Source organism: Ruegeria sp. B1 (assembly GCF_056535885.1).
Window position 1 is genome coordinate 3,768,261 of sequence record NZ_JBQFJA010000001.1, and the last position, 115,343, is coordinate 3,883,603.

At 58.2% G+C, this 115,343-nt stretch carries 95 protein-coding genes, 5 pseudogenes and 1 riboswitch (2 of these 101 cut by a window edge); of the genes and pseudogenes, 48 read left to right on the top strand and 52 right to left on the bottom strand.

The genetic code is table 11. From position 1 onward, the window contains the following. On the bottom strand, window positions 1–1,283 hold the 5' portion of the coding sequence (locus ACR3ES_RS18675) for an oligosaccharide flippase family protein (RefSeq protein ID WP_170434651.1). Its footprint begins 22 nt before the window's first position; the window shows 1,283 of its 1,305 coding nt (coding positions 1–1,283); it begins with the start codon at window positions 1,281–1,283; the stop codon falls past the left edge of the window. Window positions 1,284–1,786: 503 nt separating this feature from the next. On the opposite strand from ACR3ES_RS18675, the gene ACR3ES_RS18680 reads away from it, so the two are divergent. After that, window positions 1,787–2,578, top strand: coding sequence for a sulfotransferase (locus tag ACR3ES_RS18680; protein ID WP_480634739.1), 792 nt, complete (start codon window positions 1,787–1,789; stop codon window positions 2,576–2,578). A 251-nt stretch (window positions 2,579–2,829) separates the two neighbouring features. Here ACR3ES_RS18680 and ACR3ES_RS18685 read toward each other — a convergent pair whose 3' ends face one another. From ACR3ES_RS18685 to ACR3ES_RS18760, 16 genes are all read right to left on the bottom strand, one after another. Further along, window positions 2,830–4,041, bottom strand: a complete 1,212-nt coding sequence (locus tag ACR3ES_RS18685) for a glycosyltransferase family 4 protein (RefSeq protein ID WP_480426392.1) — start codon at window positions 4,039–4,041, stop codon at window positions 2,830–2,832. 110 nt (window positions 4,042–4,151) lie between these two features. After that, the gene (locus ACR3ES_RS18690) at window positions 4,152–5,357 is read right to left on the bottom strand and encodes an O-antigen ligase family protein (RefSeq protein WP_480493574.1); all 1,206 of its coding nucleotides are present in this window, start codon (window positions 5,355–5,357) and stop codon (window positions 4,152–4,154) included. A gap of 82 nt (window positions 5,358–5,439) precedes the next feature. Beyond that, entirely contained in the window at window positions 5,440–7,260 is a 1,821-nt protein-coding gene (locus ACR3ES_RS18695; RefSeq protein WP_170434645.1) for a hypothetical protein, read from the bottom strand. Between the two features lie 50 nt (window positions 7,261–7,310). Further along, on the bottom strand, window positions 7,311–8,369 hold the full coding sequence (locus ACR3ES_RS18700; protein WP_170434643.1) for a glycosyltransferase family 4 protein: 1,059 nt from the start codon (window positions 8,367–8,369) through the stop codon (window positions 7,311–7,313). Window positions 8,370–8,375: 6 nt separating this feature from the next. After that, complete coding sequence (locus ACR3ES_RS18705) at window positions 8,376–9,377, bottom strand: glycosyltransferase family 2 protein (RefSeq protein ID WP_170434640.1); 1,002 nt, start codon at window positions 9,375–9,377, stop codon at window positions 8,376–8,378. After that, the gene (locus ACR3ES_RS18710) at window positions 9,374–10,333 is read right to left on the bottom strand and encodes an NAD-dependent epimerase/dehydratase family protein (protein WP_170434638.1); all 960 of its coding nucleotides are present in this window, start codon (window positions 10,331–10,333) and stop codon (window positions 9,374–9,376) included. The genes ACR3ES_RS18705 and ACR3ES_RS18710 overlap by 4 nt, the downstream gene beginning before the upstream one ends. Before the next feature lie 116 nt (window positions 10,334–10,449). After that, the gene (locus ACR3ES_RS18715; protein WP_170434636.1) at window positions 10,450–11,346 is read right to left on the bottom strand and encodes a class I SAM-dependent methyltransferase; all 897 of its coding nucleotides are present in this window, start codon (window positions 11,344–11,346) and stop codon (window positions 10,450–10,452) included. Continuing rightward, window positions 11,346–12,560 carry a DegT/DnrJ/EryC1/StrS family aminotransferase gene (locus ACR3ES_RS18720; RefSeq protein ID WP_170434634.1) on the bottom strand — a complete coding sequence of 405 codons (1,215 nt, stop codon included), beginning with the start codon at window positions 12,558–12,560 and terminating at the stop codon, window positions 11,346–11,348. The genes ACR3ES_RS18715 and ACR3ES_RS18720 overlap by 1 nt, the downstream gene beginning before the upstream one ends. A 25-nt stretch (window positions 12,561–12,585) precedes the next feature. Continuing rightward, a complete protein-coding gene (rfbG, locus tag ACR3ES_RS18725) occupies window positions 12,586–13,713 on the bottom strand; it encodes a CDP-glucose 4,6-dehydratase (protein WP_170434633.1) in 1,128 nt (375 codons plus the stop codon). 7 nt (window positions 13,714–13,720) lie between these two features. After that, window positions 13,721–14,527, bottom strand: a complete 807-nt coding sequence (rfbF, locus tag ACR3ES_RS18730) for a glucose-1-phosphate cytidylyltransferase (RefSeq protein WP_170434630.1) — start codon at window positions 14,525–14,527, stop codon at window positions 13,721–13,723. Window positions 14,528–14,632: 105 nt separating this feature from the next. Beyond that, entirely contained in the window at window positions 14,633–16,258 is a 1,626-nt protein-coding gene (locus ACR3ES_RS18735; RefSeq protein WP_480424172.1) for a hypothetical protein, read from the bottom strand. Next, entirely contained in the window at window positions 16,255–16,677 is a 423-nt protein-coding gene (locus ACR3ES_RS18740) for a GtrA family protein (protein WP_170434626.1), read from the bottom strand. The genes ACR3ES_RS18735 and ACR3ES_RS18740 overlap by 4 nt, the downstream gene beginning before the upstream one ends. Before the next feature lie 91 nt (window positions 16,678–16,768). Next, window positions 16,769–18,883: a nucleoside-diphosphate sugar epimerase/dehydratase gene (locus ACR3ES_RS18745; RefSeq protein WP_170434624.1), complete on the bottom strand. Its 2,115-nt coding sequence runs from the start codon at window positions 18,881–18,883 to the stop codon at window positions 16,769–16,771. A 454-nt stretch (window positions 18,884–19,337) separates the two neighbouring features. Continuing rightward, window positions 19,338–20,222 carry a sulfotransferase family protein gene (locus ACR3ES_RS18750; RefSeq protein ID WP_170434623.1) on the bottom strand — a complete coding sequence of 295 codons (885 nt, stop codon included), beginning with the start codon at window positions 20,220–20,222 and terminating at the stop codon, window positions 19,338–19,340. Window positions 20,223–20,276: 54 nt separating this feature from the next. Further along, on the bottom strand, window positions 20,277–21,455 hold the full coding sequence (locus tag ACR3ES_RS18755; RefSeq protein ID WP_170434621.1) for a polysaccharide biosynthesis/export family protein: 1,179 nt from the start codon (window positions 21,453–21,455) through the stop codon (window positions 20,277–20,279). 205 nt (window positions 21,456–21,660) lie between these two features. Then, window positions 21,661–23,526, bottom strand: coding sequence for a nucleotide-binding protein (locus ACR3ES_RS18760; RefSeq protein WP_170434618.1), 1,866 nt, complete (start codon window positions 23,524–23,526; stop codon window positions 21,661–21,663). A gap of 534 nt (window positions 23,527–24,060) precedes the next feature. On the opposite strand from ACR3ES_RS18760, the gene ACR3ES_RS18765 reads away from it, so the two are divergent. From ACR3ES_RS18765 to asnB, 6 genes are read left to right on the top strand one after another with little or no spacing between them, the layout of a single operon-like run. Next, window positions 24,061–24,687, top strand: coding sequence for a sugar transferase (locus tag ACR3ES_RS18765; RefSeq protein ID WP_480424175.1), 627 nt, complete (start codon window positions 24,061–24,063; stop codon window positions 24,685–24,687). After that, window positions 24,684–25,595, top strand: coding sequence for a formyltransferase family protein (locus ACR3ES_RS18770; RefSeq protein WP_170434616.1), 912 nt, complete (start codon window positions 24,684–24,686; stop codon window positions 25,593–25,595). The genes ACR3ES_RS18765 and ACR3ES_RS18770 overlap by 4 nt, the downstream gene beginning before the upstream one ends. Continuing rightward, on the top strand, window positions 25,595–26,290 hold the full coding sequence (locus tag ACR3ES_RS18775; protein WP_170434614.1) for a PIG-L deacetylase family protein: 696 nt from the start codon (window positions 25,595–25,597) through the stop codon (window positions 26,288–26,290). The genes ACR3ES_RS18770 and ACR3ES_RS18775 overlap by 1 nt, the downstream gene beginning before the upstream one ends. 13 nt (window positions 26,291–26,303) lie before the next feature. Next, the gene (locus ACR3ES_RS18780; RefSeq protein ID WP_170434612.1) at window positions 26,304–27,482 is read left to right on the top strand and encodes a DegT/DnrJ/EryC1/StrS family aminotransferase; all 1,179 of its coding nucleotides are present in this window, start codon (window positions 26,304–26,306) and stop codon (window positions 27,480–27,482) included. Further along, window positions 27,483–28,604 carry a glycosyltransferase gene (locus ACR3ES_RS18785; protein WP_170434610.1) on the top strand — a complete coding sequence of 374 codons (1,122 nt, stop codon included), beginning with the start codon at window positions 27,483–27,485 and terminating at the stop codon, window positions 28,602–28,604. 12 nt (window positions 28,605–28,616) lie between these two features. After that, window positions 28,617–30,551 carry an asparagine synthase (glutamine-hydrolyzing) gene (gene asnB, locus ACR3ES_RS18790; RefSeq protein ID WP_170434608.1) on the top strand — a complete coding sequence of 645 codons (1,935 nt, stop codon included), beginning with the start codon at window positions 28,617–28,619 and terminating at the stop codon, window positions 30,549–30,551. 14 nt (window positions 30,552–30,565) lie between these two features. Here asnB and ACR3ES_RS18795 read toward each other — a convergent pair whose 3' ends face one another. Next, complete coding sequence (locus ACR3ES_RS18795) at window positions 30,566–31,993, bottom strand: polysaccharide lyase domain-containing protein (RefSeq protein ID WP_170434606.1); 1,428 nt, start codon at window positions 31,991–31,993, stop codon at window positions 30,566–30,568. Window positions 31,994–32,310: 317 nt separating this feature from the next. Between ACR3ES_RS18795 and ACR3ES_RS18800 the strand changes: the two genes are divergently transcribed. Continuing rightward, entirely contained in the window at window positions 32,311–32,703 is a 393-nt protein-coding gene (locus tag ACR3ES_RS18800; protein WP_170434605.1) for a GtrA family protein, read from the top strand. A gap of 168 nt (window positions 32,704–32,871) precedes the next feature. After that, window positions 32,872–33,969: a hypothetical protein gene (locus ACR3ES_RS18805; RefSeq protein WP_480634740.1), complete on the top strand. Its 1,098-nt coding sequence runs from the start codon at window positions 32,872–32,874 to the stop codon at window positions 33,967–33,969. A gap of 8 nt (window positions 33,970–33,977) precedes the next feature. Here ACR3ES_RS18805 and ACR3ES_RS18810 read toward each other — a convergent pair whose 3' ends face one another. From ACR3ES_RS18810 to ACR3ES_RS18825, 4 genes are all read right to left on the bottom strand, one after another. After that, window positions 33,978–34,706: a formyltransferase family protein gene (locus ACR3ES_RS18810; protein ID WP_170434600.1), complete on the bottom strand. Its 729-nt coding sequence runs from the start codon at window positions 34,704–34,706 to the stop codon at window positions 33,978–33,980. 142 nt (window positions 34,707–34,848) lie between these two features. Continuing rightward, entirely contained in the window at window positions 34,849–37,062 is a 2,214-nt protein-coding gene (locus tag ACR3ES_RS18815; protein WP_170434598.1) for an NADP-dependent isocitrate dehydrogenase, read from the bottom strand. Window positions 37,063–37,326: 264 nt separating this feature from the next. Then, the gene (locus tag ACR3ES_RS18820) at window positions 37,327–38,385 is read right to left on the bottom strand and encodes an ABC transporter ATP-binding protein (protein WP_480424178.1); all 1,059 of its coding nucleotides are present in this window, start codon (window positions 38,383–38,385) and stop codon (window positions 37,327–37,329) included. After that, window positions 38,382–39,188, bottom strand: a complete 807-nt coding sequence (locus ACR3ES_RS18825; protein ID WP_170434594.1) for an IclR family transcriptional regulator — start codon at window positions 39,186–39,188, stop codon at window positions 38,382–38,384. Before ACR3ES_RS18825 ends, ACR3ES_RS18820 begins: the two co-directional genes overlap by 4 nt. Before the next feature lie 141 nt (window positions 39,189–39,329). Between ACR3ES_RS18825 and ACR3ES_RS18830 the strand changes: the two genes are divergently transcribed. The 10 genes from ACR3ES_RS18830 (at window position 39,330) to ACR3ES_RS18875 (ending at window position 50,630) form a co-directional block, all read left to right on the top strand. Continuing rightward, a complete protein-coding gene (locus tag ACR3ES_RS18830; protein WP_170434592.1) occupies window positions 39,330–40,589 on the top strand; it encodes an ABC transporter substrate-binding protein in 1,260 nt (419 codons plus the stop codon). 97 nt (window positions 40,590–40,686) lie between these two features. Then, on the top strand, window positions 40,687–41,613 hold the full coding sequence (locus ACR3ES_RS18835; RefSeq protein ID WP_480424180.1) for a carbohydrate ABC transporter permease: 927 nt from the start codon (window positions 40,687–40,689) through the stop codon (window positions 41,611–41,613). 1 nt (window position 41,614) lies between these two features. After that, on the top strand, window positions 41,615–42,463 hold the full coding sequence (locus ACR3ES_RS18840) for a carbohydrate ABC transporter permease (protein WP_480424182.1): 849 nt from the start codon (window positions 41,615–41,617) through the stop codon (window positions 42,461–42,463). 21 nt (window positions 42,464–42,484) lie between these two features. Further along, window positions 42,485–43,825 (top strand): alpha-glucosidase/alpha-galactosidase, encoded by a 1,341-nt coding sequence (melA, locus tag ACR3ES_RS18845; protein ID WP_170434587.1) that lies wholly within the window; start codon window positions 42,485–42,487, stop codon window positions 43,823–43,825. 58 nt (window positions 43,826–43,883) lie between these two features. Beyond that, on the top strand, window positions 43,884–45,590 hold the full coding sequence (locus ACR3ES_RS18850) for an IlvD/Edd family dehydratase (RefSeq protein ID WP_480424184.1): 1,707 nt from the start codon (window positions 43,884–43,886) through the stop codon (window positions 45,588–45,590). After that, entirely contained in the window at window positions 45,590–46,357 is a 768-nt protein-coding gene (locus ACR3ES_RS18855) for an SDR family oxidoreductase (RefSeq protein ID WP_170434584.1), read from the top strand. The genes ACR3ES_RS18850 and ACR3ES_RS18855 overlap by 1 nt, the downstream gene beginning before the upstream one ends. Before the next feature lie 4 nt (window positions 46,358–46,361). Next, window positions 46,362–47,255: a 2-dehydro-3-deoxygalactonokinase gene (locus ACR3ES_RS18860; RefSeq protein ID WP_170434581.1), complete on the top strand. Its 894-nt coding sequence runs from the start codon at window positions 46,362–46,364 to the stop codon at window positions 47,253–47,255. After that, window positions 47,252–47,857: a 2-dehydro-3-deoxy-6-phosphogalactonate aldolase gene (locus tag ACR3ES_RS18865; RefSeq protein ID WP_480424186.1), complete on the top strand. Its 606-nt coding sequence runs from the start codon at window positions 47,252–47,254 to the stop codon at window positions 47,855–47,857. Before ACR3ES_RS18860 ends, ACR3ES_RS18865 begins: the two co-directional genes overlap by 4 nt. Continuing rightward, window positions 47,854–48,714 (top strand): SMP-30/gluconolactonase/LRE family protein, encoded by an 861-nt coding sequence (locus ACR3ES_RS18870; RefSeq protein WP_170434579.1) that lies wholly within the window; start codon window positions 47,854–47,856, stop codon window positions 48,712–48,714. Before ACR3ES_RS18865 ends, ACR3ES_RS18870 begins: the two co-directional genes overlap by 4 nt. Continuing rightward, entirely contained in the window at window positions 48,711–50,630 is a 1,920-nt protein-coding gene (locus ACR3ES_RS18875) for a beta-galactosidase (protein WP_170434577.1), read from the top strand. Before ACR3ES_RS18870 ends, ACR3ES_RS18875 begins: the two co-directional genes overlap by 4 nt. Before the next feature lie 39 nt (window positions 50,631–50,669). Here ACR3ES_RS18875 and ACR3ES_RS18880 read toward each other — a convergent pair whose 3' ends face one another. From ACR3ES_RS18880 to ACR3ES_RS18920, 9 genes and pseudogenes are all read right to left on the bottom strand, one after another. Further along, on the bottom strand, window positions 50,670–51,932 hold the full coding sequence (locus ACR3ES_RS18880) for an ABC transporter permease (RefSeq protein ID WP_170434575.1): 1,263 nt from the start codon (window positions 51,930–51,932) through the stop codon (window positions 50,670–50,672). After that, a complete protein-coding gene (locus ACR3ES_RS18885) occupies window positions 51,929–52,849 on the bottom strand; it encodes an ABC transporter permease (RefSeq protein WP_170434573.1) in 921 nt (306 codons plus the stop codon). The genes ACR3ES_RS18880 and ACR3ES_RS18885 overlap by 4 nt, the downstream gene beginning before the upstream one ends. Window positions 52,850–52,861: 12 nt before the next feature. Further along, window positions 52,862–53,974, bottom strand: a complete 1,113-nt coding sequence (locus ACR3ES_RS18890) for an ABC transporter ATP-binding protein (RefSeq protein ID WP_170434571.1) — start codon at window positions 53,972–53,974, stop codon at window positions 52,862–52,864. 116 nt (window positions 53,975–54,090) lie between these two features. After that, window positions 54,091–55,214: pseudogene (locus ACR3ES_RS18895) on the bottom strand (extracellular solute-binding protein). A gap of 624 nt (window positions 55,215–55,838) precedes the next feature. Beyond that, entirely contained in the window at window positions 55,839–56,921 is a 1,083-nt protein-coding gene (locus ACR3ES_RS18900) for a sn-glycerol-3-phosphate ABC transporter ATP-binding protein UgpC (protein WP_170434567.1), read from the bottom strand. Window positions 56,922–56,924: 3 nt separating this feature from the next. Next, a complete protein-coding gene (locus tag ACR3ES_RS18905; RefSeq protein ID WP_480424191.1) occupies window positions 56,925–58,580 on the bottom strand; it encodes an alpha-glucosidase in 1,656 nt (551 codons plus the stop codon). A gap of 9 nt (window positions 58,581–58,589) precedes the next feature. Next, window positions 58,590–59,738, bottom strand: coding sequence for a carbohydrate ABC transporter permease (locus ACR3ES_RS18910; protein ID WP_170434562.1), 1,149 nt, complete (start codon window positions 59,736–59,738; stop codon window positions 58,590–58,592). Window positions 59,739–59,750: 12 nt separating this feature from the next. Then, window positions 59,751–60,758 (bottom strand): carbohydrate ABC transporter permease, encoded by a 1,008-nt coding sequence (locus ACR3ES_RS18915; RefSeq protein ID WP_170434560.1) that lies wholly within the window; start codon window positions 60,756–60,758, stop codon window positions 59,751–59,753. A 66-nt stretch (window positions 60,759–60,824) separates the two neighbouring features. Next, entirely contained in the window at window positions 60,825–62,093 is a 1,269-nt protein-coding gene (locus ACR3ES_RS18920) for an ABC transporter substrate-binding protein (protein WP_170434558.1), read from the bottom strand. Between the two features lie 217 nt (window positions 62,094–62,310). Here ACR3ES_RS18920 and ACR3ES_RS18925 point away from each other — a divergent pair. From ACR3ES_RS18925 to ACR3ES_RS18975, 11 genes and pseudogenes are all read left to right on the top strand, one after another. Next, window positions 62,311–63,341: pseudogene (locus tag ACR3ES_RS18925) on the top strand (LacI family DNA-binding transcriptional regulator). 2 nt (window positions 63,342–63,343) lie between these two features. Further along, window positions 63,344–64,645 (top strand): annotated as a pseudogene (locus tag ACR3ES_RS18930) (GH1 family beta-glucosidase); the annotation flags it as partial. Window positions 64,646–64,711: 66 nt separating this feature from the next. Then, window positions 64,712–65,671, top strand: a complete 960-nt coding sequence (locus ACR3ES_RS18935) for a glucokinase (protein WP_480425514.1) — start codon at window positions 64,712–64,714, stop codon at window positions 65,669–65,671. A gap of 40 nt (window positions 65,672–65,711) precedes the next feature. Then, window positions 65,712–66,638 carry a carbohydrate kinase family protein gene (locus tag ACR3ES_RS18940; protein ID WP_170434553.1) on the top strand — a complete coding sequence of 309 codons (927 nt, stop codon included), beginning with the start codon at window positions 65,712–65,714 and terminating at the stop codon, window positions 66,636–66,638. A 20-nt stretch (window positions 66,639–66,658) separates the two neighbouring features. After that, entirely contained in the window at window positions 66,659–67,324 is a 666-nt protein-coding gene (locus tag ACR3ES_RS18945; RefSeq protein WP_170434550.1) for a D-lyxose/D-mannose family sugar isomerase, read from the top strand. Between the two features lie 143 nt (window positions 67,325–67,467). After that, the gene (locus ACR3ES_RS18950; RefSeq protein ID WP_170434548.1) at window positions 67,468–67,689 is read left to right on the top strand and encodes a hypothetical protein; all 222 of its coding nucleotides are present in this window, start codon (window positions 67,468–67,470) and stop codon (window positions 67,687–67,689) included. Further along, entirely contained in the window at window positions 67,686–68,177 is a 492-nt protein-coding gene (locus tag ACR3ES_RS18955) for a hypothetical protein (protein ID WP_480424192.1), read from the top strand. The genes ACR3ES_RS18950 and ACR3ES_RS18955 overlap by 4 nt, the downstream gene beginning before the upstream one ends. A gap of 36 nt (window positions 68,178–68,213) precedes the next feature. Then, window positions 68,214–68,421, top strand: a riboswitch (cobalamin riboswitch). Between the two features lie 99 nt (window positions 68,422–68,520). After that, window positions 68,521–68,877, top strand: coding sequence for a DUF1636 family protein (locus ACR3ES_RS18960; protein WP_170434546.1), 357 nt, complete (start codon window positions 68,521–68,523; stop codon window positions 68,875–68,877). After that, the gene (locus ACR3ES_RS18965) at window positions 68,874–69,650 is read left to right on the top strand and encodes an ABC transporter ATP-binding protein (protein WP_170434545.1); all 777 of its coding nucleotides are present in this window, start codon (window positions 68,874–68,876) and stop codon (window positions 69,648–69,650) included. Before ACR3ES_RS18960 ends, ACR3ES_RS18965 begins: the two co-directional genes overlap by 4 nt. 12 nt (window positions 69,651–69,662) lie before the next feature. Beyond that, window positions 69,663–70,613, top strand: coding sequence for an ABC transporter substrate-binding protein (locus ACR3ES_RS18970; RefSeq protein WP_480424194.1), 951 nt, complete (start codon window positions 69,663–69,665; stop codon window positions 70,611–70,613). After that, a complete protein-coding gene (locus ACR3ES_RS18975; protein ID WP_170434543.1) occupies window positions 70,614–71,624 on the top strand; it encodes an iron ABC transporter permease in 1,011 nt (336 codons plus the stop codon). Window positions 71,625–71,665: 41 nt separating this feature from the next. Here the strand turns inward: ACR3ES_RS18975 and ACR3ES_RS18980 are convergent, their stop codons facing one another. Then, on the bottom strand, window positions 71,666–72,559 hold the full coding sequence (locus ACR3ES_RS18980) for a LysR family transcriptional regulator (RefSeq protein ID WP_170434541.1): 894 nt from the start codon (window positions 72,557–72,559) through the stop codon (window positions 71,666–71,668). 114 nt (window positions 72,560–72,673) lie between these two features. Here ACR3ES_RS18980 and ACR3ES_RS18985 point away from each other — a divergent pair, with 114 nt between their 5' ends. Further along, the gene (locus ACR3ES_RS18985; RefSeq protein WP_170434539.1) at window positions 72,674–74,224 is read left to right on the top strand and encodes a proton-conducting transporter transmembrane domain-containing protein; all 1,551 of its coding nucleotides are present in this window, start codon (window positions 72,674–72,676) and stop codon (window positions 74,222–74,224) included. 13 nt (window positions 74,225–74,237) lie between these two features. Next, window positions 74,238–76,649 carry a DUF2309 domain-containing protein gene (locus ACR3ES_RS18990; protein ID WP_170434537.1) on the top strand — a complete coding sequence of 804 codons (2,412 nt, stop codon included), beginning with the start codon at window positions 74,238–74,240 and terminating at the stop codon, window positions 76,647–76,649. Window positions 76,650–76,698: 49 nt separating this feature from the next. Here ACR3ES_RS18990 and ACR3ES_RS18995 read toward each other — a convergent pair whose 3' ends face one another. The 4 genes from ACR3ES_RS18995 to ACR3ES_RS19010 form a co-directional block, all read right to left on the bottom strand. Next, a complete protein-coding gene (locus tag ACR3ES_RS18995; protein ID WP_170434535.1) occupies window positions 76,699–77,844 on the bottom strand; it encodes an iron-containing alcohol dehydrogenase in 1,146 nt (381 codons plus the stop codon). After that, window positions 77,841–79,223 carry an aldehyde dehydrogenase family protein gene (locus tag ACR3ES_RS19000; protein ID WP_170434533.1) on the bottom strand — a complete coding sequence of 461 codons (1,383 nt, stop codon included), beginning with the start codon at window positions 79,221–79,223 and terminating at the stop codon, window positions 77,841–77,843. Before ACR3ES_RS19000 ends, ACR3ES_RS18995 begins: the two co-directional genes overlap by 4 nt. Before the next feature lie 94 nt (window positions 79,224–79,317). Then, window positions 79,318–80,604, bottom strand: a complete 1,287-nt coding sequence (locus ACR3ES_RS19005) for a glutamine synthetase family protein (protein ID WP_480425515.1) — start codon at window positions 80,602–80,604, stop codon at window positions 79,318–79,320. Between the two features lie 151 nt (window positions 80,605–80,755). Further along, the gene (locus tag ACR3ES_RS19010; RefSeq protein WP_170434529.1) at window positions 80,756–80,962 is read right to left on the bottom strand and encodes an N-formylglutamate amidohydrolase; all 207 of its coding nucleotides are present in this window, start codon (window positions 80,960–80,962) and stop codon (window positions 80,756–80,758) included. A gap of 181 nt (window positions 80,963–81,143) precedes the next feature. Between ACR3ES_RS19010 and ACR3ES_RS19015 the strand changes: the two genes are divergently transcribed. The 4 genes from ACR3ES_RS19015 (at window position 81,144) to glnT (ending at window position 85,482) form a co-directional block, all read left to right on the top strand. Then, window positions 81,144–82,037: a class II glutamine amidotransferase gene (locus tag ACR3ES_RS19015; RefSeq protein ID WP_170434527.1), complete on the top strand. Its 894-nt coding sequence runs from the start codon at window positions 81,144–81,146 to the stop codon at window positions 82,035–82,037. A gap of 1 nt (window position 82,038) precedes the next feature. Further along, window positions 82,039–82,722 carry a protein GlxC gene (locus ACR3ES_RS19020; protein WP_170434525.1) on the top strand — a complete coding sequence of 228 codons (684 nt, stop codon included), beginning with the start codon at window positions 82,039–82,041 and terminating at the stop codon, window positions 82,720–82,722. A 19-nt stretch (window positions 82,723–82,741) separates the two neighbouring features. Next, entirely contained in the window at window positions 82,742–84,070 is a 1,329-nt protein-coding gene (locus ACR3ES_RS19025; RefSeq protein WP_170434523.1) for an FMN-binding glutamate synthase family protein, read from the top strand. 83 nt (window positions 84,071–84,153) lie between these two features. After that, window positions 84,154–85,482: a type III glutamate--ammonia ligase gene (gene glnT, locus ACR3ES_RS19030; RefSeq protein WP_170434520.1), complete on the top strand. Its 1,329-nt coding sequence runs from the start codon at window positions 84,154–84,156 to the stop codon at window positions 85,480–85,482. Between the two features lie 279 nt (window positions 85,483–85,761). Here the strand turns inward: glnT and ACR3ES_RS19035 are convergent, their stop codons facing one another. Next, window positions 85,762–86,385, bottom strand: a complete 624-nt coding sequence (locus ACR3ES_RS19035; protein WP_170434518.1) for an XRE family transcriptional regulator — start codon at window positions 86,383–86,385, stop codon at window positions 85,762–85,764. Window positions 86,386–86,556: 171 nt separating this feature from the next. Here ACR3ES_RS19035 and ACR3ES_RS19040 point away from each other — a divergent pair, with 171 nt between their 5' ends. Further along, window positions 86,557–87,516 (top strand): GlxA family transcriptional regulator, encoded by a 960-nt coding sequence (locus ACR3ES_RS19040; RefSeq protein WP_480424196.1) that lies wholly within the window; start codon window positions 86,557–86,559, stop codon window positions 87,514–87,516. 63 nt (window positions 87,517–87,579) lie between these two features. On the opposite strand, the gene ACR3ES_RS19045 is transcribed toward ACR3ES_RS19040, so the two are convergent. Further along, window positions 87,580–88,608, bottom strand: coding sequence for a LacI family DNA-binding transcriptional regulator (locus tag ACR3ES_RS19045; RefSeq protein ID WP_170434514.1), 1,029 nt, complete (start codon window positions 88,606–88,608; stop codon window positions 87,580–87,582). A gap of 185 nt (window positions 88,609–88,793) precedes the next feature. On the opposite strand from ACR3ES_RS19045, the gene ACR3ES_RS19050 reads away from it, so the two are divergent. Beyond that, the gene (locus ACR3ES_RS19050) at window positions 88,794–89,435 is read left to right on the top strand and encodes a corrinoid protein (RefSeq protein ID WP_170434512.1); all 642 of its coding nucleotides are present in this window, start codon (window positions 88,794–88,796) and stop codon (window positions 89,433–89,435) included. Between the two features lie 20 nt (window positions 89,436–89,455). Next, complete coding sequence (locus ACR3ES_RS19055; protein ID WP_170434510.1) at window positions 89,456–90,112, top strand: hypothetical protein; 657 nt, start codon at window positions 89,456–89,458, stop codon at window positions 90,110–90,112. Window positions 90,113–90,121: 9 nt separating this feature from the next. Here ACR3ES_RS19055 and ACR3ES_RS19060 read toward each other — a convergent pair whose 3' ends face one another. The 5 genes from ACR3ES_RS19060 to ACR3ES_RS19080 are packed head-to-tail and all read right to left on the bottom strand — an operon-like array spanning window position 90,122 to window position 95,168. Continuing rightward, window positions 90,122–90,856: a cytochrome b561 domain-containing protein gene (locus tag ACR3ES_RS19060; RefSeq protein WP_170434508.1), complete on the bottom strand. Its 735-nt coding sequence runs from the start codon at window positions 90,854–90,856 to the stop codon at window positions 90,122–90,124. Then, window positions 90,846–91,832: a hydroxyacid dehydrogenase gene (locus tag ACR3ES_RS19065; RefSeq protein WP_170434506.1), complete on the bottom strand. Its 987-nt coding sequence runs from the start codon at window positions 91,830–91,832 to the stop codon at window positions 90,846–90,848. Before ACR3ES_RS19065 ends, ACR3ES_RS19060 begins: the two co-directional genes overlap by 11 nt. After that, the gene (locus ACR3ES_RS19070; RefSeq protein ID WP_170434504.1) at window positions 91,832–93,088 is read right to left on the bottom strand and encodes an LVIVD repeat-containing protein; all 1,257 of its coding nucleotides are present in this window, start codon (window positions 93,086–93,088) and stop codon (window positions 91,832–91,834) included. The genes ACR3ES_RS19065 and ACR3ES_RS19070 overlap by 1 nt, the downstream gene beginning before the upstream one ends. A gap of 11 nt (window positions 93,089–93,099) precedes the next feature. Next, entirely contained in the window at window positions 93,100–93,876 is a 777-nt protein-coding gene (locus ACR3ES_RS19075) for an HpcH/HpaI aldolase family protein (RefSeq protein WP_480424198.1), read from the bottom strand. Next, the gene (locus ACR3ES_RS19080; RefSeq protein ID WP_480493571.1) at window positions 93,873–95,168 is read right to left on the bottom strand and encodes a uroporphyrinogen decarboxylase family protein; all 1,296 of its coding nucleotides are present in this window, start codon (window positions 95,166–95,168) and stop codon (window positions 93,873–93,875) included. The genes ACR3ES_RS19075 and ACR3ES_RS19080 overlap by 4 nt, the downstream gene beginning before the upstream one ends. 159 nt (window positions 95,169–95,327) lie before the next feature. On the opposite strand from ACR3ES_RS19080, the pseudogene ACR3ES_RS19085 reads away from it, so the two are divergent. Together ACR3ES_RS19085 and ACR3ES_RS19090 are read left to right on the top strand one after the other, a co-directional pair. After that, window positions 95,328–96,253: pseudogene (locus tag ACR3ES_RS19085) on the top strand (methylenetetrahydrofolate reductase). Window positions 96,254–96,262: 9 nt separating this feature from the next. Then, window positions 96,263–97,311: pseudogene (locus ACR3ES_RS19090) on the top strand (methyltetrahydrofolate cobalamin methyltransferase). Between the two features lie 117 nt (window positions 97,312–97,428). Here the strand turns inward: ACR3ES_RS19090 and nadC are convergent. From nadC to hutI, 7 genes are all read right to left on the bottom strand, one after another. After that, on the bottom strand, window positions 97,429–98,277 hold the full coding sequence (gene nadC, locus ACR3ES_RS19095; RefSeq protein WP_170435443.1) for a carboxylating nicotinate-nucleotide diphosphorylase: 849 nt from the start codon (window positions 98,275–98,277) through the stop codon (window positions 97,429–97,431). Next, window positions 98,274–99,839 (bottom strand): L-aspartate oxidase, encoded by a 1,566-nt coding sequence (locus ACR3ES_RS19100; RefSeq protein ID WP_170435441.1) that lies wholly within the window; start codon window positions 99,837–99,839, stop codon window positions 98,274–98,276. The genes nadC and ACR3ES_RS19100 overlap by 4 nt, the downstream gene beginning before the upstream one ends. A gap of 6 nt (window positions 99,840–99,845) precedes the next feature. Beyond that, window positions 99,846–100,883 (bottom strand): quinolinate synthase NadA, encoded by a 1,038-nt coding sequence (gene nadA / locus ACR3ES_RS19105; protein ID WP_480425517.1) that lies wholly within the window; start codon window positions 100,881–100,883, stop codon window positions 99,846–99,848. Window positions 100,884–101,070: 187 nt separating this feature from the next. Next, the gene (hutU, locus tag ACR3ES_RS19110) at window positions 101,071–102,753 is read right to left on the bottom strand and encodes a urocanate hydratase (RefSeq protein WP_170435437.1); all 1,683 of its coding nucleotides are present in this window, start codon (window positions 102,751–102,753) and stop codon (window positions 101,071–101,073) included. Continuing rightward, window positions 102,750–103,544 (bottom strand): N-formylglutamate deformylase, encoded by a 795-nt coding sequence (hutG, locus tag ACR3ES_RS19115; RefSeq protein WP_170435435.1) that lies wholly within the window; start codon window positions 103,542–103,544, stop codon window positions 102,750–102,752. Before hutG ends, hutU begins: the two co-directional genes overlap by 4 nt. Then, window positions 103,541–105,079, bottom strand: coding sequence for a histidine ammonia-lyase (gene hutH / locus ACR3ES_RS19120; RefSeq protein WP_480424201.1), 1,539 nt, complete (start codon window positions 105,077–105,079; stop codon window positions 103,541–103,543). The genes hutG and hutH overlap by 4 nt, the downstream gene beginning before the upstream one ends. Then, on the bottom strand, window positions 105,076–106,287 hold the full coding sequence (gene hutI, locus ACR3ES_RS19125; protein ID WP_170435433.1) for an imidazolonepropionase: 1,212 nt from the start codon (window positions 106,285–106,287) through the stop codon (window positions 105,076–105,078). The genes hutH and hutI overlap by 4 nt, the downstream gene beginning before the upstream one ends. Window positions 106,288–106,371: 84 nt before the next feature. Here hutI and ACR3ES_RS19130 point away from each other — a divergent pair, with 84 nt between their 5' ends. Together ACR3ES_RS19130 and ACR3ES_RS19135 are read left to right on the top strand one after the other, a co-directional pair. Beyond that, window positions 106,372–107,733 (top strand): formimidoylglutamate deiminase, encoded by a 1,362-nt coding sequence (locus ACR3ES_RS19130; RefSeq protein WP_170435431.1) that lies wholly within the window; start codon window positions 106,372–106,374, stop codon window positions 107,731–107,733. Window positions 107,734–107,812: 79 nt separating this feature from the next. Further along, on the top strand, window positions 107,813–108,514 hold the full coding sequence (locus ACR3ES_RS19135; protein WP_170435429.1) for a GntR family transcriptional regulator: 702 nt from the start codon (window positions 107,813–107,815) through the stop codon (window positions 108,512–108,514). Window positions 108,515–108,602: 88 nt separating this feature from the next. On the opposite strand, the gene ACR3ES_RS19140 is transcribed toward ACR3ES_RS19135, so the two are convergent. Together ACR3ES_RS19140 and ACR3ES_RS19145 are read right to left on the bottom strand one after the other, a co-directional pair. After that, window positions 108,603–109,634 (bottom strand): GlxA family transcriptional regulator, encoded by a 1,032-nt coding sequence (locus ACR3ES_RS19140; protein ID WP_170435427.1) that lies wholly within the window; start codon window positions 109,632–109,634, stop codon window positions 108,603–108,605. 104 nt (window positions 109,635–109,738) lie between these two features. Next, complete coding sequence (locus ACR3ES_RS19145) at window positions 109,739–110,356, bottom strand: TetR/AcrR family transcriptional regulator (protein ID WP_170435425.1); 618 nt, start codon at window positions 110,354–110,356, stop codon at window positions 109,739–109,741. A gap of 203 nt (window positions 110,357–110,559) precedes the next feature. On the opposite strand from ACR3ES_RS19145, the gene ACR3ES_RS19150 reads away from it, so the two are divergent. From ACR3ES_RS19150 to mtnA, 5 genes are all read left to right on the top strand, one after another. Beyond that, window positions 110,560–111,489, top strand: a complete 930-nt coding sequence (locus ACR3ES_RS19150; protein WP_170435422.1) for an AEC family transporter — start codon at window positions 110,560–110,562, stop codon at window positions 111,487–111,489. Window positions 111,490–111,591: 102 nt separating this feature from the next. Further along, complete coding sequence (fghA, locus tag ACR3ES_RS19155) at window positions 111,592–112,425, top strand: S-formylglutathione hydrolase (RefSeq protein ID WP_170435420.1); 834 nt, start codon at window positions 111,592–111,594, stop codon at window positions 112,423–112,425. Between the two features lie 3 nt (window positions 112,426–112,428). Then, window positions 112,429–113,889, top strand: a complete 1,461-nt coding sequence (gene sthA, locus ACR3ES_RS19160; protein ID WP_170435418.1) for a Si-specific NAD(P)(+) transhydrogenase — start codon at window positions 112,429–112,431, stop codon at window positions 113,887–113,889. Next, window positions 113,886–114,341, top strand: a complete 456-nt coding sequence (locus ACR3ES_RS19165) for a YaiI/YqxD family protein (RefSeq protein ID WP_480424205.1) — start codon at window positions 113,886–113,888, stop codon at window positions 114,339–114,341. The genes sthA and ACR3ES_RS19165 overlap by 4 nt, the downstream gene beginning before the upstream one ends. Before the next feature lie 129 nt (window positions 114,342–114,470). Beyond that, window positions 114,471–115,343, top strand: the 5' portion of a protein-coding gene (mtnA, locus tag ACR3ES_RS19170) for an S-methyl-5-thioribose-1-phosphate isomerase (RefSeq protein WP_170435414.1). It continues 222 nt past the right edge of the window; 873 of the gene's 1,095 nt are visible here — the first part of the coding sequence; it begins with the start codon at window positions 114,471–114,473; its stop codon lies beyond the right edge, outside the window.

A 115,343-nucleotide genomic window follows, 5' to 3' on the forward strand; every position in this document is an offset into this window, starting at 1 on the left:
ATCGCCAGGATGCAGCCGGTCGTCCAGACTATGTTGAATACCACATGGGATAAGGCAACGCCTTCGATCCCCAAAACCCACAAAAGCGGAATGAAGGAGAGCGCGAAAACTCCAGTAGCAACCATCGTCGTGCGCACCAGTGCCCTGTCCAGCCCCATACTCAAAAGCGTTGGATTCAGAGCCAGGCCACCCAAGTAGATGACCGCCGCAAACATCAGGATCGTCATCACCGGTGCCGCACCAGCAAATTCAGGGCCAAACAACAGCACAGCCAGATCCGTCATCTTCCAGGCCAGCGGAACCGCGATGGCCAGAGAGAGCCCCAACATCGCGAAGGACACATAGCGCACCAGTTTCCAGAACCGTCCATGTTCTTCGGCTGACCAGAGGCGGGTCATTTCGGGATAGAGAACCTGACGGATCGGCCCCCCGACGCGCACGATATTGGTCATGATCCGTTTGCCGACCTGATAGAACCCGACCGAAGTCACATCCAGCAAAGCCCCAACAACCAGTACATCCAACCGCTGGGTCGACTGTCGCAGGACGACGTTGAAATTCGAGTTCCACAGGAACCTGAGAAAGCCAGGGTTCTGCCGCAGCGCTGTGCGCAGTTTCAGGGACATGAAGGATTGCAGGTTGCGCCGCCGCAACTCTCTCAGCGCGATGAAAAAGGCAACCAGCCCGGTCAGGACCTGATGCATGAGCATCAGCGCAAGAAATGCCCATAGGTCCATATCCAACAGAAAAACAATTATTGTCCCGACCAGACGCAGCCCTGCCACCACCATGTCCGAAATCGCCAGCAGGTCGAACCGGTCATGGATACGCAGAACGGCAATGCCGGTGGGTCGCAAGGACAGGAACAAACCCAGCGCGACAAGGACAATGTAAGAGGACCCGCCATCCTCTGGCAGGCCAATCAAAGGGGCAAGCGTGGGCGCCAGCAGGATCGCCACCGTTCCCGCCAAGAGACCACCTATGATATCAATAACCACAGACAGTTTTATCAGGTGGCCAAATCGATGCGTGTCGTCTTCGGTCAAGGCGTCACTGCCGTATTTGATAACCGCTTGCCAGGGTTCCAGGCGGCATAGCCGATCCAGAACCTGAACATAGGCATCCACCAGCGCCAGGATACCGACTGCGGCGGGTCCCACGGCACGTGCGGTAATGATCAATGTTGCAAGTCCGAAAACGGCCATAAGAATTTGAGACAAGAACAGCCATGACATGTTCTTGGCAAGCCGCCCAATCAAAGACCTGGCATCAAACCCGATCATCGCGTCACTTGGCGGTTGGTCCGGGTGCAATCCCGGGCACCCCTAAAAGCATGGTGCAAAAAACCCTCGGTACTCGTCGCAGGTCAAATACCTTTCATCACTCGTCAAACCATTAAATTGGCGATTCTGGTCGCCACTACTTCTATCATTTTGTTTTTTACGCTTGTATCGTTTTACGAAAGCGCAGTTTGATGGGGAAATCCAGTCCTGTTTTGGGGAACCGGTTTTGAACATACAAACATTGGTTTGGAACCCGCCGGAATCGGGGTGGAATGGTACGGTTACTTGCCTTGTCCAAGGTGAGATTTTTGGGTGGTCGATCGACTTTGGGTATTGATTAACGTTTTATGGAACAAGCAAAAGTTCTCATTCACATAGGGTATCACAAGACGGCAACTTCGTCGTTGCAGAAACAGCTTTTTGCGGCGTCAGATGGCCCTTTTGTCAGTCCTCCTGATGAGCGGAAGTACGTCCTTTCGAATAGATTCGTATTGCCGCAACCAATGACCTTTGACGCGTCCGCCGTTCGTGGACAATACGCGGGTTTTCTTGAAACCGCACACGATTCAGGGAAAGTGGCCGTTTTTTCACACGAACGATTTTCCGGCTATCCGGCGTCAGGAGGCTTCGACAGCCCCTTAATCGCGCAGCGTCTGAGGGAAACGTTCCCCGAGGCCCATATTCTGATTGTGTTCCGCGAGCAGTTGTCCAGCATCTTGTCGATGTACAGTCAGTACATCACCGATGGCGGCCACAAGTCGTTCAAAGGGTATCTGGCGCAAACGGAACCGATGATGCGCCGGGTTCCGATGTTCAGCCCAGACTTTTACCGGTATGACCGGCTGTTCAAGTATTATCAGACACTGTTTGGTCCCGAACGCGTGCACGGTCTGACATACGAGCAGTTTGTACAGGACTCGGACACATTTGTTTCGCACCTCTGCGGGTCGTTGGGTGTTGAGACACCAAAACGCGAGTTTCTGAAGACCAACAAGAAACGGTCACAGAGCTTTCAGGTATTGCAGAGGGCGGTAAACCGTATTTTCAGCGACAATCAACTTAGCACTGGGGCGATCATCCCGTTTCCCTATGCAACCCGTCGATTTGGCAAACTGAGCGGACCCCTGAGCAGGATCTTCCCCCGCGCGTTGGACCGCATGCTGGAAGACCGCATGGCCAAGCGCGCTGCGATGCAATTCGAAGGGGCCTTTGCCGACTCGAACGCGATCCTGAAGGAGCTGACAGGTTTGGAGTTGGAAAAGTATGGCTATCAGTTGCCACCCGAAGCCCGCTGACCCCGGACATCCTGCGAAACCGTGACCCCAAAAACAAATGACCAGCACCCCAAATGCTGGTCATTTTCGCCGAGTGAGTGATAGAGCCGTTAGGCCTCACCGGTATTACCTCTATGTTGGGTACAACCTAACAAAGGAGGATCTCGGCAGAAATTAGGGGAATCCCGTAGGTTCAACAGTTTTTGAGCAAGCTACTGGTTATAATTACTTTTTGGGGACGCTGAGCCGTTGTTTCACGACCTGCCAATCTATTAGAAGTCGCCCGGAGTTTCGACGGGCACTAGGTGTTCGGTCGGCGCCAAAAGCCCCATTTTCCTCAACAGGATCGTATTGACCCGCCGCACGTCAAAAACGGACTCCGCCCGGCTGCGAGCGGCCGACCCCATATCCAGGATCAGATCGGGGTTTTCCAGAAATCGCGCCATGGCTTGGCTGAGCGCCTGTGGGTTCCGCATCGGGACAACAAAGCCCGTTTCACCCTGCAGAACGGGATCGGCGCAACCGGGTGCGTCAGATGTGACTACTGCGCGACCGGACGACATCGCCTCTAGGATCGTGCGCGGAATGCCCTCGCGATAGGCGGACGGCAGCACAAACACCGAGCAGTCGGCGAGGTACGGGCGGACATCGGTGGTCTCGCCCAAATACTCAACGACCCCTTCACGGGTCCAGGCATCGATCTCCTTTTGCCCCACGGAATCGGGGTTGGCATCCATCGGGCCAAGAATCTGAAACCGTGCCGCCGGATGATCCCGTTTGAGAATGCGGGCTGCTTCGACAAAATCAAAAACCCCCTTCTCGCGCAAAAGTCTGGAAATCATCAGAAAGACGGGCGGTCCGTCAGGCGGGCTGGACCGGGCATATTTGGTCAGGTTCACGCCTGAGCCTGGCACGATGCTCAACCGGGTCCCGTTGCCAACCATCCGACGGGCCCGAAACTCTTCTTCGTCTGCCTGATTATACACCAGAAGTTCGTCAACACCGCTCAGCGACACCCGGTACAGGTTGGCAGAAATAGCGCGGACCAATCTGCGTTTGAGACTGGTGTTCTCGGCATTGAACACATAGCCCAGCCCGGTACACATCGCGTATCTGTGCGGAACACCTGCCATGCGTGCCGCAAGGCAGCCGTAGATGATCGGTTTCATCGTATAGGCAAACACGGTGTCCGGCTGAAACTCATTGAATATCCGCTTAAGGGCCCGGAGCGTTCCGAAATCCTCCATGGGGTTCATCCCGGTCCGCGACATTGGAAAGGGCACAAATTTGACGCCGATCTCGCGCAAAGCGGCCTCGCTGGCCTCGTGGCGTTCCGGACCACAGGCGATCACCTCGGCCCTCTGAGCCATTTCGCGCAACAGATCAAAGCGAAAGTTCACCAAAGAAGACGTCAGATTCGCAACCACCGCGATTTTTCGGTCCTGCTGTTCTTGTCCGGTTTGAAGGGGTTCCAGTGTTTGCAACACAACGCACTCCAGTCACTTGTCATTCAAACCGCTGCGATGCGGAACAATCAACGTTTTAAACCAATCCGGGCCGAAACTGTGCTGACGCTGTAGGGCATGTCAACAAATCAATAAGCCCGTTGTGCGGGTTTCACTTGGTTGGTCAACGCGGATGGGGCCATGGCAGGTCGTGCCGTGAGACAGACGGAAAGACCCAGCATCCAGGGCGCCAGCCAGAACCGGCCATAGAAATGCGGTGCGGTGTTTAGAACCATCACCAGCATGATCAATATGGTGACCGCCAACGCCGTATCCTTGGCCCCGCCATGAATCATGTTGTAGCGCCAAATCACGTAAATCCCGGACGCGAACAGGCCGGCCAAACCAATTAGAGAGACCGCTCCGCCCTCGGTCAGCGTCAAAAGGTAGGCATTGTGGACCGGGGCGCCAATGGCGCTTTTTTCTTCGTACTGGTCGATCCCAAACCCCAGCCATGTTGTGTTTTCACCAAACCGCATGGCTTCGAGGATCAAAAACAGCCGATCATCGATCGTTCCGGATTCGCTGATATCTGCATTGCGCAGGGCGGAAAATACGCGCTCTTGAAAGACTTCGGGCAGGAAAAGCTCTCCAAACAGAGCGGCGGCGATAAAGAACAAGACAACGCCAACTGTAAGAGCGGCGGTGGCCTTTACAGACCCTGTTAACACCACAAAGAGTGTAATGCCGAGGATCGAAAGGTAGAACGCTGTGTTCGAGCCTGTCAGCAGCAAGCCGTAAACCACTGGGACAAACAAAAGGATAGCACCTACGGTTGTTACTCGACGAACCGAGCGCAACCAGATCAGAAACACCAGTGCGAAGGCGGCCAAAATACCGGACTCGTTCTCGCGTTCGAACAACCCGCTCAGCCGTCCGCTGCCACTGACAAAGTCGTTCCGCCCGGGCACAAAATTCACATAGTAAGCCCCGTGAAGCATTGCCAGTGCGATCGACAATACAAACAGGAAGATCAGAGTTTGGGTTTCCTTCCGGGACCGGCGCAGGATGATCCATGGCAGCAGGACGAAGGAAAAGCAGTACTGTAGTAGCCCAAGTGCCCCGTCCATCGCGTTGCCGTTGATAATCGATGCGGCGGCGAAACCGGCCAGAAATGCCAGCACCGACGCAAACCACAAGGCCGAAGCCGCTCCCATGGGACGCAGAGGAAGCCGTCCGCTAAGTAACACAACCAAAAAGGCCAGGAACGTGAAGAAATCCCCGAGTGTGAAATACACAAAACTCGGACGGAAATAGTTCAGAGGAGAGAGAAATACGGCAGTGGCAACCAGCAAGAATTCCAGTCGGGATTCCGGTTTTGTCGCGAGTCCAATCGTCAATTGATTATGAGAGCCCAGCATAGATTGAAACCCCGCCCTACCCGAAATTCACCAGCTTGATCGGGTTCAGGTTCAACTGGTGCAGTTTTTCCAAAGAGCGGACAATTTCTTCAACATCTGATGACTGATCACGCACGACAAACACCACATTGTCTGTAAACGGCAGCAGTCTGCCTAAAACAGCGTTCTCGGTAACCGGGGGAACGTGGATGACAATCTTATCATATAGATCAGCAAGAGCTGCAGACCCGGACCACATGTTATGTGAATCAAACAGATCAACCGGGATGTGGGCGTCCGTCGACGGCCTTACGTACTTGACCTTGTCGGTGATCTCTTCAGCCTCCTGAGCCATCAACAAGGCGTTTCCCAACAACAACGGCAAGCCGTATTGCGATTGGCGGCGCGGCAAAAGACCAGCGACGGATGGGTCATCGCTTGGATCAAGATCAATGAACAGCACGCGCAGTCCGTCGCCTGCAGCAGACACAGCAAGGCACAGTGTGATAAATGCCGACCGGTCGGTCTGAGACGATGAAGTGATCATCATCCGCGTCGATCCGTCTTGCGACAGTCGGTCCATCAGAACCGACAGGATATGTCGTGCGCCTTCTGCGCGGGGATCGGGCGGCATGCGCTGATCGAATATATCGAGCAATGTCGCCATGCTGCTGCGCGCGGCGCGGGGAAAGCGTGGAAAGGCCAGCGCGCCGTGCAAGCCCAATGCGGGATGGAGCGACCGTCGGACGAACAGCCTTTTGTTCAGCATCTCGCTCAGCAGAACCGCAATGAAGGCGATTACCAGCGCGCTGGCGAAACTGCCGGCCAATACGGTGTTTCGGTTCGGCAGGGCCGGTTCCAAGGGTGGTTGTGCCACCGAAATCTGGCGCGCCAGCGGTGCCATCAACCCGGCATGAACCGCCAGGTCACTGCTGCGCTGAAACAGAATTTCTCGACGGGTCAAAAGATCTTCGAGGCGTTGTTCCAGTGTAATACGTTCCTGCGCCGCCTTGGATCGCTGCTCAAGCCGGGCTCGGGCCCTGTCTGCGCGTTCTTCCAACGGGTCTATCTCGGATTGGGGCGCATCGCTTTCACGGAGGAATTGCAGACGTGCTGCTACATTGCGTATTTCGGCATTCAGGGCCGTACCGGCGTCGGTGTCGTCCAGTTGATTGGTCAGGATCAGGTCAGACAACTCGGCCTCGATGCCCGAGATCTCTTGTTGCATGACGCCCATGCGTTCAGTCAGTAGGTCGATTTTCTCAAGCGCACTGCGCTGCTGGATCTCAAGCGTTTGATCGATATAGGTCTGCGCAATCTCGTTGGCGATCAGCGCGGCGCGGTTCGGGTCCGTGTCATAAACCTGAATACCTATCCCAAGTGTGTTTCGGAACGGCGAGACCACGTATCTTTCCAACAGCTTGGTTGTTGTGGCCGTCAGGCTCTGTTCCGGGGTTGGTAAGATTCTGGGGGGGCGTATCAGAAACGGATTATAGGTGTCGTCGTTTTCCAGCCCGAGGCGCGTGACAACCGCCTGAGCGAAATCCCGGGACCGGATGATTTCGACCTCGGTCTGAACTTCGGACAGCGCGATTTCAAGATTTGCGATCGGGCGTAAGTCTGCACGGATTGTGACCCTGCGGTCGTCTAAAACGATGACGGATTCAGTCGCGTAGAGCCTGTCTTTGAACAGCAAGACCAAACTGGCGATCAGCATGACCGCTGCGAAAACAGACAGGAACAAGGCCAGATTGCGCCGTATGATTGCGCGCACACCGACAAGGCCCAGGCGTTCGACCTGATCCTCAACCAACTGCAGTTCGCTGGTTCTGTCCGGTATGGCATTCGAGACATTCACACCTGTCTCACTATCCTTTGTGTACCTGCACGGCCAGTCCGGTCGCAATTTTACGCCGCATCGTCGATTGTTTCGTCCCACTCTGCAAGAATGTTATCCGGTGCCAGCCAGACCCGGCTTTCCATGTTGACCTCGCGCATGCGCTGCAACAGCTCAGGTGATTGGGTCAGGCGCAGCACCGCCTGTGCTAGCCCTTCCACATTCTCCAGAGGCACAAGCAGGCCGTTTTCCTCCGGCCGGATCAGCTCGCGCGGGCCGTAGGGGCAGTCGAAGGACACCACTGGTAGCCCGGTGACCGTTGCCTCGGCCAGTACATTTGGAAAACCCTCGTAGCGGGATGGGAAAACAAGGATGTCGGCGCCTTCCATCCACGCGCCCGGTAACGGGCTGTGTCCTGGCAGGAACACGACATCTGACAAGCCCAAGTCATCGCGCGATTTCTCGAGCGTCGCGCGTTCTGGGCCCTCACCAAAGATGGTCAGCCGTACATCAGGGTTGCCCCGCAGAATCCTGGGCATGGCGGTCAGCAGCAGATCAAAGCCCTTTTGTCTGTCCAGCCGACCAACGGCAACCAGATTGGTGGAGCCTGTTCCAAGGTTTTCGCGCGCACCCGGCGGCAGGGCGCAGGGATTGGCAATCACTTTCGCCTTGCGTTGCACCGCACGCGGCAGGTCTTCGCTGGCGCGTTGGGTCTGCATCACAACCGTATGAGCCCGGCGGGCCAGCAGGTTCTGGGCATGACGCCAAATCGGATGGGCAGTCTGCGCACGAGGATTGTTGCGTTCCGAAACGATGACCGGCACCCGCTTGTCCAGCGTCGCCAGCAATGCCAGGACGTTAATCTTGGTCAGAAACGTAATGATCACGTCGGGCGCAACGTCCTGAATGACCTGCCGGATATGACGCAGTCGATCCAGTTGCCCGCCATCCGATGCCGCAACATGCAGACTGACCGCATCAGGGTAGTCGAAATAGGAGCCTTCTGACGGCATGGTTTGCCCGGCCACATGCACCTCATCCCCGCGCGCTTGCCGATGCGCAGCCAAGACCGAGACGATCTTTTCAGCGCCCCCGGCCCCGAAACCGCCCTGAATGATCAACAGCTTCACGCGCGGTTATCCCGACGCCTTTTTGCGCGGGTCTTCAGCTTCGCGCAACGCCGGGGTCACCGGCTGCTCGTTGGGTGCAGGGCGGTTCAGTTCATGTTCTATGATCGGCCTGTTCAGGTCCTTGGATTGCAGGAAAATCCGCCCGATATATTCGCCCATAATACCCAGAAACATGGCATTCAGGGTCATCGACAGCAGCAACAGAATGGTGGTTGTGGCGAAACCCGCAGGCCAGTCTGCACCGAACACGAGCTTGGCAATCAGATACCCCACCATCAACAGGAACATGGCCAGCCCCGCCGTCAGGCTGATCATCGACGCCAGTCGCAGCGGCAGGAGCGAGTGGTTGATCAGGCCATCGACAGCAAGGCCCAGCATTGCCCGGAACGGAAATTTCGATTCCCCGGCCGTACGTGCGACGCGGTCGTATTCGAACCCGACCTGGTTGAATCCCATCCCACTGATGAGGCCCCTAACATAAGGCGACCGGTCGTCAACCCGGCGTAGCTCGTCCAGGATGCGACGGTCCGTCAGGCGAAATTCGCCGGCGTTCCGGGGCAGGTCGTCATCGCTTATCATGTCGATCAGCGCGTAGAATCCGCGCCGTGCGGCCGCCACGAAAGGCCCGTCCGGTAGGCTACGGCGGATGCCGTAAACCACGTGATTGCCCTGCCGCCACAGATCCAGCATTTGCGGGATCAACTCCGGCGGATCTTGCATGTCGCAATCCAGCTGCACGGCACACGCGCCATTGGCCGACCTATATGCTGTCAGGACCGAGCCCTGATAGCCCATGTTTCGCGCAAAGCGTATGACTCTGACACGCGGGTCACCTGCGGCGATGTCCGAGAGGATCTCAAAGGTCCGGTCCTCCGAGTGATTGTCGGTAAAGATGATTTCGGGCTCGTACCCGTCCAGACCGTCAAACACGGCGATGACCCGGTCATAGGCCATCCGTACATTGTCTTCTTCGTTGTAGGCAGGGATGAGGATGGAAACGAGGGTCATGATACCTGTCCTGATACCTTGTCGCCGGTACGCGCGCGCGTGGCCCATTCGACGGTATCTCTCAGGCCATCCGGCAGTGAAATCCGTGCGGACCAGTCATAGTGCGAGGTCATTAGCCCGGGGTCGTTGACGAGATCGGTCGGCGGTCCTTGGGGTGTGCCAAATGTCAGCAACTCCGCGGGCACCCCTGTCAGGTCGCGCAGCATGGTGGCGACGGTTCGGACCTCGGTGGCAATGCCCGTGCTGATATTGACGACCGGCCCTGCGGCAAGGGGATCAGACCCCAAAAGCAATAGCCCCCGCACCACGTCATCCACATGAATCAGATCCCGTGCGTCGTCTGGCCTGCCGATGTTCGCGGGCCGGTGGTTCAGCAGACTGTCGATCAGATATGGGACAAGCTGCTGACCTGTCTGACCGGGCCCGTAGGTCAGCGACAGCCGCGCTGTTACGGCGGGAAACGGCAAGCGGGTTCGCAGCATTTCGAGGTATTTCGTGCCAGTCAGCATCGAAGCGCCATAGCTGTCGCGCGGATGCTCACACTGCGTCTCGACATAAGGGACCGGGTTGTCGCCGTATTCCGCGATTGTGCCCAGCCGGACAAATGCGCCCGGCGGCGTTTTGCTGTTGGCCGCGGCGCCCAGGACTTGCAGCAGGCTCAGGACGTTTTCCTGAAGGCTGGCAGCCGGGTCCGAGAAATCGGATGCGTTGGAAATGCGGGTTTTGGCGGCAGCGTGAAACACCAGATCTGGCGAGGTTTCGGCAAACACATCCTGTATCGCTTTGGCATCGGTAAAGTCCGCCTGCCAAAGGGTGATTTCGTCAGGGCCCGGCAGTCTGTCCGTCGATGCGCCCGGACGCGCAAGAGCGATCACATCGTCACCACGTGCGACGCAGGCCCGAACCAGATGCGAACCGATGAACCCGTTGGCGCCAGTGATCAATACACGCATCATCCGAACCGCATCCAACCGTGCAAATAACCTAAAACCCTAAACATACCCGTCTCTGCTTGTTCCAACGCAGCTTACACGATCCGAGCGATCCGGTGAAATGCCCGGCCGCCTTACGGCTATTGCGCGCCTTGATAGTGAGCGACAGCCTCTTTTGGTTGCAATGTTGTCTCAGATTTCCGGCCCAGGAAAAATACGCCGCTGGCCCCATCAACGCGGTAGGGTTCCGGGATCAGCCGGTCCAGGTATTGGGCCCAGAACACGCACAACTTCGCCACTTTCCCAGCCGTGCGAGACCGGAACAGGCCCCGGAACAGATAATCCACCGACCACATGAACTGCACGCCCGGACCGGCGCTGGCCCCCGAGTCGATCCGTTCAAAAGCACGGAACAGGTACCGGTGCCCGCTTTCGGTGAACCGGGTGAAATCATAGGGTCCTTCATGCACCTGCTGCAGAAAGGGCGTTTCTGCATAAATCAAACCGCCGGGTTTCAGGACGCGATGGATTTCGGCTGCGACCTGACGTGGGTCGAGCACATGTTCCAAAACCGCCTGAATGACCACGCCGTCAAACACATCATCCTGCATAGGGATGTCGTGCGCGTCGGCGACGAACTGAATGTTGGGGGACTGGTAGATATCAAAGGCGAAAATCTGAACTTGGGGATCTTCGTAGAGCTTGCCCATGCCCTGCCCCACGCTGCCGCCACCCACGATCAAAACGCGCGGAGTGGGATTTAGTGCCTTCATTTCGGAAAGGAACCTGTCCACGTTGCGCAATGTGACCTGTTTGACGGGCGAGGCTAGCCGCTTGAGGAACTTGATTGGACCGCGATAGGCCGGGCGGTGAATCTGGGATTCCACCTCGATATCGGTGGGTTTGGGTGGTTCGATGACCGAGTTCTCATAGTGCACATAGACCGGCACGCCGCCATTGACGGCGCAGGGGCCGGTGACCTGTTTGAAATCCTCACGGATCAAATCCTTGATTGCCTCGGTCGGGGCCAGCGGCATCAGGATGCCTCCCGTGAGAGCCCTGCGACATGCGGCGCCAGAAATTCTGTCACTTTTTCATGCATGTAGTCGATCTGGGGTTGGGTCAGGCCATGATGGCAGGCCAGTAGAATACCGCCGCGCATCACGGCATCGGACACCCCATATCCCGCCGGATCGCTGCGATACTCAACCTCTTTCATCGCCGGCTGCCGCAGGATGTTTCCGGTAAAGACCGGACGGGTTTGAATATCAGCTTTTTCCAGGAAAATTTGCAGTTCGCGGCGTGTGAATGGCGCCGCCTCTCGGATCGTCAGCGGGAACGCCAGCCAACCGGTGCGGGAGCCCGGCAGTTGTTCCGGTAGGATGAACCATTCCTCGTATTGGGCAAAGAACGCACGATGGGCATCAAATGCCTCTTCGCGGACCTTGATATTGTTCTCAAGTTTGCCCAGTTGCACCAGACCAAAGGCCGCGCTGATTTCCGATGGTTCAAGATTGTAGCCCAACGCTTCAAACAGGAATTTTGCGTCGTATTCGATTCCGTCCAGCTGCACGTTGAACCGGTTCTCAATGGCCTCGGATTCCACAAACAGCGAGGAACTGCGGCCCCATGACCGCATCAGCAGCGCCTTGCGCGCCAGTTCGTCATCATTGACACACAACATACCGCCATTGCCTGCGCCATTGATCACATGGCTGCCGTAAAAGCTGGTGGTCGATATGTCGGAGTATGTGCCGGTGCTGACCCCCTCCATTGTCGCGCCAAGCGTATCGGCGCTGTCTTCAATGACCTTCAGACCATGCGTGTCGGCCAACTCGCGGATTTTCTTCCAATCGGGCAGATTGCCGATCAGTGACGGTATCATAACTGCCGACGTCTTTGGGGTGATCATCCGTTCGATCAAATCCACGTCGATGTTGTAGGTGCCTTCGGCGGCATCAACAAAAGCGGGGATCAGCCCCTGGCGAACCAGAGGCGCGACAGTTGTCGCAAAGGTCAGCGCCGGCGTGATAACCTCGCTACCCTTTGGCAAGTCCAGAATCTCAACGGCCAGGTAGTTCGCTGAAGAGCCCGAATTGGTCATGATCCCGTGCGATTTGGCAAAAAGCTTAGAGACTTTTTGCTGCATTTCACGCACTTTGGGGCCCATTTGGGTCGACGTCTTTAAAACCTCGACAACGGCATCAATCTCTTCCTGGCCGTGTACTGTCTGCCCGTAATTTACTCTCATACTACTCACTCCTCAAATTTGCAGCTTACTGCGCTGCGACCGTCGGGCGGTCAGGTTCAACAGGTGCCATCAGGCTTTCAAAATGTTCGATTTGCGTGGCAGTGACTTTGGCCATCTGAGCGTTGGCCGCATGGGCCTTGTACCAATCAGCGGTCAGATCAATGGCCTCTTGCAGGGTCAGGCGCGGACGCCATCCCAGACGCGACTGTGCCTTTGTGCTGTCAAGCCGCAGGATGCCAGCTTCGTGCGGCGCGTCAGGTGCCTGCTCGGGGAACCTGAACACGGGCGCGCCTGCCCCCCAGGCGCGCCGGATCATGTCGGCCAGCTGCCGAACATCCACTGTGCTTGAGATATCTGGGCCGAAATTCCACGCCCCGGCATATGCCGCGCCGTCTGTTAGTATTTTCTCCGCAACTTGCAAGTAGCCGGACACGGGTTCTAAAACATGTTGCCAGGGGCGGATGCTGGCCGGGTTGCGGATCATAACCGGTTCGTCTTTCGCCCAAGCGCGGATGACATCTGGAACCAGCCGATCCTCGCCCCAGTCGCCGCCGCCGAACACGTTGCCCGCGCGGACCGTGGTCAGTTGCGGCCCCTGCGGGTCGCTAAAGAAGGAATGCGCGTAGGACTGCGCCACAAGTTCCGTCGCGGCTTTGGACGCGCTGTACGGGTCTTTCCCTCCCAGCGGGTCGTTTTCCCGGTAGCCCCACACCCATTCGCGATTGTCATAACACTTGTCACTGGTGATAACGACGATCACCTTGAGCGATCGCATCTTGCGCGCCGCTTCCAGCACATTCACCGTGCCCTGCACATTGGTGGCGAATGTTTCCGACGGGTCCCGGTACGACTTCCGAACCAGCGGTTGGGCCGCCATGTGAAAAAGGATCTCCGCATCCACATCTTGCAGCGTTTTGTTCAATGCCTCTGCTTCACGGATGTCGGCGAAACGGCTGTCGGTCACCGCAGCCAGATCGCAGGCGTCGTAAAAGCACGGCCCGGGTTCCGGTGGCAATGACAGACCGGTCACGTCAGCGCCCAGCCGGTTCAGCCAGAACGACATCCAACCGCCCTTGAAGCCGCTGTGCCCCGTAACAAGGACACGGCGGCCGTGGAACTGGCCGCCGAAGATCTGATCCTGAAGACCTTGCATTCTTACCTCAGATCGCCACCGGGTATTCTGCCGAAGCGCTCTCACCAAATTGCATCCACGGTGGCGTTTCTTCCTCACTCAGAGCGTTCAGGGCGTTGCGATCACGGATCGTGTCCATCGGATGCCAGAATCCGTCATGACGATAGGCCATCAATTCGCCATCGCGCGCCATTTGTGACAGCGGCGATTGCTCCAGCGGCTCCATGTCGTCGACCATGTAGTCCATGACGCCAGGCTCGAACACGAAATACCCGCCGTTGATCCACGTCTCGCGGCGGCGCACTTTTTCGGTGAACGCATCGACACGGTCGCCTTTGAGTTCGATGTTTCCGAACCGTGCGGGCGGCTGAACTGCGGTTACCGTGGCCAGCTTGCCATGGGATTTGTGGAAATCGATCAGCGCGTTGATGTCGACATTGCCCAGACCGTCGGAATAGGTGCACATGAACGTTTCACCCGGATCCAGCCAGTCCTTGAGGCGGCGGATACGGCCGCTGGTCATCGTGTGGGCGCCGGTGTCAACCACCGACACGTTCCAGCCACCTGGCGCCGAGGGCACCAGTTTCAATTCGCCGGTGTCCAGCGCGACCGAAATATTGTTCGCAATCAGGTGGTAATTCGCAAAGAACTGCTTGAGCAACAAAGCCTTATACCCTGCGGCAACGACAAAGTCGCGGTGGCCAAAATGGCTGTAAATATCCATGACCCGCGCAATGATTGGGCGGCCCCCAACCTCGACCATCGGCTTCGGTATCGAAACCGTTTCTTCGGCCAGCCTCGAGCCCAGTCCTCCTGCCAGAAGTACTGTCTTCATGTGTGCCACTCCCTCAAAAAACCTTTACTAAAATCTCTGCAGTTTCACGCCGGTGTCTTGCGTGTCGTTCGTCGTCTTGCTGGTGGGTTCATTCGCGTCTCATGCTCACTCTGCCACACCTGCATGTCGAGAGTATATCACACCCTGTCCATAGCGGTTATCCAACCCTTCTTTTTGCACTGCGGCGTAGCCGTTTGTTTCCGCATAGCGCAACAATGGAGCTTCAAGGGCGGAATCATATCCTAACAAGAAAGCGGCAGGCGGATTGGAATCAAACAGCGCCTGCAAGTCTTCTTCTCCGACCATCACGTATTGCTGCGCCAGATCCGGATCCGTGTAGGGGGCGATGCGATAGGCGAACGGCCCTGTGGCCAGTTCAGGATAGACCGGCAAATGGGCTTCAAGCGGATAGAGAGGCATCAGGGTCGCAACCGGCCCATCAGGACGGTCGCTTTCTGCCACAGCCTCGCTGAGAGCCTGACCGCCGTTGGCAATGCGCGTCGTGGTAAATCCATCCGGGTTTGCCAAGTTCAGCAATCCGGGTGCCAGCCGGGGTGCACCCAGCAGAAACAGCAACGCAAAACCTGCGGCACAAAGCGGTACGAGTTGTGCGCGTTTGTCCTGAGGCACCAGCCGATAGATCAAGGCCGCCAGCAATGGCAAAGTGATAAGAGGTTGGATGTAGTACTGTGGAAATCCGGGCGTCGGGACAAAACTGAACAGGGCCGTGACGCCCAATAAGACCAGAACCAGCAGAATCTGACCCAGCCCCGACCGGTCTCGCACCGCATTCACACCGCTTAGAACGGCCAAATAAAACAGGACCATGAGCCCGATCAGCGCCGCTCCGCTGAACCAGGTGGTATAAGCCAGCAGAACTTTACCCCCCATTCCCATGGCCAACCCGGGTTCAGAGGCGGCATTGGCCTGCCAATACGCGATATGAGGTCCGGTATGGAACTGCATCACATGCGCCAGAAACCCCGCCGGGTCCGCCCCAAGGTACCAGAACAGGGGGATTGCACCGACCAGGCCGCCAATGAGAACCGGGACAACAACGGTCCGAACTCTTTCAGAGAACCGCATGTGCCAGGGAAGAAGAAAGGCAGCGACCGCGATCGGCGGGATGAACATTGCCGCGCTGACTTTGATCCCGGCTGCGATGGACAAAAGCAGTCCGGACAACACCAGCAACAGAAATCTTGGGTGATCGCGCAGGGTTTCAACGATGAAAATCCCCAGACCCCAGATAACGAAAGGCAATGGAAGCAGGTTGTTGCTGGCGGCCATGCCGGCTTGGGTCTGCAAAGTTTCGTTGACCACCAGCGCCACGACAAAAAAGAGCGCCAGCACTCCTGAACCGGATATGCGCCAGATTGCCCATCCCACGCCAGATGCCAGCAGCAGCCAGGCGATGAACTGACCAAATCGGGCCGATGCCAACAGGCCCTCGCCCCCGAAAATCAGGTAAAAGCCTCTGTAATACCACGCCGAGTTTGGGACGTGATTGTAAAAGAAATCGCTGTAAAGGCTCCAAGACCCCAACAGCTCCGCAGGCGGCACAAACATCAGCTCGTCCCGACGCAGACCATACCCCATAATCCGCCCATAGAGCGCCGCGAACAAGACGACCAGTATGCCGGCGACCAGAACACGGGCGAGAACGGTGTCACCAAATCTTGGCGCCGTCTCGGTGCTCGCTCCGAAGTCTGGATCTGCGGATTGCGTCAATGAACCGCCTCCTGAAGGTTGGGGCGCAGGGCACGGGATATCAGGACATAGGACAGTACAACGGTTGGCCCGAGCGCAATGGCCTGCGCAAGATATGCGTCCAGCCTCAAATGCAGCAGCCCCCATAACAATGCCGCGTTAAAGGCATAGATCACAACATAAGATATCGCGTAGTACGGAAGCCGGCCATAGCCTTGCACATAAAACACGTAGCGGCCATGAACCTGAAAATTCCACAACACACCCACCACAAACTGAACGGCCAGTGCCATTTGTGGGTGGGCGCCGGTCCACACCAAAACAGAAAAAACAGCGTAGCCGAAAAGCGTGTTCACGACGCCCGCGCCCAGAAATCTGAAAATACGATCCCAGCTGGCCTGAAATTGGCTGCGGGCGTCGGACGGACTTAATCCTGACATTTCAAACCACGCTCCGAAGAGCCCTTTTTCATTCATACTGCCGGCGGCCGGGGGGACAGGCCGCCGGATCAAATTGCATTAAACTATAGTTTTAGCGACCGCCGTTGATGGTTTCCAACGCGTCTTGCTTTTGAAATCCACTTGCAAGGTTCTCGGTCGGGACCGCCTGAAGCTTGGGCTTGGCAGGACGTTCCAAGAGATCCTTGGCCTCGATCGGGCGCAAGCCGTTGGCGCCATAACCGGGAACCAGTTCTTTCAGCAGTTTCTTGACCGCCAGATCGTTCCCTTCATGTGCCGCTTGTTCCAACTTGAGGATCGAGGCGCGCAAACGGGCCGCCGAGATGCCTTCCGGGATCGCCGAGGACACGCCGGGAATACCGCTATCGCGGTGATCTTCGGTAACGTCGAACAGTTCCTCATACAGCTTTTCGCCCTGGCGAATACCGATGAACTTGATGTCGACATCTTCATAGGGCACGAGACCCGCAAGGCGGATCATCCGTTCGGCCAGATCAACGATCTTGACCGGACGGCCCATGTCGAGAACAAAGATCTCGCCATGGCTGTTTTCGAGGTTCAGACCCTTAGCCGCAGCCACAAGCGTTAGTTGGACGGCTTCGCGAATGGTCATGAAGTACCGTTCCATCTTGGGGTCGGTCACGGTCAGAGGACCGCCTTCGGAAATCTGGCGCTGGAACAGTGGGATAAGTGAGCCGGACGAGCCCAACACGTTGCCGAAACGCACCGAGAAGAAGCGCGTCTTTTCATCCGTTTCATTGGTCACACGGTCCTGCGCCTGCGCGTAGAACTCAGCGACACGCTTGGTCGCGCCCATCACGCTGGTGCTGTTGACGGCTTTGTCGGTCGACACCTGGACCATCGCGATGGCCCCCACGTTACGGGCGGCATCAGACACGTTGCGGGTTCCGATCACATTGGTCAGAACGCCTTCGCAGGGGTTCAGTTCGACCATGGGCACATGTTTCAGAGCCGCAGCATTGAACACCAGTTCCGGGCGATGACGCTCAAAGATCGAGTTGACCCGGTCCGCGCTGCGGATATCGGCCACATAGATACGGCGCGCCACTTCTGGGAAGTTCTGGCTCAGGTCCATGTCGATCGAATAGGCGTTGTACTCGCAGTTTTCGATCATCACGATTTCAGCGGGTTCAAACGATGCGATCTGACGAGTCAGTTCGCTGCCGATCGATCCACCTGCACCGGTGACCAGGATGCGGCGTCCCTGGAACATTTCCCGGAGCATCGAACGTTCGACCGCTTTCTGCGGGCGGTCGAGAATGTCCTCGGGGTTGACCGTGCGGATGCCTGAGTTTTCGGTGCCAAGCTCTTCCAACCCGGTTAGGCGCGATACGGTAATGCTGTTTGCCTCGGCCCAGCGGGTCAGTTTGCGAATGCCGTCACTTTCGAAATGCGTGACCGGTTCGGTCAGCAGAACACGCTGGGGCAACTCGTCATAGAACTTAAGGCGTTCGATTACCGCGTCCGCGTCCAGCAGAGAGCCGATGATCTTGACGTCATGGAAATAGAGGCCCTGTGTATTGCGGGCGTCATCAATGATACCAACAGGCTCGTATTTGGATTCAGTGTTGCGCAGTGAGCGCACGAACAGGTCACAGCTGGCACCGGTTCCAACCAGGATGACCGGGATTTTGCCGTCGGCGCGGGCCGCACGACCCTGAACCTTGCGCTTGAATTCAGTGCTGCGTGCCAATACCCGCAGGGCCCCAAAGGCTGGAACGATCAGGAAAAACTGGATGACATAGACCGCCAACGGAACCTGTGCCGTGACCTGAACCGCCGTGCTCAGCAGGGCCAGCACCCCAACGCACAGGGCGGATGCGCGCACAATCAGGGTTACATCCCGCAACGATGTGGACCGTGTGTGACGTTTATACAGGCCGGACATTGGCAAAATGGCCAATGCCACCAGACACGACATGACGGCCAACGGAATTAACAGCGCTGCTGACTGAGCGGGCAACACGCCCCCATTGGCCAGAACCACAGCCATCATGACGGAAATGGCCGAGGCCACAACATCGCCGATCACGAGACGGCGGTTAGCGCTCAGTTCGTTGAGCTTTTGCTTCAAAATCGAGACAAGGTCGCCCAACTTCAAATCGGAATCGGCCACATTGTCCTTAACGGACGCATTTTTGAGCTTAACAAACTCACGCTCATACATAACTCTGTACTCCGGCGTATAAATTGCCCATTACCACTCGACTCAAAGAAACGGGTCGATGAAAGCTGTCCCGTTCTCAAAGCCGCACTCTTCCGCCGACGCATACCAAGTGTCAGCAAGTTTGACTTATTTCACTTGAAGTCCCCACACCGGTCGCAAGTGCGTGAAATATACGCTCCTGAAACCAAGACCCCCCTTCTCACTCTTACAAACCAAACACCAAAAATCAGGCCAGCTTTTGAATTGGCCCATGCCGTATCAATGTAGGTCAACGGTACCACAGCAAAAAGGGGATCAAAATGCTTTTTTCACCTTGCAGACACCAATCGACCAAAGAATTGCCTTATTTCCCAGTGTTCGCCTACTGTTCGCGCAGTTCACAAAATCCGGATATAGTTCCCGAAAGCCCACCACGGCTTCGCTGATAGTTAGTTTTTGTTTCCAATGCGGAAACTTAGCGGGTCTCGGAGGTGGCGCGGCGTTCAGTTGATTCGCGCCTGCCAGCCGAAACAGACAATGACCACGCCCGCGACAGCCCCGGTTGAGATCGCTCGATCTGCTCGACGTCATCCGCGTAGAACTCGGCCAGTTTCCGGGCTAGGTCGTCGGGCAGCGGTGGATACTTAACCTGCCGTGCAATTCTATTGCGCAGAGACCGCACGGGCCACGTGTGGCGCACCGGATCCAGCACCCGCCGAACCGGCGCAAGCGCTTTGCGCAGCGGCAGCGGCACCATCGGGGCGTTCTTGTCCTTCACCCGCCTTTGGACCGGTGGCTCCAGTTTTGTGGCGACTCCAAGATGCGCCCTGACCTTATCCAAATTGCCGGTCGGATTGCTGCGAATGTCCTCATAAGCCAGCAACAGGATCCGATCTTTTGGAAACAAGTCATAAAAGCGCATCAAGTGGTGCGCGTACCGACCGTCCGCTATGAACCGCTGATCCGCCGCGCGGGCCGGGTCAAGGTAATCTTCGATCCGACCTGACACCTCACCCCGGCGAAACAGCATGCAATAGTCGGAATAGGCCCGTTGCACCGGATCGCGCATTTGCAGGATCAGGTGCGCATCCGGTGCAAAATCGCGAATGCGCGACGCGGCTTGAGGCACGGTCAGGTATGAGTTGGATTTCTCGCCGATCAGCGTGGCGTCTTCGCTGACATCGAACTGATCCCGATACCAGTCAGGGCCCCTGTCATACTCGCGCGAGAAGAAATGAAGCTCGGGACCCGGCATGTAGATGGACCGGGTTTGGGTCAGCGATTGCTGCAACCAAGTGGTGGCGCATTTCGCAGCACCAATAATCAGAAAATCGACCGTGCGGTCCGCGGACAATGTCATGATAATAATCTTAAACCAATAAGCTTAGGAAAAGACCCCTGACGACCAAAGCTGTCAATTTGAGGTCAAAACAGTTCTCCTGATGACTTCGATCGTGTCACCGGGTTGGACAAGATCGGTCCCTTTAACGCGGTTTGTTTGGTTGTCATCACCGCGCGTCACGACAAACTCTATGATCGTCTCGCTGGCAACATCATCCTCGCTGAGGAACCCGGCGGCCGCCAGTTCTCCGTGCAACGTGGTCGCTGTTTCCAGTCGCGTTTTTAGTGACGCCAGTTCGCTTTCGACCTTGTTCAACTGTACCAGCGAATCCGAGCGGGCGTTGTCATCCAGTTCCAGCCCATCCCGTTCCGCGCGGTTCAGTTCCTGCCGCGCGATCAACAGCGCGACCTCCTGATCCAGACGCTTGGATTCTAGATCGTTCAGCAGATTGGTCATGGTGGTCACCCGGTTCGAGACAGTCAGACCTTTTTCCTTGAGCGAGGTGAGGTTATCCAGCTCTTTGGTCACGTTTTCGATCTGGGTGTTGCGCAGTTCCAGTTGGATCGTCAGGCTCGAGATTTGCTCTTTCAGCAGACCTTGCAAGTCTTCTATGCGCTCGCCCAACCCCTGTCGCGCCGCCAGGGTCGCTTCCAGGATTTCGCCTTCCAGCCCCTCGGGAAACTCCGGAAGTTCGTCGGCATTTTCTTCACTTTCCAGGATCGCAAGGTCCGCAACCAGCCGTTGCCGTTCTTGTTCCAGTTCTTCGATCTGTGTGGCCAACAGACGAATCTCGCCACCCATGCGCAGGATCTGAAAGTCATTGCTGGACGAGAATTGGATCGGGGGACGAATGGGGCCACCTGCCAGCGCCAGAATTTGCTGTGCCGTCATGCCAAGGTGAAAATCGTAGGCGCCCGGCGAATTTACGTCGCCCAGTACATATACCGGAAGATGCCCAACCACCTCCAATGCAATTCGAGGCGGTTCTGCCATACCGATTTGACGGCGGAATTTCAGTTCTAACAAAGCGGCCAGTTCTGCTGGCGTGTGGCCCTCGGCCTCCACCTGACCAACGAGGGGGACCATCATGGTGCCGTCTCCGGCAATGGCATATTCGCCGGTCACACCATCCCAGCTGACATAGGTTGTCGAAGGTGCATCCCACCGCATCGCCTTGAGCGACAACCGGTCCTGCGGCAGCAGGCGATAGCCCTCGGCCCAGACCGACGTGGCCACCAGTGCCGCAATCAAAAACAACGCTCTGAAACAGCTTTGCAAAACTCTGTCTCCCAACTCACTAAACTCGCAGATCACACAACAACATCGACTTGTCGGGGTATACACTGCGCTACAATACAAACACCCGATGCCGCGCCTTAAAAGACTTTGGGGCGTGGCCCCCTGTCAATGAAGCTAGTCACAGTCCTTTCGGCTGGCAAGTGAAACAGCCCGACCGTCAGGAATACCCGGCCTTGCTGTAGTCGCTGTAATAAGAATATGTGCCGTAGCCGTATTTCCTTTGTTTGTCCAAATCGACATCGTTCACGAGGGTAGCCGTTGCCTCAATCCCGTGCATGTCCAGTTTCTCAAACGCGTCCTGCAACTCTTCTACGCGCGTCCGACCCCAACGTATCACAAACAGCGTGCTGTCGATCAGTGTTCCGATCCGGCAAGCGTCATTGACCACAAGAATAGGCGGCGTATCCACCAACACCAAATCGTAACTGGGGTCGATCCGCGATTTTAGGTCGCTCAGCATTGATGCCTCATCCCTCACCGACGCTTCGGACCGGATCGAGACGCTCAGCAATGAAATTGCACCGTCGGGTATCCCATCGATCTCGAGCGCTTTGGGTTGTGCCTTTCCGCTTGCTGCATCCTCCAGAGGCTGTGCGGCGTAAGATGTCGTCAGCGTCCTGCTCGCCCCGAGACGATAAGAGTCGAGATCCAGAACGAGCACTTTTAAACCTTCGCGTGCCGCCGCCAACGCAATCGATACTGCAACTGTGGATTTGCCCTCACCGGGTAGACCGGACGTCACCATCACCACGCGCCCGAGACCTTCGCGATTGAACCAGAGAGTCAGAAAGTTTCGCAACGCTTCGGCATATGGCGAACGCGGGTTCTCTAAGAAAAAGGGAACAAGCTCTTGCCGTTTGTCGAACATGTTGCGTTTCTTGATCTTTGGCAGAAACCCATAGTTGACGGTGCCAACCGAATTGGAGATTTGGCTGTCGCTCCAGACCCTCGTATTCAGCGCTTCCAGCAGGCCCACAACCAATACGGACAGAAACGCCCCGATAAGAAGACCGCCACCCAAGATAACATAGGGGTTCGGCCAGAAGGGACGGGTCGGGATTCGGGCAATGGTGACCTGCCGTGCACCCTCCGCGACAAATTGCAGTTGGGTCTCCAGTTCGTTCAGCCGCTCGATCGAGTTTTGGTAGCGGGACCGAAGCAACTCCAGAGACCGCTCCATACCAATAAGGCGCAATTCTGCCCGCGAACGTTCCAGCAATTCAGCACGCGCAAGATCCAGTTCCGCCTTAAGCTCCTCTGCCTCGTCTGCCGCGCCCTCGTCCGCTGAAATGACGTCATAAATCGCCTGCAATCGTTCTATGTCCGCACGTTGACGATCCGGCAGGGTCTCATCGTCCAGATTGTTTTCCCGGACAAATGCGGCCAGCGAGATCTCATCCGTCGACAATTCCTCTCCCAATTGGGTGACACGAGCCCGAAGAAACTCAATTGACCGGGTTATCCCGGCCTGCCGGTCCTGGTCGCTTTCAGCGATATAGGTTTCAGCAACGGTATTGGCGATTTCCGCTGCGAGCAGCGCGTCGTTTGACTCGGCTTCAATCTTGATGGCCAGACTCTCGCCCTGGCGCACGATATTGTATGAGCCGAGTAACTTGTCGATGACCTGCTCGCGTCGCAGCTCGACGGGGATCGGCTGATCGGGTGGCGCGGGGGGCATAAACACAGCGTTGTCATACAGGTCCATGGCCTGCGCCACGTCCGCTGCGAACTCTCGCGATCGTAGAATATCCAGCTGAGTTTCAATCGCGACACGCGACAACTCGAAAGATTCGAGTTGCACATCCGTTGTCCTGACCCTCGTGTCCAACTGCGCCATCACAACAGTCGCTTGGGCGCTGTATCGGGGTTCCAACCGGTTGAGAACGAAATAGGCGATCACAAGAAACAGCAGGCAAATGCCTGCCATCAAAAGCGCATGCCGTCGGAGCACGGTCCAGATCATCGGGCGCGCGAAACGTTCAAATTGATTAGCCTGATAGGTTCGTTCGAGATTATCTGGCACTGCTCTTTCCAGTTAAAGAATTACTTTGCTCCGTCGGTCGGATACGATGTCGCGCCCCGCCCGGCCAGAGCCTTTTATTCCGGCGTCGTGTTGTCAGGAAATTTCTCCATCCACCTTTGCGCAATTGAACCGATATCTTGGGATATTCGCAAGACGCAGAAGTAGGTGCGATCGGATTTGTCGGACCAAGCGGTCAAAACCGGGGTCAACACAATGGAATTAAATGATTTTCCGTATTTTTCGCGCGCCGTCGTCCGTCAGTTCTGCTATCGGAAACAATGATTGTGGATAGCTCGAATCGTTGAGCAAGCACCTCGAATTACCGCACGTGTCTGCCGATCCAGAACCCATGGCGACTTGATTCGACGATTGGTGTCCAGAATTCTTGCAAATCAGATCCAATTCGAACAGATTGAGAGCGCTCGCCACTTTTGGTCGCGTGGGCATGCGTTTTCTCGTCAACTCTGGGCGACGAATTGTTAAGTGATTTCGATGTGGCGCGGCCCGCCGCGTAGTATTGAGTTGGGTTGAATTGTGAACAGACTGCCGGAAATTCTGCTGTGCGTCGTCCTTGGGGCTGTTGCCCTGCCGTTTTTCCTGATTGCCTGCTTGATCGTCCTGTGGTCTGTCGGCGCACCTCTGATGTTTTCGCAGCCTCGTTGCGGGATTGGAGGGCGTGTTTTTCACCTTTTCAAACTCCGAAGCATGTCCGAGGCGTGCGGCCCCGATGGGGAACTACTACCGGATGATCAGCGACAAACGCGCGCCACAGCGCTCATCCGGCGGTTGCGGCTGGATGAAATTCCGCAGCTTGTTTTGATTCTGCAAAACCGGATGGCGTTGGTTGGTCCGCGCCCGTTGTTGCCGGAAACGATCCAGAGCTTTGGGTCGAGGGGTCAATATCGCTGTTCTGTCCGACCGGGATTGACCGGCTGGGCGCAGGTCAGTGGCAACACCAATCTCAGCAATGAGGAAAAGCTGACCCTGGATCTCTGGTATGTTGCGCACCGATCATTGGCGTTGGACTTGCGCATCCTCTATGAGACAATCGGCGTTGCGATCCGAGGAGAGCGTCGCAGAACAGACCGCATTGCAACGGCCACCCAATGGCTGAGGGACCATCCCCCCGCACAGTCAAACCTGCAGGAGACACCGGCATGAAAACCGTTCTGGTTGGCGCGGTGGAAACCTCGCACGCTGCTTTGGTGTCGATTTGCGCAGCCGGTCATGCGCCGGATCTGGTGATGACATTGCCGCCGCACCTGGCCCATCGCCATTCCGACTTTGTGGACCTTGGTATCGTCGCAAAACGCTATGGCGTGCCGGTGTCCTATATCGAAAAGACCAATGCGCCAGAAACACTTGAGCAGATCAGGGCGGTGCAGCCCGACCTGTTGCTGGTCATTGGATGGTCGCAGCTATGCGGACCGGAGTTTCGGGCGATTCCGCGGATCGGGTGTATCGGATTTCACCCATCTGCCCTGCCCCGCCTGCGCGGGCGCGGGGTGATCCCATGGACGGTTCTTTTGCAGGAACGGAATGTCGGATCATCCCTGTTCTGGCTGGGTGAAGGCGCCGATGACGGGCCCATTGCAGCCCAGGCGCGATACGCGGTGGACCCTGAAACCGTAACGGCCCGAGACTTGTATGACCGATCTCTGCGCGCGGTATCCGGCTTGCTGCCCCCTCTGTTGGAGCAGATTGCCGTGGGGGACATTCCACGCGAGCCGCAGCCGCAGACTGGCATCAGCGTCTGCGCGCGCCGCCGACCCGAAGACGGGTTGATCGACTGGTCCAAACCGGCGGCTGATATCGACCGTCTGATCCGCGCCTCTGGCCCGCCCTACCCCGGTGCTTTCACCTTTGCGCCGGACGGCGGTCAATTGGTTGTGACGCGTGCCCGGCACACCCAGCCGGACGGCTACTATATAGGTTTGCCCGGTCAGGTGCAGGACATCGATGATCAGGGGTTCACGGTGGCCTGCGGCGATGGCCGATGTCTTGATATTCTGGAGTGGTCCGGTGCCGACGTGCCGCCGCCTCTGCACTCGAAACTGGGAAAGACGTGATGATTACAACCGATTTGATCAGCGCGGGCGCAGGTCCCGCCCTTGTCGTTGCGCCGCATCCCGATGACGAGATTTTGGGTGCTGGCGGCACCATCGCGCGGCTTGTCGATGCAGGTCGCGAGGTCCATGTGGTTGTCGTCACCCGGGCTAAACCGCCCAAGTTCAGAGATGAGGACACCGAGATCACGCGCGCCGAAGCCCGCCGGTCCCATGCCTTTCTGGGTGTAACCAAGACACATTGGTTAGATTTCACGGCTGCCGAGTTGTCGGAGCAACCGCATTCTGATCTGAATGCAGGCCTTGGGTCACTGGTGCGCGAGTTAGGCGCTGATTTGATCCTGGCGCCGCATCCGGGTGATATCCATATGGACCACCAGTTGACCTTTCTGTCCAGTCTTGTGGCCAGCCGACCGCATCAGGACAAGTACCCGGCCACCATCGCGGCCTACGAGACCTTGTCCGAGACAAACTGGAATGCGCCGTACCTGACACCCCCCTTTGTGCCGAATATTTTTGTGGACATTTCAGAGACGCTGGAGCGTAAACTGGAGGCGTTCCGCCTGTTCGAAAGCCAAGCCAAGCAACCGCCTCACGAGCGGTCGGTGGAAAGCCTGCGTGCATTGGCAACACTGCGCGGGGCCACCGTTCATCGCCATGCCGCCGAAGGGTTCGTGTTGGTTCGAACGGTCGTTTAGTAGGAGGTTACCGATGTCTTCATGGCCCATTTACGATCAGGAACAGATTGACGCAGTCAGTCAGGTCCTGGCCTCCGGCAAGGTCAACGCATGGACCGGCCCGGATGTTCGCGCGTTCGAAGATGAATACCGCGCATACACCGGCGCCAAACACACGATCGCGATGGCGAATGGCACAGTGACGTTAGACGGGGCCCTGCATGTGCTGGACCTTGATCCCGGCGACGAGGTCATCGTGACACCCCGCAGTTTCATCGCGTCTGCCAGTTCGGTGATGTTGGCCGGTGGAAGGCCTGTGTTTGCCGATGTCGATCCGGTGACGCAGAACTTGACGGTCGAAACGATCGCGCCTTTGATCACATCCCGCACGCGCGGGATTATCCCGGTACATCTTGGTGGATGGCCCTGCGACATGAACGCGATCATGGATTTGGCCCGCGCCCATGATCTGTGGGTGATCGAGGATTGCGCACAGGCGCATGGTGCCATGATCGGAGACCGGCATGTCGGCACCATCGGCACGTTCGGGTCCTTTTCCTTTTGCCAGGACAAGATCATGACAACCGGGGGCGAAGGCGGCCTGTTGCTCACCAATGACGATGACCTCTGGTCGCGGGTCTGGAGCTACAAGGATCACGGCAAAGGCTATGATACCGTTTTCAACAAGCCCCACCCGCCGGGCTTTCGCTGGCTGCACGACTCTGGCCCGGGAACCAACCTGCGGATGACCGGTCCTTCGGCCGCGCTTGGGCGCGTGCAGTTGAGGCGACTGAATGAATGGCGCGCCCACCGTACGGCAAACGCCGAAATCCTCATGGACGCGTTATCGGGGTGTCCCGCCTTCCGCGTACCGATCCCACCAGAGGGTTTGACGCATGCTTACTATCGGTTCTACGCATTTGTGCAACCGCAGGCTTTGGCTTCCGGTTGGTCTCGCGACCGGATCATCGCCGAGATTACTGAGGCTGGTTTTCCCGCGTTTTCAGGCAGTTGCTCCGAGATTTATTTGGAAGAGACGTTCCGCAAAAACGGGTTGGGACCAGCCGAACGCCTGCCCGTGGCGCAGGAGCTTGGCGAAACCAGTCTCGCCTTCCTCGTTGATCCGGGATGTAGTTTGGAACACACCGCACGTCTTGCCCAGATGGTTCGCGATGTGGGCAACCGGGCGCTTGCAACGCGGAAGGCCGGATAAATGATCCTGCACGTGGTCACGGATTTCTCGACCCAGGGCGGCGCACAAGCGATGCTGGCGCGCCTGCTGGCGCATTCGGGTGAGAAGGCCGTGGTCGTGGCCCTGACCGAAGTGTCGGATCGCTGCCGGTCGATGGCAGCGAATGACAAGGTCGAATATGTGTCGCTGCACGCAAGGTCGCCATTGGCTTTCCCAGCAGCGATCTGGCGCATCGCCAGTCTGATCCGTACCCACAAACCCGATGTCGTGTTGTGCTGGATGTATCATGCGATGGTTGTCGGATTGATTGCCGAGATTCTGTCGATGCGGCGCGTTCCGGTGATCTGGACGGTGCGTCAGGCACTGGACGACCCGGCCGCCTTTACCCGCAGCACGCGGATCGCAGTAAGACTGTCTCGGAAGCTGTCGCGGTTTTGCGCGGGGATCATATACAACTCGACCCGCGCGTTGGAGCAACACACCAAGTATGGTTTTGCCGATGCACATGTCTCGGTCATACCCAACGGATTCAACCTGCCCGACGCACCAGAATCTCGTAGCGGACCGGCGCGTGTCATCGGGCTTGCGGCCCGGTTCCATCCACAAAAAGACTTTGGGACGTTCTTTCGCGCCTTCGCGCTCGCGCGGCATACCGTGCCCGATCTATCAGCGCGCCTTGCCGGAGAAAATGTGACATCGGAGAACGAGGCGCTGCGTGAGTTGATTGCAGAAAACAATCTGCCCGAGGACAGCGTTACCCTGTGCGGCGATTTGCACGACATGCGGACGTTCTACAATGACATTGACCTGCTGGTTCTGTCATCGCGCACCGAAGGATTCCCAAATGTTGTCGCCGAAGCCATGAGCTTTGGTCGACCAGTCGTGACAACGGATGTGGGCGATGCGGCGCGTATTGTGGATGACGCCCGCCTGATTGTGCCCGCGCAGGATGTGCAGGCTCTGGGTCAGGCTCTTGTCGAAGCCGCGCAATGGTCCCCGCAGGACTACGTGGCGCGCAGCCAGGCCGCGCGGGAACGGATCGCAAATAACTACTCCCTGGCTGCGATTGCCCGGGCCTATGATGACGTTCTGCAAGGTCCTGCGGGCCAGCCGGGGTCTTCAACGGCCCCGCATACCGGATAGAAAGTCAGGCTCATGTGCGGCATTGCTGGATATCTTGCATTCCAACCTATCGGCGTCGAGGCTGGCACGGCTGCGCTCAAGGCGATGTGCGACAGTATCGAGCATCGCGGCCCGGATGCCGACGGGATGTTTGTCGATTCCGATGCAGGTGTTGCGTTGGGTCACCGGCGCTTGTCCATCGTTGATTTGTCAGAAACCGGCGCTCAACCCATGACCTCGCCCAGCGGGCGGTTTTGCATCGTCTACAACGGCGAAATCTACGGGTTTCTCGACCTGCGCCAGAAATTGATCGAACAGGGTGTCTCGTTCCGGGGCACGTCGGATACCGAGGTCCTGTTGGCTTCGATGGATCTGTGGGGCATTCGCAGGACACTGGAACTGGCGCATGGCATGTTTGCCTTTGCGGTGTTCGACCGACAAAAGAACCGAGTTGTCTTTGCGCGCGACCGGCTGGGTAAGAAGCCACTGTATCTGGGCGTAAAGGGCGGCCATTTGCTGTTTGGTTCAGAATTGAAGGCCCTGCGCAGCCATTCCGCATTCGGAACGCCCGAGGCTGACAGGCGGGCACAGGCGCAGTATGTGCGCTATGCGTTTGTTCCGGCACCTTTGACGATTTACCGGGATGTGATGAAGCTGCCCGCTGGCACAATGGTCGAGGTTGACCTGAACGCTCCGCCAACATCGTCCGAAGATCTGGTCGAAGGGTTGGAGACCTTCTGGGACCTCAGCGAGCGGGTGGAGGCCGGACGGGCGAACCCCTACAACACCGAAGCACAAGCCCTGGCCGGAATCGAGGATGCGCTGCATGCGGCAGTTGGCGAACGTATGGTCGCGGACGTCACCGTTGGCACGTTCCTTTCGGGCGGGATCGATTCCAGCCTGATCACCGCGATGATGCAGGAGCAATCGAACAGCAAAGTCATCAGCTTTACGGTCCGCTTCGATCATGATGCCACCAACGAGGCCGATCATGCGGCGGCCATCGCACAACATCTGGGCACCGACCATCATGAGGTAACGGCAACCCCACAAATGGCCTTTGATCTGTTGCAGACGTTGCCTCACGTCTACGACGAACCGTTTGCCGATCCTTCGGCCTTTCCGACGCTGTTGGTTTCGCAACTGGCGCGCGCGCAGCTCAAGGTGGTGATGTCCGGCGATGGCGGGGATGAATCCTTTGGAGGATATGAGCGGTATGTGCGCATGATGGCGATGGAACGCCTGAGTGCCAAACTGCCCGGCCCGGCGGTTTCGGCCCTGGCAGCCTCACCCGCATTTGTAACGCAAGCGGCGGCAAGGGTTCTCCAGCCGCTCGCTCCGGCGAACATGCGCGATCAGGTCACCCCGGACCGCTTGTCCAAGGTGGCTTCAATCGCGCGCCACCCGGATTTCCGCAGCCGTTACAACGCTTTGTTCACGCTGTGGGAGCCCCCAAGCGCCGATTGTCTGGGTGCCTTTCGAGCACATCAGATACCAGACGGGTTGACACCGCAGGACACCATGATGCTGCTGGATTCAGAACTGTACCTGCCCGAGAGCATTCTGGTGAAAGCCGACCGCGCATCGATGTCGGTGGGTTTGGAGGTGCGCGCGCCGTTGCTGGACTACCGTGTTGTAGAAGCGGCGTGGCGGTCGCCGGCGTCGCTCCGCTACGATGGCAAATCCGGCAAGGTTGCGCTGCGACACCTGTTGGACAAACGCGTGCCGAAGGCTTTGTATGACCGGCCCAAACAGGGCTTTGGCATACCGCTGAACGATTGGTTGCGCGGCCCGTTGAAATCGGTCGCGCAAGAGGTGTTTTCCGCTGACACAACGGTTGGTGAGATTTTTGGCCGCGCGCAACTCAACAAACGGTGGAACGAGCACTTGGCCGGTACACGCAATTGGGGGCCCCATCTGTGGGTCGCGCTGATGTACCATTTCTGGCAGGAGGAATGGCTGCGCTGACCGCGTGCTTTGACCTATGGCAGCGGATCACCCGCCAGATGGCTCAGATACTCTTCGAGATTTGACCAGCCGTCCCCGTCCCGATCTTTCCAAGTGTCGCTCCGGTCATCTGGATCCAGACCCTCTTGCATCTCTTCCCAGTCATCGGGCAAACCGTCCAGATCCCGATCGTTCAGGAGGCTGATCTCTGGCAGATCGGGCCAGCCGCCCGCCTCGTCCGGGTGATCGATCCTATGACCATCGCACCTCAGGACGTTTTCGATGATCGACGCATCCAGGCTGTCCAGTTGCCGATCCGGGCCAAAGCGCGCGCCTACATTTGACATCACATGATCCAGCACACCGCCCACCGGCTGCGGTGTAACCGACAGTTCATGGGCAGGTTGGTCTACCAGATTTGCTACTGCAGCGACGTCTGCGATGCGCCCCTTTTTTGAGCGGTCGCAAAGAACATCCAAACGATTGTCCAGATACAGGTTGTCCTGTTCAAAGACTTCCAACTTGTGGCTCGGCTCGACGGGGAATACTTCGAAGGCGGCAGGGCGGTTGCGGTCGCGTGTGCTTGGACCCGGCAGGATCACGTTGCCAACATAGTTGATCCAGGTGTCGCCGTAGAGGTTCCGAAATTCGCCGAACTGTGAGCTTGCATCGTAAAAGACGTTGTTGACGATATCGATCGGACCCAGCTGTGAGGACGAGACATCGGGGTTGCGATCCCGGTTATGGGCAAACAGGTTGCCCACCAGCGTAATGCGGCCGCAATCCGAGACGGCACCATCCTTGGAACAGATCAACGCACCTTTGGAATGGCGCCGTTCCGTGTGGGTGGATTTGTCCAGACCATAAGCCAGGATTGTGTTGGCGATGGTGATGTCGTGGCTGGCATACCGTTCGCTGCCAATGCCGAGGTTTTCGTCGACACCAAAAGCGACCGAAACATGATCGACATAAACATCCGTACTGCTTTCGATCCCTAGCCCGTCGACGCTGGGCGATGGTTTTTTGCTTGGTCCGGGCCGGAACTTCATGAACCGCAGCAGGACATTATTGGAGTCGTAAATCATAAGCGGCGAGGACTGCACATCGCGCACGCGCAACTGTATCCCCTGCCCCGGCGCAGTCTGCCCGGCGATGTACGTGTTAGGCGACACGCGGAACTGTTTGTCGACCTCTATCGTGCCTGAAACCGCAAACAGGCATACCCGGCCAACGCCCGGATGCTGCAGGCACTCGCGCAGGCTGCCACGCCCGGAATCTTCGAGCGTGGTGACATAGTAAACGCTCCCGCCCCGCCAGCCGGTGGCGTGTTTTCCATACCCTTCGGCACCGGGAAACGCGACGTTTTCACCGGATGTGGTGTCAGCAATCCCTGCGGTGGCCAATAGAACGCTCAGGGCGCCGGTGTGAATCAGGGTAGAACGAAGAAAACTCGAAACGTGCATGTTTGAACCAATTTAGTGTCGAAACCGAAGACTGAAACTCAGGGGATTGTCGCAATTCCCAAAACATAGCCTAGCTCATACGGCGAGGTTTGGCACCCAAAACCAACAGCGGCGCTCAAATCGGCAAAGTTTTGATTGTATTGATAAAGTCGGCAGCGTTTCCCTGTCTTATGACCGTTTCCAGTGGCCGTTGATTCCTTTGGTTGCCCTGCGCTCTCTATCCGGCCTTGGTCTTGCATTGCGGTTCGTTGCATGTTGTCTCCGAATGCTCAAACATGCCGCCGAACAGGTGGTCAATTTGAAACAGGAGCGCCAGCGTGCCGTCAGGCGAAACCCTTCGTCATATGATGACCTTTGCCGTCGTCGGATCACTGGCCTTCTTTGTGGATGCCGGCGTGTTCACCGCAATGTACGCAATTGGAGCAGGCACATTCGTCTCGCGCTGTCTGTCGATCCTCGCATCGATCACGTTCACTTGGTATCTCAACAGAACCTTTACATTTCGAACGCGCAAACCAGCAACGTTTGTCGAATTTCTAAGTTACCTCGGCGGCATGCAGATCGGGTTGCTGACCAATTTCAGCACCTTTTTTGTGGTCCTGTACTTGTCAGACACGGCCAAGGTATACCCGATAATCGCGCTGGCCATTGCAACGCTTGCGGGGATGACACTGAACTTTTTGATATCGCGGAAGATACTACAAAAATAGAACAACGCGCGAGGTCAGCTACACGGTTGCCTGATTGCCTTGCGGCAAGTACGCTGCCGAAATCACGTGGGTGTGATGATCGGCGTATTTGAGTTTTTGACAGGTTTTTTAGTTTTTGGGGGCCGCTAATTCGTGTTGAAGAATGCTTTTCTGATTTTACTCAGCATATTGATAACACTGGGTGTTGTGGAAATCGGTTTGCGCCTGTTCGATCCGTTGAACTTCCAGCCACATGTCAGCCGAAAACTGGCCAACGTTCCGCTTGTAAATGAAGAGAATTATTTCTGTGCAGGCGGTCCCAAACGGCTGCAGCCGCATGACGTTGTGTTCTCGCGGGAAACGCCCAATCAGTCTTACTTCGAGTTCCGCAACGATATCGTGTCATTCCAAGTGATCAACGAACACGGCTTTCGTGGTTCGTTTTCGTCCGGTGATGACAAAGCACAGATACCGGTTTTGGGCGACTCGTTCATCCGGGGCACCTTGTCTGACGAAACCGAGACGATCCCCGCTTTTTTGTCACGATGGTCGCAGGATTCGCATTTCGTAAACCTGGGCACAGGGGGTCACGGAACCCTGCAACACGCGCTGACCTATGATGAGTTCAAGGACGAGATTCCTCATGACACGGTGCTGCTGTTTGTCTTCAACCGCAACGACCTGATCGACAACGTCCGGTTCCGCAAATGGCAGGACAACCCGGGCACCCGCAATCACACGCCGACATTCACCCAGCGTTTGAAACGCGGCTTTGCCTCGCTTTACGTGGGTAAGCTGTTGCTGATGTTCAAAACGCAAATGTTCGACCGGAACCTTTTGCCATCCGTTCCAACCGAGACGGAACAGACGCTGTTTTTTGAATCCATTCGGTCTCTGTCCCAGGCCGCTGCGGCCAATGGCGCGCGGCTGATCGTGTTTTCGCTGCCCGACATCTCGGAATTTGTCGGCGAAGACAGGATCACCTTTCGCGAAGATCCTGTGGGATACAGCGATGAGGTCCGCGATCTGATCGATCAGGCCGCGACAGAAAATGGTTTGACTTGGCTGGATTTGAAACCGGCTGCGATCCGGTATGCAGCCGATCGGGACATTCCGGCCAGCGATCTATACGGCGCGCCGGATCATCATCATCAGGAAATCGGAAACTTTGTGATCGCAACCGAAGTGGCGCGGTTCTTGGGTGAAAACGATCTGGCGCAGTTCGTTGTCGAGGATGAGTTTGTGGATCTGACCCGCTTTGATCCGTCACAGGTCGCCTGCCCCTGACCCTCGTTTTAGGCCTCGTCTGCCTCGCCGGTCAGAACAAATTTCCGACCGTGCAGCAGAACATACAGCGGATACTCGGGCAAATGCACGGAGTGGAGACGGCGATCAAACTCCGCCGCATCAATGTCAAACGGAAGTTGCTGCAAGGCGGATAACTCTTTCATGCGCCGCGCTTCGCCGCGCCAGCTTTCCCCACTCGACCGGGACATCTGGTCGTTGAGATAGGTGTGTCCGGCGGTAGCTATCCCGCCGACAACCTCCTGAAACAGATGAAACAGGTACAGATGCGTTCGTGCGAGCAGCGACCGCAAACCGTCATGCGGCAGGATGGGAAAGCGCAGAGCCTGAATGATATTGCCGTTATCGACCTTGGCATTGATGATGTGTGCCGTCACGCCGTATTCCTTGGCCCCATCATAAAGCGCGAAGTTGATGCATCCGCTGCCGGGATACTCGGGCGGTCCGGGGTGAAAGTTGATCGCAGCGATAGCCGCCGCATCAATCAGCGCCTGATCCAGAATGAAATAGCTGCGAAAGCAAAAGATATAGTCGCCGCGCCAGTCGCGCACCCAGTCGGGCAACACCTGGCCCAGACCCTGGGATTCGACATAGCTGACATCAAACCCGGCGTATTTTAGAAACTGTAGGGCCTTTTGCGTTCCGTCACAGTTTTCGCGCCCAAAGAACAGCACACTGGGGCCATTATCCTGTTTCGTCGCATCGATGCGGTTTGTCATCAAGGTCACTCGTTCACATCATGTCAGCCCACGCCCTGTTCGCGAGCGCGTAACCGGAACTATGACATACAAAAATCCCGCACTCTACCGTTTCGATATTGCGCGGGAATGGCCTGCACCCTGACGGTGCAGGCCGGATAGTTTAGCCGATGATGGCGTTCAGTGTTGCACTGGGACGCATCACTGCCGCCGTTTTGGTCGGGTCGGTGTGATAGTATCCACCCAAATCCGCGGTTGCACCTTGTGCAGCCACCAGTTCACCCAGAACCTGCTCTTCTTTGTTGGCCAGTTCTTTGGCGATTGGTGCAAATTCAGCCGCTAGTTGCGCGTCATCCGCTTGCGCTGCCAACGCCTCGGCCCAGTAGCGTGCGAACCAGTAGTGGCTGTCGCGGTTATCTGGCTGGCCAACTTTGCGGCTGGGCGACTTGTTGTTGTCCAGAATGCCCTGTGTGGCCGCTTCGGCTGCCGCGCCAAGAACACCAGCCTTGGCATTGCCCTTGCTGTCGGCAAGGAAGTTCAGCGATTCACCCAATGCGCAGAACTCCCCCATAGAATCCCAACGCAGGTGATTTTCCTCGACCAGTTGCTGCACGTGTTTCGGGGCCGAACCACCGGCGCCGGTTTCAAAGAGGCCACCGCCATTCATCAGTTTGACAATCGACAGCATCTTGGCCGATGTGCCCAGTTCGAGGATCGGGAACAGATCCGTCAGGTAATCCCGCAGCACATTGCCGGTGATGGCGATGCTGTTCTTGCCAGCCGTAATCGTCTCCAGCGATTGACGGGTGGCTTCACGCGGGGCCATGATCTTGAACTTGTCGGTCACACCGGCTGCTTCCAGTGCGGGTTTGACGTATTTGATCAGTTCCGCATCATGCGCGCGGTTTGCGTCCAGCCAAAAGATCGCTTCGGATCCGGTCAGGCGCTGACGGTCCATAGCCAATTGAATCCAGTTCTCAATCGGAGCTTCTTTGACTGTGCAGGACCGCCATATATCGCCCTGTTCAACCGCATGTTCATGCAAGACATCACCATTTGCCAAAACGATGCGCACGGTGCCATCGGCAGGCGCCTGGAACGTTGTCGGGTGCGAGCCGTATTCCTCGGCCTTTTGCGCCATCAAACCGACATTTTCCACGGCTCCGGCTGTGGCCGGGTTCAGCGCGCCATTGGCTTTGAAGAAGTTGATGGTCTCATCATAAACAGGCGCATAGCAGCGGTCGGGGATTACGCAGTTGGTGTCGCCCTTGGCGCCGGTTTCGTCCCATCCTTTGCCGCCCGCGCGGATTACGGCAGGCATCGAGGCGTCGATGATCACATCCGACGGCACGTGCAGGTTGGTGATGCCCTTGTCGCTGTCGACCATGTACATGGTCGGGCGATCCGCCTTGATCACATCGATGGCTGCCATGATGTCCGCGTTGCCTTGCACCCGCTCCAGCAGGTCGCCCATGCCGGAGTTCGGGTTCACGCCCAGCGCATCCAGTTCTGCGCCGAATTTCTCGAATACAGGTGCCAACCAAGCTTTGACCGCGTAGCCGAAGATGATCGGGTCGCTGACCTTCATCATCGTGGCTTTCATGTGCAGCGAGAACATGGTGCCGTCTTTTTTGGTGTCTTCAATGGCATCTGCAAGGAAAGAGGACAAAGCCTTAACCGACATGAAGGTCGCGTCAGCCACAGTGCCTTCGTCCAACGGCCAGCTGTCTTTCAGCACAGTCACACTGCCATCCTTGCCAACAAACTCGATCTTGGCGTCGCCAGCTTGTGCCGCGGTGATGGTGGCCGATTTTTCATTGGCGTAGAAATCGTTAGCTGACATCGAGGACACTTTGGTTTTGCTGTCCGCCGACCATTCGCCCATGGAATGCGGGTTCTTCTGGGCATAGTTTTTCACGGCCCGTGCCGCGCGGCGGTCACTGTTGCCCTCACGCAGAACCGGGTTTACGGCCGACCCTTTGATCGCGTCATACCGTGCACGGATTGCTTTTTCCTCGTCGTTCGACGGGTCGTCGGGATAGTTCGGCAGATTGTATCCTTGCGACTGCAACTCTTCGATCGCGGCCACCAGTTGCGGGACCGAGGCCGAAATATTGGGCAGCTTGATCACATTGGCGTCGGGTGTTTTCACCAATTCACCCAAAGCGGCCAGATCGTCCGTGATGCGTTGTTCTTCGGTCAGGTTCTCCGGAAAGGTGGCGATGATTCGCCCGGCCAGTGAGATATCCTTGGTGCCGACGCTCACACCAGCCGCCGAGGCGAACTTGCGAATGATGGGCAGGAACGAGGCGCTGGCCAGTTCGGGCGCTTCGTCTACAATGGTATACAATATGTCGAAGTTCGATTTATCTGCCATATTCTTTTACCTTTTTTAGCCTTTCAGGGGCGATCGATCTGAGCGTTGGGGCCGCAAAGCCTGCGGCGCGGAAGGAGCGATGATAGTATCTGCCCCTTGGGTGACTCTGATTTGACAGGCCTCCCTTAAATCACGTTTGTCTCGGAATCAATCGCGTAGACCCGCGCGATTTGACACGGTTTGGTGTAATCTTGGCCGCTGGCGCATTTTTGGGCAGGTTCTGGCCCAAATTTGTGATCACAATGCCAGGTCTTTTTAATCGGGCTAGCGAAACCTCTGACCTGTCTCTGGGTCAAACACCATCACACGCTCCGACGGTACCGAGATACCGACCCGCTCGCCTGCTGTGCTGCGCTGGTCATCACGTTCTTCGGCGATCAGTTTGTCTCCGTTCGGGGAGATCAGATAGGAATAGGACACACCTCCCAGCGCTTCTGTCAGGTCTACGGTACATGTATCGGCAGACCGGTCGATATGTATGTGTTCGGGGCGCATGCCCAGCGTCACTTTGCTCAGGCCGGTCGGAATGGAGGCTGACACAGCCAATGGCTGGCTCAGCGCAGGGTGGGTGACCTGCCCATCGGCGTAGTCGCACTCGAGGAAGTTCATGGCTGGCGACCCGATGAACCCGGCCACAAACCGATTGTCCGGATCACGATACAGATCCATTGGGGCGCCTACCTGTTCTATGCGACCGTCGCGCAGCACGACGATCTTGTCAGCCATGGTCATCGCCTCGACCTGATCGTGGGTCACATAAATCATGGTTGCGCCGATTTCCTGATGCAGGCGTGCGATTTCGACCCGCATTTCAACGCGCAGCTCCGCGTCGAGGTTGGATAGGGGTTCGTCAAACAGGAAGACTTCCGGGCCGCGTACAATTGCGCGGCCGATGGCAACGCGCTGACGCTGACCGCCGGACAGTGCCTTGGGTTTACGCTTCAGGTACTGATCCAGTTTCAGGATGTTCGACGCTTCCTGCACCTTCTGGTCGATTTCGCCTTTGGGCACACCGTTCATGCGCAGGCCGAACCCCATGTTCTCGGCCACTGTCATATGCGGGTAGAGTGCGTAGGTCTGAAACACCATCGCGACACCACGCTTGGCCGGGTCCATGTGGGTGACGTCACGCGTGCCGATATGAATTTGGCCTTCGGAGGTTTCTTCCAGTCCGGCGATCATCCGCAACAAGGTGGACTTGCCACAGCCGGACGGGCCGACAAACACGCAGAACTCACCATCTTCGATCTGCAGATCAACACCATGAATGACCTGAGTCTGGCCGTACCGTTTTATCGCCTGGTTCAGATTTACACCCGTCATGTCACTTGCATCCTGTTGTTAATGGCGTTGGGGCGGGTCTCGGGGAACCGCCACGCCTGTGCTTCGGTTCCGATCTGTTCGGCCACGCGCCGAACCCGAGGGACCCACGTCTCCAGTTGTTTAAAGTTCATACGTTCGGTGGACCCGGTCACTGAAATCGCACCCAGCATCCGCCCGCCAGACGTCAGGATGGGGCAGGCGATGCAGATGATACCAGGTTCGTGTTCTTCGTCGTCGATCGCGTATCCGCGGCTTCGGATCAGCTCGAGATCCGCGCGCAAAGCCTGTTCTGAGGCCAGCGTCTTGTCCGTGAAGCGATGAAAACTCTGCTGAGCCACGGCCTTGTTCAGCGCGGTTTCGTCCAGAAAGGCCATCATCGCTTTGCCGACACCAGTGCAATATGCCGGGCCGACTTTACCCGCCTGCGAATACATCTCGATGGGCTGTGCTGCATTGCGCTTGTCGACATACAGAACCTGGCTGGAATCGAGTTGAGCGAGATGCACAGTCTCACCGGTTTCCCGGCTCAGCGCATCCAGAAAGGGTCGGGCAATCGGTGCCAGCGAGCTTTGTGTCCACGCCGCATGCGCCAGCCGGACCAGCCGCAGCCCCGGCGCGTAGGTCTGCCTGTCTGGGTCATATGACAGCATCCCCTGATTGGTCAGGGATTGCAGAAACCGATACAGCGTTGCCTTGGGAAAGTCGCTGCTGTCCAGCAACTCTGCAAACCGGACGGGCCGCTCAAAAGACGCGACCTGATCCAGCACATCACATGCTTTGCCTATTGTTCCGTCACCAGCCAAGGCTGCCTATTCTCCTCCACTTGACCCGCGGCCAGAGGCACGAAGGTCTTGACAAGACTAACCGAGTTGATGTGTAGTTTTCAATATATAAAACACGGTTTCATTATTTGGAACCAAAATGGAAGCTTAAGGGAGGAAACCATGCATTCCATGTTCAAGCGCACAGCGGCCGCTCTGGCTGCAAGTGTTGCACTTGCTGCGCCGGTTGCGGCTGAACTGACCGGTGAGCTGAGAATTTTTCTTGATACGTCGAACCCCGCACCGCGCGCGACGATGGAAGCGATGATCGAGCGATTCGCGGCCGAACACCCGGGGCTGGAAATCGAAACCACAGTTATCGACCGAGAGGCTTACAAGACGCAGATTCGTAACTTCCTGACGGCGGACACGCCGGATGTGGCGACATGGTATGCGGCAAACCGGATGAAACCTTATGTCGAGGCTGGCTTGTTCGAGGATGTGTCGGACCTGTGGGCCGAGCCTGCGATTGCTGACAACCTAGCATCCACCAAAGGCGCGATGACCATTGATGGCAAGCAATGGGGCGTGCCCTACACCTATTACCAGTGGGGTGTTTACTACCGCAAAGACATCTTTGATGAGCTGGGCCTGAGCGAGCCGACAACTTGGGAAGAAGAGCTGTCAAACTGCCAGAAGATCGTCGACTCGGGACGGGCCTGCTATACCATCGGCACCAAGTTCCTTTGGACGGCGGGCGGCTGGTTCGATTATCTGAACATGCGCACCAACGGGTTCGACTTCCATCAACAGCTTGCGAATGGTGAAGTCAGCTGGGAGGACGACCGGGTCAAGCAGACTTTCGCCAACTGGAAGCAGTTGATCGACATGGGCGCGTTCATCGACAACCACCAAACCTATAGCTGGCAGGAAGCCCTGCCCTTCATGGTCAATGGTGACGCGACAGCCTATCTGATGGGCAATTTCGCCGTGGCACCCTTGCGTGAGGCTGGGCTGACAGACGATCAGCTCGACTTCTACCAGTTCGTCGCGATCAACCCTGATGTTGAACTGGCCGAGGATGCACCAACGGATACGTTCCATATTCCGGCCAACGCGTCGAACAAAGAAGCGGCCCGTGAATTCCTGCGCTTTGCGGTATCACCCGCCGAACAGACCGAGATCAACAACGGTGCAAACCTTGGCCAGTTGCCTGTGAACGCACAGTCCTCGGTGGATGATGACAAATTCCTGCAGCAGGGCTTTGAGATGCTGTCGTCCAACAGCCCGGGTGGTGTGGCCCAGTTCTGGGATCGTGACGCCCCGGCGGAAATGGCCAAAGTGTCAATGGAAGGCTTCCAGGAGTTCATGGTCAAGCCAGACGACGCAGACCGCGTTCTGGCCAAGCTGGAACGCGCACGTCAGCGCATCTATGACAACTGATCGCTAGTCACGGGCCGGTTTAGTCCCCGGCCCGGACACGAAATGAAATGCAGGGTGGGCCAACGCCCACTCTGCCGCCCAAAGCCAGAGATTTGTCATGACCGTTGCTGTCGAAGCCCCAGAACAAGAGAGCTGGTTCCACAAGAACCAACAACGCATCGCGCCCTGGCTGTTTCTGGCTCCGGGCCTGCTGTTCTTTATGGTCTATGTGATCATCCCGGTCTTCCAGTCCTTCAACCTGTCGCTATACGAATGGGATGGGCTGGGCGCCGCGGAATATGTCGGCTTTCGGAACTACGAAGACCTGTATTGGGAGTGGGTCGACCGGGATGCGTTCTACATTTCGCTTAAAAACAACCTGATCTGGCTTCTGCTGTATCTTTTGGCGATCCCGGCGGGTTTGTTCATAGCGTTATTCCTGAACCAGACAGCTTGGGGCATTCGCCTGTACAAGTCTTTGTTTTTCTTTCCTTTTGTCATCAGCCAGGTTGTGGTTGGCCTCGTCTTCACATGGTTCTATGACCCGACCTTTGGCCTTCTGAATGAATTCCTCAGCCTGTTCGGTATGGGCCCCCTGAACGTCCTCGGGGATGAGCGTTTTGTGACTTACGGCATCATCTTTGCTGGTCTCTGGCCGCAAACCGCCTATTGCATGATCCTCTACCTCACAGGCCTGAATGCCGTGGACCCCGAACAGATCGAGGCTGGACGTCTGGACGGCGCCAAGGGGGGCCGGATGCTGTGGCACATCATCTTGCCGCAATTGCGCCCTGCGACCTTCATCGCCTTTGTCGTTACCATCATCGGTGCGCTGCGGTCCTTTGACCTGATCTCGATCATGACCCAGGGTGGGCCATTCGGGTCGTCCCGCGTGCTGGCCTACTATATGTTCGAGGTCGCGCTGTCCGAATACGGTTTCCGTATGGGATATGGCGCCGCCATTGCCGTGATCCTGTTCCTGATCATGCTCTGCTTCATCGCCTATTTCCTCTGGTCGATGTACCGCGAAGAGAAGGGGCACTGAGATGTTTCCCAAACCCATCGAAAAACAACCCCGCGCGACACAAATCACCTATCAGGCCATGCTGCCACTGGCGCTGTTGCTGTGGCTCGGGCCGCTGCTGGCGGTCGCCCTGTTCTCGGTCAAACCGGCTGCCGATTTTACCAACGCCAACTATTGGGGCATGCCATCCAGTTTTGAAGGCGCGTTCAACTACGGACAGGTGTTCTTTAACTCGGACATGCCGCGCTACCTGATGAACTCGTTCCTGATCACGATTCCAACGGTGATCGGCTGTGTTGCGCTTAGCTGCATGACCGGATTTGCACTCGGCATCTACAAGTTCAAATCCAACCTCTGGATTTTCTTCCTGTTCGTTGCGGGCAATTTTGTGCCGTTCCAGATCCTCATGGTGCCGGTGCGCGACCTGACATTACAACTGGGCCTCTACAACACAAAAACGGGTCTTGTCCTGTTCCACATCGCGTTCCAGACCGGGTTCTGCACCTTGTTCATGCGCAACTTTATTCGCGCGCTTCCCTTTGAGCTGATTGAGGCTGCGCGGGTCGAAGGCATCAGTGAATGGCGCATTTTCTGGTACGTCGTCCTGCCGCTGATGAAGCCCGCGATTGCCGCGCTCAGCGTGCTGATCTTTACGTTCATCTGGAACGACTATTTCTGGGCCGTTGTCCTGACCCAGGGCGCGGAAAGCCAGCCGGTGACAGCCGGGATTACCAGCTTTAATGCGCAATTCAGGGCGGCGTATCAACTAATGAGTGCCGGTTCCATCGTCGCGGCGTTGCCGCCGGTGGCCATGTTCTTCCTGATGCAGAAACACTTCATCGCGGGACTGACCCTCGGTGCCGTAAAATAACTTCGAACCGGAGTTCGCTACATGACCAGAATCACCTTTATTGGTGCGGGTTCCACGATTTTCATGCAAAACATCGTGGGCGACGCACTGCTGACCCCTGCGCTGGCTGACAGTCATTTTGCACTGATGGATATTGATCCGGTGCGCCTTGCGGAAAGCGAGACCGTGGCGCGGGCGATGATCCGCTCGGTTGGAACCGGTGCGACCGTCTCAACACACACCGACCGGCGTGCTGCGTTGGATGGGGCCGATTTCGTCATCACCGCCTTTCAGGTTGGCGGCTACGAGCCCTGCACGGTGACGGATTTCGAAATCCCCAAGCAATACGGCCTGCGTCAAACAATTGCCGATACGATGGGCGTCGGGGGTATCATGCGGGGCCTGCGCACGGTTCCGGTTCTGTGGGATGTCGCGCAGGACATGATGCAGCTTTGTCCGAATGCCACGTTGCTGCAATACGTCAACCCGATGGCGATCAACACCTGGGCACTGGCCGAGCGCTTCCCCAACCTAAAAAATGTGGGACTGTGCCATTCTGTTCAGAATACGGTCGAAGAACTCGCCCATGATCTGGACCTGCCGAAGGACGAGTTTCGCTACAAAGTTGCCGGTATCAATCACGTCGCCTTTTTTTTGAAGCTGGAACACAATGGCCGCAATCTCTACCCGGCTTTGCGTCAGGGGTATCAAAGTGGCCGCCTTCCCAAACCACCTCTGCTGATGCCCCGCTGCCCGAACAAGGTCCGCTATGAGGTGATGGATCACCTGGGCTATTTCTGCACCGAAAGCTCAGAGCATTTTGCGGAATACGTACCGTGGTTCATCAAAGATGGCCGAGAGGACCTGATCGAACAGTTCAGCATTCCGCTGGACGAATACCCGGCCCGCTGCGTTGAGCAGGTCGCCACCTGGAAGGAACAGGCCAAAACCCTTACCGATGGGCGCGACATCGCGGTGACCCGCAGCCACGAATTTGCGGCCGACCTGATGAACGCCATCGTCACGGACTCCGCCTATGCAACCTATTGCAATCTGCCCAATACCGGTCAGATTCCCCAATTGCCGTTGGGCCCTGTGGTTGAAACGCCTTGCCTGGTGGATGCAAATGGCGTTCAGCCTTCGGTCGTCACAGATATCCCACCGCAGCTGATTGCGCTGATGCGCACGCAGATCAACGTTCAGGAGCTTACGGTAAGGGCTCTGGTTGAGCAAAATCCTGAATACATCTACCACGCGGCCATGATGGACCCCCACACAGCAGCCGAACTGGATCTGCGCCAGATCCGAAATCTCGTGAGCGACCTTCTCGCTGCGCATGCCGACTGGCTGCCTGACTGGTGCCGCCCGGCCCGCGCAGCCTAAATTTCATCTTTTTGCAAATACTCAATTCCAACCCCAGCTACGAAAAGCAATGCCTGAAATGAAGAAACGTCGCTCCCAGCATTGGTACGGAAAACTCGACAAGGATGGGTTCATTCACCGGTCCTGGATGAAAAACCAGGGCTTCCCCGATCACGCTTTTGACGGGCGACCCATTATTGGCATCTGTAATACCTGGTCGGAACTGACCCCCTGCAATTCCGGCCTGCGCGATCTGGCCGAAGGCGTCAAACGCGGCGTTTGGGAAGCGGGCGGGTTTCCGGTCGAGTTTCCGGTGATGTCGCTGGGCGAGACCCAGATGAAACCGACGGCGATGCTGTTCCGCAACTTGCTGGCCATGGATGTCGAGGAGTCCATACGCGCCTATGGCATTGACGGTGTCGTCCTGTTGGGTGGGTGCGACAAGACCACACCGGGCCAGTTGATGGGCGCGACCTCGGTCGATCTGCCGTCAGTCGTCGTCAGTTCCGGTCCGATGTTGAATGGTAAGTATCGCGGTCAGGATATCGGATCGGGCACCGACGTCTGGAAGTTCTCCGAGGCGGTGCGCGCGGGTGAAATGACCCTCAAGGACTTCATGAACGCCGAATCCGGCATGTCGCGCAGCACTGGCGTCTGCATGACGATGGGGACAGCCAGCACGATGGCGTCGCTGGTCGAGGCGATGGGTATGAGCCTGCCCACAAACGCGGCCCTGCCTGCCGTCGATGCCCGGCGCATGGCGCTGGCGCATATGACCGGCAAGCGTATCGTCGAGATGGTAGACGAAGACCTGAAGCCTTCGGACATTCTGACCAAGGAAGCGTTTGAAAACGGCATTCTGGCGAATGCGACGGTGGGTGGCTCGACCAATGCGGTTGTGCATCTGCTGGCGTTGGCCGGCCGGGTCGGCATTGATCTGACGTTGAAAGATTTCGAGATCGGATCGGACATTCCTTTGCTGGTCAACTGCATGCCCTCGGGCAAATACCTGATGGAGGATTTCTGTTACGCCGGGGGTGTTCCCGTCGTTTTGTCAGAACTCAAGCCTTTCCTGCGCCCGGCCAAGACTGTGTTGAACAAGGACATCTCGGCCCACTACGAAGGGGCCGAGTGCTTCAACACAGATGTGATCCGTCCTTTCAACGACCCGGTGAAGCCCGCTGCTGGCTTGCGTGTTCTGCGTGGAAATCTCGCACCCAATGGGGCTATCGTGAAGCCTTCGGCGGCCACAGACGCTTTGCTGGAAACCGAAGCCGAAGCCTATGTGTTTGAAAACATCGAAGACCTCAAGGCCAATATCGATCGCGATGATCTGCCGGTGACGCCCGACACCATTCTGGTACTCAAGGGCTGTGGCCCCATGGGCTACCCGGGCATGCCCGAGGTTGGTAACATGCCGATTCCGGCCAAGCTGGTGAAGGAAGGCGTGCGCGACATGATCCGTATCTCGGACGCACGTATGTCTGGCACCGCCTATGGCACCGTCATCCTGCATGTCAGCCCAGAGGCCCAGGCGGGCGGCACCTTGGCGCTGGTCAAAACCGGAGACCGCATCCGTGTATCGGCCAGCAAGGGCGAAATAGAACTGCTGGTCGATGAAACCGAACTAGACGCCCGTCGCGCGGCGTGGCGACCGGACGATCCGCACTACACCCGCGGTTACGCAAAACTGTATATCGACCATGTGCTGCAAGCCGATCAGGGTGCCGATCTTGATTTCCTGGTCGGCAAAGACACTCGCCTTGTGACGAGAGAGAGCCATTGATGGACCAGCCAGCCACATTTCACGATCTGAACGGTGCCTCCGTCTACATTACCGGCGGCGGTTCCGGCGTAGGTGCGGCACTGACCGATGGGTTTCTGGCCCAGGGTGCAAACGTTGCCTTCATTGGTCGCTCGGATGCCAGCGCTTTTGTGGAGGAGATGCGCGACAAGCATGGCCGCGCGCCGCTGTTCATGCAGGGCGACATGACGGATACCGAGTTGTTGCACGCAACGATGACCAAGGCTGCCGAGGCACACGGGCCTCTGGAAGTGCTTGTTAACAATGCGGCCAACGACAAACGCCATGCGCTGGAAGACAGCACTCCCGAATTCTGGGACTGGATGATCGAGGTGAACCTCAAGGCCTATTACTTCGCCTGCCAGGAAGCGGCGCGCCAGATGCAGGGCAAAGGCGGTTCGATCATCAATTTCAGCTCGATCAGTTACATGATGGGCAATTCCGGCTATCCGATCTATACAACTTCGAACGCGGGTATCACCGGTATGACACGGTCTTTGGCGCGTGAGCTGGGTCCGCAAAACATCCGCGTGAATGCCTTGGCGCCGGGATGGGTTCTGACGCAAAAACAGCTGGATGTGTGGGCAACGCCGGAAGACTTGGCAGCACATATGGAGCGCCAATGTCTGAAAGAGCATCTGACGCCCGAGGATATGATCGCACCCACGCTCTTCCTGGCCTCGCAAGCCAGTCGGGCCATGACCGGTCAGTGCATGGCAGTCGATGGCGGCGTGGTGGTGACAGGGTGATGCGATGAAAGCAGACTGGATCGCCGTCGACTGGGGAACGTCCCACCTGCGCGCGTGGGCCATGCAAGGGGCAACCGTACTGGATCAGGCACAGTCTGACCGGGGCATGGCCCGCGTGGAAAAGGGTGCGTTTCAATCGGCGCTTTTGGACCTGGCGGCAGACTGGTTGGGCCCGTCCCCTGTCGACGTCATTGCCTGCGGGATGGTTGGTGCGCGACAGGGGTGGGTCGAGGCGCCCTACACGGCGGTTCCATCCGCGCCTGTTTCGGCCGCGCCCATCCGCGTTCCAAACACAGACCCCCGCATTCGGACCTTCGTCGTACCGGGCCTCAAACAAAACACACCACCCGACGTGATGCGTGGGGAAGAAACCCAGATCGCCGGGTTTCTGGCCTCCCGACAAAACTGGGATGGCGTTCTCTGCCTGCCTGGCACGCACACAAAGTGGGTTCAGATCAGTGCCAGTGAGGTCGTCAGTTTCCGCACGTTCATGACCGGCGAGCTATTCGAGCTGTTGTGCCGCCAATCGGTCTTGCGGCACTCCCTCAGCGAGGGTTGGGACGACGCGGCCTTTGCCGAAGCGGTTGCGGATGCTTTGACAAAACCAGAGCAGATGGCAGCGCGGTTGTTTGGATTGCGTGCAGCGGACTTGCTGCTGGGGCAGGACCCAGGCACCGCCCGGGCGCGCCTGTCGGGTCAGTTGATCGGCGCGGAGCTGGCTGCGACGCGACCGTATTGGCTGGGTCAGCAATTGGCGATCATCGGGGCGAAAAACGTGTCGCAAATCTACGCTCAGGCTCTGCAACAACAAGGGGCTTTCGTTAAGACCGAAAATTCTATCCCAACCACATTGGCGGGTCTTGCATTGGCCCGAAACCTGACGAGGCAAACCGTATGAGCCGTTCAATCATTGCGATCCTCAGGGGCTTGGAGCCCGCCGAAGCGGTGGCGGTCGGGCAAGCCCTGATCGAAGCCGGGATCGACCGGATCGAGGTGCCACTAAACTCTCCAGACCCGCTGGACAGCATCAGACTGCTGGTCGAGGCTTTTGGGGATCGCGCCCTGATCGGAGCGGGTACCGTTCTTACAACGGAACAGGTTGAGGACGTGTCGGCGGTTGGCGGTAAACTGATTGTCTCACCCAACTGCGATACCGATGTCATCCGACGGACTGTGGCGCTGGACTTGCAAAGCTGGCCCGGCGTTTACACGCCGACCGAAGCCTTTGCGGCATTGCAGGCCGGTGCGACCGGGCTGAAGCTCTTCCCGGGCGTAATGGCAGGGCCGACAGGTCTGGCCGCACTACGCCCGGTTCTACCGACGGGCGCGCTGGTCTTTGCCGTTGGCGGCGCCGGCCCGGAGAACTTTGCAGAGTGGATCGCAGCTGGTGCCGACGGGTTTGGTATTGGCTCAGCCCTTTACAAACCCGGTTTACAGGTTGCCGAAATCGCGGATCGCGCCAAGAGGGTCGTTGCGGCATATGACGCGGCGGTGCTATGAGCGTCATTTTTGACGACCGCCCGTGCGGGCTGGGTGAAGGACCCTTATGGCACCCCGAGCGGCAACAGCTTTTCTGGTTTGATATCGTCGGCAAACGCCTAATGACGCGCAAGGACGACGAACAGCAAAGTTGGGAATTCCCCGAACATGTCTCGACCGCCGGGTGGGTGGATCGCGAGACCATGCTGGTCGCCTCGGAGACCGGACTCTGGCGGTTTGCGCTGATATCAGGACGGAAGGAACTGGTCGTGCCGCTTGAGGCCGACAACCCTGTGACCCGGTCCAATGACGGTCGGGCTGATCCGTGGGGCGGGTTCTGGATTGGAACCATGGGAAAACACGCGGAACCCGGGGCTGGCGCAATCTACCGCTTTTGGCGCGGGGAATTACGGCGCCTGGTCAGCGAAGTGACGATCTCAAACGCGATGTGTTTCGCACCGGATCAGTCCTGCGCCTATTTCTGCGACACACGCACCCAACAAGTGCGGCGCTGGAACCTGAACCCGGAATCGGGCTGGCCCGAAGGCGACAGTTCCGTGTTTCTCGATCTGCGGGACGCAGGGCTGAACCCGGACGGTGCCGTGGTGGACATGGGTGGCAACATCTGGATCGCACAATGGGGCGCCGGTCGGGTCGCGGCCTATTCCGCTGACGGTCAGTTTCTGCGGGCCATTTCTTTTGATGCCGCGCATACCTCGTGCCCCGCATTTGGCGGTGCAGATCTGACAACCTTGTTTTGCACATCCGCCCGAGACGGGTTAAGTGCCGAGGCGATTGAATCGCAACCTAGCAACGGAATGACCTTTGCCAGCGCGGACGCGGGGCGAGGTCAGACAGAACACAGAGTCCACTTATGAAGCCAGAACTTGGCGTTTGCTATTACCCCGAACATTGGCCAGAGGCGATGTGGGCGGAGGATGCCGCACGCATGGTCGAAACCGGTTTGCGCTGGGTTCGGATAGGCGAGTTCGGCTGGAGCCGTATGGAACCCCGCCCGGGCGATCTGCACTTCGACTGGCTGGATCGGGCGATCGATATCCTTGGGGCCGCTGGTCTTAAGGTTGTTCTGGGTACGCCGACGGCGACGCCACCGCGTTGGATGCTGGACAAACACCCCGACATGCTGGCCGTGGACGCACAGGGCAGCACACGCAAATTCGGCTCGCGCCGGCACTACTGCTTTAGCCACCCAGGTTACGTTGAAGAATGTGCCCGTATTGCTCGGATCATGGGGGACCGCTATGGGCGCAACCCCCATATTGCCGCCTGGCAAATCGACAATGAATATGGTTGCCATGACACAACGGTCAGCTACAGCGCCCACGCACTAAAGGCGTTCCGGAATTGGCTGGCGGATCAATACGGCAGGATCGAAGCCTTGAACGAGGCCTGGGGCAATGTGTTCTGGTCGATGGAATACAATTCGTTCGACCAGATCGATTTGCCCAACCTGACGGTGACCGAACCCAACCCGGCACATGTTCTGGCGTTCTTTCGCTTCAGCTCGGATCAGGTGGTGGCGTTCAACAAGGCGCAGGTCGATGTCCTCCGAGCGCTGACGGATGCGCCGATGCTGCACAATTATATGGGCCGCACGTTGGAGTTCGACCATTTCAAGGTCGGTGCGGATCTGGATATCGCCACGTGGGACAGCTATCCGATCGGGTTCCTGTCCGACCGGCTTGAAGCCGGAGACCCTCATAAAACAGCGTTTCTGCAGCAGGGTGACCCCGATATGCAGGCCTTTCACCACGACCTGTATCGCGCCGTTGGCCGGGGCCGGTGGTGGGTGATGGAGCAACAGCCCGGCCCGGTCAACTGGGCCCCTTACAACCCCGCTCCACTGCCCGGAATGGTGCGCCTATGGTCGTTGGAGGCGGTGGCGCACGGGGCCGAGGTGGTCAGCTACTTCCGCTGGCGGCAGGCACCCTTTGCGCAGGAAAAGATGCATGCGGGTCTGTTGACGCCGGACAACCGGGCTGCGCCAGGATTGGCCGAAGCCGCCCAAACCGCACGGGATCTGAGCGAGCTTGGCACGGTTCAACAGACTGGCGCGCAGGTTGCAATTCTCTTTGATTATGCATCCGACTGGGCGTGGTCTGCGTTGCCGCAGGGCGCTGGGTTCGACTATTTCAAACTGGTCTTTTCAGCCTATCAGGCCCTGCGGAAGGCGGGATTGTCGGTTGACTTCATTTCGGCAACCGATGTCCCGGCAAATGCGTACAAACTGATCCTTGCCCCCGGGCTGGCAACGGTGGACGGCCAATTGGAACGGCGGCTGACAGACAACTGTAATCTCGCAGTATTGGGGCCGAGGTCCGGAGCGATCACGCCCGAGTTTCGTATTCCCGAAACAGGCCGGCCCGGACTGGGCGGTCTGGACTGTCATGTCGATCTGGTCGAAACACTGCCACCTACTGTCACACGACCGGTAAAAGGCGGCGGTGCCGCGCTGCTTTGGATCGATCGGTTGTCGGGTAGTGCAGAGACTCTGCTGACCTTTGCTGACGGCACCGCCGCGATGAAAGGGTCAGAAGACCTTTGGTATGTGGCGGGTGCCCCGGACAACGATCTCTGGGATCAGGTTGTCGCCCTGGCGGCCCAGAAAACCGGTATGGTGCTGCACCCGGTGCCAGAAGGTTTGCGGCGGCGCGAAACCGCGGATCATGTGTTTCTGATCAACTACAACACCGAACCTGTCGAGTGGCACGGCCACCGGATTGATGGCTGCGACGTCGCCATTGTCAAACGTAACCCGCCCGAGCCAACCTAAGGCTGGCCCGGGCGGTATTCGATATCATTGGCTTCGCGGCTATTGATCGTTTTGCAGGCTGTTGGGATCAAACACCCCTCCGAAGCCGCTGTTGTTCGAGGGTTGGTTCTCGGTGTCCGAGGACTCCTCGTCACTGTCACCGCCCAGCGCATTCGGCGCAAACACATTGCCAAAGCCACTGTTGTTTGACGGTCTTGGCGCGGTCTGTGTGCCCTCTTGTTCCGCTTCCTGCGCCTCTTGCTGCTTGCGCCGCTCTTCGCGCTGCTGGCGCAGTTCCTGAATGCGCTGTTCCGCTTCCAGCTGCTTTTGCTCACGCACATCTGCGATGCACTGCGCTGGGTTGTAGACCGTTGCGGTACCAACCACGGTGATCGTCGCCACCGCAAAAACGACAAGCAAAACCGCTGCGGTGTTTCCGGAGAAGAAGCTGGGCAGTTTGATTTTGCCTGCCAGTTCTTCGACGGTCGCATTTTTGCGTGCTGCCGCAACCAGTTCCTGACGTTTCAGCTTGGCTTCGTTCAGCAGCGCAAAGAAGACAGTCAGCGCGACAATGATGAAGGCCAGTGCCGAAATCGATGGCGTGATGCCGTACCGTACCTTTTGCGCCAGCTCGATTGTCAGCGTTGGGTACTCGCCAAAGGTGAAAGTGGTGGTGTTGTAGTTCTCGAACGAGGCGAGGAACGCCAAAACGGCCGCCGAAGCAATCGCCGGGCGCATGAACGGCAGCAGGATCTTACGAAACGCCTGTGCGTGGCTTGCGCCCAGATCCAGGGCTGCCTCGGTCAATGCGATGTCATAGCGCTGCAACCGCGCGACCAGCACCAGCATGCAATAGCTGGCGATGAAGGTGGACTGCCCGATCACCGTCAGGAAAACACCGTTCGACAAAACACTGTCAGCACCCAGCCCCAGCATCCGGTTGATCCGGTCCCAGAAGACCAGCGTCGATATACCCAGAACCACACCCGGGATCAGGATCGGCGCAATAATGACCGTATAATATGTCGCCCGTAGCTTGGGCCAGATCTGCGTCAGCATCAGTGCGCCGGCCAGACCCATCGCTACCGACAGAACCACCGTCCCCGCCCCGATGATCAGCGAGTTCTTGATACCGTTCAGAATGCGCTGATCCTGAAACAGTTCATTGAACCACTGGAATGTCAAACACTCCCAGGGGGTCATTCTTGGGAAGCCGGACGAGTTGAACGCCGTGACCGACATGATCACCAGCGGGCCCAGCAAATAGGCGAAGAAGATTGCCAGATAAACCCAGATGCTGATGCGGAGGAAGGACGTGTTCATTTCCCGATATCCCCCATGTTCACCTTGAACAGGCGCATCACGGCCAGCACGAACAGGATACAGGTCACCAGCAGCACGATGGCGTAGGCGGCCCCCTGCGGCCAGTCGTTGTTGTCATTGAACTGCTGATAGATCAGTTGCGTGAACCACAGTGACGACGGTCCGCCCAGAATCTGGGGTGCGGCCAGCGCACCAGCGCTCAGCATGAACACCATGGTGCAGCCCGAACTGATCCCGGGCTTGGCATATGGGATAACGACCCGCCAATGAATCCGCCACCAAGGGGCGCCGAGGTCGCGCGCGGCTTCGATCTGGTTGTGATCTAAACTCTCGATCACATTGTAGATCGGGAAGATCATCAGCAGGATGTAGGCATACCCAAGCCCGGCATAGAGCGCGATATCGTTGCGGATAAAGTCAAAAGGCGTGTCCCAGATACCCAAGCCCACAAAGAGCGTGTTGAGCACGCCGGTTTCGCCAAAGATGATGCGCAGCGCAAAGGCCCGCAGGATCTCGTTGATCCAGTAGGGGATGATCAGCATGATCGCGAAGATGCGGATATGGCTGCCCTTGGACTGACCCAAATAGTAGGCGATCGGATAACAGATGATCAGGTTGAAGACCGTCACGCAGATCGCTGCCAGCAGCGTACGGAAAAACACGCGCAGGTCGACGGCATTGTAGGCCTGGCTGCCGCCTTCGGGCCCATAGATCAGGTATTTGTAGTTCTCCAGCGTATAAACGTCTTTGGGACCGCCAATTTCCGGGGGCGGAAGATTCGGACGGAAGGAAAAGTCCAGCATCGACAGCTGCGGCAGGATAATCAGGCCGATGGTCCAGAACACAACCAGACCCAGAATGGCCAACCCCATGCCGGTGCCGTTGCGGTTGAAGAAGTCTTTCAGAAACCGGGGCATCTGTTCTACCCCTTACTCTGCGGCCAGTTCACCCGCCGGAACAAGGACCGCATTTCGCGTCTCGTATTCCAGCGTGATGGTCTGCCCGGTGTGATCCTCGAAGGACTGGCCGACATTTGGCAGGGACACTTTGATCTCTTTGCCACCTTCGCCTTCGGTAAAGATGTTGAAGACGTTGCCTTCGAACTCCTCGTGGGTCACGCGCGCCGTGACAAAATGGTCGCCGGCGGCGCCATCGGGTGCAATGGAAAAGGCTTCGGGGCGGATGAACATCATGGCGTCATCGCCTTCTTTCATCTTGCCTTGGTTGGCCGTCGAAATCCGCGCCACCAAATCGCCGGAGCGGTTGGTGGAGATCAACGCCTCGTTGCCCATGATGTTTTTGATCTTGCCTCGGAATACATTGTTTTCGCCGACAAATGACGCAGCAAAAGCGGTGTTGGGGTCGTTGTAAATGGTCTTGCCGTCCGCAATCTGATCGATCACTCCGGCCCGCATGACGGCGATACTGTCGGACATGGTCAGGGCTTCGCCCTGGTCGTGAGTGATGTAAATGAAAGTGATTCCAACTCGCTTCTGGATCTCACGCAGTTCGGTCCGCATGTGCTGACGCAGCTTCAGGTCCAGCGCTGACAGCGGTTCGTCCAGCAACAGCACGTCTGGCTCGGCGCATAGCGCGCGCGCGATCGCAACCCGTTGACGCTGACCGCCGGACAGCTCGCTTGGCAGCTTGTCCCCTTGTCCCGGCAGCGCGATCATATCGAGCAACTCGTCGCCTCGCTTGCGACGTTCAGCAGCGCTGGCACCTTTGATCTCCATAGAGAAGGTGATGTTTTCCCAGACTTTCATGAGCGGGAACAAAGCGAGGTTCTGAAAGATCAGAGCCGTCGGACGTTTGTTCGGCCCGATACCCTTCATGTTATTGCCGCCGATCAGAACATTGCCTTCGCTCGGCTCCAGAAACCCGGACACGGCCCGCAGGATAGTGGTCTTGCCACAGCCTGACGGTCCCAGGAACGAAAAGAAGTCGCCCCCGTTGATGTTCACATTCGCATCGCGCACGGCAACAAAATCACCGAAACGGATCCACAGGTTTTCCAGATCTACTCCGACCCCTGCACTCATGGTTGATATCTCCGTGTGGGCGCGTACTCACCGCACCATTATCCGCCCGACGCGCCGAACCGGCGCGCGGGACACTGCCCCCCGCACATCATGCGAGGGGCAAGGTTTCAAAGCGATTAGGCGCTCTTGAACTTGTTGACGAACTCGGTCCGGGTTTCGGCGTACCAGGGTGCTTCGGCCGGCCACGGGTTGAGATTTGCCAGCGAGTCGCCCGGATAGGCCTCGGCAAAGTTCTGTTTGTAGGTGTCGCCGGAGTACTGATCCGCACCCAGAACCGGTGAGTTGTAGCCATGGCTGTCGATTGCGACACCAGCGGGCTTGGCCTGATAGGCAAAATCGATAAAGGCATAGATCTGATCGATATTTGCGGCTCCGGTCGGCATCGAAATACCGTCGACCCATGCCATCGCGCCTTCGACGGGGGCCTGATAGTGAACCGGCTCACCTGCCGATTTCAGCGCCAGCGGTGGACCGTCCCAAGTTTGGCCGACAACAACGCCTTCGTTCAGCAAGCCGTTCTTTTGCGTATCCGCATCGTTCCAAATCAGTTTGATGCGATCCTTACGGGCGATACACCAATCGGCGATCTGACCCCAGACTTTGCGCATGGTCTCTTCGTCGCCATATGCCGCCCAGACAGAGCCCGGCTCCATTTCGCCCGCACGCTCCATGTACAGACCCGCACCCAGCATCATCGAATGCGCGCGGCCCATGGTCTTTCCGGCATTCTCTTCGGACCACACGTCACCATATGACGGCGCGTCGCCATCCGGCAGCCACAGGTCGGTACGGTACGCGATACCTTCAGTGCCCCAGATGTGCGGCAACCAGTGTGCGCCGCTGCCACCGAAGTCCCAGGCATCCGTGCCGATCTTGGCCATCGCAGGGTTCACCAGATCAATCGGCACCTTGTTCATGTCGAACGGCTGCAACAGTTCCAAAGGCTCCCACTGTAGCGAACGGTTATTGGTGGGCGAAACGATATCGAAGCCCTGACCCTTGGTGGCCTTCATCTTGTTGATGATTTCTTCGTTCGAGCCGATGCCGGTATAATTTACCTTGATCCCGGTAAGCGTCTCAAATTCCTGAATAAATGTGGGCGGCAAATAGTCCGACCACATCAGAATGTTGATTTCCCCGACGAGGCCAGCGCGCTTTTGCTGTAAAGCGGCGCCGCCAGTGCAGCGGCACCTGCGCTTTTTAGGACAGAGCGTCTGGATAGTGTCTTTCTGTCAGCCATTGATTTTCTCCCGATATTGGACTGATTTTTATTGTTGTAATTAATTGATAGGACTTTCATCGCACTCACGTCAGCCAAAAAAGTGACAGTTGGCGAAATTCTTAAGTCCAGTTTTGCACACGCTTGTAACATCTAGCACTACGATCTTGCAGGTTCCTCACCCGCCAATCGGTTGAGTCAAACGACGCAACTGGGTCGGGCCAAGTGGGATATCCAGTTACATCTCAGCAAGCGGCGGCATCAGCTAAAAACCGAAATCAAGCGCAAAACAAAGGGGACCAAGCCGTGCAATCGGCGCATTGGGTCCGCATTTTAAAATCGCCGTTGTCGACCATTCCAACACGTCTCGGAACCCGCATGGGGCAGATCATCCCTACGCATGATCGCCAGTCACTTTGCCCGCGGCCAGCGCGTTATGGCACGGCCGCTGTTGCCGTGTTTGCCCGCAAAATAACCGACTATTTCTAAGGATTTCCTACGAAGCTTGGAGCTTACTCGGCGCATTTCAGCATAAACGAACGGATTCGCGGGCAAATACCCGCAACGATTCGACTGTCAGCATGCGCATATCTGCTCGATCGACCAACGCCACACCCCAAGCGCCGGTGTTGGACGCGCCCAGATCTACTTCCGCATAGACTGCCCGTTGTGGAACAGGTGGACCTTTTCGGGTGCCGCCGTCACAGATACGCTTTGTCCGCGCAGGTTTCGCTGAATGCCGGGAAGCTTGGCAATGACGGACTCTGCGCCCGGGGCATCCGCGAAGTAAAGCAACGTGACCTCGCCCAAAGCTTCGGTGAAGTCAACTTCGCCGCCGAACACGGCCTCGCCGTCCGTCAGCAAAAAGTCCTCCGGGCGGACACCAATGTTAACCTGTTTTCCCTGATCCGCTGCATCGGTGGGAATCGCAGACACGGCCACGCCGCCCGAGTCCAACGCGATCGTAGTCGTCTGCCCGGTTTCGGTAATGGTGCCGGGCAAAAGGTTCATCGACGGCGACCCGATGAATTGGGCAACGAACTCGTTATCCGGCGTCTCGTACAGCTCCAGTGGTGTGCCGACCTGCGCGACACCTTTGTTGGCCAGAACAACGATCCGGCTGGCCAGTGTCATGGCCTCAACCTGATCGTGCGTGACGTAGATCATCGTGCTGTCAGGCATGGCCTCTTTCAGCCGCGCAATCTCGATCCGGGTGGCGACACGCAACGCGGCGTCAAGGTTCGACAGAGGTTCGTCAAACAAGTACACCTTGGGGTCGCGCACGATGGCCCGCCCGATGGCCACACGCTGACGTTGACCGCCCGACAAGGCCTTGGGCAGCCGGTCGAGGAACGGCTCAAGCTGTAGGATTTGTGCTGCGCGGTCGACCGCTGCATCGATCTCATCACCCGGCATTTTGGCGATCTTGAGTGCAAATGACATGTTCTCGCGAACCGTCATATGCGGATAAAGCGCGTAGCTCTGGAACACCATTGCAATGCCGCGTTGCGCCGGTGGGACATCGTTCATGACCTGCCCCTCGATTTCAAGCGTGCCGCCGGTGATCTTTTCCAAACCCGCGATCATACGCAACAAGGTGGATTTGCCGCAGCCCGATGGGCCGACGAACACGATCAGTTCCCCCTGCTCGATATCCAGATCAATGTGTTTCAAAACATCGACCGGACCATAGGACTTGGCGACATCCGTGAGATTGAGTTCCGACATGTCTTACCCCTTATCCTTGGCCATGATGCAGAATTGCGCGGCCTCGAGTGTTAAATTGTCTGCGCCTTCCACGGCACCCAGATCCTGCCCGATGAACCGCCAGTCGCCCGCGGGCAGCGAGATCTCGGCCGCCTCAGATCCCAGGTTGAACGCGCAGAAAATCTGTTCGGATGCGTTCTCTCGCAGGAATGTCAGGACGGGCCCGTTTCGTTTCAAGTTGGTTTGCGCGCCGGATGCCAGAACAGGATGTGCGTGGCGCAGCGCAATTGCTCGACGGTAATGGTGCAGCATGGAGTGTTGGTCGAATTCCATCCGGTCAACTGCGTTCTCTGCCTGAGCATTGCTGACAGGCAGCCACGGCTCACCAGTGCTGAACCCGGACTGTTCATCCTGAGCGGCCCAGACCATGGGCGTACGGCATCCGTCGCGGCCTTTGAACTCAGGCCAGAACTCGATGCCATACGGGTCCTGCAAGCGTTCGAACGGAACATCTGCTTCCTGCAGGCCCAGTTCTTCGCCCTGATACAAACAGGCCGATCCGCGCAGGCACATCATAAGCACCACGAGTTGACGGATGGCCGCATCGTCCAACCCCCACCGTGAGGCATGGCGCTGTACATCGTGGTTTGAGAAGGCCCAGCAAGGCCAGGCATCCCCTGCCTTCGCCTCAAGTTGATCGAACACCTGCTTCGCATATTCGGCGGTCAAAGCCCGCTTTTCCAGAAATTCAAACGCGTAGCACATATGCATCCGCTTATCGCCGGTGGTGTAGTCTCCCATGATCTCGAGGCCGCGCTGCGCATCTCCGACTTCTCCCAGACAGGCACGGCCCTCATATTCATCGGTCAGAGCTCGCAGGCGTTCCAGAAACGCAATGTTCTCCGGCTGACTCTTGGAATACAGGTGATCTTGATGGTTGTACGGGTTCACCATCGGCGCAATCGAGGCGTTGCGCTGATTCAGCGGCAAGGCCGGATTGTCGCGCAATTTCTGATCGTGGAAGTAGAAGTTGATCGTATCCAGCCTGAACCCATCGACGCCCATATCCAGCCAGAACCGGGCGACATCCAACAAGGCATCCTGGACCTCGATATTGTGGAAGTTCAGATCGGGCTGCGACGACAGGAAATTGTGAAGGTAATACTGCTGGCGACGCGAATCCCACTGCCAGGCAGAGCCTCCAAAGATCGATAGCCAGTTGTTGGGTGGCGTGCCGTCTGGTTTCGGATCGGCCCAGACAAACCAGTCGGACTTTGGGTTGTCCCGGTTGGCACGGCTTTCGGTGAACCACGGATGCTGGTCCGAGGTGTGTGACAACACAAGGTCAATCATCACTTTCAAACCCTGCGCGTGGGCTTGGCCCAGCAAAACCTGAAAATCCTCGAGCGTTCCGAACATCGGGTCAACGGCGCGATAGTCGCTGACATCATAGCCGAAATCCTTCATCGGGGACTTGAAGAACGGCGAGATCCAGATTGCATCGACGCCAAGCGACGCAATATAGCCCAGACGCTGGGCTATACCCTTCAGGTCGCCGATACCGTCGCCATTGCTGTCCTGAAAGCTGCGCGGATAGACTTGGTAAATCACCCCGCCGCGCCACCAATCGGAAGCCACTTTGGTTGCTTTGGTGAGTTCTACAGTGTTCTGCACGTTCATAACACGCCTCTATTTGACTGACCCGGCCAACAGACCGCGGACAAGGTATTTCTGCATTGCGAAGAAGACGGCCAACGGCACAGCGATCGAAACGAAGGCCGCCGTGGCAAGGATTTCCCAGTTGCCTCCGCGTGTGCCCAGTAGTTCGACGATGCGGTTGGTCATCACGGTGGTCTGGCCCGATGCGTCGATCAGGAACACCTTGGCAACCAGCAGGTCATTCCACGTCCAAAGGAACTGGAAGATCGCAAACGATGCCAGCGCCGGAAAGCTGAGCGGCAGGATCAGCTTGGTGAAGATCTGAAACTCTGTCGCGCCATCGACGCGCGCATTCTCGATCAGGTCGCGCGGCAATCCGGCCATGTAGTTGCGCAACAGGTAGATGGCCAGGGGCATCCCGAATCCGGTATGCGCCATCCAAACACCCAGATACCCCTTTCCGATTCCGATGTTCAGATGGAACTTAAGAAGAGGAATCAGCGCTAATTGCAGCGGCACAACCAACAGGCCGACGACCGCAGCAATCAGCAGCGCCCGTCCCGGAAAATCCATCCACGCCAGCGCGTAGGCGGCAAATGCAGCCACGAGAATGGGGATAATGGTGGCTGGGATCGTTACTGTGAGAGTGTTGAAGAACGCCCGGCCCATGCTGTCGGTGCTGTCTTCGGCCAACAGAACTTTGTGATAGTTGTCCAAGGTAAACTCGGGCGGCAAAGATGCCGACACAAAGACGCGGGCGCCCCTGCTGCCGGTGAACTCTTCTTGGTTCTCCATCCGGTAGTTGCCTTCGGCGTCCACTGTGATCGTGCCACCATTCCGCAGCTCAGCCGTTTGGCCCGGCTCGAACGCATCCACCGCACGCGAGCTGACGCCCCATTTTGAAATCTTGACCTGTGTTCCCGCATCAAAGAGGTTGCCTTCGATCACATAGAGCCCGTTTTCCTGAACCTGAGTGTCCGGCGCCGCGCTGCGCAGGGTCAGGTTCTGTTCGGACGGGAACAGCGACTTCCACCACCCGTTGGTCGCGATCTGATCCGCTGTTCGGAACGACGAAATCAACAAGCCCAGCGTCGGCACAATCCACAGGACGACCAAAAAGAGAACCGAAGCGTGAACGACCCATCTAAGAGCCGGTTTTGTTCCTGCAATATCGCTCATGTCTCTGGCCCCCTAGCGCATTTCGTTGCGCGCATTGCGCACGTTCCAGATCAGGATTGGTGTCACCAGCAACATGATGACGATGGCCGAAGCCGACCCGACGCCCCAGTCATTTGCCCGGAACAGCTTGTCGTACATGTAGTTGGCCAAGACCTGAGTCTCCCATTGCCCGTTGGTCATGGCGAAGACGATGTCAAAGACCTTGAGCACGGTGATGGTGATCGTGGTCCAGACGACCAGAATTGTGGTTTTGATCTGCGGTACCTTGATCCGAAAGAAAATCTGAAACGGGTTGGCCCCATCCAGGATCGCGGCCTCAATGGTTTCCTCGGGAATGCCGCGCAGAGCAGCCGACAGGATCACCATGGCAAACCCGGTTTGAATCCAGATCAGGACCACCATCAGGAAAAAGCTGTTCCAGAACGGGACGGTCAGCCAGGTCTGCGGCTCGGTTCCGCCAAAGAAGATGTAGAGCGCGTTCAACATACCGATCTGATCCTGATCGGCGGGCCGCGTGTCATAAACGAGCTTCCAGATTACCGAGGCGCCAACAAAAGAAATCGCCATCGGCATGAAGATGAGCGATTTGGCAATATTCCCCCACCGGATACGGTCCGTCAGCTGCGCCACTAGTAGGCCAAAGGCCGTCGACATCGCAGGCACGATGATGAGCCAGAACATATTGTTGCGCATCGCTTCCCAGAACTTTGGTTCTGCCGCCATCTGGGCGTAGTTGCTCAACCCAACCCATTCATATCCACCGCCGGGCACACGGTCGGTCAGTGACAAGCGCAGCGTTTCGACAACCGGATAGGCCAGATACAGTCCCAATGCCGCGAGCGCAGGGAACAGGAACAGCCAAGGCCTGATCATGTTTGCGCGGTTAATGTTGCGGCCCGCGTTCGGTCCGCGGGGCGGGAACAGGATCTTGTCCAGAAACTGATTGGATAGGTAGAAATAGCCTACGCAACCTGACACGCCGATGGCGATGGTCAGAAGGCCTTGTAATGCCGGATGCATGCCGCTCTCCCTTGCGACGAGGGGTATGGACAACCCGGACTTGCGGGTTGCCCGAACTCAGACGTTTTAGTCCAGTGCGTCCCAGGAGGACTGGATTTCGTCAGCGACTTCTTGCGCCGGTGTGCCACCGGCATAGTCAACCATTCCTGTCCAGAACGTACCGGCCCCCACGCCGCCAGGCATCAGGTCGGATCCATCGAACCGGAACGTCGTGGCACTCAAAAGAATGTCGTTCATCTTTTTCAGTGTCGGGTCCGAAAAGACCGACGCGTCCACCCCTTTGTGCGGCGTCAAGAACCCGCTCAGCGCCATCCAGGTTTCATGCGCCTCAGGCGTCTGCAGATAGGCGATCAGGTCATGTGCACCGGGGCTGTCATTTGTGATGGCCCACAGTGTTCCCGCCCCCAGAACCGGGCTGCCCAGATCCTTGCCTTCATAGGCCGGGAAGTAGAAGAAATCGACATCTTCACCGACAATCGTTCCCTCGGGGAAGAAGGCTGGAATGAACGAGGCCTGACGGTGCAAATAGCATTGCGGAGGCGAGCTGAACATGCCCTTTGGACTGTCGCGGAAATCCGTGGTCGCCACGGCACCGGCGCCACCGGCCACATAGTCATCATTGCGGGCAAAGGCGCCAAACTCTTCGATAGCAGCCACAACCTTGGGGTCGTTGAACTTCATCTCATTTGACACCCACGCATCGTAATCTTCGGGCGATTGCGTGCGCAGCATCATGTCCTCAACCCAGTCCGTCGCGGGCCAACCGGTTGCACCGCCGGAACCCAGCCCGATGCACCATGGCGTTTCACCATCTGCAACGATCTGATCGGTCAAAGCCTTCAACTCTTCCATAGTTGTCGGCACTTCGTACCCGGCATCTTCAAAGTTTTCCGGAATGTACCAAACTAGGGATTTCACATCGACTTTGTAGAAAAACCCGTACAGGTGGTCCTCACCATCCGCGCCCTGATACGTCCCAAGATCCACCCAGGACTGACCGGCGGCGTAGTTGTCTCCAATCCACTCTGCTGTGCCGTCAGCCAAGGGCGTCAGGAAGCCTGACCTGGCCATATCAGCTGCCAGACCGGGCTGCGGGAAAACAGCAATGTTGGGGGCCGATCCGGCCTCGGCATCGATCCGGATTTGCTGTTCGAAACTGTCCGACCCCACATAGGCGTATTCATGTCCGGTCGCAGCGGCGAAACCGTCCAGCACCTTTTCGGCATTTTCCTGGTCCGGTCCCAGCCATGGTCCGAACACGGTTACTTTGTCGGCCTGGGCCGCGCCCGCCATCAGGGCGAACGTGGCCGCACCTGCGTAAAGCGAGTGTTTCATGAATTTTCCTCCCACAGTGTCATGCGCCTTTGAGACTCAGTTTTCAAAGCGCTTTGGATAGAGGATTTTATCCGCTAACATTTAAGCTCTGTCAACTGTGGGTTTGGATATCCCTGAAATATTAATAAATCTGGACAGCACACCGAAACCGGTTGACGGAATGGGTAATTGCCCACAAAACAGATAGGCACCCCGTTTGAAGGCGCTTTGAAAGACTATGAACCTAAAGCAGCTCTCGCAAATCCTGGGCCTCTCACAGACCACCGTCAGCCGTGCGCTGAACGGATATCCGGAGGTGAACGAAGAAACACGCGTTCGGGTTCAGGCTGCGGCACATAAACATGGCTACCGCCCCAACAGCCGCGCCAAGGGGCTGGCGACCGGTAAATCAATGGTGATCGGTCATGTGATTCCCAGCTCATCGCGGCATGAGATGGTCAATCCGATCTTTGGAGATTTTGTGGCCGGTGCCGTCAAAAATACGCCGAACATGGCTATGATCTGATGTTTACGAACGCAGATGATACTTCGATCGAGGAAGCCTATCGCAGCCTGTTTCAGCGCGGCGCGGTGGATGGGGTCGTGCTGCAAGGCCCCAAGGTGGACGAACCGAGGATTGAGGTCCTGAAAAGAATGGGCGTGCCGTTCATCGTTCACGGGCGTTCGACCGGCGTAGATGTGCCGTATGACTGGATCGACGTGAACAACAAAAGCTCCTTTCTGCGCGCAACGAAGTTTCTGATCGATCTGGGCCACCGGCGTATTGCCCTTATCAACGGGCTGGAGGACATGGATTTCGCACAGCGCCGTCGGGACGGATACCTTGAGGCGCTGCGACAGGAAGGCCTGTCCCCGGACCCGGACATCATGCGCAGCGCCGAAATGACCGAGGTTTACGGCCATCATGAAACCCGGGACATGCTGGAACTGGACGATCCCCCAACCGCCATCATCGTCTCGTCCATGATTGCCGCCATTGGTGTACGGCGGGCATTGGATGAAAAAGGGCTTGTGATGGGACGCGACGTGTCCGTGATCGCGCATGATGACGACCTGTCATATCTCAAGAACGGTCAGGATGTGCCTATCTTTACTGCGACGCGCTCCTCGGTCCGGCATGCCGGCGAACTGGCCGCTGAAATGCTGATTGAGCGGATCAAATCCCCGAATGACCAGATCAAAACTAGATTGCTCGAGGCTGAACTGGTAGTTGGCAGATCAACAGGCCCGGCGCCCGACAGGTTGTAAAAATGAAATACACACGTGCTGACTTTCCCAAAGATTTCCTCTTTGGCGTGGCAACCTCTGCCTATCAGATCGAAGGACACGCGCAGGGCGGTGCGGGTCAGACCCATTGGGACACGTTTGCCGCGTCGCCCGGTAATGTGGCGCACAATGAAAACGGCGATCTGGCCTGTGATCACCTGAACCGGTTCCCGCAGGATTTCGATCTTGTCCGCGAAGCCGGTTTTGACTGTTATCGCTTTTCAACCAGCTGGGCGCGCGTCCTGCCGGAGGGGCGCGGGCAAGTGAACGAAGAGGGTCTAGATTATTACGACCGACTGGCGGACGCGTTGCTGGAACGCGGCATCCGCCCCTGTGCAACACTCTATCACTGGGAGCTGCCGTCGCCTCTCGCTGATCTCGGCGGATGGCGCAATCGGGATATCGCAGGTTGGTTCGCCGATTTCACCGAAGTCATCATGGGTCGCATCGGGGACCGCATGTACAGCGTCGCCCCAATCAACGAGCCCTGGTGCGTCAGTTGGCTGAGCCATTTCGACGGCCACCACGCCCCCGGTCTGCGCGACATCCGCGCAACGGCGCGCGCGATGCATCATGTTTTGCTGGCCCACGGCCGGGCTATTCAGGCCATGCGCGGCCTCGGTATCGGCAATCTGGGTGCCGTGTTTAATCTGGAATGGGCGGAACCGGCCGACGATAGCGTCGAGGCGCAACAGGCCGCCACGCTTTATGACGGCATTTACAACCGGTTCTTTCTAGGCGGGGTCTTTAACAGAACTTACCCGGAAAACGTTCTGGACGGGTTGGCGCCTTATCTTCCCCAAAACTGGCAGGACGACTTTGACACCATCGGCACACCTGTCGATTGGTGCGGGCTCAACTATTACACCCGCAAGCTAATCGCGCCGGCCGATACCGCGTGGCCAAATCTAAAAGAAGTCGACGGCCCCTTGCCAAAGACCCAGATGGACTGGGAAATCGAACCGGGTGCACTCACCCGGTTTTTGACGCGCACAATGAAGGACCACACAGGCGATCTGCCCATCTATGTGACCGAGAATGGTATGGCCAGTCCTGAGCGGAAGCAGGATGATGACCGGATCGACTATCTGAACAAACACCTGACCGCAGTTCAGGACGCGCTAAGCCAAGGGGTTCCGGTCAAAGGCTATTTCATCTGGTCATTGTTGGACAATTACGAATGGGCGTATGGGTATGAGAAGCGCTTTGGGCTTGTTGATGTGGATTTCGACACACTCAAACGCACGCCCAAGGCCTCCTTCAAAGCACTGAAATCTGCGCTTAGTAAAGGAGAGGATGTCGCCCTGCCGTTGGCTCAGCCTGCCGGCGCAGTCCATGAGCACTGGAACCTTGTGGCGGATATCGGCGGTACAAACACCCGTCTTGGCGTTGTCTCGGACGGCGAGCTGACCGACCTGCGCAAGCACCCAACCGGCACGCTGCCAGATTTGCTGGAGGCGTTTCACAGCCTGCGCGACGAAATCGGAACCGATCCCCAGGCCGTTGTTGCCGCCGGTGCCGGTCCGGTCAAAGACGGCACCATTCGCCTGACAAACGCCCATCTGGACCTGTCCGAAGCAGAACTGGCCCGGGCCACCGGGTCCAAGCACACCTATGTCATCAACGATTTCACCGCTGCCGCATGGTCCGTGGCGGAAGTGACGGAGGCGGATGTTGTGGTCTTGCAAGGCGAGGCCAGTCCGCCACAGGGGACCCGGCTTGTTGTCGGTCCGGGCACCGGGCTCGGCGTTGGTGCTCTGCTTTATTCCGAGGGTCACTTTCACACAGTATCGGGCGAAGGCGGTCATGTGGGCCTGTCCCCCCGTCATCGAGACGAGGTGGATATTTTTGATGCCGCACGCCATATCGCGCCAGAGTGTTTCTTTTCGGACAGTCTTGCGCTTGAAGCCGAGATGTTCCTGAGTGGCATGGGTCTTCCCATCCTGTATCAGGCTGTTGGCATGGCCGGGGGTCAGGTTGACACTCCTGTCCGCACCGCCAAAGAAATCCTGCAGGACGCCAAGGATGGAACGGATCCCATAGCTGTCGCGGCGGCCCATATGTTCACAACCCATTTGGGGGCGGTGATGGGGGATATGGCGGTAACGCTGATGCCCGCAGGCGGTGTTTTCCTTGTTGGTGGGGTCGCTGAAAAGAACCGCTGGCTGTTCGGCGAAGCCTTCCAAAACACATTCAACGATGGTGGCAGGTTCAGCGACTTGCGGCGGTCCATGAATTTATACATCTCGGAGCAGGCGGAATTTGGCATTGTTGGCGCTAACAACTTCTGCAAAAATGCGCTGAAGCGGTAAACAGGCCGCCGAACCTCAATTTCGAAAAAAGGAGCATGGGATGATCATGTGCTGTGGCGAAGCCCTAATAGACATGATCGCGGAACCGACGGTCTCAGGATCACAGGGTTTTGTGCCGCATTCCGGCGGTGCCGTGTTCAACACGGCCATTGCTCTGGGGCGCTTAGGGGCTCCGGCGGGATTGCTGACGGGCCTCTCCTCGGACATGTTTGGTCGGCAATTGGCCGAGGCTCTGCAGGCCAGCCACGTCGATGCAACACATGCGATACAATCAGATCGGCCGACAACCTTGGCATTCGTCGAACTAAAAGAGGGTCATGCCTCATACACATTCGTCGACGAAAACTCCGCCGGTCGGATGTTGCGCGCCGAAGACATGCCCACCCAGTTGCCCGCCGTATCCGCGCTCTATTTCGGTGGCATCAGCCTGGCCTGTGAACCCTGCGCCGACGCCTATGCGGCCCTGCTGGATCGACAGGGAAAAGACAGGGCCGTCATGTTGGACCCAAACATCAGACCCGGCTTTATCCAGGATCAGACCCGCTACCGCACCCGGCTCAACCGGATGATTGCGCAGGCCGATATTGTTAAGGTTTCCGATGAGGATTTGGACTGGATCATCCCCGGTCCCGAAAGTCACGCCGAAAAGGTTCCGCTGCTTCTGCAAGCGGGACCTGCGGTCGTGATTGTTACCCGTGGCAGCGACGGCGCGTCCGGATATCTCGCCGACGGGTCCGAAACCAATGTGCCGGTGAATCCGGTTCAGGTCGTGGATACCGTTGGGGCCGGAGACACCTTTAACGCCGGCGTTTTGGCCGAACTGAACCGGGCCGGGCATCTGACCAAAGAGGGGATCCGCAGTCTGGGCACCGACAGCTTGCGCGCCGCGCTGGACTACGGTGCCAGAGTGGCCGCCGTCACCGTATCTCGTGCCGGTGCGAATCCGCCTTGGGCGCACGAGATTTGATCTTGCGAGGGGGGGGTACAATGAAGCGATCCGACATCAACCGCATCAAAACCGAGGCCGAGGCGTTCATCAAATCCTTCGGCGCTGTCCTGCCCCCGTTTGCCTATTGGTCGCCCGACCAGATGCGCAGTGCGCAGGCGTCAGGCATTCGCGACCGCGGCCTAGGTTGGGACATCACCGACTATGGACAAAGCAAGTTCGATGAGCTTGGCCTGTTCCTGTTCACACTGCGCAACGGAAACGAGAAAGACCTGAGCCAGGGACGCGGGATGTTGTATGCGGAAAAACTGTTGATATCCCGCGATAAACAGCTGTCTCCGATGCACCGCCACATCGTTAAGGCCGAAGACATCATTAACCGAGGTGGCGGCGATCTGGTGATGGAAATCTACGCGTCTGACTCAAAGGGCGGGATTGATCGCGAAACGCCGATCGTGGTTCCAAGCGACGGTTGTCCCGTTGCCATTCAACCCGGCGAACACCTGCGCCTGAAACCTGGACAGAGCGTAACACTGATGCCCGGTGTTTGGCATGCGTTCTGGGCGGAACGCGGCGATTGCCTGATTGGTGAGGTGTCGACCGTCAACGACGACCGCACCGATAACGTTTTCGAAGATCCGATCCCGCGTTTTGCCACCATCGAGGAAGATACCGAGCCGGATTTTCTACTCGTTTCGGACTACTGATCGCGACCGGTGCACCAAGTTCTGCGGTGCGATCATTTTGACCATTGCATTTTCTGACTGTTTTTGTCAGATACCGCCTGACCCAGTCAGATCCTTTGGAATCACGCCCGGTCACTGCCCCGGAACCGATGGATGATTTGACGATGACAAAGTCTCTAACAGACCTACTGGCCATGGATACAGTTGCCAGCCGCTACGGATGTGCGTTGAAACCCAAACTGCGTCAGGCCATCGAGGCGGATATCAGGTTCCCGGTCCACGCAGCCTCGCCCCGACCTGTCGAAGCCGTCGACCAGAATAACCTGCCAGAAAATGTGCACGGCCTGTTCGGCCTGGCCAATAAAGCCGAAAGGAAAAGCGCGTGAAACTTTCAGCGGACATTTCTACAAAGCTGGATGAATTTGAGTTCGACGATTTCGAGCGCGGACTGTTGCCGGTCATGCGTCATTTCATACTCAGTTTGGAAGACCCCGAGACCCAAGCGTGGCAGCACGCCTATTCCATCGCAATAGAACGCTGGGGGCAGGATCAGGGTCTGAACCTTGCGCATCTGGTGTTTAAGATCGTCAAAGCGACACTGCACTGCCGCCCCGATGGTCTGGCCTTTAACGATCCTTTGAGCGTCGACGACAGATTGGCTGTCACCTGCGACGAGTTCGCCCTGCTGAAGATGCTGCACTATATGCGGCGCGACGAAACACCGGACGCGCGCGATGCGGTTGGTCAGGTCACAGGCGGGTATCCGGACGCGCATCTGATTCAGGCCGGTCTGACGCTCGCAAACCGGTTTCCGACGAACAACAGCCGAAGAACAGGTTCGGCCCGGCGGCCCGTTCTGCGCGTGGTGCGCTAGCTCACTCACCAAACGCTTGACAAGTCTTATGACACCAGACTAGCTGACTCCGATGGTTCCCGAAGGATGACCGGAGGGATGAAAATGGGAATACGGTGCGGCGCCGGATAGGCGCCAAGGCCGTGACTGCCCCCGCAACTGTAAGCGGAGAGCGACGCCATATCACCACTGGCACCCAATGCCGGGAAGGTTGGCCAAGCAATGACCCGCAAGTCAGGAGACCTGCCATCAGATGTTCAACCAACCCGGGGCGGGGTGTCCTGGAAGGAGGCTTTGATGGCACATTTTTGTGCAAACATTGTTCGCACCTTCTGTCCGCTCGTGGAAACAGGCGGAGCGGACAATGACGGACACTCCTGATCATTTCGTCCTGATCTGCTCGACCTGCCAGGGGCCGATACCAGCGGACATTGCCAAGGCTGTTCTGGATGCGGCGTTGCCTGCACGGTACGAAACACGCCTGATCCGCTGTATGGCGGGATGCGCCCGACCGATGACCGTGGGTGTGCAGGCTGTGGGCAAGGCGCAGTACCTGTTCGGCGATATTGAGACCCAAGCGGACCTGAAGGCGGTGGTCGCATTTGCGCATCAGTTTGGCGACTGCGCCGATGGCTGGACCAGCGCGTCGGATCGTCCGCCTGCGCTGTTTTACAAAACGCTGTCGCGGATGCCCCGCCTACCGGTGGGGGGGAAGGCATGAGCTTTCTGGTCGCCGAAGATCTGGAGTACTTTGCGCTGAACGGAGATGTGCTGCTGCAGGATGTCTCGTTCACACTGGACGAAGGCGCGGTGTTGGCCATCGCCGGGCCCAACGGTGCCGGCAAGACAACCTTGCTGAACTTGCTCTGCGGCGTCGAACGTATCGCCCTTGGGGACGTGCGCATTCGTGGGCAAAGCCTCCGCACACTGACAGCCCAGCAAAGGGCACGCGCCATTGCCGTGGTCAGCCAGCAGGAGTTTCCGGACGGACGGTTGCGGCTGCGTGACTATGTGGCGTTAGGACAGATACCCATCAAAGCCGACAAATCGGCAGCGGACCACAAAGAAGCGCTGGACCGCGTTCTTGTGACGACCGAACTGACGCATCTGGCCGAAAAACCGATGACACGCTTGTCGGGTGGGGAAAAACAGCGGGCGCATATCGCGCGCGCTCTGGCACAGAACCCCTCGTTGCTGTTTCTGGACGAACCGACCAACCATCTGGACCCGGATGCCAAGGGGCACATGTTGTCTCTGATTGCAGATCTGGGGATCACGGTCGTTATGATCGTGCACGATCTGGTCATGATCCCGGAATTTGCCTCACACGTCGCGCTGATGAAATCCACGCGTCTGACCGGGTTCGGACCGGTTGGTGAGGTGCTGACCCCGGACCGTGTCCGCGAGACCTTTGGTGTCGACTACCTGTGCTTTACCCATGAAGGCCGCGTGATCCCGGCCCTCGATATCCGAAAACGAAAACTGTCATCCTAACAGGAGCTTACTATGATGCAGAAACTCTGGTCCGTGGCCTTGGTCACCGGCTTCGCGACCGGCGCGGCAGCGCACGACGTGACCGTCGACAATTGCGGCGAACCTTTGGTGTTTGAAACCAAGCCCGAGCGGGTTGTTGTTCACGACATGAACATGACGGATATGGCCTTTGCCCTGGGCCTGCAGGATCAGATCGTGGGGCTGACCGGGATCACAGGCTGGTACAAGACCAGCGCGGATTTTGACACCCTGCGCGGAGACATCCCGGAACTTGCTCCGAAATACCCAACCGTTGAAAATCTGGTTGCGGTTGAACCCGATCTGTTTTTTGCCGGCTGGTACTATGGGATGAAACCGGGCGGCGACGTGACGCCGGATACCCTGGCCCCGTTCGGTATCAAGACAATGATCCTGACCGAAAGCTGCGTGCATCTGAACAAGGATCGCCCCGAAGCAAGCATGGATCTGCTGTTTGACGATGTCCTGCGTCTGGGTCAGGTCATGCATGTTGAAGACAAGGCCGAAGCTCTTGTTTCGGGCTGGAAAGACCAGCTGTCCGCCATCGAAACCAAAACCGCCGACCTGGCCAAGCCCCGTGTCTTTCTGCTGGACGGACCGGCAGATGCACCATTTACGGCCGGTAAGTTTGCCATTCCAGACGCGATGATCGCGGCCGCAGGCGGGGAAAACGTCACCCATGATCTGGATACCAGCTGGGGCCGCACGTCATGGGAGGCCGTAGCTGCCTCAAATCCCGAGTTTCTGGTCTTGCTGGACTACCAGACCGGCAATGGCGCTGCGGATACGTTTAAATTCCTGCAAGAACATCCTGTGATGTCGCAGACCGATGCGGTCAAAAACGAACGCTGGATCGGTTTGCGCTACGAGGAACTAACACCCGGACCGGCAAACATCGACGCCATCGAGAAAATGGCGCAGGCCATGCATCCGGATATGAACTAAATGGGCCTGACAGGTCGATTGAGTGTGATGGGGGCGGTCGTTTTGACCGCCCTTGTTCTGCTGTCCACGATTTATGGCACAACGCCAATCCCGATTTCGGACGTGTTCACCGCCGTCGGGCTGGGTATTGGCCTCAGCGATGGTGAGATGTCGCCTCTGCACCGGATCGTGTTCGATCTGCGCCTGCCACGCGCGTTGTTTGCAGCCATTATCGGGGCCGGACTGGGGGTTGTTGGTGTGGTTCTGCAAACCACAACGCGCAACGATCTGGCGGACCCGTTCCTGTTCGGGCTGTCCTCGGGCGCGGCGGCAGGGGCGGTTCTGGTAATCACCGTGACCGGCGACATACTGGGGATTTGGACTCTGCCCATTGCAGCCTTTTGTGGCGGGCTCATCGCCTCGGGCATCGTGCTGGCCCTTGTCCAAAGCCTGCGGACAAGCGCGCCGGAAAAGCTGATCCTTGCAGGGCTGGCGGTGTCTTTTCTGTTCTCAGCGATTACCAACTATCTGATCTTTGCCGGGGACAGTCGCGCGGCGCATTCGGTGATTTTCTGGATGCTGGGCGGGCTGGGCCTTGCCAGGTGGGAAACTTTTCCGCTCGTCTTGGCCGGGCTTGTGCTGATCCTGAGCTATGCGCTGTATCGCAGCCGGTGGCTGGATGCGCTGCTGACCGGGGACTTTACAGCCGCCACACTCGGGATTCCCGTCCAGGGATTACGTTTCCGGATGTTCTTTGTTGCGGCCCTGGCAACCGCAACCTTTGTCTCGGTGGCGGGTGTTATCGGGTTTGTGGGGTTGATGGTGCCCCATATCGCGCGCGGGATTGCCGGAACGTTGCATCGTAACCTGTTGGTGGCCTCGGCCATTGTCGGGGCGGTGCTGCTGACCCTGTCCGATATCCTGTCCAGGCTGCTTTTGGCACCACAGGAGTTGCCCGTTGGTGTGGTAACCACATCCATCGGGTCGCTTTTTGTGTTCATGTACTTGTACAGGTCGGCCCGCAAGGCGTGAGGAAATCAAGGTCGTCGGAATTGCTGCCGCCAATAATTACCTCAAGGGGTCTGGTCCAGCACACCGGTGCTGTCCGCCAATAGCTGTTGAACCAGTGGATTGGGAAAGCGGCGCCGGAACGTCACCGCATGGAAGTTTTCCTTGATGCGCGGATGCTCTTCCGCTTCGAGCAACCGGCCGGATAACAACTCGTCCTGCACAACAATCGGGGCAACCAGCGCCAGCCCGATATCTTCGCGCGCCAGCAGGCGCATCATGGCCATGTCATCAACCTCGGCGGCGATTTGCGGGCGGACCGACATGCGGCTGGCCATGGCGTCAAATGCGGTACGAACGCTGTTATTCATCGTTGGCAAAATGAAAGGATGCGCCCCAAGCAGCTCTTTGATCGGGCGTTTGGGATCCAGCCGCGCAGGCGTGCCAACAATGCTGACCGGTTGCTCGGCGATGTGATGCGTCTCAAAATTCGTCAAACTGTCGCTTGCCGGTTCATGGTTCATCAGAACGAGATCAAAATTCAACGTCTCTAACCCACTGAGCAGCTCGCTGGGACTGCCAGAGCGCAGTATCACCTCAACATCCGTGCGAGCCAAAATGGGTCGCAGAAACCCGATCTGAAAGTTTCGCGACAGCGTGGCTTGCGCACCGACCCGCAGCGCCTGTCTTGCGTTGCCGGTGTCCTGCAATGTGGCCACAAGCTCTTGACCTGTCGCGAAAATTGCGTCGGCATGATCGAGCGCAATATGCCCCGCCTCGGTCAGATGCAACTTGCGGCCGCGGCGTTCGAACAGGGGATGACCCAGACGTTCCTCAAGCTCCTTGATCTGAACGGACAGCGCGGATTGCGACAGGTTCAGACGTTCAGCGGTGCGCGTCAGGTTCCCTTCATGCGCGACGGCCCAGAAATAGCGGAGGTGATGATAGTTTAATGGCATATCATTCTATTTAATAGAACAATAACCGCCAAACAATGAATTTTTCACAAGCCTATCACCACAGTATGTCCTAAAAACGGGCGCGCCAGCCCGCATCTGAATGGGACACACACGATGATCTACCTGTTTCTTCCACTCCTGAGCCCGCTGATCTTGCTGGCCTCAGCTTATTATGCCAGCCGCCATCCCGGCCTGCGCCCCGGTCTGGTTCCAAAGCTCTCCGAGTGGGCAGCCGTGGCTGCGTTGGCCGTGGCCGCTTTGTCCGGCTTGATGCTGATCCTGCATGGGTCAGGCACATCTGCTCTGATCGGGCTGTGGGGCGTTGGCCTGTCGGTGCGTCTGGATGCGGTCAGCGCGATCATGCTGGTTTTGGTCAGTTTCATCGGTTGGATCGTTCTGCGGTTCTCGGCAACCTATATGGACGGCGAGGCCCGGCAGGGTGCGTTCACCGGTTGGATGTCCGTGACGCTCGCCGCGGTTCTTTTGCTCGTCATGTCCGGCAATCTCGTGCAACTGCTGGCGGCCTGGATTGTGACCAGCCTTGCCATGCACAAGCTGCTGCTGTTCTACCCGGAACGGACCACTGCCCGGCGCGCGGCGCGCAAAAAGGCCGTGGTGGCACGGATCAGCGAGGTGTCTTTGGCTCTGGCCGTGCTGTTGCTGATCCTGACTTATGGAACGACCGATATCTCGACGATCCTGTCTCAGGCACAACCCAACGCCATGACGGTTGTCGCCGCCTTTTTAATCGCGCTGGCCGCAGTGATGGCCTCGGCCCAGTTTCCGGTCCACGGGTGGCTGACCGAAGTGATGGAAGCGCCCACCCCTGTATCCGCGTTGCTGCATGCCGGCGTCATCAATGCCGGTGGCTTTCTGCTGATCCGCTTTGCAGACATTATGCTTGCGGCACCCGGGATCATGGCCCTGCTGGTGATGCTGGGCGGGTTCACTGCCCTGTTTGCCGGGCTGGTTATGCTGACGCAACCGGCGGTTAAAACATCGCTGGCCTGGTCCACCATAGCGCAGATGGCCTTTATGGTGATGCAATGCGGTCTGGCCCTGTTTCCGCTCGCGCTGCTGCATATCGCGGCACACTCGCTCTACAAAGCGCATGCCTTCCTCAGCGCCGGTGAGGCCGTCCGCAACGTCGCCGCGATCAAACGCCCCGGTCCTGTTGCCGTTCCAAGCGCGCGCAATGTAATCCAGGCCTTTGTCATCGGCATCCTGATCTATGGTGTGGTTGCAGCGGTGTTCGGAATTGACGGAAAGTCGATCCAGGCAATTGTTCTGGGCGTGATCCTGATCTTTGGCGTGGCCTACCTGCTAGCGCAGGGTTTTGCCGACGCAGCCCCCGGCGCCCTGACCCGTCATACCGTGGTCTATGCCAGCGTCACATCGGTCAGCTATTTCCTGCTGCAAATGGCCGCCCAATACCTGACGGCAGGGACGCTGCCTGCGACCCCCGCGCCCGGACCTTTGGAATGGGCCCTAATGATCCTGGCGCTGATCAGCTTTGGTGCCGTCGCGCTGGCGCAAGCCACCTTCCCGCTTTGGGCCTCACACCCGGCGGCGGCCGGGCTTCGGGTGCACCTGTCGAACGGGCTTTACGCAAACGCAATCTTTGACCGGCTTCTGGACGGATGGTCCAAGCCTCGGACCGTGTGAAAAGGGATCAGACATGTATATGAAACACGAAAGCTACCCCGCTGCCCTGCTGGAGCTGGTCGCGATTGCCGATGACGCAGTCCGGCAGATCCCCCCACTGTTTCCGCTTGCCTCGAACGTCGCCGTGAACCCGTTTCTAGGGCAGTCGGATGAGACCCTTGCCATCACCGCAGCGCGTCTTGGCCGGGTGTCCGGCACGCGCATCACACCTGAAAGGGCTATCTTTTCTGAAAGGGTCAAATCAGGAGAAATTCTGGACGCTGATCTGGCCGAGGCCCTGTCCAATGTCGAGAGCCGGTTTGACTCCCCCGATCTGGAGGACATAAAAGCAGCCATTGAAACCGAGCCGACGCCGGCGGTCGCCTTGCGAACCGTCGCTGATCTGGCAGCCGACGTGTCCGGTGTTGACTGGCCCGGCCTCATCGAAGAGCGGATCGGAGCCTGGGCAGCCAGTCACTTTGATCAGGGTCAGGCCCTGTGGCAACCCAGCCGCACTGGCGGCGCCTTTAGCGCCTGGCGTGAGTTCGCGTCTCGCGATCTGACACTGGAAATTCATGGGCTAAAAGGGTTCGGCGCCTATGTTGCAGCCACCAACCGGTCGCCCTGGCGGGCGATTGGCAGGGCATCCGAGACGCTTGGGGTCACACCCGAAGCTGCGGAAACCGCGTTTCATCGCTGGCTGATTACGCTGGGCGGTTGGGCTCAGTACGCGCGCTACCTTTTGTGGCAGGCCGAGCTCAACAACCAGACCGACACCACAGCAAACGAGCTTCTGGCGATCCGGCTGGTTTTCGAAGAAGCGCTGTTCGAGCTGTACCGCGACCAGATTGCCGCGCGCTGGTCTGAAACCATCGCTCAGCATGAGGCTCCGATAACGCCAACGCGGGATCTGGTGATCGATGCGTTGTTACAGGACGCCGCCGAGCGCGCGCAACAGCGCAAGCTGGCGCAAACCCTGTCCGAAGGCCAACCGCGTAGGGCCGAGGGCCGCCCGCTGGTGCAGGCCGCCTTTTGCATCGATGTGCGGTCCGAAGTGTTCCGCCGGGCGCTCGAAGCGCAGGATGGCGGGATCGAGACCATTGGTTTCGCCGGATTCTTCGGTCTGGCCAGCGCACACAAATGCGCCGGGTCCGATGTGACTGAATTGCGCGGTCCGGTTTTGCTGCAAGCCAATGTGACCTCGACGGCGGCCGAAGACACACAATCTGATCTCAGCCGCCGGTACACCGCGCGGGCCAAACGCGCCTGGGGTCGGTTCAAACTGGCCGCGGTGTCGTCTTTTGCCTTTGTCGAAGCCACGGGCCCCGTTTATGCGGGCAAACTGTTGCGCGACGCGCTGGCCACAGGAAAAGGCGCGGCCAAGTTCGATCCGGCACCGCGCCTTGACCCCTCGGTCGACCTGCAAACGCGCATCGACTCAGCCAAGGCCATTCTGGGTGCAATGTCTCTGACACGGGATTTTGCCCGCATTGTCATGTTGGCGGGGCATGGCGCGGATGTGACCAACAATCCGCACGAAAGCGCCCTGCAATGCGGCGCGTGTGGTGGCCACGCCGGGGACGTCAGCGCCCGTCTGCTGGCCGGTTTGCTGAATGAGAGTGCTGTGCGCGACGGGTTGCGGGAACATGGCATCGATATTCCCACCGACACACTGTTTCTGGCGGCCATGCACCACACGACAACGGATGCTGTGACCCTGTTCGATCAGGACCACCCGACCGATGTCTGGTCGCAGGATATTGCCAAGCTCACAGGTTGGCTAAAGACCGCAGGGCGTCTGACGCGGGCCGAACGCGCGCTCCGGTTGCCGCGCGCCGGTAGCGCCGAGGACATTGCCCGCCGCGCCGTCGACTGGGCCGAACTGCGTCCGGAATGGGGCCTGGCAGGCTGTCGGGCATTCATTGCAGCGCCACGTGCGCGGACCGATGGAACCGGACTGGCCGGTCAGTCCTTTCTGCACAGCTATGACTGGCGTGCGGACGAGGGCTTTGGCGTATTGGAACTGATCATGACCGCGCCGGTCGTTGTCGCCAGTTGGATCAGCCTGCAATACTACGGGTCGACCGTGGCACCCGGCCTGTTTGGGGGCGGCAACAAACTGCTGCACAACGTCGTGGGTGGCGTTGGCGTTGTCGAAGGCAACGGAGGTGCCCTGCGTCCAGGGCTGCCATGGCAATCCGTGCACGATGGCGAACAATTCCAGCATGACCCATTGCGCCTGTCCGTCATCATCGAAGCGCCACGCGACGCGATGAACAACATTTTGAAGAAACACTCAGGAGTGAAGGAGCTGTTCGACAATCGTTGGCTGCACCTGATCGCGATGGACGAAAACGGCGATCTGGCGTGGCGTTACAGCCGCGATCTGGAATGGATCCCAATACAGCGGCAGGCCGGCCGCGAAAGCGCCATAGCAGCCGAATAGTTCTGAACTCCAGAACGGGCCCGGTGCGGTGCGCCGGGCCTTTTCAGTGTTACAGGGCGGCCCGGAACAGGGCGGTCAGATTGTCTTTGTTCAAGTCAATCGGATTACCGCCGCAGGACGGATCAGTTACGGCCCCCTGAACAAGTTTGGGTACAGATTCTTCCGTCACACCCAATTCAGACAGGCGCCGGGGAATACCCAGCGCATCGTTGAACTCCTGCACAAAGCGCCGGAACCCGTCAAAGCCCCCATCGATACCCAAATATGCGGCCGCCGACTGGAACTTATCGGCGATGGCGAGCGCGTTGAACTCCAATACAGCAGGCATGCAGACCGCGTTGGTCGTGCCGTGATGGGTGTTGAACACGGCGCCGACCGGATGACTCATCGCGTGGATGGCACCCAGACCCTTTTGGAAGGCCGTCGCCCCCATCGCCGCCGCGCTCATCATCTGGGCCCGGGCTTCGATATCGGTGCCATCAGAATAAGCGCGCGGCAGATAGTCCTTGACCAGCCGCATGCCCTCCAACGCGATGCCTTGAGACATCGGGTGGTAGTGCGGGCTGGAATACGCCTCGACACAGTGGGCAAAAGCATCCAACCCGGTGCCTGCGGTGATGAATTTCGGCATACCCACCGTCAGTTCCGGGTCACAGATCACCACTGTCGGCAAAACTTTGGGGTGGAAAATGATCTTCTTGGCGTGCGTTTCCGAGTTCGTGATGACACTGGCACGCCCCACCTCCGAACCTGTTCCCGCCGTCGTCGGCACTGCGATAATTGGCGCAATCACATCCGCATTCGCGCGCGTCCACCAGTCGCCGATATCTTCAAAATCCCAAACGGGCCGCGTTTGACCCGCCATAAAGGCAACCATCTTGCCCAGATCCAGCCCCGAGCCGCCGCCGAATGCGATCACCCCGTCATGACCACCCGCCTTATAGGCCGCTACACCGGCATCAAGGTTCTTTTCGTTCGGGTTGGGGTCCACATCGCTGAACAGACCCCGGCCCAGACCGGCAGCCTCCATGATGTCCAGCATCGCCGTGGTGATCGGCAAATCCGCCAGCCCCTTGTCTGTCACCAGCAGAGGGCGCTTTATCCCAGCCGCCGCACAGGCCTCGGGCAGTTCCTTGATGCGGCCAGCGCCGAACTTGATCGCGGTCGGGTAGGACCAGTTTCCAACAAGGCTCATGATGTCACCTTCTTCAGATGGTAAGATTTGGGTCGAGTCAGGTTGTGATACCCGATGGCCGAAAGGCCGCCGCCCCGCCCGGTATTCTTGCAGCCGGTCCAGCAGAGACCGGGGTCCAGATAATCGGCCCGATTCATGAAGACAGTGCCGGTTTCGATCTGATCCCCTACGCGCGCGGCCCGGTCCACATCGCGTGTCCAAAGGCTGGCGGTCAGGCCAAACGCGCTGTCATTCATGAGCGCAATGGCTTCGTTGTCCGAGGATACCTTCATGATGCCCACAACAGGCCCAAAGCTCTCATCCCGCACCACCCGCATGTCGTGGCTAACGTGGGTCAGGATTTGGGGCGTCAGGTAAGCGCCGCCATCATCCTCAGCGAATGTCTCGATATGAGCAACGGCGCCTGCCGCAACCGCCTCGGAAATCTGCGCCCGTACTTCGTCAGCAAAACGGACGTTGGCCATCGGACCCAGTGTCGTCTCGGGGTCTAGCGGATTGCCCAGCTTATAGCCCTGCACAATCTTGACCGCCTTCGCGACGAAGGCGTCATAAAGGCTCTCATGCACATAAATCCGCTCAATCCCGCAGCAGCACTGGCCTGAATTGAACATCGCCCCGTCGATCAGCGTCTCCACGGCGGCATCCAAATCGGCATCCTCCATCACATAGCCCGGGTCCTTGCCGCCCAACTCGGTGCCAACACCGGTAAAGGTGCCCGCCGCCGCGCGTTCCATCGCCTGACCGCCGCCGACGGAGCCTGTGAAGTTCACAAAATCAAACGCGTTGCCCGCGATTAGGTCATTGGTCACACTATGGCTAAGGAAGACATTCTGAAACACGTCCTGCGGCACACCCGCTGAATGGAAGGCCTTCGCCATGCGTTCGCCAACCAGCAAGGTCTGTGTGGCGTGTTTCAAAATCACTGTATTCCCGGCAATCAGCGCGGGCGCCACCGTATTGATCGCGGTCATGTAAGGGTAGTTCCAGGGCGCAACCACAAAGACCACACCATGCGGGATGCGTTTGATGTACCTTTTGAAGGTTTCATCCTCACCCACGACAATATCAGCCAGCGCGCTCTCGGCAATCTCCGCCATATAGCTGGCGCGCTCGTTGAAACCGCCAAACTCACCGCCATACCGCACCGGGCGACCCATCATATGCGCCAGTTCAGGCACGATCTCGTCATTCATCGCGCCAACAGCGGCGACACCTGCAATGACGAGATCAACACGCTCCTGTAACGGCCACGCCGCCCAATTCGCCTGAGCCGCGCGCGCCCGCTTAGCCACCTCAAACGCGGCATCCTGAGACAGCGCCTCACGTTCGGCAAAAACCGATCCATCGATCGGCGAGATACATTGCAACACCTGCCCCATATGCACTCCATTCTCCAAACAAGTAGGATCCCTGCTTCATCTGGCTGAAAACATCCCGGGGGTCTAGGGGCAGAGCCCCCAGCCTGAGCCAACCTCAAGCCCGTTCAAACCCCCGGGCGACCTCCCAATCCGTTACCACACGCTCGAATTCTTCGATCTCAACCTCGGCCGCACGCACGTAGTGATCGACCACCTCATCTCCCATGGCCGCACGCAACATCTTGGACCCCTGCAAAGCCTCCCGAGCCGCGCGCAGGCTTTGCGGGATCAGGCCGGTGTCACCCTTGTAAATGTCGCCACTGGCTGGCGGCTGCAATTCCAGCCCCTCCTCGATACCTGCGATCCCGGCGGCAAGCATCCCGGCCAGCACCAGATACGGGTTCATGTCCGAGCCGGGGATGCGGCATTCGACGCGCACGGCCTTGGTCCCGTCACCGCATAGCCGGAACCCCGCCGTTCGGTTGTCCACCGACCAGATAGTGCGCGTCGGCGCAAAACTACCCTTCACGAACCGCTTGTAGCTGTTGATGTAAGGGGCCATGAAATAGGTGTAATCGGCCGCATATTTCAACAGACCGGCCATGTAACTTTTCATCAGGGCTGACATGCCAAGCTCATCCGCCGGATCATAGAAGGCAGGCCGACCATCGGCCCACAGCGACTGATGCACATGCGAGGAACTGCCGACCTTGTCGTGATGCCATTTCGGCAGGAACGTCGCCGCGTGGCCATGCTGCCAGGCGATCTCTTTCACCGCGTTCTTGGCGATTGAGTGATATTCGGCCGTGTCCATCGCCGGCGCGTATTTGATGTTCAGCTCTTCCTGCCCGGTCTCCGCCTCACCTTTCGAGTTCTCGATCGGAATTCCGGCATTCCAAAGATGATTGCGGATCGGCCGCATCACATGCTCTTCCTTGGTGGTCTGCAGGATGTGGTAATCTTCGTTGTAGCCCGAGATCGGCTCCAGATCGCGGAATCCGTCCTTGCGGATCTGATCAAAGCTCTTTTCGAACAGAAAGAACTCCAACTCGGTCGCTGTCATCGCATCGTAGCCCATGGCTCTTAACCGCTCGACCTGTTTCTTCAGCACTGACCGGGGTGCGTGCGGCACTTCGGCATGCGTGTGGTGATCCAGAACATCGCACATCACCATCGCTGTTCCATCGAGCCAGGGCACGGGGCGCAGCGTGTCCAGATCGGGTTTCATGACGTAATCGCCATATCCCCGCTCCCAACTGGTCGCGGCGTAGCCATCCGGCGTCCCCATCTCCAGGTCGGTGGCCAGCAGGTAGTTGCAGCAATGGGTTTCTTCCCACCCGCCATCGACGAAATGCGCCGCATGAAACCGCTTGCCCATTAACCGGCCCTGCATGTCCACCATACAGACCAGAACCGTGTCTATCTCACCCTCGGAAACCTGGGTTCTGAGATGCTCAAATGTTAAAAACCCCGTCACAATGCCTCCTCCCCGATCACAATGTCCCCGACGCCGGTTCAAGCGGCGCCATGGTGCCCTCGGCCAAATGTGCAACCTAATCGACCGAACGCAACAGGCCGTTGCGTATCTCGATCATCACATTCGGCAGACCCTGGGATTGCGCATGGTGTCGCATAACGCCGTCCGCCGGTCCGTTGCGACGATGGGGAATGCAATCGACATAGTCCAGCATCGTTTCTAAACAGCAGTTGCGCAAATGCAGGCCGCGCATCCCAGCGGATCGGTCTTGATGCTGGTTCAATCAAGCCAATATACTCTGTCCGGCAACGCGATCATCACAGGCTGTCGTGAAACTTGGTTTGAACAGGAGCGAAATTTGAGCCTATAAATTTCCTTATAGGAATAAAAATTTCCTTGTGTTGAATTCCAAGAACCCCGGTGATAGCGTCCCCTTCAAACCTAATAACGGGAGATGCTCTTCGATGTGTGGAATCGTCGGCCTTTTTCTGAAGGACAAGGCGCTGGAGCCGCAACTTGGCTCGATGCTGACCGATATGCTGATTACAATGACCGACCGGGGTCCCGACAGCGCGGGCATCGCGGTCTACCACGAGACCGATGGCAAGACAAAGCTGACCGTACAGTCCGATACGCCGGATACAGATTTCCCTGAACTGGCCAAGGATCTCGCCCGTATCATTGACGGCCCGGTCACACTACGGCGCAACGATACCCATGCAGTTCTGAGCCTAGACGCCGGCAAAGTGGAAGAGGCGCGCCAGAAGGTTCGTGAACTGCGCCCCGGCTTGCGCGTCATGAGCGTGGGTGAGGTCATCGAGGTCTACAAGGAAGTGGGCCTGCCAAAGGATGTGGCCACCCGGTTCGACCTGCCCGCGATGACCGGCAGCCACGGCATTGGCCACACCCGCATGGCAACGGAATCCGCTGTGACCACCGAGGGCGCACACCCGTTCAATACCGGCGCTGATCAGTGCCTCGTTCACAATGGGTCGCTTTCAAACCACAATGCCCTGCGCCGCAAGCTGATGCGTGAAGGCGTGCGCATTGAGTCGATGAATGATACCGAGGTTGGCGCGGCTTATCTGTCATGGAGGATGCAAAACGGGGCCACGCTGGGCGAAGCGCTGGAAAGCAGCCTTGAGGACCTGGACGGGTTCTTCACCTTTGTCGTCGGTACCAAGGACGGATTCGGTGTGGTTCGTGATCCGATTGCCTGCAAACCTGCGGTGATGGCGGAAACGGATCAGTATGTGGCGTTTGGCAGCGAATACCGCGCCCTAGTCAACCTGCCGGGCATCGAGGGTGCAAGCGTCTGGGAGCCCGAGCCCGCAACCGTGTACTTCTGGAGCCACTGAGATGCAGACCTATGATCTTGCAGCAAACGGCCTGCGTGGATTGAACTCGACCCTGCAGGCACAAAGTGGGGATACCAACCAGACCAGCTGGGAGGTTCAGAATCCAAGGGGCAGCCATGCCATTGCGGTTGGTCTGGACGCCCCGATTGAGGTCGTCGTCAAGGGATCGACCGGCTACTACTGCGCCGGGATGAACCAGCAGGCAACCGTCACGGTCGAAGGCTCAGTTGGTCCTGGTGTGGCCGAGAACATGATGTCCGGCACCGTGATCGTTGAAGGGGATGCCAGCCAATATGCAGGTGCGACGGGGCATGGCGGATTGTTGGTGATCAAGGGCAACGCTTCGTCCCGGTGCGGTATCTCGATGAAGGGGATCGACATCGTCGTGCATGGGGATATCGGCCACATGTCCGCCTTTATGGCGCAGGCCGGCAATCTGGTTGTTTGCGGAAATGCGGGGGACGCGCTGGGGGATTCCCTTTATGAGGCGCGCCTGTTCGTGCGCGGCTCGGTCAAAAGTCTCGGTGCCGATTGCATAGAAAAAGAGATGCGGCCCGAGCATATCGCGATCTTAAAGGATTTGTTGGATCGGGCCGGGTCCAATGCCAAACCGGAAGAGTTCAAACGATATGGCTCGGCCCGGCAGCTTTATAATTTCGATGTCGACAACGCAGCCGCTTACTGAGGAGTCAGGATTTAAAGACATGGATCAGACCAATCCCCGCACCCCGCCAATCCAGTCGGCGACCTTTTCCAATCCAATCAATGCTGAAATTCGACGGGCCGCGGCAACCGGCATCTACGATATCCGCGGTGGAGGCGCCAAACGAAAGGTGCCGCACTTCGACGATCTGCTGTTTCTGGGGGCAAGTGTCAGCCGCTATCCGCTCGAGGGGTATCGCGAGCGCTGCGACACCTCGGTGACTCTGGGCACGCGCCATGCAAAGAAACCAATCGAACTGGACATACCGATTACCATTGCCGGTATGAGCTTTGGCGCATTGTCCGGACAGGCCAAGGAGGCACTGGGCCGGGGGGCGTCTGCGGCCGGAACCTCCACAACCACCGGTGACGGCGGCATGACACCTGAGGAGCGTGGTCATTCCAGCAAACTGGTCTATCAGTACCTTCCCTCGCGCTATGGCATGAACCCCAATGACCTGCGCAAGGCCGATGCTGTCGAGATTGTGGTCGGTCAGGGTGCAAAACCCGGCGGCGGCGGCATGCTGCTCGGTCAGAAGATTTCGGATCGGGTTGCCGACATGCGGACCCTGCCCAAAGGGATTGATCAGCGGTCGGCCTGTCGCCATCCGGATTGGACCGGACCAGATGATTTGGAAATCAAAATCCTAGAACTGCGCGAGATTACGGATTGGCAGGTTCCGATCTATGTCAAGGTTGGCGCGACGCGGCCTTATTATGACACGGCACTGGCGGTAAAGGCCGGGGCCGATGTGGTTGTCATGGACGGGATGCAGGGCGGAACCGCGGCAACGCAGGACGTGTTCATCGAGCATGTGGGCCTGCCCACATTGTCCTGTATTCGCCCCGCCGTGCAGGCCTTGCAGGACCTCGGCGTGCATCGCGACGTGCAGTTGATCATTTCAGGCGGGATTCGAACCGGCGCTGATGTGGCCAAGGCAATGGCACTGGGTGCCGATGCTGTTGCCATCGGAACTGCGGCTCTGGTAGCGCTTGGCGACAACGATCCCAAATGGGAGGCCGAGTATCAAAAGCTGGGTACGACAACCGGCGCTTATGACGATTGGCACGAAGGTCAGGACCCTGCCGGGATCACCACCCAGGACCCTGATCTGGCCGCCCGTTTGAACCCGGTCGAGGCAGGCCGTCGTCTGCGCAACTATCTGAAGGTCATGACGCTTGAGGCGCAGACCATCGCGCGCGCCTGCGGCCACAACCACCTGCACAATCTAGAACCCGAGGACCTGTGCGCCCTGACGATAGAGGCTGCCGCCATGGCCCGCGTGCCGCTGGCGGGTACCGACTGGTATCCAGGGAAGGCGGGGTTCTGATCAAAAACGAAACCAAGGCGCGGCTCGACAGAGTGGCGCCTTTCTTCTATCCGACACTATCAACAGGGAAAGGAAAGCCGACCATGACGACAGATCTGGCAGCTTTCGCCAAGGAAAAAGGCGTCAAGTACTTCATGATTTCGTTCACCGATCTGTTTGGTGGACAACGGGCCAAGCTGGTCCCAGCTCAGGTCATTGCCGAGATGCAGGAAGAAGGCGCGGGTTTTGCCGGGTTTGCCACCTATCTCGACATGACACCGGCGCATCCGGACATGCTGGCTTTGCCGGACCCATCCTCGGTGATTCAACTTCCATGGAAACCCGAGGTGGCCTGGGTCGCAGGCAACTGCGCGATGGAGGACAAGGACGTGGCGCAGGCCCCGCGCAATGTTCTGCGTCGGCTGATCGACGAAGCGGCGTCAGAGGGCCTGTATGTCAAGACCGGTATCGAGGCCGAGTTCTTTCTGCTGACACCGGATGGCAAGCAGATCAGCGACCCCCACGACATCGCTGAAAAGCCCTGCTATAACCAGCAGGCGGTTATGCGGCGCTATGATGTGGTGCGCGAAATCTGTGACTATATGCTGGAACTCGGGTGGGGCCCGTACCAAAATGATCATGAGGATGCCAACGGCCAGTTCGAGATGAACTGGGCATTCGATGATGTCCTCAGGACGGCTGACAAGCATTCCTTTTTCAAGTTCATGACCAAGTCGGTAGCTGAAAAGCACGGTTTTCGCGCGACTTTCATGCCCAAGCCTGTCGAGGGGCTGACGGGCAATGGCTGCCACGCCCACATCTCGGTCTGGGACGCGCCCGGCACCGACGCCAAGACCAACGTTTTTGCAGGCGAAGGCGATGGCCAGACCGGTGAGGTCGGGCTGGGTGAGAAAGGTAAGCACTTTCTTGGCGGTATCATGAAACACGCCAGCGCACTGGCGGCGATCACCAATCCGACGGTAAACTCCTACAAGCGGATCAACGCGCCGCGCACCATGTCCGGCGCAACCTGGGCGCCGAACACCGTCACCTGGACCGGCAACAACAGGACGCATATGGTCCGTGTCCCCGGACCGGGACGGTTCGAGCTGCGGCTGTCAGATGGTGCGGTCAACCCATATCTGTTGCAGGCCGTCATTATTGCCGCTGGCCTGTCGGGCATTCGGTCCAAGGCCGATCCGGGGCCGCGCTACGACATTGACATGTACGCCGATGGCCACACTGTGACCGATGCCCCGAAACTGCCGCTGAATATGCTGGACGCGTTGCGGGAATATGACAAGGATGCCGAGTTGAAGGCTGCAATGGGCGAAGAGTTCTCGTCGGCCTTTCTGAAGATGAAGCGGCAGGAATGGGATTCCTTTGTCAGCCACTTCTCAAGGTGGGAACAGGAACATACGCTCGACATTTGACAAACCCAAGGATCGACACCGTTGCAAACGCGGAGCAAGCGCTCAGCTCAGCCATGATCTCTTCCTGGTCACGATGGGAAGCAGTACGGCGCAAATTGAAAAACACGGCGTCGAAAACCATACCCTTGGGGACGCCGCGGCCTGTCAAAGAGGTTACTCTGAAACCCTGATCGCGAGTGACTTAGAGACAACACGCCCCTGAATACGCGATCAGATCAGGCTCGGCTCAAAGCTTGCGACACAACCGGCGATGTTGGCTTGGCAGAGCCGTGTCGCGGATCACTGTTTGCTCTGATAGCAGATGACCGACAGGAACCGGATCGGCAGTTCGATCAGAGTTGTCGGCCCGTGCGGCGCGTCGGCGTCAAAGAACAAAGTATCGCCGGGATGAAGCAGATAGCTTTCCGCCCCATGGCGATACTCCATCTGCCCGTCCAGCATGTAGATCATCTCGATCCCGTCGTGCTGGAAGGTCGGAAAACTATCAGACGTCGAGTCGAGAACAATAAGGTACGGTTCCGTGATCACGCCGCTCGCATTTGATCCGATATGGCCAAGCAGACTGTACTGGTGCCCGGCACGGGTGCCTTCCCGTTCCAGTTCCACACCCTCACCCGCCTTGGTATGCACCGCCTCGCGCCGCTCTTCAAAACCGCGAAAGAAGGCGGTCAATGGCACCGACAACGCGTTCGCAAGCGTTTGCAGCGTCGTCAGAGACGGCGATGTCACACCATTTTCAATCTTGGAGAGCATTCCGATCGACAAGTGCGTCAGTTTGGAGAGTTCGGATACCGTCATGCGTTGTTTCTTTCGAAACGAGCGCACTTCCCGTCCGATTGCTGTTTCAAGCGTACCTTCACGCGTTTCTCGGACTTTATGGGGATCTTGGGTCAACGGTGCCATGGGAGGATATCCAACGCGTTGTTTTTATAGCATCATACATATTCATCTGGGGGAAGATACCAGTGTGCATAACAGCGGCAAAGAAATTTAACACAGGGAATTTTCGTTTACCCGTAAGAAAGCTTACGATAGGTTATCTGCCGATGGAAATCGGATGTACGGAGGATGGACATGCGTCGTATCGGGTTCCTTTTGTTCGAGGGCTTTCCGATGTCTTGCCTGACCTCTGTCATCGAGCCTTTGCGCGCAGCAAATGAAATTTCTGGGCAAGAGGCGTTCAGATGGCAACTTTTCTCCGAAACGGGTGAAAAAGTGATGTCCAGCGCGGGGTTAACGTTCGAACCGCAGGGCGTGTTCGACCGCAACATGAAATTGGACACGCTGATCCTCCTCTCGACGCCGTCCAGCACGTTTGGAAATACGCAGACGGCCGCCCATCTGCGATGGGCGGCCCGCCACGGCGCTGTACTGGGCGCAATCAGCGGTGGTGTTTTTCCGCTGACCCGAAGCGGTGCGGTTTCGGGTGAAACGCTGTCTGTTCATTGGTGCTATGAAACGGCCTATGCCGCAGAGTTTCCGGACGCAGCGCAAAGCAACCGGGTTATCGAGGTATCGCCGCACTGCGTCTCGGCCTCGGGGGCGGCGGCCGCGTTTGACCTAGCACTGTCTTTTATTGGTGACGAACTTGATGCCGAGATTGCGACAGAAGCGGCGTGCTGGTTTCAGCACCCTCTGCTGCGGCAGAGCAGCGTCCGGCAGGCAGTTCCCGCCGCCGGAACCAAAGGTGTCAATGCAAGCCTGCCGCCGCTGGTTGGGCGGGCGGTCGAGGTTTTTTCCCACAACATGACACATACGATCCGGGTCGGCGACGTTGCTGCACAGCTCAGAACCTCGCCGCGGCATCTTGAGCGGAGCTTTAAGAAAGCGACAGGGCTAAGCCCGAGCAGGTATTTTCGACACATGCGTATGAAAGCGGCCCGTCAGATTGTGATGTATTCGAACAATCACCTCACATCGATCGCGGCTTCTGTAGGCTATGCCTCCACGACGGCGTTCAAAAAGCACTATGAAGCCACCTTTGGTCTGAGCCCGATGGAAGATCGCGAGCGGATCATGCTGTACCGGCTTTAACGCAACTGACCGTTCGGATTCGGCGGCTCATAAGAAGTGGCAGGTCTGGATGCACCCGTCTGCTTACTCAAAGATCTTGCGGCAGGACCCGCGTAGAATAAGGGTGCCCCTGTATCTCTCTTGTCGCGGCAAAACATCCGGATCCTGCATATTATCCACCAGGATATCGACCGCATCGCGGATCATGCGTCGGATTGGCTGGCGAATCGTTGTCAACGAGTGGCCGGGCCAACTCGCGGCCGGAATGTCGTCAAAGCCAAGCAGGGAAAAGTCCTGTGGCGGGTTCAGCCCCAGCTCGAAACGTGCGGCGTGCAAAACGCCTAAGGCCATGACATCGCTTGCACAGAACACGGCGTCGGGACGTTCGCCGCGCGAAAACATCCGAAGCCCCGCTTCGCGACCGCTGTTGAAGGTAAAATTGCCCTCTTCACAGAGGAACGGTTTCATCCCGGCCTCTGCGAGACACTCGACAAACCCGGTCTCACGCGCCATTGATGTTGCATCGCCGGTCTCACCGCCGACAAAGGCAATACGGCTATGTCCGGCCTCGACGAGAAACTCGGCAGCCTGGCGACCGCCTTCCCGGTTATCGATCTGCACCGAGTTCACATCCACCCCCTCGGCGCTCCGGTTATACAGCATCACCGGTATCCCGCGCGCACGGCAGGTTTGGGCCATCTGGTCGCTCAGGATGGCCGACATGATGATCGCACCGTCTATCTTGTACTGCATCAGGGTGTTCAGCGCAGTGTCGATCTCGGATTGCGTGTCCACCGTAAACAAGAGCATCTGCCAGCCGCGGGCCTGGATGTTGCGGCTCAGATCCGCGATCGCATTCGCAAAGAACGGGTCCTGAAGCCGCGTTACGATGACCCCGACCATGGCGGATTTCTGTTTCGTGTCGATCCGCGCGGACGACATGCTGCGCGCTATGGCATTTGGCTGGTAACCCATTTCTCTGGCCGCCTCCAGAACCCGGTCGCGAGTCGCTCTGGCGATTGACGCGCTGGGGGAGAATGCCCGCGAGACGGCCGACTGCGACACCCCTGCGGCCTTGGCGACGTCATAAGATGTGATTGATCTTTTGCTCATGTTTCGGCGCTCTAAATGACTTTCTCGCTTGCCTTACAGCGGTCGAATGCAATTTTGATGCATATTCAACGCTCGCAGGTTTTCGATTATCTTAGTTAGGTTTTGTCGCCAATTCCACCCTTGACTCCAAATCTTGTTTCACGCAAATTGCATGCGCATGCAATTCTGTGCAAGGAGGAGCCATTATGTTGTCGGAAGACGAAAAGGACGAGCTTTTTGAGGCGATCTGCGATGGCGACCGTGAAACGGTTGTCGAGTTGATCACCAAAGCCCGCGATATGGGTGAAGACCTTGGGCAACTTCTGAACGATGCAATGATCCCCGCCATGGCCGAGGTTGGCGAGCAATTCTCGGCTGGCGAGATTTTTGTCCCCGAGATGTTAGTGGCGGCGCGGGCCATGAAGGGCGGCATCGACATCATCGAACCGATCCTTGCCGAGAATGAGCACGAACCGCTGGCCCGCGTGTGCATCGGCAGCGTCAAGGGCGATCTGCATGACATCGGCAAGAACCTGGTGGTCATGATGCTCAAAGGCGCCGGGTTCGAGGTCGAGGATCTGGGTGTGGATGTGGCTGATGAGGAATTCGCCAATGCCGTCGAGCGGGGCAACGATGTCGTCTGCCTCAGCGCATTGTTGACGACGACCAAGCCGCAGATGGTCAGCGTTGTGAATCATCTGCGTCAGGCCAATAACTACGCCAAGATCGTCATTGGCGGTGCGGTGATCACACAGGATTACGCCGACAAGATCGGCGCCGATGCCTTTGGAGAGGACGCACCTGGCGCAGTCAAAGCTGTCAAGCGTGCCCTTGGGCTCAACGCCTGATTTTGTAAATGGATGGACGGATGACGGCTCATTTTGGAAGACGTGACATCAGCCGTCGTAATCCGGTGCCGGTGGATGATCTTCTTACCGCCGCCCTTGCACGCCTGCGGCGGCAAAAGCAGTATGCGCGCGTTCTGTCCCGCGATGCCAGCGCCAGCACCGGGCTGGATCAGATGCTGGACCGCGCGACCGAGTGCGTCACCGCATTGGCGCGCGCCGAAGTTGTATTCATGCCCGTTTCCGCACATGCCACCGGAGATGAGACCGAGATCGCCGGGCGCGTCACGCTGAGCGATGCGCGGCTTGCACAGGATCTCAGCAAAGGCGGCTGTTTAACCGCCTATCTTATGACGCTGGGCTATTCACAGGCGGATGCGTTCGAAATGCTGCAAGGCGACTATATGGCCCACCATGTGCAAACAGATCTGGCCAGCGAAGTGTTGTTTTCGCTCGGGCGCCTTGCGCTTCGTATGCAACAGGCGGACCATCCCGGCCAAGAACTCAGGCGCATATCGGTGCAGGCCACCGAGCTCTGCGGCGCCCGAAAGATCTGGGATGCGGCCAGTGTTCAGGCCTTGCTGGGATGCTTCGACGGGATCAATCCCGGTGTTACCGTCACTGATACAGGCTGTTTTCAGCCCCTCAATTCGCTGCTGGGTCTGACGGTTCGTCTATAAGGTCTTGTCTCAGGGCTTTTGGTTCTGGGCGTCCAGCATGCCTTGATATCTCTGGCGGTTGAACGGGTGATCGGGATGCGAGCCATAGGTTGACAGATAGGTGTCGTGATTGCGCCCCCAGCCTTGCATCAGCACCGACAGGACCAGCGCCAGGATCACCACCAGAGCGAGACCACCCGCGATCCAGGGCATCCAGAATTGGGACAGCCCCGTTGTGACCGCGCCGCCGGCGCAGAACAGGGCAAAGTAGCCTGCGGTCTTGTGATACGCCTCGAACCACCAGCGTTGCGGCGTCATGTCGAAATGATCACCGCCCCAGGTTGATCGGTCCTCGGGGTCGGCAGCCGGGTCCTTGCGTCCACCGTGACTGCCGCGGAACCAGGCCGATAAAATCTGCAAAACGCCCAGCGTCACGGTTGCAATACCGAACCATGCATGAAGCGTTCCTGAAAAACCGCCAGAGAGCATCGCGGCGAACGCCACCCCGCCGACCGCCAGGAATACGGCCGTATAGAGCGCATACTTATGAAAGCTCCAGCACAGTTCCGGCCAGGCCCATTTGGGCGTGCCGCGCGGAATGCCGTAAGTCGACGGAGGGATCTTGCCAAAGCGCAGGAACATCACCGCCAGCGGCACCAGCACGAACCAGACGCCGAACATTAGAACCGCATGGTTTTCCCAATGGATCGGGATGACGATATCCAAAAGCGGAATCCGTCCCTCCGAGGGAATTTCATAGGCCATAACCGGCCTCGTTGAGCGCATCGCGATTGAATACGAGGTCCGGCGACAACGCGCCCTTCAATCCGGCCAGAATATTCTGCGCAGCGACGATGCCCATCCGCCGCGCGGCCTCGGCGCTCAGTGCCGCCGAGTGCGGGCTCAGCACCACGTTGGGCAGCGTAAGCAACGGTAAATCTACGGGCGGCGGTTCCTGCGCGAAACAGTCCAGACCTGCGCCGCCGTCTTTCATCGGTCCGGTCAGCGCGGCATACAGAGCCTCTTCATCGATCAGCCCGCCCCGAGCGGCGTTCAACAGGATTGCCGACGGCTTCATCTGCGCCAATTCCTGCCGTCCAATCAACCCGCGCGTTTCCGGCGTCATGGGCAGGTGCAAACTCAGCGCGTCGACCTCGGGCAGGGCAGCGCGCCAGTCGTCAACGAGGTGGTAGCCAGCACCATCAATCGTTTCTGGATCGACGAACGGATCAAAGATCATAACCCGCATGTCAAAAGCAGCGGCGCGACGAGCAACCTCGCGCCCGATCCTGCCAAAACCCAACAACATCAGGCTCCGCCCGGACAACTCACCGACGCCCAGGCTGTCGCGGATCGCCCAATTGCCGCTGCGAACCGCCGCATCATAAGGCGCAATCTGTTTGACCAACGCCATCAACATCGCCATGACCTGTTCGGCCACAGACACCGCGTTGACCGGCCCAACGATGGTGACAGGTACACCCCGCGCGCCAAGTGCGTCCACCGGAAGGTTATCGCAGCCCACACCGTGGCGCGAAACCACCTTGAGGTGGGGCATCTGCGCCGCATGCTGTTCCGTCAGCACCCCATAGCGGATCAGCAGAGCGTCTGCCCCGACCAGTAGGTCCAGCGGCAGCGCCGCACCGGGATCGGAGATAGTTTCGATCTCCAGCCCCGGCTCGGTTTTCAGAACCGCCATCCCATCAGGGTGAATCTGTCCCGAGACAAGCACCCGTGCCATCAAAGGCCCTCCATCTCCATGATGGTGAGACCGGCATTCATATCCGTGGTATAAATCAGCCCCTGCTTGTCCACATAGACATCAGTGGTATCGACAACGACCGGCCGGTTAGGGCGATAATCCATCAGCTTGTTCGGCGCGGGCGGCACACAAACGGCAACCTCTTCGGGTCGGAACTGGTTCGAAATGTCATAAACCCGCAGGCCCGCATTCTGGTAGCTCACGAACATCAATTCTTCGCTCTGGAACCCTTCTGACCGGTTCTCGTGCACATTGTGCGGCCCGAATTGTCCGCCTTTGGTTTTGTAGTCCTCTTCATCGGGCGGCAGCGTGGTAGCGATGGTCACTGGGTTCTCCGGCACGGAAATGTCGTAGACCCAGTTGCGCTTGATGCCATCCTCGCAATTGTCGGCCTGGCTCTCCTCGACCACGAACATCAATCCGCGTCCGGGCAACGGCAGGGTGTTATGGGTATGACCGGCAAAAGGTGGGCACGGGTTGTCATGCGACAGGAATTTTGGATTGTGGCGGTCCGACACGTCGATCAGGGACATGCCGCCATCGCGCCAGGCGGCCGCCGCCAAATCACCCTTTACGATCGCGTGGTGCAGCGCATAGCGGTACTTCTGGTCCCAGTGCGGTTCCTCACCCGCTGCTTTGTTCATCCCGGGCAGCCAGAGCTGTGAGACAATCTGGGGTTTTTCCGGGTTGCGGAAATCGGCGATCATGAAGATGTCGTCCGAGAATCCCGGCGGCAGAGCCGAGAAATAGACCCAGTCACCACCGTCCCAAAACATCCGGTGTACACCCAGACCGGGGACGTCGAGAAACGCGATCTCGCGCGGGTTGGCGCGGTCCGAGATGTCGTAAACGCGCATTCCCGCCGAGTAGGCGCGGTCGCCGCCGGTTACATCCACTTTGTCCGCAACCGAGCCCTTGTAATAGTCCCCCGGATCGAATGCCCCCGAGGTTTCGACCCTAAGCATGTCGCACATATTGTTGACGATCATAATGTCGCCATAGGTCTGGATATGCTGGCTCCACGTGCCTTCGGGCTGTGGCATATGCTTGACGAATTTCGGGTTCTTCGGATCGCGCACATCCATGATCGAGAACCCGTTGTTGAAGACATGGCCAACATAGGCATAGCCGCCCGACACCATGATCTGAATACCATCGGCGCGCCCGCCCTGGTCCGAGTTACTCAGAATTCGAATGTTACGGCTGTAGTCGGGCGTCAATAGGTCGTTGGTCATGCCATCCTCCGTTAGTCGTGCCCGGGGGCGTCCGATAACGCCTTCAGGGCTTTGGCACCTTCGATCAGGAAAGAATGGTCGGCACCAATTGCAAAAAAGCTCGCACCGGCTGAGTGCCAGCGCGTTATGTCTTCTCCGGGGGCGCAGAACAGCCCGGTGGCAGCGCCCTTGGCGCCGAGAAGGTCATCGGTAATCCGCTGGATTTTTTCCGAGCCAAAGTCGCTGAGCCCGTAAGACACCGTCAGGTCGACACGTCCGACGAACAGAGCGTCCACTCCCGGTATGGCGGCGATATCCTCGGCACAATCCACGCCGTCCCTGTCCTCGATCTGGCAGATCAGCGACACCTCGGCATCCGCTGCAGCAATATGGTCGGACAGTGGCCGCATGCCATACTCTCCGGCACGGGTGGTGCCGGCGATGCCGCGCCCGCCCGGGCCGTAGTGGGCGGCGCGCGCCAGCGCCTCGGCCTGCGCAACCGACTCGACATGCGGGACGACAACTCCGGCGGCCCCCATGTCCAGCACGTTCAGGATAAACGCCGCATCATGATTTGGCACCCGCACGAGCGTCGCACAGCCCACCGCCCGCGCGGCCAACAGGCAAGCGTTGATCGAGGTTTTGTCGAAAGGCCCGTGTTCTCCGTCTAGTACGAGAAAGTCGAGCCCGCATTGCCCCAGAACCTCGACCACCGCTGCGTGCGGGGTTTTCACGAAACACCCGACCAGCCGTTGTCGGGCGGTCAGGCGTGCCTTGAATCGGGCGTTTGGGGTCATGTTCGGGGTCATACCGTTTCCTCTTGTTTCAGACGTTCGAAATACGAGGCATTGCTTGCCAGATCCGCGTCGAGGTCGAGCGGATAGCGACCCATCTGTCGGACCATGTCGAAAAAAGCCAGCGTATTTTCTGGCGGGATATCGTGGCCGATGTTGTGGCAGGGTGCGATAATGTACCCGCCGCCCGCACCCAGATCGGTCATCCGGCGGGCAATCTCCCAGCGCAGTTCCTCATGCGTGGCGTTGGGCATCATCTGCTGAACGTCCATCGCGCCGTGAAACGCCAGCCGGTCGCCGAATCGGGCCTTCAGCGCTGCTGTCTCGTCCATGCCCGCCGTCGATGTCTGCACCGGGTTGAGAATGTCGGCCCCGGTCTCAATCAGATCTTCGATCAGCGGCAGCACCGCGCCGTCGGTATGCATCATCAGGTAGACGTCGGCGCAGGATTTGATGTGCTGGTGCAGCTTTGTATGAAACGGCTTAATGCGTTTGCGGTAGACTTTCGGCGAGATCAGCAGCGAGGTTTGCGTGCCCAGGTCGTCGGTTACATAAGCGATCTGAACATAAGGGCCCACTTCGTCCAAGAACCGCGACCACATCCGGCACAGCAGGTCGGTGATCTTGCCCAGTACGGCATCCGCCAACTCGGGGTTGATCACCAGGTCCATAAAGAACTGCTGATATCCGCGCATCTGCAAGGCCGACATAAGCGGGCCAGCCTTGATCGCATCCGCCCCCAAAACATAACCGGTATTTTCATACAGGTCCTTGGCCCGCTCCCGCAGGCCCGCGAACTGTGCCGGATCTTCGGGGTCGGGCCAGTCATATGCGGCGACATCCTCGGGTGTTTCGCAGGCTGCAAGCGGCGCCGTCGCCAGGCTGTCGACCGCAAAGTGATCGCCATGAGCGCCCCGGTACGGTACGCCCCACATATCAATGTAACCGTCCGTATCAGTGCGTTCCGTGATTTGCACCCAATTGGGCACCATCCAGCGGAAATCGACGCCAAAGTGCTGTAGAAGCTCCTCATCCGGCACGATGGTCTGTGCCATGCGGTCCAGAATCGACTCGCCATTGGTCATGCCCAGTTGCGGTAGCAGCGGCTTTAGAGCCGCGTAATGCGTCTTGTGAATCGATCCGATATGCTTGCCCATGTCGAGCGGCACCCATTCAGGCCCTGTTCTTTCCATTGCCGCCCGGAAATTCTCTCTTGGTGTCATCGCCATGGTTCGAACCAGCCTCCCGCCACTGATGCGCCGATATCCGGTCTGCATCGAAAATACTGCATGCGCATTCAATTGCATTTCTATGCAATGTGTCAATAGTGCAAATTCGGTCTGTAATATCTATCTTAATTGCATAATTATTTTGATTGCATGCGCATGCAATTTTGTGCTAATTGCGCCGACAGACTGATTTCTCTGTCCGAATTCAAGCCAGTCTGCCAAGGGGAGGAGATTGCGATGTCTTTGCTGAGTTTCAAGAAACGGGAAGTGGTTGAGGCTGGTCCGGTCAATCCGACGGTTGAGGCCTTTTTGCAGGGCTATTCGATTGAGGTGATGCCTCGGACGGCTGAGAAGGTTGAGGATTTCCGCGCGTTGTTGCCTGAAGGCACCCGCGTCTACATCGCCCATATCGAGGGCACGCCGATCGAGGACATGGTCAAGACCGCCAAGCGCATCGCGGATGAGGGCTATCCGGTCATGCCGCACTTCCCGGCGCGGATCATCAAGGACGCCGCGACGCTGGAAAACTGGGTCTCAATGTATCAGGGCGAGGCGGGCGTCGATCAGGCGCTGCTGCTGGCCGGTGGCATAGCCAAACCGCATGGCGATTTCGACAGCTCGATGCAGTTGCTGGAAAGCGGTCTGTTCGACAAGGCAGGCTTCAAACGCCTGCATGTGGCGGGTCACCCAGAGGGCAACAAGGACATTGATCCCGACGGCTCGACAAAGAATGTTGATGACGCGCTGCGTTGGAAACAGAAGTTCAGCGAAACCACCGACGCCGAAATGGCACTGGCGACCCAGTTCGCTTTCGATGCCAAGCCGATCATCGCCTGGGCGGACAGCCTGAAAGAGGCGGGGATCAACATCCCGGTGCATATCGGCATCGCAGGTCCAGCCAAGCTGCAGACCCTGATCAAATTCGCCATCGCCTGCGGTGTTGGCCCGTCGCTGAAGGTTCTGCAGAAACGCGCCATGGATGTGTCCAAGCTGTTGCTGCCGTATGAGCCGACGGATGTGATCACCGAACTGGCCACCCACAAGGCCGCCAATCCGGAGTTCAACATCACCAACGTGCATTTCTTCCCGCTGGGCGGATCAAGACCAACGCCAACTGGGCGATCAATAACGGCGGTGCGTCGGCACAGCCTGCAAACGCTTAAGGACCGGACATGACCCGTACAGTCGTCGAATCAAAAACAAAACTGCCGTTCTGGGCTTTGACGAACCGTTCTGCGTGATCGGTGAGCGCATCAACCCCACGGGTCGCAAGAAACTGGCGGCGGAACTGGAAGCGGGCGATTTCTCGACCGTCGAGAAAGACGCGCTGGCGCAGGTTGCGGCCGGTGCGACCGTCCTGGATATCAACGCCGGGGTTGTCTACAACTCGAACCCAAACCCAAACGAGACCGAGCCGCCGCTGATGCGCCGGATTGTCGAGCTGGTGCAGGGTCTGGTGGACGTGCCGCTGTGCATCGACTCGTCGGTTCCGGGCGCGTTGGAAGCCGGTCTGGAGGCGGCTGAAGGCCGTCCGCTGCTGAACTCGGTGACTGGCGAGGAAGAACGCCTGGAACTGGTTCTGCCGCTGGTCAAGAAGTACAACGTGCCGGTTGTGGCGATCTCGAATGACGACACCGGTATTTCCGAAGATCCCGATGTGCGTTTTGCCGTCGCCAAAACGATTGTCGAGCGGGCCGCCGATCACGGCATCCCCGCCCATGACATCGTGGTCGACCCGCTGGTCATGCCCATCGGTGCAATGGCAACCGCCGGCAACCAGGTCTTTGCCCTGGTCCGTCGCCTGCGCGAGGAACTGGGCGTGAACACCACCTGCGGTGCCTCCAACATCTCGTTTGGTCTGCCCAACCGTCATGGCATCAACAACGCCTTCCTGCCCATGGCCATGGGCGCCGGTATGACCTCGGCCATCATGAACCCGGTGGCCTTGCCGGTGACGCAGAAAAAGATTGCCGAAAAGAAAGAGGCGGTGGCTGCCGCCGGCATCATCCTGCCCGAGGGCATGGAGGACGAGGCCTTTGTACAGATGTTCGGTCTCGGCTCGACCCTGCCGCGCGCCGGCAAGGAAATGGAAGCCATCCGCGCCGCCAACCTGCTCACAAACAACGACCCACACGGCGGCGCATGGATCAAATTTAATAAGGCGCCCGAGGCAGAGGGGGCCAAGGCTCGCACACCGCGACGGCGGCGCATGGCGGGATAATGTACCCGTCACGCTGGAGAGCGTGTGCGGATACACAGGCTCACCACCAGCGATCGTTGCGTCCAAAGCCATGTTCTGACGGAGCTCCGAAGCATGGTGGGCTGGAAAGGCGGTTTTTCAGAAATCCAGGCCGAGATCGACCGTTCGAACAGAATGTGTCAACGCACCGGACGAAATGTAATCCACCCCGGTTGCGGCAATCGACGCAACCCGATCAAGCGTCACGTTCCCGCTTGCTTCAGTCTTCATCCGGCCATCGACCATGGCAACCGCCTCGCGCAGCGCCTCGTTGTCCATATTGTCCAACAGCACGACAGACGCGCCACCAACCTCCAGCACCTCGGCCAGTTGGTCCAGCCGGTCGACCTCGATCTCGACGGCCATCATATGACTCGCTCGGGCCTTGGCTGCGGTGAGAACCTCGGGGATTCCGCCCGCAGCGGCGATGTGATTGTCCTTGATCAGGATCGCATCGGACAGTGAATAGCGATGGTTGAACCCGCCGCCGTGCAGGACGGCCAGTTTTTCCACAATCCGAAGTCCCGGGGTGGTTTTGCGGGTGCAGGTTATCCGGGCATCGGTCCCCCGGGTCTGATCCACGAAAGATGCTGTCTGGGTGGCAATTCCTGTCAGGCGACCCGCGAAGTTGAGCGCAACCCGCTCCGCTGACAGGATGGACGCGACCGACCCCGTGATGGTCATCAACGTATTGCCCAGGTGGCAGGTCTGACCGTCCTGAAAATGGGCTTCAATGTCCAAGGCCGGATCGACCAGACGAAATGCAATCGCGGCAACCTGCAGTCCTGACACCACGGCATCTTCGCGTGCGTTCAGTTTGGCCTCATAGATGGTTCCGTCAGGTATGACAGCGCGCGTGGTGACATCACCATAGGTGCCCAGATCCTCCATCAAGGCGGCGCGAACCAACGGTTCCAGAACCAAATCAGGCAGGGTCGCGTAACTCATGACAGTTCCTTGCAGGCTTGAGCCCGAATTTCGAGCGCTTCGGACAGATGCATCCGGGATCGTCTGCCAATGTCATCGGACACATCAGGGAAATCGGAGCGTTCATGCGCCCCGCGGCTTTCTTCACGGACCAACGCTCCAGCGGCAATCAAGGTTGCGGTGGCACACATGTTTTGGAATGCAGGAACCTTCTGGTGGGGGGCCTCAAGTTCAGCAATCGCATGCAAAGCGCGTGTTAGACCTTCGCGATTTCGCACCACACCAACATAGCGGGTCATTGTCTGGCGCAACTCCTCAACCGCTTGTTCAGTACCGTGTGTGTAGGTTTTAGAAAAGCCAATATCCAGCAGATCAGCATGAGAGAATACAGGCAAAGCGCCGGATATGTCTTCCGCACAAATACGGGCATAAACCAGGGCCTCTAACAGCCCGTTTGACGCAAGCCGGTTCGCCCCGTGCAGCCCGGTCGAGGACGCCTCGCCACAAACCCAGAGTCCGCCAAGGCTGGCGCGTCCGCGTGTATCTGTTGCGACACCGCCCATATGATAATGCGCCGCAGGGGCAACCGGTATGGGCTGTTGTACCGGATCGATGCCGTTGCGGGCGCAGTATTCCACCACCGATGGGAACAGCTCTTTGATCCGCGCGCCCAGGGCCGTGCGCGTGTCCAGCATTGGTCTGTTGCCCGCCTGGATTTCGGCAAAGATTGCACGTGCCACGACGTGGCGGGGGGCAAGTTCTGCATCGGGGTGAATGTCCCGCATAAAACGGGTGCCATGCCTGTTGATCAGGATCGCGCCCTCGCCGCGTAACGCCTCGGTCGCCAAAGGCGCCGGATCTTCGCCGACATCCATGGCCGTTGGGTGAAACTGAACAAACTCAGCATCCGCGATCATCGCCCCTGCGCGGGCCGCCAGCCCGATGACCTGCCCGCAAATCCGGGGCGGGTTGGTGGTCAGGGCATACAGCCCGCCGGACCCGCCACCGGCAAGCAACACGGCCGGTCCACGTAGTGTCACGATGTCCGATCCTCCGGATGCGTCCTGAATAGAGACACCAGTGACGCGGCCGTTGTCCACATCCAGCCCAACGGCAAAGACACCTTCGAGCACCTGAATCGAGGGCGTTTCCCGAACTTGTTCGATCAGCGCTGCCATGATCTCGGTCCCGGCCTGATCCCCTTTCACCCGCACCACGCGTGCAAAGCTGTGCGCGGCTTCGCGCGACAACACATAGTCACCATCTTCGGTCCGGTCGAAGGGTGTTCCCAGAGTTGTCAGATCGAGGATGTAGGCGCGCGCCTCGCGCGTTACCAGCTCCGCAACATCGGGCTCGACCGTGCCCGCCCCGGCCTGAACCGTATCTGCCGCATGGCTTTCCGGACTGTCTGCAAGATCCATAGCGGCGGCGACCCCGCCCTGCGCCCATGCTGAGCTGGCCCCCTCACCCAGGGGATCCGGTGAGATCACCACCACCGGCTGCGGTGCCAGTTTCAACGCGGCATACAGCGCTCCGATACCGGCGCCCACAATGATGACGCGATCCGTGGCGATGTCGGTCATTTCGGATCAGATACCCAGCTTGCGCGACAGGTCTATCATCGCCTGCACCGACTTGCGCGCCTTGCTGGCGACGTCTTCGGCAACCTCGACCTGACCTTCCATGGTGTGCAGCACATAGAGGATTTTTTCGAGCGTGATCTTTTTCATGTAGGGGCACATGTTGCAGGGACCGACAAAATCGACCTCCGGCAACTCATCCGCAATGTTCGATGCCATCGAGCATTCGGTGATCAGCATGGCCTTTTCAGGCTTTTCGTCATGGACGTATTTCAAGATGCCGCTGGTTGACCCCGAGAAATCGGCCTCGGCCACGACATCGGGTGGGCATTCGGGATGAGCGATCAGGCGCGTGCCGGGATTCCACTCGCGAAAATCGCGCAAATCTTGCGCCGTATACTGCTCATGTACGATGCAGGATCCCGGCCAATAGACCACGTTTTTATGGCTTTCATTGGCCACGTTCTGCGCCAGATACTGATCCGGCGTCATGATGACCGTGTGGCTTTCCATCGCATTCACGATTTGCACCGCGTTCGATGAGGTACAGCAGATATCCGACGCCGCTTTGACCTCGGCCGTAGTGTTCACATAGGATACGACCGGCGCGCCCGGATATTTGGCGCGCATCTCTTCGACACCATCAGCCGTGATCGATTCCGCCAGGGAACAGCCCGCTTTCATATCCGGCATTAGAACGGTTTTCTGCGGGCTCAGGATTTTCGATGTCTCGGCCATGAAATGTACACCGGCCTGCACGATTATGTCTTCTTCGACCTCACTGGCCTTTATGGCCAGTTGCAGGCTGTCACCCACAAAATCCGACACGCCGTGGAAAATCTCGGGCGTCATGTAGTTATGACCCAGAATTACCGCATTGCGCTCCTTTTTGAGCGCGTTGATCGCGCGCACGTAAGGTGCATAAATCGCCCAGTCTGGCGGGCTGACCACGCGATCCATTCGCGCGTAGATGTCTTGCATCTCAACGGCCAGCTTGGCCGAAGGGGCGAGGTCATAGACGTCCGAAAGAACGGACCGGACTTGCATAAGATCGAGCAACGGACGAGCCACCTTTTCAGTTGTCGTTTGCCTGGTGCACTACTTAAGAATCTAGGCCTATCCGATACAACTTCATTGCGAAACCGGAAAGTGTGACTTTAGCGCTAAGCTACGCGTAAAACTTCGTAAATCGCAGGACACGACCGTATCGCTTTTGCGGTTCCAGTCTTCGGATTCACCCCAGAATCCCAGGCAAACGCAGTCCGTGCGCGCGCGCGCAGTCCTTTGCACTTTCGTATCCTGCGTCCGCATGCCGCCAGACACCCGAAGCCGGGTCGTTCCAAAGGACTCTCTCCAACCGCTTAGCCGCCGCATCGGTACCGTCCGCGCAGATCACAACACCTGCATGCTGACTGAAACCCATGCCGACACCGCCGCCATGATGCAGCGACACCCAGGTCGCGCCAGAGGCCGTATTGACCAGCGCATTCAATAACGGCCAATCCGAAACGGCGTCAGACCCATCCTTCATTGCCTCGGTCTCACGGTTGGGGGACGCCACCGAGCCGCTGTCCAGATGGTCCCGCCCGATGACCACTGGGGCTTTCAACTCGCCGGTTCTGACCATCTCGTTAAACGCGAGCCCGGCTTTGTGCCGATCCCCCAACCCAATCCAGCAGATGCGCGCGGGCAGGCCCTGAAAGGCGATGCGTTGCTGCGCCATGTCCAGCCAGTTGTGCAGATGGGTGTTCTCCGGGAAAAGCTCCTTCATCTTTGCGTCGGTCTTGTAGATATCTTCCGGGTCGCCCGACAGGGCACACCATCGAAACGGGCCGATCCCCCGGCAAAAGAGCGGGCGGATATAGGCAGGCACAAAACCGGGGAAGGCAAAGGCGTTCTCCAGCCCCTCATCCTGCGCCACCTGACGGATGTTGTTGCCATAATCCAGTGTCGGCACGCCCGCGTTCCAGAAATCGACCATGGCGGCCACATGCTGTTTCATTGACGCGCAGGCCGCCTTTTCCACCGCCTTGGGATCGCTTTCGCGTTTGTCCTTCCACTGGGCAATAGTCCACCCCAGCGGCAGATACCCGTTGACCGGATCATGAGCGCTGGTCTGGTCGGTGACGATATCAGGGCACATGCCACCGGCCTGCATCCGGGCGTAAATCTCGGGAAAAACTTCAGCGGCATTGCCCAGCAAACCGACCGATTTGGCCTCACCGGCCTTGGTCCAGCGGTCGATCATCTCAAGCGCTTCGTCCAGCGTCTCGGCCTTTTCGTCCAGGTATTTGGTGCGCAGGCGGAAATCGATGCTGTCTGGGTTGCACTCGACGGCTAGGCAGCAGGCCCCGGCGAAGACAGCCGCCAGAGGCTGCGCGCCACCCATGCCACCCAGACCCCCGGTCAGAATCCACTTGCCGGTTAAATCGCCGCCATAGTGCTGACGCCCGGCCTCAGCAAAGGTCTCATAGGTGCCCTGCACGATGCCTTGCGTGCCGATGTAAATCCACGAGCCGGCGGTCATCTGGCCGTACATCATCAACCCCTTCTTATCGAGCTCGTTGAAGTGATCCCAATTTGCCCAATGCGGCACGAGGTTCGAGTTTGCGATCAGCACGCGCGGCGCGTCCGTGTGTGTCCGCACGATCGCAACAGGTTTGCCGGACTGCACGACCAGTGTCTCGTCCTCTTCCAGATCTTTGAGGCTGGCAACGATGGTGTCAAAATCGTTCCACGTCCGCGCCGCGCGGCCAATACCGCCATAGACCACCAACTCATGCGGGTTTTCGGCCACATCGGGGTGCAGGTTGTTCATCAGCATCCGCATCGGCGCTTCGGTCATCCAGCTTTTTGCATTCAGCTCGGGGCCGGTTGGCGGATACACATCGCGCGTGTTCTTGCGGGGATCGGTCATGGGGCAAGCTCCAATGCTGTGTCCTTGATGACGTCCAGGATATCTGTCAGCCAGCGCCGCAGGCGGGCGGCTTTTTTAGTATCATATGTCCAAGGCGGGGTTTCGGTGTTCAGGTAGGTCGACTGGGCCACTTCCATCTGAATCGCGTGTATGCCAGCTTCTGGCCGGCCATAATGCCGGGTTGACCAGCCGCCCCGGAACCGCCCGTTCAGCACCGTGCTGTAGGGCGATGACGCCGCAAATTCATGTGCGACGGCTTCAATTTCGGGCGCACAGGTCTCGCCTCCGTTGGTTCCGATATTTAGGTCTGGCAGGGTGCCGTCGAACAGAAACGGAATGCGACTGCGGATTGAGTGGCAATCATACAGCACCGCAACGCCATGGATCGCCTTCACACGCGTCAACTCGGCCGCCAAAGCCTGATGATACAGAGTGTGAAACGCGGCACGTCGCTCGGCAGTATCCGAGGCGGTGGGCGCAGTATCCCAAATGTCCTGCCCGTCAAAATCCGTCAGCGGCACAAGCGTCGTGGTGTTCTGACCCGGGTATAGCGAAACGCCAGACGGATCGCGATTGGCATCGATCACATACCGATGAAATGTGGCGCGCACCGTTGTGACGTCGGGCAGCAGCCCTTCGTAAAGCGTGTGAATATGCCAGTCTGTGTCGGTCAACTCGCGGCCAATATCGTTGAGCTTGGCTTTGACCGCCGAAGGCACATAGGTGCCGGTATGCGGCACACCCAGAACCAACGGCCCTTCGCCTCGACTGATGTCCACCACCTCTGTCACGCAGAAAGCTCCGGCATCGCGACACCCGTTCCATGCGCAATTTCGCCGCTTGCGATCAGGGCCGAGGCCGTTTCTATCTCGGTCGCCATGTACCGGTCATCGCCCAGAACCGGAATTTCAGACCGTAGACGCGTCATCACACCCTGCAGCGTTTCACTTGTTACCAGCGGTGCCCGGAATTCGACGCCCTGCGTGGCGCATAGCAATTCGACGCCCAGAATACGTTCCAGATTGGTGACCATCGGCCCCAACCGCCGCGCGCCATGGGCCGCCATCGAGACGTGATCCTCCTGATTGGCCGACGTTGGCGTGCTGTCCGTGACGCATGGATTGGCCAGGTGCTTGTTCTCACTCATCAGTGCGGCGGTGGTGACCTCGGCAATCATGTACCCCGAATTCAGCCCCGGGTTTGGGGTCAGGAAAGGTGGCAGGTCGAAGCTCAGTGCCGGGTCAACGATCAAGGCAATGCGCCGCTGTGCAATGGAACCGATCTCGGCCAAAGCCAGCGCGATCATGTCAGCAGCAAAGCCGACTGGTTCGGCGTGAAAATTCCCGCCAGACACGATCATTCCCGCGTCGGACAACACCAAGGGATTGTCCGTGGCAGCGTTTGCCTCAATCTCCAGAGTGGTTGCGGCCTGACGCAGAACATCCAGGGCCGCCCCCACAACCTGCGGCTGGCAGCGGATACAATACGGGTCCTGGACGCGAGTGTCGCCGTCGCGGTGGCTTTCCCGAATGACCGAACCCGCCAAGATGGCGCGCATCGTGGCCCCTGCCTCGATCTGGCCGCGATGACCGCGCAGCGTATGGATCTCGGGTTGAAGTGGCGCGGTTGACCCCATAATGGCATCGGTTGTCAGGGCCGACGTGACCAGCGCGCTCTGCGCGGCCTGCCACGCACCGAACAAACCGGCCAACGCGAATGCGGTTGAAAACTGCGTTCCGTTGATCAGCGCCAGGCCTTCTTTGGGGCCAAGTTCGATAGGCTCCAAGCCAGCCGCTTTCAACGCGCCATCACCAGGCATCACCATACCGTCAAATTCGGCTTCGCCATCACCCATCATGACGGCGGCCATATGAGACAAGGGCGCCAAGTCACCCGAGGCCCCGACGGACCCTTGCGCCGGAATCGCCGGCGTCACGCCTGTCTCCAGCATCGCTTGCAGCAGATCAATCAACTCCGACCGCACACCTGAGGCGCCGCGACCCAGGCTCAGCAGTTTCAGCGCCATCATTAAACGGGCATGGGCCCGCGGGATGGCAGGCCCAACGCCGCAACAGTGGCTAAGGATCAAGTTACGCTGCAGCTTGGCCGTATCCTCGGGTGCGATCTTGACGCTGGCCAGTTTTCCGAACCCTGTGTTCACGCCGTATACCGCAGCCTCACCGGCCGCCGCATCCGCGATGCGCTGGTATGCGGCTTCTATCGCCGGACGACAGGCATCATCCAAACGCACGGCGCATTCCTCGCGATAAATCCGTTCCAACTGCTGCAACGTGACAGAGCCAGGCATCAGGGTCAGGGGTGTCACGAAGTGCCTCCAAAAATGCGCGCGTAGAGCGGGTTAAAGCCGATACGATATGCCAGTTCCGCCGGATGCTGGACGTTCCAGACTGCCAGATCGGCACGCTGCCCAGACATGATCTGGCCGCAATCGGTCAGCCCAAGGGCGCGCGCCGCATGGGCCGTGACACCCTTCAGGGCTTCTTCGGGTGTCATTTGAAACAAGGTGCAACCCATGTTCATCGCCAGCAGCAAAGAGGTCATCGGCGCGGACCCGGGGTTGCAGTCCGTTGCCAGTGCCATTGGCACGCCATGCTGGCGGAGCAGATCAACCGGCGGAACTTGCGTTTCACGCAGCGTGTAGAATGCGCCCGGCAGGATGACACCCACAGTGCCCGCCTCGGCCATCGCCTGAACGCCAGCCTCGTCGAGATATTCGATATGGTCCGCTGACAGCGCGCCATAGCTGGCCGCAAGTTTCGCGCCACCCAGATTTGACAACTGTTCTGCGTGAACCTTGATCGGCAAACCCAGCTGTTTCGCGACGTCGAACAGAGGAGTCAATTGTTCAGGCAGAAAGGCAATCCGCTCACAGAATGCATCAACCGCGTCAACCAGCCCCTCGGCATGAGCGGCCCGCAATGTTGGAATGCAAATGTCCGCGATATAGGCCTCTGCCCGGTTCTCGTACTCGACCGGGATCGCATGCGCGCCCAGAAAACTGGTCACAACGCGGACCGGACGATGCTGCGGCAGCGCTTTTGCGGCGCGTAGCATGTTCAGCTCGGTCTCGCGATCCAGCCCATAGCCTGACTTCACCTCGATCAGCGACACGCCTTCGGCAAGCATGGCGTCTACACGCGGCAGGGCCTGGGCGATCAAGTCATCCAAGCTGGCATCGCGTGTGGCCCGGACCGTTGAAATGATCCCACCACCAGCGCGCGCGATCTCTTCGTAGCTGGCACCTTTCAGACGCATCTCAAATTCAGCGGCGCGATGCCCGCCATGGACCACATGCGTGTGACAGTCGATCAGGGCGGGTGTCACCAAACGCCCCCCAAGCGACGTTCTGGGTAAATCGGCATATTCAACCGGTAGATCGGCCTCTGCCCCGACCCACGCAATTCGGGCGTTTGCAACAGCGATCGCAGCATCCTTGATCAGCCCGTAGGGTGCCACGCCGTCAACCATCGTTGCGGCACTCAGACTGGAAAGAACCTGATTTTCCGCTTGCATGCGATTCTCAGCCTCCCCGCAATTCTCTCTTTTCTAGTACAAGTCTTTCTGTATTATGTCTATTCATAAAAAGGATGGGCGAGAGTGACAATCTTTGCAAAACGGGCCTTGCTGAATATGGGGTGGGTCGAGGATTTGAGACTTGAGGTCGATGACGGGACAATCACGTCCCTCCGGCCCGGCAGCACGGCAGAAGACACGGATGTTAGTGTTGACACTCTGCTGCCTGCGCTGGCCAATCTGCACTCACATACCTTTCAGCGCGCCATGGCCGGGATGACGGAACACCGAAAAGCCGGGCGCGACAGTTTCTGGACCTGGCGCGACTTGATGTACCGCTTCACAGCCCATCTGACCCCGGATCAGGTGCAGGCCGTCGCGGCCCTCGTGTTTATGGAGATGCAGGAGGCCGGATATGCCTCGGTCGGAGAGTTTCACTACCTGCACCATCAGCCCGATGGCACACCCTATGATCGCCTGGCTGAACTGTCAGACCGGATCATGGCCGCCGCAGTGGAAACCGGAATAGGTCTCACGCATTTGCCGGTGCTCTACTCTTATTCTGGCGTGGGGCAAAAGCCGCTGGATGTGGGCCAGAAGCGCTTTGGCAATGACGTTGACCGGTACAGTGCTTTGCTGGAACAGACCGAAGACGCCGTGGCGGGCTTACCCGGGGATTGCCTGGTCGGGATGGCCCCCCATTCTCTGCGCGCAACATGCCCGACGGATTTGGCCGAGGTCCTGCAAGATCGCAAAGCAAAACTGGTCCACATCCACATTGCAGAACAGCCCAGGGAAGTCGATGAAGTGCTGGCCGGATTGGGCGCGCGCCCCGTCGAATGGCTTTTGGCCAATGCCTCGGTGGACCCGCGTTGGTGCTTGATCCACGCGACGCATATGACGGACCGGGAAACCCGCGACATGGCCGCCACCGGCGCAGTGGCCGGACTTTGTCCCATCACCGAAGCCAACCTTGGCGACGGCCCCTTCAACGGACCGACTTACCTGAAGGCGGGTGGCGCATTCGGCATTGGCTCCGATTCAAACGTGTTGATTTCCCTGACCGAAGAACTGCGCACGCTGGAATACTCTCAGCGCCTGCGCGATCTGTCGCGAAATGTGCTGGTACCCGGCGAAGGATCGGTTGGTCAGACACTTTATTGCAGAGCAGCGGTTGGCGGCGCGCAAGCCCTTGGGCGCGCGGCTGGTCAGATTGCCGAAGGCCAACTGGCCGATCTGGTGGCCATCGACAGTCAGCATCAGACGCTGTGCGCGCTTGGGTCCAACAACTTGCTGGACGGATTGGTCTTTGCGGCCGGAGATGAGGTTGTCACGGATGTCTGGTCGGCGGGCCGTCATCAAGTGCAAGGCGGGCGACATATCAACCGCGACAGGATCGTCACGCGCTACCGGTCGGCCATGGATGAACTGCTGCCAAACCTTTGAACGCGCAGATCACACTCTTTACCGAGCTCAAATCATGGACATAATGGGAATATGAGTGCTTTAAAATAATGAGTGTACCGTGACCGCTTCGAAGAACATCAGCTTTCAGGACATTCGGGACGAAGTCATCGACCGGATACAGACACGGATCTGGCCGCAGGGTTCTCTGTTGCCGACCGAACTGGAACTGGCGGCAGAATTTGGCTGCGCGCGGGCGACAGTGAACCGGGCGCTGCGGGAACTGGCAGAGCAGGGCATTGTAACGCGCAGACGCAAGGGCGGTACACGTGTGGTCACAACGCCGGTCAAACAGGCAAAGCTGCCAATAGCAGTCGTCCGTCAAACGATTGAAGATATGAATGCCATGTATCGCTATGCCCTTGTCAGCCGCACCCTTATGGATTGCCCGGCATGGCTGCAGGCAAAACTGGATATTCCAGAAGGATCCCAGGTCCTGCACCTGCACTGCATGCACCACGCTGACAATCGGCCGTTTCAGTTCGAAGAACGCTGGATCAATGTCCACACCGTACCGCATGTCGTGGACGAGGACTTTCTGACACTCGGACCCAATGAATGGCTTCTGGCCGAAGTTCCGTTTTCCAATGCCGAGATCGCGTTCTCGGCCGTTCCCGCCACGGGCCAGTTGCAGGAATTCCTGTCGGTGCCGTCTGGGACACCTTTGTTTCAGCTTGAACGCACAACATGGTTTCGCAACGATCCCGTTACGTTTGTCCGAATGACGTTCCACCAAGGGTACCAGATGCGGACGACCTACTGAGGCCGGAATCCGTCGCGATCTCACCCGCCAGTCCCGCGTGTGGCGTCCTATAGTCAACACATCGGTCGATTTCAGTGGGACTCCTGCCCTACCCGCCTTCGTCCTGTGACCACGACCGTCGAAAGTTATGCGGGGACGTGTTGTATCTGGCGCGAAAATGCACAGACAACCGTTCGGTGCTGGAAAACCCGGATGCAAAGGCGATCTCTGAAATGCTCAAGTCGGTTTCATTGAGCAGCGCAAAGGCGCGATCCAACCTCAGACCATTGTAAAATCGGCCCGGCGACATCTCGGCGTGCTTCAGGAACAGCCGCTCCATGTGACGCCGCGACAGTGATGCCTTTTCCGCCACCTCTTCAAGGCTCAGCGGGCTCTCAATATTCTCGCGCATGATCTGCACCGCCTCGATCAGCTTACCGTTGCGGGTGCCCAGAACGGCTGAAACCGGCGACATCTGTTTGCTGCCGCTTTCACCGACCCGCCGGTGCAGGCACATCTCGGACACGTTCAACGCCAGCGCGTTGCCAAACAGCTCTTCGATCACCTCAAGCATCATGTCGGTGCTGGCGTGGCCACCGCCGCAGGTTCTCAGACTGCCATCACTCTCATACAGGTTCTGGGATGGAACCATCGTGGGAAAATTCTCGCAAAACCCGGGCCGGTTTTCCCAATGCACCGTGAACCTTTTGTCCCTAATCAGCCCCGCCTTGGCCAAGGCAAAAGCGCCGGTGCAAATCCCGCCAAAGTCACAGCCATGCGCTTTTTGACGGCGGATCCAGTTCAGAACGCTTGCATCGAACGATGCCATCGGCTCGGTTCCGGCACAGACAAATGTATAAGCGCCTTTGTCGAGATCCCGCATCGCATGATCGACATGGATGCGGATGCCGTTCGAACAGGTGACTGGGGATCCGTCCGGAGACATTACATACCATTCAAACAACTGTTTGCGCGCCAACTGGTTTGAAATGCGCAATGGCTCAATCGCCGCGCTGAAGGCCAGCATCGTAGTATTCGGCAGCAGCAGAAAGTGTATGGTTATGGGCGGACCGTCATAAGAGACCTCGACGGACATCGCGCCTTTGGGCAGGAAGCGGTGTTTTTCCGTTGTGTTTTCCATGATCCGATGTGTCCGTGTACCACCTGAACGCAATAGCACAACCGACGGCATGGGCGGAACTGCATCACCCTTTGATAGTAGTGCGGCATATTGGAGTCGCGCGATCAGACCCCGTATCGGGCCATGAACATGTCCACGGCCTGCAGGGCGACCTCATCAATCTCACTTTGGCTAAAGCTTTTCTGAATGCCAAACACCGCCTGTGGCCATAGCCGAACTTTGCAGAGCTCGGAAAACTGTTCCGCCGCGATGTGTAAATCTTCTATCACCAGCTCGCCCTTGGCCACCGCCTTTTCCAGATACTCGACCATTTGCCTCCGGCCATTCTGAGGGCCGGCTTCGTAAAAAGCCCGCCCCAGTTCCGGAAACCGGTCCCGCTCGGCAACACAAATCCGAAACACCTGTTGGGCAAAATCTGAGATGAGAAACTGGGTCAGTTGAGTGGCCGTAATCGTCAACACCTCTCGCACAGGCTTTGTTTCGTCAATCATCGAGATGACCCGTTCTGCCATACGACTGCATTCGGTCTGGGCGACTTCCACAAACAGCAGACGCTTGTCCGGAAAATAACTGTACAACGTCGCCTTGGAGACGCCCGCCGCCCGGGCGATATCGTCCACGCTCGCCCCTTCGAATCCATCCGCCATAAAAACCTCTCGGGCACCGCGCAAGACCTGATCGAATTTCCGGCCTGTGCGCAGAATCGTGGCGGCTTGTGTCATGACATCTCCTTGGTCAGCGGCTGAAACCAGCTTATAAACCGTTCAGTTCAGATACAAGGATTCTCCGGTCTTCACCGCAGATCGCTCCCACTTTTCTGTCGGGTTTCGGCACTTTCCCGGCTGAAAACCGTTTAGGCAAGGGAATTGCGGCCGTTCCGATAACGACGCTTGCGGTGACTTGAAACCATGTTAGGACATTGAACATGGTCGAGATTTTCCTGCGCACACTCCCTTTTTTTGCGATCATCGGCCTGGGCTATTGGGCCGGACGCACGCGCTTCTTTTCCGCCGATGCCACCGCTTACCTGACCAAGTTCGTGTTCTACTTTGCACTGTCAGCTATGCTGTTCCGCTTTGCGGCCACGTTGCCCTTTGCCGATATCTTCAATGGCCGGCTGATTGTGGGTTATCTGCTTGGCACCCTTGCCGTTTATGTGCTGGCCACATTGGTCGCGTGGATACGCGGTCTCGATGTTCCGACGGCCGCTGTCGAAGCCCAATGTGCCGCCATCGGAAATGTCGGCTTTCTGGGTTTACCGATGCTGGCGCTGTTGTTTTCTGAGGCCGCCATCGGGCCGGTGATGCTGGTGTTGACGGTGGATCTGGTTGTGTTTTCATCCCTGATTGTCATCCTCATCAATGGCGGACGCGACGGTAAACTGACACCGGCCACGTTTCGCCTGATCGGGATGGGCTTGATCAAGAACCCCATGATCGTGTCCATTTCCGCAGGGCTGATCTGGTCGGCATTACAAGTGCCCGTGCCCCGACCGATGTATGATTTCCTTACCATTCTTGGCGGGGCCGCGACACCCGGCGCGCTGTTTGCCATCGGCGCATCGCTGGCCGGAAAATCCGCCGAGCGAATACAGGTCGCGGGGTGGCTGAGCTTTTGCAAGCTGGTCCTGCACCCGGCCTGTGTTGCCATCGCTCTGATCTGGCTGGTGCCGATCGACGCCTTTCCGGCCGCTGTCGCTATCGCGGCTGCCGCGTTGCCGGTGGCTGGCAATGTTTACATGCTGGCAGCACATTATGGGGTTGCGCCCCATCGCGCCTCAGCCGCGATCCTGCTGTCAACCATGGCGAGCATTCTGACCGTGCCGCTGGTGATTGCCTGGGTTGGAACGCCCTGAGTTCCGACGTCTCGAAAAACCCAAACACTCTGACACGCGGACTTTACGGCGGGTCCTTGGATCGTTAGCCATGTCGCAACTCAAGGAAAAGGACAACGCCAGATGGAAACCGTTTCGGAAAACGCCTGCTTTGGCGGGATTCAGGGAGTGTACCGCCACGCTTCTGCGGCCTGCAAATGCGATATGACCTTCGGCCTCTTTCTGCCGGCAGAGGCAAAGGACGGCCCGGTTCCGATCTTGTGGTATCTGTCGGGTTTGACCTGCACCCATGAAAACGCGATGACCAAAGCGGGCGCACAGGCCTGGGCCGCGGAACAGGGGATTGCGGTGGTCTTTCCCGATACCTCGCCACGGGGCGACGGTGTGGCGGATCACGAGGACTATGATCTCGGCCAGGGCGCCGGGTTTTATGTGAATGCAACCCAGGACCCGTGGGCACCGCATTTTCAGATGTGGGATTACGTCGCCGAGGAACTGCCGACACTGCTTGCCGAACAGTTTGCTGTCGATCCAGACCGTCAGGCAGTCACCGGTCACTCCATGGGCGGTCACGGCGCGCTGACGCTGGCGATGAATCTGCCAGGGCGTTTTCGCTCGGTTTCGGCCTTTGCGCCCATCTCCAACCCGATGGGTGCGGATTGGGGGCGCAAACAACTGAGCGCCTATCTCGGCAATGACCTCGCGGCCTGGGGCAAACATGATGCCTCGCTAATGATGAAGGAAAAAGGCTTTGACGGCCCGATCCTGATCGACACGGGCGCCAATGACCAGTTCATCGACCTGTTGCGCCCCGAGACGCTTGCTCAGGCTATCGCCGAACGCCGACAGCAGGCGACCTTCCGTCTGCAACCGGGTTACGACCATTCGTATTTCTTTGTGTCCACGTTCATGGAAGACCACGTCACCTTTCATGCCGAGGCGCTGTACGGAGACTAAGACATGAGCAAGTATGACTATGACCTGATCATCATTGGGTCCGGTCCATCAGGGCGCTCGGCCGCGATTCAGGCCGGCAAGCTGAAACGCCGCGTGCTTGTGATCGACCGCAAAGACAGGCTGGGCGGCGTCTCGGTTCACACCGGCACCATTCCGTCCAAGACGCTGCGGGAAACCGTTCTGAACCTGTCAGGCTGGCGCGAGCGCAGCTTTTACGGCCGGTCCTACCGGGTAAAGGACCAGATCCGTGCCGAAGACCTGAAGGCTCGTCTGCACATGACGCTCGATCACGAGGTCGACGTTCTGGAACACCAGTTTAACCGCAATCACGTCGAAACATTGAATGGGCTGGCCAGGTTTACCGGCCCGCACGAGGTCGAGGTGGCAACGGATGCAGGCGAAACTACGCGTCTGACGGCCGCCAAGTTCCTGATTGCCACAGGCACCAAGACCTACAGACCGGATTACGTCCCATTCAACGGAAAGACCATTGTTGACGGGGACACGTTTCTGGAGATGGCGGAAATCCCGCGCTCGCTGGTTGTGATCGGCGCAGGGGTGATCGGTGTTGAATACGCCACCATGTTCTCGGCTCTGGACGTTCGGGTGACTTTGATCGAACCGCGGGAGACGTTTCTGGATTTCATCGACAAGCGTCTGATCCACGATTTCACACATCAGATTCGCGAAAACGGGGTCGATCTGCGATTGGGGTCGGCGGTGGAGAAAATCGAAGATGCCGGCGATCATGTCGAAGTGACGTTGGACAACGGCCGCCACGTCCGCGCCGAGATGCTGTTGTTTGCCGCTGGTCGCATGGGGGCCACGTCCGCTCTGAACCTCGATGCTGTTGGGGTTGAGACAGATCATCGCGACCGGATCAGCGTCAACCGCAAGACCTATCAGACCGACGTACCGCATATCTATGCGACCGGCGATGTCATCGGGCATCCTTCGCTGGCCTCGACATCGTTGCAGCAAGGACGCGTCGCCGCGTGTCACGCACTGGAAACGCCAACCTTGCCGGAAAGCCCGTGGTATCCGTACGGCATCTATTCCGTTCCCGAGATATCGACCTGCGGCATGTCCGAGGAAGAACTGCAGGAACGCGGCATTCCCTACGAGGTTGGTGTCGCCCGGTTTCGCGAAACGTCGCGCGGGCATATCATGGGGCTGGAACATGGTATGCTGAAGATGCTGTTTTCATTGAAAACCCGCCGGGTGCTGGGTGTGCAGATCGTGGGTGAAGGTGCGACAGAGTTGATCCACATCGCGCAGGCCGTACTGAACCTCAAGGGCACCGTGGACTATTTTGTGCAGAACACGTTCAACTATCCGACGCTGGCCGAGGCCTACAAGATTGCCGGGCTGGATGCGTTCAACCGTATGCCCATCCCGGACGAGTTCAAAGTGCGTAAGAAACCACCATCTGAGCCTGCAAAGAAACAGGCTAAAAACGCGTGACCACGCTCTACATCGATGGCGATGCCTGCCCTGTTAAGACCGAAGCAGAGCGGATTGCAACGCGGCACAAGATACCGATGGTTTTGGTGTCAAATGGCGGGCTGCGTCCATCAGCGAACCCCTTGGTGCAGGTTGTCGTCGTGGCGGAAGGGGCGGACGCGGCCGACAAATGGATTGCCGAACGCTGTGGTCCCGGAGACGTTGTGGTCACATCCGATGTACCGCTGGCTGCGAAATGCGTTGCCGCCCAGGCCCGCGTCCTGCGCCCCAATGGCGAGGCGTTCACGGCCGCCAATATCGGTCAGCAACTGGCGATGCGAGACCTGATGGCGGACCTGCGCGCATCCAATCCGCTGGGCACAGGCGGGGGCGGAAAACCGTTTGGCAAAGCAGATCGCTCGCGCTTTTTGGACAGTTTGGAACGCGAAATTCGGGCTGCGAAGCGAGCGTAATTAGGTTCACGCTGACTATCGAAGCGAGCCAACGGCACCGAAAACACATCAGTTGGTTTACAAGCTGTCATCGAAGTCGCACTTTACCTTCAAGTTCTCGCTTCACGCATTCGGAAACGGAGACCACAAATGAAGGTAAAAGGTGATCACTACCGATCGATTTGGTGGGACAAGGCGACCGGCGAGGTCCGCATAATCGATCAAAGATGGCTGCCGCACGAATTCCGGATCGTGACACTCAAGTCACTGGAAGAGTTCGCCGCGGCAATCCGTGACATGTGGGTGCGCGGTGCGCCTTTGATCGGCGCTACAGCCGCGTTTGGAATTGCCGAGCAGATGTCCCGCGACAGCTCCGACGCCTCGTTCGACACTGCCTACGATGTCCTCAATGCGACGCGCCCCACTGCGATCAACCTTCGCTGGGCGCTGGACAAATGCCGCGATACGTTAATGCCTCTATCGGGCAGCGAACGCGCCGACCGCGCCTGGAGGCTGGCTCAGGACATCGCCGACGAAGATGTCAAAACCAATGCTTCCATCGGCCAGCACGGGCTTGAGCTCATCAAGAGCATTGCGGCCCGCAAACCCGAAGGCGAGCCGGTGCGTCTTCTGACCCACTGTAACGCAGGCTGGCTTGCGACCGTAGATTGGGGGACGGCAACAAGCCCTATGTATCACGCGCATGAAGCAGGTATTCCGGTTCACGTTTGGGTCGATGAGACGCGCCCCCGCAACCAGGGGGCGCTGACATCATGGGAGCTTGGCGAGCATGGTATTCCGCACCGCTACATCGTGGACAATGCAGGCGGGCACCTGATGCAGCATGGGTTGGTGGATGCGGTGATCACAGGCACCGACAGGACCACGGCACAGGGCGATGTTTGCAACAAGATCGGCACGTATCTCAAGGCCCTTGCCGCCCATGATAACGGCGTCCCGTTCTACGTTGCGCTGCCATCCCCGACGATTGACTGGACTGTCCGGGACGGCGTTGCGGAAATT

Excerpts from the sequence above, each read along its gene's own strand:
- ACR3ES_RS19035 (WP_170434518.1), bottom strand. The coding sequence starts at position 86,385 with ATGGCACCGTTGACCCAAGATCCCCATAAAGTCCGAGAAACGCGTGAA.
- hutU (WP_170435437.1), bottom strand. The coding sequence starts at position 102,753 with ATGACCGATCCCCGCAAGAACACGCGCGATGTGTATCCGCCAACCGGC.
- ACR3ES_RS18740 (WP_170434626.1), bottom strand. The coding sequence starts at position 16,677 with ATGTCAGGATTAAGTCCGTCCGACGCCCGCAGCCAATTTCAGGCCAGC.
- ACR3ES_RS19100 (WP_170435441.1), bottom strand. The coding sequence starts at position 99,839 with ATGACCGACATCGCCACGGATCGCGTCATCATTGTGGGCGCCGGTATC.
- fghA (WP_170435420.1), top strand. The coding sequence starts at position 111,592 with ATGGAAACCGTTTCGGAAAACGCCTGCTTTGGCGGGATTCAGGGAGTG.
- ACR3ES_RS18715 (WP_170434636.1), bottom strand. The coding sequence starts at position 11,346 with ATGCCGCTGGCCCCGACCGAGGCAATCAAGGATTTGATCCGTGAGGAT.
- ACR3ES_RS18865 (WP_480424186.1), top strand. The coding sequence starts at position 47,252 with ATGAGCCGTTCAATCATTGCGATCCTCAGGGGCTTGGAGCCCGCCGAA.
- ACR3ES_RS18745 (WP_170434624.1), bottom strand. The coding sequence starts at position 18,883 with ATGTATGAGCGTGAGTTTGTTAAGCTCAAAAATGCGTCCGTTAAGGAC.
- ACR3ES_RS18905 (WP_480424191.1), bottom strand. The coding sequence starts at position 58,580 with ATGAACGTGCAGAACACTGTAGAACTCACCAAAGCAACCAAAGTGGCT.
- ACR3ES_RS18750 (WP_170434623.1), bottom strand. The coding sequence starts at position 20,222 with ATGACATTGTCCGCGGACCGCACGGTCGATTTTCTGATTATTGGTGCT.
- ACR3ES_RS19000 (WP_170434533.1), bottom strand. The coding sequence starts at position 79,223 with ATGGGGCAGGTGTTGCAATGTATCTCGCCGATCGATGGATCGGTTTTT.
- ACR3ES_RS18970 (WP_480424194.1), top strand. The coding sequence starts at position 69,663 with ATGATGCAGAAACTCTGGTCCGTGGCCTTGGTCACCGGCTTCGCGACC.
- ACR3ES_RS18775 (WP_170434614.1), top strand. The coding sequence starts at position 25,595 with ATGATTACAACCGATTTGATCAGCGCGGGCGCAGGTCCCGCCCTTGTC.
- ACR3ES_RS18960 (WP_170434546.1), top strand. The coding sequence starts at position 68,521 with ATGACGGACACTCCTGATCATTTCGTCCTGATCTGCTCGACCTGCCAG.
- ACR3ES_RS18920 (WP_170434558.1), bottom strand. The coding sequence starts at position 62,093 with ATGAAACACTCGCTTTACGCAGGTGCGGCCACGTTCGCCCTGATGGCG.
- ACR3ES_RS19015 (WP_170434527.1), top strand. The coding sequence starts at position 81,144 with ATGTGTGGAATCGTCGGCCTTTTTCTGAAGGACAAGGCGCTGGAGCCG.
- ACR3ES_RS18810 (WP_170434600.1), bottom strand. The coding sequence starts at position 34,706 with ATGACAAACCGCATCGATGCGACGAAACAGGATAATGGCCCCAGTGTG.
- ACR3ES_RS19045 (WP_170434514.1), bottom strand. The coding sequence starts at position 88,608 with ATGAGCAAAAGATCAATCACATCTTATGACGTCGCCAAGGCCGCAGGG.
- ACR3ES_RS18880 (WP_170434575.1), bottom strand. The coding sequence starts at position 51,932 with ATGAACACGTCCTTCCTCCGCATCAGCATCTGGGTTTATCTGGCAATC.
- ACR3ES_RS18940 (WP_170434553.1), top strand. The coding sequence starts at position 65,712 with ATGATCATGTGCTGTGGCGAAGCCCTAATAGACATGATCGCGGAACCG.
- ACR3ES_RS18815 (WP_170434598.1), bottom strand. The coding sequence starts at position 37,062 with ATGGCAGATAAATCGAACTTCGACATATTGTATACCATTGTAGACGAA.
- ACR3ES_RS19060 (WP_170434508.1), bottom strand. The coding sequence starts at position 90,856 with ATGGCCTATGAAATTCCCTCGGAGGGACGGATTCCGCTTTTGGATATC.
- ACR3ES_RS18855 (WP_170434584.1), top strand. The coding sequence starts at position 45,590 with ATGGACCAGCCAGCCACATTTCACGATCTGAACGGTGCCTCCGTCTAC.
- ACR3ES_RS19050 (WP_170434512.1), top strand. The coding sequence starts at position 88,794 with ATGTTGTCGGAAGACGAAAAGGACGAGCTTTTTGAGGCGATCTGCGAT.
- ACR3ES_RS18965 (WP_170434545.1), top strand. The coding sequence starts at position 68,874 with ATGAGCTTTCTGGTCGCCGAAGATCTGGAGTACTTTGCGCTGAACGGA.
- ACR3ES_RS18680 (WP_480634739.1), top strand. The coding sequence starts at position 1,787 with ATGACCTTTGACGCGTCCGCCGTTCGTGGACAATACGCGGGTTTTCTT.
- ACR3ES_RS18890 (WP_170434571.1), bottom strand. The coding sequence starts at position 53,974 with ATGAGTGCAGGGGTCGGAGTAGATCTGGAAAACCTGTGGATCCGTTTC.
- rfbG (WP_170434633.1), bottom strand. The coding sequence starts at position 13,713 with ATGCAAGGTCTTCAGGATCAGATCTTCGGCGGCCAGTTCCACGGCCGC.
- ACR3ES_RS18980 (WP_170434541.1), bottom strand. The coding sequence starts at position 72,559 with ATGCCATTAAACTATCATCACCTCCGCTATTTCTGGGCCGTCGCGCAT.
- ACR3ES_RS18995 (WP_170434535.1), bottom strand. The coding sequence starts at position 77,844 with ATGAGCCTTGTTGGAAACTGGTCCTACCCGACCGCGATCAAGTTCGGC.
- ACR3ES_RS19055 (WP_170434510.1), top strand. The coding sequence starts at position 89,456 with ATGACGGCTCATTTTGGAAGACGTGACATCAGCCGTCGTAATCCGGTG.
- melA (WP_170434587.1), top strand. The coding sequence starts at position 42,485 with ATGACCAGAATCACCTTTATTGGTGCGGGTTCCACGATTTTCATGCAA.
- nadA (WP_480425517.1), bottom strand. The coding sequence starts at position 100,883 with ATGCAAGTCCGGTCCGTTCTTTCGGACGTCTATGACCTCGCCCCTTCG.
- ACR3ES_RS19075 (WP_480424198.1), bottom strand. The coding sequence starts at position 93,876 with ATGACCCCGAACATGACCCCAAACGCCCGATTCAAGGCACGCCTGACC.
- ACR3ES_RS19145 (WP_170435425.1), bottom strand. The coding sequence starts at position 110,356 with ATGACACAAGCCGCCACGATTCTGCGCACAGGCCGGAAATTCGATCAG.
- ACR3ES_RS18770 (WP_170434616.1), top strand. The coding sequence starts at position 24,684 with ATGAAAACCGTTCTGGTTGGCGCGGTGGAAACCTCGCACGCTGCTTTG.
- ACR3ES_RS18945 (WP_170434550.1), top strand. The coding sequence starts at position 66,659 with ATGAAGCGATCCGACATCAACCGCATCAAAACCGAGGCCGAGGCGTTC.
- ACR3ES_RS19065 (WP_170434506.1), bottom strand. The coding sequence starts at position 91,832 with ATGGCACGGGTGCTTGTCTCGGGACAGATTCACCCTGATGGGATGGCG.
- ACR3ES_RS19020 (WP_170434525.1), top strand. The coding sequence starts at position 82,039 with ATGCAGACCTATGATCTTGCAGCAAACGGCCTGCGTGGATTGAACTCG.
- ACR3ES_RS18785 (WP_170434610.1), top strand. The coding sequence starts at position 27,483 with ATGATCCTGCACGTGGTCACGGATTTCTCGACCCAGGGCGGCGCACAA.
- ACR3ES_RS18950 (WP_170434548.1), top strand. The coding sequence starts at position 67,468 with ATGACAAAGTCTCTAACAGACCTACTGGCCATGGATACAGTTGCCAGC.
- ACR3ES_RS18885 (WP_170434573.1), bottom strand. The coding sequence starts at position 52,849 with ATGCCCCGGTTTCTGAAAGACTTCTTCAACCGCAACGGCACCGGCATG.
- ACR3ES_RS18840 (WP_480424182.1), top strand. The coding sequence starts at position 41,615 with ATGTTTCCCAAACCCATCGAAAAACAACCCCGCGCGACACAAATCACC.
- ACR3ES_RS18870 (WP_170434579.1), top strand. The coding sequence starts at position 47,854 with ATGAGCGTCATTTTTGACGACCGCCCGTGCGGGCTGGGTGAAGGACCC.
- ACR3ES_RS18795 (WP_170434606.1), bottom strand. The coding sequence starts at position 31,993 with ATGCACGTTTCGAGTTTTCTTCGTTCTACCCTGATTCACACCGGCGCC.
- ACR3ES_RS19150 (WP_170435422.1), top strand. The coding sequence starts at position 110,560 with ATGGTCGAGATTTTCCTGCGCACACTCCCTTTTTTTGCGATCATCGGC.
- rfbF (WP_170434630.1), bottom strand. The coding sequence starts at position 14,527 with ATGAAGACAGTACTTCTGGCAGGAGGACTGGGCTCGAGGCTGGCCGAA.
- ACR3ES_RS18830 (WP_170434592.1), top strand. The coding sequence starts at position 39,330 with ATGCATTCCATGTTCAAGCGCACAGCGGCCGCTCTGGCTGCAAGTGTT.
- ACR3ES_RS19040 (WP_480424196.1), top strand. The coding sequence starts at position 86,557 with ATGCGTCGTATCGGGTTCCTTTTGTTCGAGGGCTTTCCGATGTCTTGC.
- ACR3ES_RS19140 (WP_170435427.1), bottom strand. The coding sequence starts at position 109,634 with ATGGAAAACACAACGGAAAAACACCGCTTCCTGCCCAAAGGCGCGATG.
- ACR3ES_RS19005 (WP_480425515.1), bottom strand. The coding sequence starts at position 80,604 with ATGGTGGACATGCAGGGCCGGTTAATGGGCAAGCGGTTTCATGCGGCG.
- ACR3ES_RS18900 (WP_170434567.1), bottom strand. The coding sequence starts at position 56,921 with ATGTCGGAACTCAATCTCACGGATGTCGCCAAGTCCTATGGTCCGGTC.
- ACR3ES_RS19070 (WP_170434504.1), bottom strand. The coding sequence starts at position 93,088 with ATGACCAACGACCTATTGACGCCCGACTACAGCCGTAACATTCGAATT.
- ACR3ES_RS18875 (WP_170434577.1), top strand. The coding sequence starts at position 48,711 with ATGAAGCCAGAACTTGGCGTTTGCTATTACCCCGAACATTGGCCAGAG.
- ACR3ES_RS18850 (WP_480424184.1), top strand. The coding sequence starts at position 43,884 with ATGAAGAAACGTCGCTCCCAGCATTGGTACGGAAAACTCGACAAGGAT.
- ACR3ES_RS18820 (WP_480424178.1), bottom strand. The coding sequence starts at position 38,385 with ATGACGGGTGTAAATCTGAACCAGGCGATAAAACGGTACGGCCAGACT.
- hutI (WP_170435433.1), bottom strand. The coding sequence starts at position 106,287 with ATGCAAGCGGAAAATCAGGTTCTTTCCAGTCTGAGTGCCGCAACGATG.
- ACR3ES_RS18720 (WP_170434634.1), bottom strand. The coding sequence starts at position 12,560 with ATGAGAGTAAATTACGGGCAGACAGTACACGGCCAGGAAGAGATTGAT.
- ACR3ES_RS18985 (WP_170434539.1), top strand. The coding sequence starts at position 72,674 with ATGATCTACCTGTTTCTTCCACTCCTGAGCCCGCTGATCTTGCTGGCC.
- ACR3ES_RS18705 (WP_170434640.1), bottom strand. The coding sequence starts at position 9,377 with ATGACCCTCGTTTCCATCCTCATCCCTGCCTACAACGAAGAAGACAAT.
- glnT (WP_170434520.1), top strand. The coding sequence starts at position 84,154 with ATGACGACAGATCTGGCAGCTTTCGCCAAGGAAAAAGGCGTCAAGTAC.
- ACR3ES_RS18835 (WP_480424180.1), top strand. The coding sequence starts at position 40,687 with ATGACCGTTGCTGTCGAAGCCCCAGAACAAGAGAGCTGGTTCCACAAG.
- ACR3ES_RS18915 (WP_170434560.1), bottom strand. The coding sequence starts at position 60,758 with ATGCATCCGGCATTACAAGGCCTTCTGACCATCGCCATCGGCGTGTCA.
- ACR3ES_RS18780 (WP_170434612.1), top strand. The coding sequence starts at position 26,304 with ATGTCTTCATGGCCCATTTACGATCAGGAACAGATTGACGCAGTCAGT.
- ACR3ES_RS18990 (WP_170434537.1), top strand. The coding sequence starts at position 74,238 with ATGTATATGAAACACGAAAGCTACCCCGCTGCCCTGCTGGAGCTGGTC.
- ACR3ES_RS18710 (WP_170434638.1), bottom strand. The coding sequence starts at position 10,333 with ATGATGCGTGTATTGATCACTGGCGCCAACGGGTTCATCGGTTCGCAT.
- ACR3ES_RS19025 (WP_170434523.1), top strand. The coding sequence starts at position 82,742 with ATGGATCAGACCAATCCCCGCACCCCGCCAATCCAGTCGGCGACCTTT.
- sthA (WP_170435418.1), top strand. The coding sequence starts at position 112,429 with ATGAGCAAGTATGACTATGACCTGATCATCATTGGGTCCGGTCCATCA.
- ACR3ES_RS18860 (WP_170434581.1), top strand. The coding sequence starts at position 46,362 with ATGAAAGCAGACTGGATCGCCGTCGACTGGGGAACGTCCCACCTGCGC.
- ACR3ES_RS18910 (WP_170434562.1), bottom strand. The coding sequence starts at position 59,738 with ATGAGCGATATTGCAGGAACAAAACCGGCTCTTAGATGGGTCGTTCAC.
- ACR3ES_RS18975 (WP_170434543.1), top strand. The coding sequence starts at position 70,614 with ATGGGCCTGACAGGTCGATTGAGTGTGATGGGGGCGGTCGTTTTGACC.
- ACR3ES_RS19080 (WP_480493571.1), bottom strand. The coding sequence starts at position 95,168 with ATGCAATTGAATGCGCATGCAGTATTTTCGATGCAGACCGGATATCGG.
- nadC (WP_170435443.1), bottom strand. The coding sequence starts at position 98,277 with ATGAGTTACGCGACCCTGCCTGATTTGGTTCTGGAACCGTTGGTTCGC.
- asnB (WP_170434608.1), top strand. The coding sequence starts at position 28,617 with ATGTGCGGCATTGCTGGATATCTTGCATTCCAACCTATCGGCGTCGAG.